We start from the raw sequence: 110,260 nt of genomic DNA, 5'->3' as shown, positions 1-110,260 counted from the left end.
CGCGAGCTGGCCCAGGACCTCGGCGGGGACGTCCCGCGGGGTCTGCGTGACGAAGAAGATGCCCACGCCCTTGGACCGGATGAGCCGGACCGTCTGGGTGATCGCGTCGAGGAAGGCCTCGCTCGCGTCGTCGAAGAGCAGGTGGGCCTCGTCGAGGAAGAACACGAGGCGGGGCTTGTCGGCGTCGCCCACCTCGGGCAGCTCCTCGAACAGGTCGGCGAGGAGCCACATGAGGAAGGTCGAGAAGAGCAGGGGCTGGCCCGCCAGGCGCGGAAGCTCGAGGCACGTGACGACGCCGCGCCCGTCCTCGGCCGTGCGCAGGAGCTCCGCCGTGTCGAACTCGGGCTCGCCGAAGAACTTCTCCATGCCCGCGGCCTCGAGGGCCACGAGCTCGCGCAGGATCACCCCGGCGGTGGCCCGCGAGAGGCCGCCGAGCTCGGCGAGGGCGGGCTTGCCCTCGTCCGAGGTCAGGAACTGGATGACGGCGCGCAGGTCCTTGAGGTCCACGAGCTCGAGCCGGTTCCTGTCCGCGAAGTGGAAGACGAGCTGCAGGCTCGACTCCTGGGTCTCGTTGAGCCCCATGACCCGCGAGAGCAGGATCGGGCCGAAAGACGTGATGGTCGCCCGGACCGGGACGCCGGTGCCCTCGCCGCCGAGGGCGAGGAAGTCGACGGGGAAGGCCGAGGGCTTCCACTCCTGCCCGAGGGCCCGGGTCCGGGCGAGGAGCTTCTCGCTGGCCTCGCCCGGGGCCGCGAGGCCGGAGAGGTCGCCCTTGATGTCCGCGAGGAACACGGGGACGCCCGCGGCGGAGAGCTGCTCGGCGATCATGTGCAGGGTCACCGTCTTGCCCGTGCCGGTCGCGCCGGCGACGAGGCCGTGGCGGTTCATCATGGCCAGCGGCAGCCCGACCTGCGCCTCGGGGCGGACCTCGCCGTCGATGATCGCGGCGCCGAGCGCGATCGCCGGCCCCTCGAAGGTGTAGCCCTCCCGGAGGGCGGTTAGCCTCTCCTCGGTGCTCTTCCCGCCAGTCTCCGCCGCGCCGCGCCTCTGAGCCATGGGGCTCAGCCTAGTGCGCGGCCCCGTCGAGACAGAGACTTGCCGAAGGCCAGGTGCAGGAGCTCCTCGGGGTCGGCGTCGAGGTCGAAGAGGGGCGTGTACCCGGCGGCGAGGTAGAGGGCCTTGGCCTCCGGCTGCCGCGGGCCCGTGGTGAGGTAGAGGCGCTCGTAGCCGCGGGCCGCGGCGGCGTCCTCGAGCGCGGCGAGGACGGCGCGGCCGAGGCCCCGGCGGCGGTGGTCCTCGTGCGTCCAGATGCGCTTGAGCTCGGCCGTGCGCTCGTCGTAGCGCCGGAAGGCACCTCCCGCGACCGACTCGCCGTCCTCCTGGATGACGAGAAGGACGCCGTGCGGGGCCGCGAACTCCTCCGCCGGGTGGCGGGTCAGCTCGTTCTCGGCGCCCGCGTCCTTCCCGTGGTATTTCTCCCCGTAGCGCGCGGAGTACTCGGCGTACAGGCCGTCGAGGACGGGCCGGACGCGGGGGTCGTGCATGCCCAGCGAGAGGATCGTGCGGGCGGGGGCGAGGGCCATGGTTCGTTCCTCCTGAGGGTGAGCCTGCGGTGTCAGCCCGCGGGGTCAGCCCGCGAGCGGGTGGAGAAGCGCGACGGCGGCGGCGAGCCGCGCGGGGGAGTCGACGTCGTCGCGCTGGGTCCACTGGGAGCGGGGCCGGGCCGCCGAGAGCGTGCGCAGCAGGGTGCGCGCGAGGGCGTCCGTCTCCCGGAAGGGCGCGGCGTTGCTGCGGGGCCGGGCGAACGCCCCCGCGCCCCAGCTCGAGGTGCCCGCGCCGACGGCGAAGAGCCAGCCGGACGCCGGCCCGACCGCGCGGGAGTCGGCCGCGACGAGGAGCCTCCCGGTCCCGGCCCTGCCCTCGGTGGCGTCGAGGAGCTGCTCCTGGACGAGGCTCTCGGCCACGAGCGAGGTCAGGAGCGGGTTCGCCGAGCGCCGCACGGCGGGCCCGGGGAGGCGGGCCTCGACGAAAGCGTCGGCGCTCGCCGTGACGGTCCCGCCGGCCGCGCTCGCGCGGAACAGGCTGGAGGCCTCGTCGGCGCGGACCGTCAGGTCCGGCCCGAGGAAGCGCAGGAGCCCCGCGCGCTCGAGCGCGAGCAGCTCCCGCAGGCGGAAGGCCGGCGGCCCCGAGTCGACGAAGCTGAAGAAGCCGTGCCACCATCCGCACACGATCCGCTGCGAGTCCGGCGTGAGCCGGTCGAGCGGGACGAGACGGCCGAGCTCCATGTAGGCGCGCAGGATCCCGAGGAACAGCCCGAGCGTCTCGCTGTGCTCGCCCGAGTCGCGCAGGCGCAGGTCCCGGAGGATGTGGCGCACGACGGCGAGATGGGCGCGCGCGGGGGCGTCGCCGTCGTGCGCGGCGCCGGGGGAGCGCGCGGCGAGCTCCTCGGCGAGCCCGGCGAGGGGCCGGTCGAGGGCCTCGAGGTCGATCCGGTCCTCAGGGTCCGGCACGGCCGCGGCCACGAGGGCGGCGCGCTCGGGGCTGCGCCAGGGAGCCGCGGCGAAGCGCTCGGAGAACTCGGCCCACGGCAGGGCGATCCGGTGCGGGTGGCCCGTGAACAGCTCGCGGTAGGAGGCGTACTCGGCGTCGGAGGCGATGAGCGGCCACAGGTGCTGGCCGAAGTCGAGCTGCTCCTGCTGGGCGAGGAGGCCCGCGACGGCGTCCGCGGTCAGGAAGCGCAGCGGGCCGGGGGCCTCGCCCTGCAGCGCGCCGCGGACCTTCGAGTGGTAGGGCACGCCGCGGCGGGAGCCGGCCAGGAGCCGGGGCTCGCGGCCGGACGGCTCGTAGCGCAGCGCGCCCTCCTCGGGCCCCGCCGCCGGGTCGGGGACGAACCGGCCGCCGCGGCCCTCGAACAGCATGACCACGAGGTCCACGAAGGCCAGACCGAGCCCCGAGACGATGACCTCCCGGCCGGGGGTGAGGGCGGAGAGGTCGAGCTCGGTCGTGTAGCCCGGGCCGACGAAGGCGAGGCCGTGGCGCTCCGCGAACGCCGCATAGTCCGACGACGGGGCCGGGACCTCGGCGTCCGTGTGTCCGAGGGCCAGGAGCACGGCGTCGGCTGCGAGGCGCGTGCCGCCCGCGAGGCGCACGACGGCGGCGCCCGGCCGGGCGGGCCCCTCGCCGGCCTCGATGCCCGCGGCCGTGTCGCGGTGCACCCGCACCCGGACGCCGCGGGCCTCGAGCGAGCGCGCGGCCCGGCGGAAGAACCACTCGAGGTACAGGCTCGCGAGCAGGCGCGTGGGGAAGCTGGCCTCGTCGAGCCCGGCGGCCTCGGCGGCCAGCCCGGGGTTGCCGGCGAGGGCCTCGAGCAGCTCGGCGTCGGCGTAGCGGCCCGCGCGCGGGCCGGCGAGCGACTGCGCCCACTCGAGCAGGCTCGGGCCGTCCACGGCGGGGCCGTCGCACTCGACCGAGGCGTCCGTGAAGCACGTGATGTCCACGGCTCGGGAGTTGAGCGTGACGAGGGGCGACTGGTCGCGCCGCCAGATGCGGCCCGAGCCCGGCGCGTGCGGCTCGACGACGTGCACCTCGAGCCCGGGGCACTGCGGCGCCCCGCCGCCGGCCGGGAGGTTCGCGGCGAGGCGCTCGAGCAGCATGGCCGCACGGGGACCGCCGCCGATGACGGCGAGGACGGGGCTCATGGCGTCTCCTTCCGCGTAGATGGCGGGCCCGAGGGGGTCGTCGGGGCCCTGGTCCTGCCACGCTAGGCCCCGGGGCAGGGGCCTTCCAGCGGCAGGAAATCAGGGGTCACGGCCGTTCACGGCGGGTCATCATGACGCCGTATTTCCGAACGTGACGCTTCATATCGGGCCGTGACGCGGCGCGTCGGGGTCCGTTGAGGGCTCCTGGCGGCGGCTCTTAGATTGAGGGCTCAAGCGCCCCGGAGTCACGGGAGCCGGCAATCCCCGAGAGAACTGAGGAGGACCGCCCATGTCCGCCGCACCGCCCACGCTGCTCGAGCCGGCCGGGGCCGCCCTCCCGCCGTCGTGCCCGCCCGCCACCGCCGAGGCGAGCGGCCCCGACTACTCGGGGTTCGCCGTCGTGCCCGCCCGCCACCCGCTGCGCTGGGCGGGGACCGCCGTCGTCGGCCTCCTCGTCGCGGGGGTGCTGTGGAGCCTCGTGGCGAACCCGCGCTGGGAGTGGGGCGTCGTCGCGCAGTGGTTCACGGCGCAGTCCGTCCTCGCGGGCCTGGCCGAGACGCTCAAGCTGACGGCCATCTCGGGGGCGCTCGGCTTCGTGCTCGGGTTCGTCCTCGCGCTCATGCGGCTCTCGTCCTCGCCGCTGCTCGTCTCGGTCTCGTGGACGTTCTCGTGGATCTTCCGGTCGACGCCCCTGCTCGTGCAGCTCCTGCTCTGGTACAACCTCGGCTACCTGTACGAGAGGATCAGCCTCGGCATCCCCTTCACTGACGTGCGGTTCTTCGAGGCGCAGACCACGACGCTCATCAGCCAGTTCGCCGCCGCCGTCCTGGGCCTCACGCTCAACCAGGCCGCATACTCGGCGGAGATCATCCGCGGCGGCATCCTCTCGGTGGACCAGGGCCAGCTCGAGGCGGCCGCGGCGCTCGGCATCCCCGTGTGGCGCCGCTCGACGCGGATCGTGCTCCCGCAGGCCATGCGGGCCATCCTGCCGACGGCGTTCAACGAGATCATCGGCCTCGTCAAGGGCACTTCGATCGTCTACGTCCTCGCGTACTCCGAGCTGTTCTACACCGTCCAAGTCATCTACAACCGCACCCAGCAGGTCCTGCCGCTCCTGCTCGTCGCGACCGTCTGGTACGTCGTCATCACCTCCGTGCTCTCGGTCGCGCAGTACTACATCGAGCGGCACTACGCCCGCGGCGCCGTCCGCACGCTCCCGCCGACCCCGCTCGAGCGCGCCCGCCGCTTCTTCGCCACCCACGCACCCCTCAGGAGCACCCGATGAGCACCGTTCCTCCCAGCCAGGCCCAGCCCACCCGCGGGCTCGTCGAGGCGGTCGGCGTCCGCAAGTCGTTCAACGGCACGGAGGTGCTCAAGGGGGTGACGCTCACGGTGCGGCCGGGGGAGGTCGTGGTGATCCTGGGCCCGTCCGGCTCGGGGAAGTCCACGCTCCTGCGGACCATCAACCACCTCGAGAAGCTCGACGGCGGGTACGTCGCCGTCGACGGCGAGCTCGTCGGCTACCGCCCGGGGCACGGGAAGCTGCACGAGCTGCGCGAGAAGGACATCCTCGCCCAGCGCGCGGAGATCGGCTTCGTGTTCCAGAACTTCAACCTGTTCCCGCACCTCACGGCGCTCGAGAACGTCGCCGAGGCGCCTATCTACGCCCAGCGCCGGCCCAGGGCCGAGGCGATTCGGCGGGCGCGCGAGCTCCTCGACCGCGTCGGGCTGGCCGACCGGGCCGGCGCGTACCCGCGCCAGCTCTCCGGCGGGCAGCAGCAGCGCGTCGCGATCGCGCGGGCCCTGGCCCTCGACCCGAAGGTCGTGCTCTTCGACGAGCCGACCTCGGCGCTCGACCCCGAGCTCGTCTCCGAGGTCCTCGAGGTGATCCGGGGTCTCGCGAGCTCGGGGACCACGCTCATCGTCGTCACGCACGAGCTCGGCTTCGCCCGCGACGTCGCCGACCGCGTCGTGTTCGTGGACGACGGCGTGATCGTCGAGGAGGGCACGCCCGAGCAGATCTTCACCGAGCCGCGCGAGGAGCGCACGCGCGCGTTCCTCTCGAAGGTCCTCGAGCCGACGTTCCAGATCTGACCCCGCATCGCAGGGAGGTGACCCCGGATCTCTCGTTCCAGCCAGAAAGGCTTGCCCGCACCATGAAGAACCCCAGCGCCCCGGCGCGCCGCGTCCGCACGGCCCGCCCCGCCGTCGTCCTCGCCACCCTGCTTGCCGCGGCCGCCGCCCTCAGCGCGTGCGCGGATCCCGGCGCCCAGGCCACGGCGCCGAGCACGGCGGCGAGGAACGGCGTCGTCTACAACCTCTCCCCGGACCAGCAGCGCATCCGCGCCGAGAAGGACCCGGCGCTCGCCGCCGAGGTCCCCGCAGCGATCGCCGCCGACCGCAAGCTCACGGTCGCTACGACCGGCGGGTCGCTCCCGCTGAGCTTCCAGGCGACGGACAACCGGACGCTCATCGGCGTCGAGGTGGACCTCGCGCAGCTCGTCGCGGACAAGCTGGGCCTCGAGCTCGACCTGCAGCAGACCTCCTGGGAGAACTGGCCGCTCAAGACCCAGTCCGGCGACTTCGAGGCGGTGTTCTCGAACGTCGGCATCAATGCCGCCCGCGCGCAGCTGTTCGACTTCGCGACGTACCGCGCCGCGTACATGGGCTTCGAAGCGAAGAAGGACTCCGGCCTGACGGTCAGCGGCGCGGACGACATCTCGGGCAGGAAGGTCTCGGTGGGCTCCGGCACGAACCAGGAGAAGATCCTCCTCGCATGGAACAAGGACCTCGAGGCCCGCGGCAAGGCCCCCGCCGAGCTGCAGTACTACTCCTCGGACGCGGACACGATCCTGGCCCTCGCCTCGGGCCGCACCGACCTCAACCTCGGCCCGTACCCCACGGTCGTGTACCGGGAGAACACGCGCGACGACCTCAAGGTCGTGGGCAAGGTCAACGCCGGCTGGCCCAAGGAGACCCTCGTCGCCGCCACGACCCTGCGCGGCAACGGGCTCGCCGTGCCCATCACGCACGCGCTCAACGCCGCGATCGCGGACGGCACCTACCGGCAGGTCCTCGACCGCTGGGGCCTCGGCGACGAGGCGCTGCCCGAGTCCGCGACCGTGACCGCGGAGACGCTCGCGCAGGCGGGCTCCTGATGCGCCCAGCGACCGCGACTGGCCAGATCGCAGACCACGAGAGAGGAAGTGCAGCATGACACAGCGAGGCATCATCGGCATCGACCTCGGCGACGGCCACCCCGCGGCGTGGCGCCTCGGCCGGCCCGCCACCGAGGGGGAGGAGGCACAGCGCCCCGGCGAGGTGCCCGCCTTGGGTGCGGCCGCCGTCGTGCGCGAGGTGCTCGACGCCGAGTCCACCGGCTTCCACTTCGCGACCCTGCCCGACGCCGCCCGCGCGCCGCTCGCGGCGCCGCGCGCCGACGCCGTCCAGCGCGCCGCCCTCGCCGCGCCGCACACGCGCACGATCGCGCTCGTGCCGGAGGTCGACGCCGTCGCCTCCGAGCCGTTCCACGTCTCGACCCAGCTCGCGAGCCTCGACTACATCAGCTACGGGCGCGCCGGCTGGCTCGTCGCTGCTGACGGCTCCGCCCCGCGGCTCGCGGCCCTCGGGCGCGGCCCGCTCGGGGGCGACGACGTGCTGGACGAGGCGTCCGACGCCGTCGAGGCCGCCCGGCGCCTGTGGGACACGTGGGAGGACACGGCCGAGATCCGGGACGTGGCCACGGGCCGGTACCTCGACGCCGACCGCGTCCACTACGCCGACTTCCGCGGGCGCTCATTCTCGGTCAAGGGGCCCTCGATCATCCCGCGCCCGCCCCAGGGGCAGCTGCCCGTCCTCGCCCCCTACGGCCTGGTGCCGGCGGGGCAGGCCGACGTCCTGCTCGTCTCCGCGCCCGCGGGGGATCTGCTCGTCACCGAGGCCGCCTCGGCCCGCGAAGCGTTCCCCGAGCACATCGTCGTGGCCGAGCTCGACGTGGTCCTCGATGCGCGGGGGCGCTCGGGCGCGGACCGGCTCGCCGAGCTCGACGCGCACGGCGCGTGGGAGTCGCCGCACGCGCTCTTCGCCGGCGGCCCGCGCGAGCTCGCCGACTACCTCGGCGAGCTGCTCGCCGTCGCCCACGGGGTCCGCGTGCATCCGGCGCTGCTCGGCGTCGACCTTCCCGAGCTCGCCCAGCTCGTCCTGCCGGAGCTGCGCCGGCGCGGGCGCCTCGCCCCCGTGAACGCCGACGCGCCCTTCCGCCACGTCCTCGGCCTGCGCCGCCCGCCGAGCCGCTACGCCACGACCCGTGCAGGAGGCACCCGATGAGCATCCACCCCGACTTCACCCCGAGCGGCAGCCTGCAGTTCGGCGTCTTCTTCCAGGGCGTCAACTCCGGGACCGTCTGGAAGCTGCCGCAGTCCGGGTCCCAGACGGACTTCCAGTCCTTCCGGCGCGTCGCCCAGACCGCCGAGCGCGGGCTCTTCGCCGCGTTCTTCCTCGGGGAGGGCCTGCGGCTGCGCGAGCACCTCGGCCGCGTGCACGAGCTCGACGTCGCCGGGCGGCCCGACGCGCAGACCATGCTCGCCGCGCTCGCGGGCGTCACGAGCAGGATCGGACTCGTCGCGACGCAGAACACGACGTACAACGACCCGGCGGACCTCGCCGGGCGGCTCGCCTCGCTCGATGCGCTCTCGGGCGGGCGCGCCGCGTGGAACGTGGTCACGACGGACAACGCGTGGACCGGGGAGAACTTCCGCCGCGGCGGGTACCTCGACCACGCCGACCGGTACCGGCACGCCGAGGCGTTCGTGCGGTTCGCGAAGGAGTTCTGGGCCGCCGAGCCGGGCCGGCGCGTCCTGCACTCGGGCCAGCACTACAGCATCGACACGACCGCTCGCCTGCCCCGCAGCCCCCAGGGCCGGCCCGTGCTGTTCCAGGCCGGCGACTCGGCCGAGGGGCGCGACTTCGCGGCCCGCCAGGCCGACGTCGTCTTCTCCGCGCACCCCGGGTTGGACGACGCCGTCGCGTTCCGCCGCGACCTCGTCGAGCGGACGCTCGCGGCCGGGCGCAGGCCCGAGGAGCTCAAGATCATGCCGGCGAGCGAGTTCGTCCTCGCGCCCACCTCGGCCGAGGCGCGGGAGAAGCTCGTGTGGCTGCGCGAGCTCCAGATCGGCCCGCAGCAGGCCCTCGCGTACCTCGAGCAGTTCTGGGGCCGCTCCCTCGCCGAGTACGACCCCGACGGGCCGCTGCCCGATATCGACCCCGTGGTCGAGACGACCTCCGAGACGCGGGGGAGCGGGTTCCATGGCGCCAAGGCGCGCGAGCTCGCGGCGGCGTGGCGTGCCGAGGCGGCCGATCAGGGCCTGACGATCCTCGACTTCGTGCGGCAGCGCAACGCCCGGGGGGCGCGCAGCATCGTCGGCTCGTACACCGAGGTCGCGGACCTCCTGGCCGAGTACGCACGGGTGGGGGCCGTGGACGGGTTCAACATCTCGCCATGGCTCATCCCGAGCGGCCTCGACGAGATCGTCGACCGGCTCGTCCCCGAGCTCCAGGAGCGGGGCGTCTACCCGACCGAGTACGCGGGCACGACCCTCCGAGAGCACCTCGGCCTCCCGGCCCCGGAGCGCAGCAGGGTCTGACTGACCCCGCAAGCAGGGGGAAATGACCCCTCAACGGATCTCCGCTGAGGGGTCATTTCCCCTACGTTCCGGGGTCACTTCTTGGGCAGGCCCGGCGGGTTGAGCTCGGAGTGGGGGATGGCCTCGGACCCGAGGCCCCAGCGGTCGAGGATCTGGGCGTACGCGCCGTCGTCGATGAGCCGGTTGAGGGCAGCCTGGGCCGCGGCAGCGAGCCCGTTGCCCTTCTTCGTCGTGAAGGCGATCTCCGCCTTGAGCGGCCACCCGCCCTCGAGCGTCCCGACCACCTTGGTCTTCCCGTCGAGCGCCGCCTTGTACGCGGCGCCGGCGTTCGGGCCGAAGGTGAGGTCCGCGCGCCCGGACTGGATCGCGAGCGAGGACGCGGAGTCGTCGTCGTAGTACTGGAACTCGACCGGGGCGAGGCCGGCGGCCCTGTTCTGCTCGTCCCAGCGGACCAGGATCGCCTCCTGGTTGGTCCCCGAGCCGACGATGATGCGCTTCCCCGCGACGTCCTTTGGCTCCTTGACCTCCGTGATCGCCGAGTCGCTCTTCGCGTAGAAGCCGAGGAGGTCGTTGCGGTAGCTCGCGAAGTCGAACTTCTCCTTGCGAGCCTCGGTGACGGTCACGTTCGAGAGGACCGCCTCGTACTTGCCCGATTCGACGCCGAGCGGCCAGTCCGCCCAGGCGACCGGCACGACCTCGACCGTGAGGCCGAGCGTCTCCGCGACGGCGTACGCGATGTCCACTTCGTTGCCGATGAGCGTTGTGTTGTCCGTTGCGCGGAACGAGAGCGGCGCCGTGCCGCCGGTCGTCGCAACGGTCAGCTTCCCGTCCGCCTTCACGGCGTCGGGCACGAGGGCGGCCGCGGCGTCGTCCTTCTCCACCGTGATGCGCTGCTGGTCCGCGGTGAGGTTGAAGGTCTTCCCCGCGACGCTCGCCGTGGCGGACGCCGGACTCGCCTGCGCGCCCGGGTCGGCGCAGGCGCTGAGGCCGACGACGGCGAGCAGCGCCGTCGTCGAGAGCGTCGCCGCGGGCGTGGCGAGGGGATGGATGCGGGATCGTGCCATGGTGTTCCTCCGGGTGCTCGTGCGGCCGATCCGACCGCAGTGGGCACCACTGAACACGGCAGCGCGTGACGGCGCCAAAGCGCCGGGACGCAGAGGGACACCCGGCGAAACCGGCGGAAACCCGGGGAAACGGGGAGTCATGCGACGCCTTGGGGAGTCAGGGTGCAGGCGCGATTGCACCTCTTGAGCGACTGACCCCGCATCGTTGGGAGGTGACCCGCGTCAGGCGAGCAGCGCCGCCATGACGGCCATCGCGGGCACGGCCACGACGGTCGTGATGAGCACGGTGTCCTTCGCGACGACGAGGCCCTCCTGGTACCGCTGCGCGGCGATGTAGATGTTCTGCGCCGTGGGCAGGGCCGCTGTGACGACGGCGGCGAAGAGCGCGTGCCCCTCGATGCCGAGCGCGAAGCGGGCGAAGACGAACGCGATGAGCGGGTGCACGACGAGCTTGAGCGTCGTCGCGAGAGCCGTGTCGAGGCGCCGGCCGTCCGCGGCCCGGAAGGGACGAGAGCCGTGCAGCGAGATGCCGAAGGCGATGAGCATCGCGGGGATCGCCGCGCCGCCGATGAGGTGGATCGGCTGCATCACGAGCTCTGGCAGCTGCCAGCCGGTCGCGGCCAGGAGGAGCCCGATCATCGACCCGATGATCGTCGGGTTCGTCACGATGGGGAGCACGAATTGGAGCACGCGCGCCCACCCGGGCTTCGCCGTCGTCGTCGTGCCGTCGAGGACGAGGAGGAACGACGGCGTGAACAGCGCGAGCTGGAAGATCAGCAGGGGCGCGACGTAGCTGGCATCGCCGAGGACGAAGACCGAGATCGGGATGCCGAGGTTGGCCGAGTTCGCGACGGAGGCGCTCATCGAGGCGATGAGCGCCTCGGGCGTCCGGCGCCGCCGCCACCAGCGGAACACGACGAGCGCGATGAGCGCGACCGCCGTCGCGCTCACGGCGATGACGAGCAGGTGGGTCGAGAAGATCGTGCTGAGGTCCGCCCCGGCGAGGGTCTCGAGCAGGAGGGCCGGGCTCGCGACGAAGAACGCGAGCCGGCTCAGCACGCGTTGCGCGCCCTCGCCGAGGACGTCCCGGCGGGCGCAGAACCAGCCGACGGCGATGATCGCCCAGACCACCGAGAAGCCCGCGAGCACGCCTAGCAAAAGCGTGCTCCGCGGACACGGGTGAGGAATCGCTTTCCGGGGGTCACGGCACCAGCCTAGTGGGCTGCGTCGGCGGGCTGGCCCGCGTGTGACGGACCTCGCGGGCGGGCGGCTGGGACCGGACGGGCAGCGGCTAGTTCAGGTGCGCCTGGATCGCGAAGGGCGGCCGGAGCAGGCCCGAGTCGAGGCCCTCGGCCGGGTCGACGCCGAGCTCGACGATGCGGTTGGCCGCGTCCACGTGCACGACGGTCGGCACGAACTCGCGCGCCTCCTCGGAGCTCATCGACGCGTAGCTGATGAGGATCACGAGGTCGCCCTCGTGGACGAGGTGGGCGGCGGCACCGTTGATGCCGATGACGCCGGAGCCGCGCTCGCCCGCGATCGTGTAGGTCTCGAGGCGCGCGCCGTTCGTGACGTCGACGATCGAGACGAGCTCGCCGGGGAGGATGTCGGCAGCATCGAGCAGGTCCAGGTCGACGGTGACCGAACCCACGTAGTGCAGGTCAGCGTGCGTGACCGTGGCGCGGTGGATCTTGGACTTGAACATTGTGCGGTTCATCGCGCACAGTTTACTCCCGCAGCCCCCGGAGCACTGTGGCGCACGCCTCATGCACGCCTCACGGCCGGGTGAGGGAGCGGCCCATGATCGCCTCGGTGAGCGCGTCCACGGCCTCGGAGTTCGCGAGCGGGTTGCGGATGAGGGTGAAGTCGACGTCGCCGACCGGCGGGAGGTCGAAGCGGTGGGTGATGATCGCGAGGTCGTCCGGGACGAGCGTCGTGGGCATGACGCCGATCCCCAGCCCCGCGCGGATCGCCGCGAGGACGCCGGCGATCTGCTTCGTGCTGCACGTGACCTTCCACCTGCGCCCGCTCGCCTCGAGCGCTTGGATCGCGAGGGTGCGGGACAGGCTCGGGGCCGGGTAGACGACGAGCGGGACCGGCTCTGCCGGGTCGAGGGCCGTCTGCTCGACGCCGACCCACGAGAAGACGTCGTGCCGCACGACCGTGCCTTCCTGGGCCCCGGCGACCCACTTGATGAACACGAGGTCGAGCTGGCCGGACTTGAGCCGGCGGTGCAGGTCGTCGCTCTGGCTCACGGTGAGCTCGAGGTTCAGCTGGGGGTAGGCGCGGCGGAACTCGCGCAGGATCCGCGGCAGGCCCGTGATCGCGAGGTCGTCGGCCGTGCCGAAGCGCAGGCGCCCGCGCATCGCCGAGCCGCGGAAGTAGCGCGCCGCGTCGTCGTGCGCGGAGAGGATGGTTCGCGCGAACCCGGCCATCGCGTCGCCGTTGTCCGTGAGCCGGACGCCGTGGGTGTCGCGGATGAGCAGGATCCGCCCGGCGGCCTTCTCGAGCTTCGCGACGTGCTGGCTCACCGTGGGCTGGGCGAGGCCGAGCCTCTCCGCGGCGAGCGTGAAGCTCAGGTTCTCCGCGACGGCGAGGAAGCTGCGCAGGTGGGCAGGCTCGAACATGCCCCCATCCTCCGCGGAATGCATTGCGGAAGGCAATAGCTGTTAGTTGGCAAATAACCTTCCGCAATGGTTTGCCTGCTGCCTAGCGTGGGGAGGTCGACTCTAACGCACACCCCGCACGAGACCAGGACTCACAGTGACCACGCCCAGCCCCGCCCTGCCCTCAACTGTTTCCCATCCCGCCCAGCCCGCCATCCCGCCCACCGGACCGATCGCCGTCGTCCACGAGCGCCTCCCTTGGCGGCACACGTTCATCTCGCTCAGCGTCCGCAACTTCCGGCTCTTCGCCGCCGCCCATTTCGTCGCCGTCATCGCGCTGTGGATGCAGCGCATCGCGCAGGACTGGCTCGTCCTCGAGCTCTCGGGCTCAGTCACCGCCGTCGGCGTGACCGTGGCGCTGCAGTTCCTGCCGGTGCTCGTCCTCGGGCCGTGGGGCGGGCTCATGGCGGACCGCTTCTCGAAGCGCCGCCTCCTGCAGGTCTGCGCGCTCGGCGCCGCCTCCTGCGCGGCCGCTCTCGCGGCCCTCGCGCTCACGGGGACCCTCGAGGTCTGGCACGTCTACGCGATCGCGCTGGTCCTGGGCCTCGTCACGGTGCTCGACCAGCCCGCACGCCAGGTGTTCGTCAACGAGCTCGTGGGGCCCACCTACCTGCGCAACGCGATCAGCGTGAACTCGACGACCTTCCAGCTCGGTGCCCTCATCGGCCCGGCGATCGCGGGCTGGCTGCTCACCGCCGTCGGCGGCGGGTGGGCCTTCGCGGTCAACGCCGCCGCGTGCCTGCTCACCGCGACGATGCTCTCCGCCCTGCGCCGCGACGAGCTCGTCGTCGCCCCGCCGACGCCCAAGGCCAAAGGCATGCTGCGCGAGGCCTTCGGGTACGCGTGGCGGAAGCCGACGATCCGCTGGCCCTGGGCCATGGCCGGCGTCGTGGCGGTCTTCGCGATGAGCCTGCCCGTGCTGCTCGCGGCCTACGCGGACCACGTCTTCTCGGTCGGGCCGGCCGGATACGGCCTGCTCAACACGATGGTCGCGGTCGGGGCCGTGCTCGGCGCGATCGCCTCGGCCCGGCGCGTGCGGCTGCAGCTGCGCACGGTCGTGCTCGGCGCGGGCCTGTACGGCGCGATGCTCGCCGTCGCCGCCTACGCGCCCTCGCTCCCGCTGTTCTGCGCGCTCGTCGCCGCCTCCGGGTTCTGTGCGCTCATGTTCCTCACGTCCGCGAACCAGCTCGTGCAGACGAGCGCCAACGTCGGGATCCGCGGCCGGGTCATGAGCCTGTACACGATGGTGCTCATCGGCGGGCAGGCGTTCGGCGGCCCCATGATCGGCTGGCTCGCCGAGCACTGGGGCGCTCACCCGGCGATGCTCGTGGCCGGCGGCGTGCCGGCCCTCGCCGCCGCGGTCCTCGCCCTGTGGCTCAGGCGGAGCGGGCTGCGGCGGCGCGCGGTGAGCTGAGCGCCCCGGGTGACGTGCATGTTGGGGCACGAGAAAACCCCCGGTCCTGGGAACCGGGGGTTCCGTGGAGCGGCTGACGGGAATCGAACCCGCGTATCAGGCTTGGGAAGCGTGCGCTCTACCATTGAGCTACAGCCGCGCTGCCCCTGAGGGCACAACCCAGCTTACAACACCCGGGGGAGTGGTTCGCGCAATTCCTCCCGGTTCACGCGCGCGTCGCCGCGGCCCGCGCCCACGGGACGGCGACGGCGAGCCGGGCGCCTCAGGCGGGCGCGCGCCGTCGTGCGCTGCGGTACTCAGACGGGGACATGCCCACCGTTCGCGCGAAGTGCTGGCGCAGGTTCGCCGCGCTGCCGATGCCCGCGCGCTCGGCGATGCGCTCGACCGGCAGCGACGTGGTCTCGAGCAGGCGGCGCGCGGCCTCGAGCCGGCGCTCGAGGAGCCACTGCGTGGGCGAGGTCCCGGCCACCGCCTCGAACCGCCGGTAGAGCGTGCGCCGGCTCATGCGCGCGCGGCGGGCCATCGCGTCGGGGCCGATGGGCGCGTGCAGGTTGCGCTCGGCCCAGTCCATGGCGTGCCGCACCGGATCCGGCGGGAGCGCCCGGCCCACCGACTCGAGGTACTCCGACTGCGCCGCGCCCCGCCGCTCGGCGACGACCATGCGCCGCGCGACGCTGCGCGCGACGTCGTCGCCGAAGTCCTCGCGCACGAGGTGCAGGCACAGCTCGACCCCGGCCGCCGTGCCGGCGCTCGTGAACACGCCGGCCTCGGCCGTGAAGAGAACGTCGCGGCGCAGCCGGACCGCGGGGAAGGATGCCTCGAAGTCGTCCCAGTTCATCCAGTGCGTCGTCGCGTCGCGGCCGTCGAGCAGCCCGGCCTGGGCCAGGAGGTACGCGCCCGAGCACAGCGACGCGATCCGCGCCCCGCGGGCCGCGGCCGCGCGCAGCTCGTCCAGGAGCGGCTCCTGGGCAGCGCGGTCCACCTGGAGGCTGCGCTCGCACGCGGGCACAACGATCGTGTCCATTTCCCGCAGCGCCTCGAGCGGCGCGGCGGACGACGGCGCGAGGCCACCCGCCGTCGTGATCTCGCCGGGCTCGCCACGCACCATCGTGAGCTCGTACCACGGGTCGTGGAGGTCCGGCCGGGCGATACCGAAGACCTCGCACGGAATCGCGAGCTCGAAGAGCGGGAGGTTGTCCGTGAGGACGAGTCCCACGCGGTGGGCGAGCGCGCCCGGGCCTGCTGAATCCTGCATGGCACAAATCTAGCGCTGATCGGCACGCGGCGCACTCGTTCCGCGCGGCCCGGGTTCCTAGCGTGGAGGCATGAGCGCCGAGACGAGTCCGAGGGTCCTGTCCGCCGACACGGGAGCAGCGCAGGGGGCACCGGGCGCCGCACTTGACACGGCCGGCGGGGCCGCGGGCGGAGGGACCCTCGGGCGGGTCCGCGGGCTGGCCTACTACCTCGGTGCGGTGCTCGGCACGGGCGTCATCGCCCTCCCGGCCCTCTCGTACCGCGCGGCCGGGCCCGCGAGCCTCGTGGCGTGGGCGGCCCTCGTGGCCGCCTCCGTGCCGATCGCCTGGACGTTCGCCTCGCTCGGGCGCCTGCTCCCAGACGCGGGCGGCGTCTCGACCTACGTACGCCGCGCCTTCGGCGACTACTGGGCCACGGCCTCGGGCTGGTGGTTCGCGTTCACGATCCCGCTCGGCATCCCCGCCTCGGCGCTCTTCGCCGGCCAGTACGCCGCGCACGCCCTGGGCGCCCCGCGCTGGGCGGCCGTGGCCGTCGCGGCCGCGATCACGGCGGCCGTGCTCGGGTCCGTGTGGGCGGGCGTGCGGACCTCGTCGGCGCTCCAGCTCGGCCTCGCTGGCACGATCCTCGTGGTCCTCGTCGTCGCCGTCGCGGCCGGTCTGCCGCACGCCGACCCCTCCCGGCTCGAGCCCATCGGCCTGTCCGGGTGGGGCTCGGTCGCGTCGTCGCTCGCGCTCATCGTGTGGGCCTTTGCCGGCTGGGAGGCCATGAGCTACCTCGGCGGGCAGTTCCGCGACCCGCGGCGGGACCTCGGCGTCGTGACCGCGGCCGCCCTCGCCGTCGTCGGCGTCCTGTACCTCGCGCTCGCGGCCGTGTCCGTCCTCGCGCTCGGCGAGGGCGCCGGCGGCGAGGCGCCGCTCGCGTCCCTGCTCGAGTTCGCCGTCGGGCCCGCGGCCCCCGCGCTCACGGCGGGGCTCGCCGTCGTGCTCACCCTCGGCGTGCTCACGAGCTACGCGACGGGCGCCGCGGAGCTGGCCCGGTCCCTCGGCGAGGCCGGGTCGCTGCCCGCGTGGTTCGGCCGGGGCCGGAACGGGCTGGCGGCCGTCACGGCCTTGAGCGCCGGGGCGCTCGGCGTCCTCGCGGTGGGCCCGGATGCGACCGAGGTGCTCGTCCGGCTCGTCACGGCGGCGATCGTCGCGGTGTACGTCGCGGGCCTCGCCGCGGCCCTGCGGCTCCTGCCGGGGAGGGGCCAGCGGGCCGTCGCGGGGCTCGGCCTCGCCGCCGTCGTGGGCCTGGCCCTGAGCGCGGGGGCATTCCTCGCGTGGCCGCTCGTGCTCGCCCTCGGCGCCGCGCTGTGGCACCGGCCGCGGGGCCGGCGTCGGCGAGCCTTGCCCTGACCGGCACCGCGGCCTACGGTGCACGCATGGTCGCCGCAGAGCACTCCGTCACCGTGCGCAGGCCCCCGGGGGAGGTCTACGCCTTCCTCGCCGACGGGCTCAACAACGCGCGCTGGCGCCGGAGCGTCCGCTCCGTCTCGCTCGCCTCCGGGCCGGCCGGGGACGTGGGCGCGGTGTATGCGCAGCGCCTGGCCGGGCCGGGCGGGCGCGAGATCGACGGCGACTACGAGATCACCGAGGCGCGTCCCGGCGAGGCGCTCCGCTTCCGGGTCGTCGCTGGGCCGGCGCGGCCGGAGGGGCTGTTCCTCCTCGTCCCGGCGGACGACGGCGCCACCCGGGTGAGCCTCGGCCTCACCTTCGAGCCCACCGGAGTCATGAAGCTTCTCGGCGGGCTCATCCACCGGACGATGCAGGACGAGGTCCGGGACCTCGACCGGCTCAAGGAGGTCCTCGAGGCCGAGCCCCCCGCCGGTTAACCGCCGGGACGACGGCGGGACCCAGCCCCCCGCCGTCGTGCGCCTGCTGGCGTAGACCCAGGGCCGCGCCCGCCCGGGGCCCGCCTGTACTCTTGGATGCGTGCTGCTTTCAGACCGCGACATCCGTGCCGAGATCGACTCCGAGCGCATCCAGCTCGCGCCGTACGAGCCGGCCATGGTGCAGCCGTCGAGCGTGGACGTGCGGATCGACAGGTTCTTCCGGCTCTTCGACAACCACAAGTACGCGCACATCGACCCCTCCGAGGAGCAGCCGGAGCTCACGCGGCTCGTCGAGGTCGAGGGCGAGGAGCCGTTCATCCTGCACCCCGGGGAGTTCGTGCTCGGCTCGACGTTCGAGACCGTGACCCTCCCGGACGACATCGCGGCGCGCCTCGAGGGCAAGTCCTCGCTCGGGCGCCTGGGGCTGCTCACGCACTCGACCGCCGGATTCATCGACCCCGGGTTCTCGGGGCACGTCACGCTCGAGCTCTCGAACGTCGCGACGCTGCCGATCAAGCTGTGGCCGGGCATGAAGATCGGCCAGCTGTGCTTCTTCCGGCTCTCCTCCGCGGCGGAGCACGCGTACGGCTCGGGCCAGTACGGCAACCGGTACCAGGGCCAGCGCGGCCCGACGGCGTCGCGCAGCTACCTGAACTTCCACCGCACGAGCATCTGAAGCCGGGACCCCTTCGGCCTCGGGTCATCCCCTCCGCCCCACGCCCTCCGCAATTGTCGAGTTGAGGTCGGTGCGGGAGCTTGGGACCGTCCTCAACTCGACAATTGCCGGCAAGCTCAGGCCGCACGGCGGGCGGCGGCCCTCTCGAGGCGTTGGCCTACCAGCCGGGCAACGCCGTCCCAGCCGCGTTGCTTGACGTCAGCAGCCGAGACGATGACCTGGTCCCAGTCCTCGTCGGCGACGGCCCGGTTGCGCCAGTTGTCCATGGCCTGCTGCTTCGCGGACCGATGGTGCTCGCCGTCGTATTGAACACCGACTCGATGCTCGACGAAGGCCTGATCCGGCCACGCGAGCGGCTGTCCCTCGCTATTGCGGATCACGTAGTTGAGGGTTGGCTCCGGATAGCCAGCATCAATGAGGGCGAGGCGGAGTTTCGTCTCAGGAACCGAGTCGGCGCCGACCCTGACGAGGGCGAGCGCGAGCCGTGCGGCCGGCAGGCCGCGGACGCGCCGATGGGCCGTCAGGAATGCGTCCATCTGATCTAGCGTGAACAGGGACTCCTTGGGCATGGGGAAGTCCGGTGGATGTGAGCACACGAGGTAGTCCCCGATGGCGACGAGCTCGTCACGCGGCAGGAGCCCGGCGAGGTCGAGCCAGGTCCGCAGAGGGGACGTGACCGCCAGCCCGTGGTACGGCACGACGTCGCCCGCGGCCAGACGCATCCGATGGCACATGACGCCGGGCCGCTCGGTGCGGGACGTTCCCGGCGCACGGGTGATGTGGATCGCGAAGTCCTCCTCGAGCCACGCGGGGAGGGGCAACTGCCAGATGCGGGCCGCCGTCGTAAAGCTCGCCACGCCGCCGTCGACAACCTCCAGCAGCGGGCGGACGACGTCGGCCGGGCTGGGCTCGGCGTTCCACGGCACCCTCACGCCGCGGGTGGGTGCCTCGAGGTCGGATGCCCTGAGCCTGCGGGGGCTGACTCCGAGATCGCGCGCCTCGGCGACCGAGAAGGACCTCCCAGAGAGTTCAGGCGGGAGCGGGCTGCGGGCCGTCATGCAAGCATCCTGAAGGATTCGTGGGCGTCCTGGGGCCGGATCAGGGCTTGCCCACAGAAGCGGGGTGCAGGAGGGCCCCTGTGGAGGAGAAGTCGGGGCGCCCCCGCCCCCCAGGCCCCCTCGCGATTGTCGAGTACAGGTCGGTCAGAGGGCCCGGGACCGACCTCAAGTCGACAATTGCGCTAGGGGTCTCGCTCCACTAGAGCAAGGACGCGGCCGGGCGGCGCCCCCCAAAGGCGCCGCCCGGCCGCAGCTCGGAGGGGGTCAGGCCCGCCCGGCCCGCTGCCGCTCGACCACCTCGGCGAGTTCCGCGAGCCGGCCGGCCCGCGCGGACTCGGCCGGGGTGAACGGTACGCCGGGTCGGATCAGCACGAGCGGCGCGTCCCACGGCGTCGGCACCTTGAGCACACTCCCGGCGGCATGCCACTCGACGGGCAGCGCCTTGTCCTCGGGCACCCGGTGCGCGCCGAGGAGCTCGGCCGCCGCGTAGGGCAGCTCGGCCGGCGAGGCCGCGACCCGCGCGGCCAGCGAGAGCGCCCGGGTGGGCCCGTCGGCGAGGGCGAGCGGCGTCGTCGGCCACACGCGGCCCGCCACGCCGCCGCCGTCCTCGATCGCGTCGAGGAGGTCCTGCTCGGTGAGGCCGCCGGGGGCCGAGAGCACGAGCTCGTCGACGACGCCGCTGCGCACCGGCTGCGCGTGGATGCCGAGGATGTTGACCTCGAGGCGCGTGAGCGCGTGGGTGAGGTGCTCGAGGGCGCCGGGCGTGTCCGGGAGGGTTGCGCGGGCACGCCACAGGGCGGGCGCGACGTCGAGCTCGCGCCGCCGCCGCAGGGCCGGGGCGTGCAGCCACGAGCGGAAGAGGCGGCGCGCGCCGGGCTCGGCGACCCAGATCACGAGCGCCGTCGCGGTCACCGCGAGCAGGGCGACCTTGACCACGAGCGGCCAGTCCGTGCCGACGACGGCGGCGTGCACCGCGAGCTCGACGGGCAGCATCGCGGCGACGTTGGCGAGGGTGAGCCTGAACTTCGGCGGCTCGGGGTACCGGCCGCACACTTCGCAGGCCAGCTCGGACGGCGGGGGGGTGTGCGTGAAGGTGCTCATGCACCCATCCAATCCGGCGGCTGTTTCCGCACGGTTGCCGCGTTGTTTAAGTGCAAGGGCGGTCAAGGACGACGGCGGACGGCTTCCCGCGGGCTGCCGACTCGCGCTCGCGCCGGGCGGGCGGCCGAACGGGGACGGCGAGGCGCCCGGCGTCGTGCGCGCGTCAGAACGGCACGCGGGTGCGCGACGGCTGCGGGCCGCGGGGGCCGCGCAGGGCCCTGATGACCGGCTCGATGAAGCGCGCGGCGAGCGGGCCGAGCACCGCCATGATGAGCACGTAGGCGGTTGCGAAGGCGGCGAGCTCGCCGTCGACCGCCCCGGCAGCCACGGCGAGGCCGGCGATGACGATCGAGAACTCGCCGCGGGCGATGAGCGCCCCGCCGGCGCGGGCCCGGCCGGGGACGCCGATGCCCGCCCGTGCCGCTGCCCACCAGCCCGTCGCGACCTTGGTCCCGGCCGTGACGAGCGCGAGCACAAGCGCCCAGCCGAGGACCGGCGGGATCGTCGCCGGGTCGGTGTTGAGGCCGAACGAGACGAAGAAGATCGCCGCGAAGAGGTCGCGCAGCGGCTCGAGGACGCGGGTGGCGTTGTGCGCCGTCGTGCCCGAGATGGCGATGCCGAGCATGAACGCCCCGACGGCCGCGGAAACCTGCATCGCGGAGGCGAGGCCCGCCACGAGCAGGGCGAGGCCGAGGACGTTGAGGAGGAAGACCTCGGAGTTCTCGCTGTGCACGGCCTTGGACACGTGGTGCCCATGCCGCAGCGCAAGCAGGAGCACGACCGTGACCACGAGCAGCGCGATGCCGAGGGCCTGGAGCCCGCCGAGGAAGCTCACGCCCGCGAGGACCGTCGTGAGGATGGGGAGGTAGACGGCCATGGCGAGGTCCTCGAAGACGAGGATCGCGAGGATCGTGGGGGTCTCGCGGTTGCCGAGCCGGCCCAAGTCGGTGATGACCTTCGCGACGATGCCCGAGGACGAGATGTAGGTGATGCCGCCCATGACGAGCGCGCCGACGCCCCGCCAGCCGAGCAGGTAGGCCAGGGCCGCGCCGGGGGTGAAGTTCAGGACGAAGTCCATGACGCCGGACTGCCACGAGCGGCGAAGTCCCGTGACGAGCTCCTGCGCCGTATATTCCAGGCCGAGCATGAGCAGGAGCAGGATGACCCCGATCTCGCCCGCGAGGTGGCCGAACTCGCGCACCCCCGCCAGGTCGAAGATGCCGCCCGCGCCGAAGACGAGCCCGCCCATGAGGTACAGCGGGATGGGGGACATTCCGATCTTGCCCGCGAGGCGCGCCAAGAGGCCGAGGGCGAAGAGGACGGCCCCCAGCTCGAGGAGCGCCAGCGCGAGCGGGTCCATCGCCGCTCAGCCGTTGCGCAGGATCTGGGCGGCCGCCTCGAGTCCCTCGTGGGTGCCGACGGCGACGATGACGTCGCCGTCCCGGAGCACGACGTCGGGCCCCGGCGAGGCGTTGACCTCGCCCTCGCGCATGATCGCGACGATCGAGACCTTGGTCCTCGTGCGAATGGCTGCCTTGCCCATGGGCTGATTGCAATAGGGGGAGTCGGTGGCGACGTGGAACTGTCGCGTCGAGATGCCCGGGACCTCGCGGTGCTCCTCCGTGAGCTGCCTGACGATGCGCTGGCCGCCCAGGAGGTTGCCGAGTGCGGCCGCCTCCTCGGCGGTGAGCGGGATCGAGGCGGCGCACGTGTCCGGATCGTCCCAGTCGGAGACGAAGAGCTCGGTCTCGCCGTCCCGGTGGCATACGACCCCGATCCGCCGGCCGGACTGGGTCATGAAGTCTTTGCGAACCCCGAACCCGGGGAGTTCGGTCTCGTCAACATCCATGGCTCAACTCTAGTCCTGGGCACCGACAGCGCACCGGGCGTCCTAACCCCCCCCATTTCGGCGTCATAGGCCCCCATCTCGGCGTGAAGTGAGGGCTCGGCAGGTCTGGGCTTAGGCGGCGGGGACGACGGCGGTGCGCACCTCCGCCGGGGGCTTGACCGGGAGCAGCACGAGCAGGCCCGCGAGGAGCACGGCCATGATGCCGACGATGCCCCAACGCTGCGCCTCGCCCTGAGCGACGAGCGGGGCAGCGATCGCGATGCTCAGGCTGAACAGGGACGGGGCGAGGAAGCTCACGGCCCGGCCGGTCGTCGCGTAGAGGCCGAACAGCTCGCCGGCCTCGCCGTCCGGCGCGAGGCGCGCGAGGTACGCGCGCGCCGAGGCCTGCGCGGGCCCGACGAACAGCGTGAGGAAGAGCCCGAACACCCAGAACGTGTGGGAGCCCGTCCACTGCATGCCGCCCACGGAATACGTGCCGTTGCCGAGCGCGAGGATCGCCCCCGAGGCGATCAGGAGCCCCACGAGCGAGCCGACGATGACCCGCTTGGGCCCGATCCGGTCGTCGAGCACGCCGCCCAGGACCGCCCCGCCGGCCGCGACCACGTTGCCGAAGATCGCGAAGAAGATGACCTGGCTCAGCGGGAACCCGAAGGTCCCGGCCGCGATGACCCCGCCGAAGGTGAACACGGCGGCCAGCCCGTCGCGGAACACGGCCGAGGCGAGCAGGAAGTAGATCGTGTGTGGGCTCGTGGCCCAGATGGCCTTGATGCGCCGCCACAGCAGCCCGTACGAGGCGGCGAAGCCGAGCCGCGCCGCCGGGCGCCACGGCACCTCGGGCACGGCGAACAGGACGGGCACGGAGAACACGACGATCCACAGCATCGAGAACACGGCCACGAGCCGGATGTTGAGGCTCTCCTCGGTCGAGGCCCCGAACCAGTCGACCACGGGCTGGACGAAGAGCACGAGCACGAGCATGAGCGCGACGATCCCGCCGAGGTACCCCGCGGCCCAGCCGAACCCGGAGACCTTGCCGATGGTCTTCGGCGTCGCGATCTGCTCGAGCATCGCGTTGTAGTTCACGCCCGCGAACTCGCTGAAGACGTGCCCGGCAGCGATGAGCGCCGCCCCGAGCACGAGCAGCTCGGGCCGCGGCGAGACGAAGAAGCACGCCCCGGTCAGCGCGGCCACGACGGCCGTGTTGACGCCGAGCCACAGCTTCCGCCGCCCGCCCGCGTCGGAGCGCTGGCCCGTGACGGGTGCGAGGACGGCGATCGCGAGGCCCCCGATCGCGAGCGCTGCGCCGAGCACGGCCGAGGCGCGGTCCTCGCCGCCGAACGCCGAGGATGTGAGGTACACGGTGAAGACGAACGTGGTCATGATGGCGTTGAACGCCGCCGACCCCCAGTCCCACGAGGCCCACGCGAGCACCTGGGAGCGTCGCACGGGGGCCGTGCGCTGCCTGAGCTCGGACGGCCCGGGAAGGTCGGGGGACTCCCCGGAATCCGGCGCGGGGACGGCGTTGTGGGGGCCGGGCTGCTGGGCCGATGGCTGCATAGGACGCACTCTAGCCGCTGATAGACTGGCTCGACCGAATCCAACTGATGTGCCGCCACACCCAACGCCTTGACAACTCAACCATGATGAGCGGAGCCGACCCGTGATCCCAGTCCTCGCCCTGCACTTCGCAGTGGCGGCTGGTGCGCCTTGGCTCTTCGCGAAGTGGGGCCGGACGGCGTTCCTGGGCCTCGCCGCGGTCCCCGCTCTCTCCCTCGTGTGGCTGCTCGGCCAGCATCAGGCGGCCTACGGCGGCGGCCTCTCGGAAGCGGTTCCCTTCATCCCGCAGCTCGGCGTCGGCCTCGCGTTCCGCCTCGACCCGCTCTCGTGGACCATGTCCTTGCTCATCCTGGGCATTGGCGCTCTCGTGCTGGTCTACTGCGCGCGCTACTTCAAGAGCGGCGAGGCGGACATCGGCGGGTTCGGCGGGCAGATGCTCGCGTTCGCCGGGGCCATGTTCGGCCTCGTCACGGCGGACGACCTCATCATCCTGTTCGTCTTCTGGGAGCTCACGACAGTCCTCTCGTACCTCCTCATCGGCTTCGCGCGCACGCGCCTCTCGGCCCGCCGCTCGGCGCTGCAGGCCCTCGTGGTGACGACGGCGGGCGGCCTCGCGCTGCTCGTGGGCCTCATCCTCCTGGGCGAGTCCGCGGGGACCTACAGCATCTCGGAGCTCCTCGAGCGCGTCCCTGCCCTCGCCGAGGCCCCCGCCACCGCGGCCCCGATCGCGGCCGGTGCCCTCCTGACGCTCGTGGGCGCGCTGAGCAAGTCCGCGCTCATCCCGTTCCACTTCTGGCTCCCCGCGGCGATGGCCGCGCCCACCCCGGTCTCCGCCTACCTGCACGCCGCGGCCATGGTCAAGGCCGGCGTCTACCTCGTCGCGCTCCTGGCCCCCGCCCTGTCCGGGACCGCGTTCTGGCACCCCGTCGTGCTCGGGGCGGGCCTCGCGACCATGCTGCTCGGCGGCTACCGCGCCCTGCGCCAGACGGACATCAAGCTCGTCCTCGCCTTCGGCACCGTGAGCCAGCTCGGATTCCTCGTCGCCGTCGTGGGCCTCGGCACCCCAGCGGCCGCGCTCGCGGGCCTGGCCATGGTCGTCGCGCACGCGCTGTTCAAGGCCGCGCTGTTCCTCGTGGTCGGCGTGATCGACCACCAGACCGGCACACGCGACGTCCGCAGGCTCTCCGGGGTCTTCCGCCAGTCCCGCGCGCTCGGCGTCACGGCCGCGCTGGCCGCCGCATCGATGGCCGGGGTCCCGCTCTTCGGCGGCTTCGTCGCGAAGGAGGCCGTCTTCGAGGCGTTCGCGCGCCTCGCCCCGGGCGGGCCCGACGCCGCCGCCGCGCCGTCCGCCGCAGGGTGGGCCGCCGTCGTGCTCGCCGCGATGGCGCTCGGCTCTGCGCTGACGGTCGCGTACAGCGCCCGGTTCCTGTGGGGTGCGTTCGCGCGCAAGCCCGGCGTCGAGGACACCCCGTTCACCCCGATCACGCCGCTCTTCGTGGCACCGCCCGCCGCGCTCGCGCTGCTCGGCCTCGCCTTCGGCCTGTGGCCGGCGCCCGTGGACGCGCTCGCGGCACCTTACGCCGCCGGGGTGGCCGCCTTGGCGGACGACGCCGGTGCTGCCGCAAGCTCAGCCTCACACCTCGCCGTGTGGCACGGGATCGGGCTGCCGCTCGGGCTCTCGGCGGCGGGCTGGGCCGCGGGCGCGGCGCTCTTCGCGGCGCGCGAGGCCGTGGGGCGGGCGCAGCAGCGGCTCGGCGGCCCGGTCGACTCGGAGCGCGTCTACCGCTCGATCGTGGGCGCCGTCGACGACGTTGCCATCTGGGTGACCGGCCGCACGCAGCGCGGCTCGCTGTTCTTCTACCTCGCGGTGATCCTCGCCGTCGCGGCCCTCGTCCCCGCGGTCACGATGCTGGCCCTGCGCATGCCCCTGCCGGAGGCAGTGGACCTCGTGGACCCGGGCTCGCCGCTGCAGCTCGTCATCGGGATCGGCATCGCGCTCGGGGCGCTCGCCGCTGTCCGGGCCAACAAGCGCTTCCTCGCCGTGCTCATGGTCGCCGTGACCGGGTACGGGATCTCGCTCATCTTCGCGCTCCAGGGCGCCCCGGACCTCGCGCTGACGCAGATGCTCGTGGAGACCATCGTGCTCGTCGCGTTCGTCCTGGGCATGCGCAGCCTCCCGCCCCAGCTGCGCGACCGCATGGGCGGGAAGTACCGCGTGGTGCGCGTCGCCGTCGCCCTCCTGTTCGGCACGGCGCTGGTGTTCGTTGGCCTCTACGCGATGGGCGCCCGCGCGGCGGAGCCGATCGCGCTGCGCTTTCCCGAGCTCGCGTACTCGGGCGGCGGGGGCATGAACGTGGTCAACGTGACGCTCGTGGACATCCGCGCGTGGGACACGTTCGGGGAGATCTCCGTGCTCGCGCTCGCCGCCACGGGCATCGCGAGCCTCATCTTCATCCGCGACCGGGGCCGCCGGCTCGGCGCGACCGAGACGGTCGAGACCGGCAGCGTCGGCCGCGCCCGCGCCGAGCAGCTCACCCGCGGGGCCGCGGAGCTCGCCGTCGCGCGCACGTTCGCGACCCTCGAGCGAGACGCGTGGCTCGTCGCCGGGCGCACCCTCGCACCCGAGCGGCGCTCGATCATCTTCGAGGTCGTGACCCGGCTCATCTTCCACAGCATGGTCGTCGTCTCCGTATACCTCCTGTTCGCGGGGCACAATCTGCCGGGCGGCGGGTTCGCGGGCGGGCTCCTCGCGGGCCTGGCTCTCGCGGTGCGCTACCTCGCGGGCGGGCGGTTCGAGCTCAACGAGGCGGCCCCCGTGAGCCCGGGCATCCTGCTCGGGATCGGGCTCGCGACGGCGGCGCTCTCCGGCGCGGTCCCGCTCGCCGTGGGCGGGCAGGTCTTCCAGAGCGCGATCATCGAGCTGTGGCTGCCCGTGTTCGGGGACGTGAAGTTCGTGACCTCGACGATCTTCGACGCGGGCGTGTACCTCGTCGTCGTCGGCCTCGTCGCCGACGTGCTGCGCAGCCTCGGCGCGCGGATCGACGAGCATGTCGAGGAGGCCGAGGCCGTCGCGACCGGCGAGAGGCCCGCGGGGCCCCGCACGGGCCGCCCGGAGGGCGCGCCCGACGGCGTCTCGCCCGACGGCGCGCGGACCTCGCCGGCGCGCGAGGGGGCCGTCCGATGACCGCGAACCTGACCCTCCTGCTGGTCTCCGGGCTGCTCTTCGCGTGCGGGATCTACCTCGTGCTCGAGCGCAGCCTCACGCGCGTGCTGCTGGGGCTCATGCTCCTGACCAACGGCGCGAACCTCCTCGTCCTCGCCACGGGCGGCGGCGCGGGCATTGCCCCGTTCTACGACTCCGGCATCGACCCGGCCGCGTACAGCGACCCGCTCCCGCAGGCGCTCATCCTGACCTCGATCGTCATTTCCTTCGCCGTCACGGCGTTCATGCTCGCCATGATCTACCGCACGTGGCAGCTCGGCCGCGCCGACGTCGTCGCCGACGACATCGAGGACCGCCGCGTCGCCGCGACCCCGAGCTGGGACGCCGAGGACGACGCCGACGTCCCGACGGACCTGAGCGAGTTCATGAACCCGGACGAGGCCGTCGCCGCGGACCTCGAGGCGCTCGCGTCGCCGGACCCGCGCCTCGGCCCCGAGGGCGGCGACCGCCCGCGGCACGCCGAGGACACTCACGCGCCCGAGACAGAAGGCAGGGAAGAGGAGGCGACGCCCAGGTGAACATCGCAAGCCTCGCCCCGCTCGCCGTCGTCCTCCCGATCCTCGGCGCGGCCCTCGCGTTCATGCTCCTGCGGCACGAGCGCGGGCAGCGGATCGTGACGATCTCGGTGCTCTCGCTGACCCTGGCCCTCGAGTGCCTCCTGCTGGGCTCCGTCTGGGACGGCTCCAACGGCGGGACGTACGCCGTGACGCTCGGGGCCTGGGCGCCGCCGTGGGGGATCACGCTCGTCGTGGACCAGTTCTCCTCGCTCATGCTCGTCGTCTCGACGGCCATCAGCCTCTCGGTCCTCGTCTACGCGACCGGCCAGGGCCTCGCGGACGGCGCGAAGGACGGGCCCATCTCGGTGTTCCACCCGAGCTACATGATCCTCGTCGCCGGCGTCTCGAACGCGTTCCTCGCGGGGGACCTGTTCAACCTCTACGTGGGCTTCGAGATCCTCCTGACGGCGAGCTACGTCCTCATGACCCTGGGCGGCACGGGGCCGCGGATCCGCGCGGGGGTGACCTACGTCGTCGTGAGCGTCGTGTCCTCGCTCCTGTTCCTCATCGCGATCGGGATGGTCTACGCCGCGACGGGCACCGTGAACATGGCGGACCTCGCGGTCAAGCTCGGCCAGCTCGGGCCCGACATGCAGGTGCTCCTGCACGCGATGCTGCTCGTGGGCTTCGGGATCAAGGCCGCCGTGTTCCCGCTCTCCTTCTGGCTGCCCGACTCCTACCCGACGGCGCCCGCCCCGGTCACGGCCGTGTTCGCGGGCCTGCTCACGAAGGTCGGCGTGTACGCGATCGTGCGGACCGAGACGCTCCTGTTCCCCGGGGACTCGCTCAACGTCCCGCTCATGGTCATCGCGCTCGCGACCATGGTCGTGGGCATCCTCGGCGCGCTCGCGCAGACGGACATCAAGAGGCTCCTGTCCTTCACGCTCGTGAGCCACATCGGCTACATGGTGTTCGGGCTCGCGATGAGCTCCGTCCTGGGCCTCGCCGCGGCCGTGTACTACGTCGCGCACCACATCACCGTGCAGACGTCGCTGTTCCTCGTCACGGGGCTCATCGAGCGCCGCGGCGGCTCGGCATCGCAGGACAGGCTCGCGGGGCTCGCGAAGCTCTCCCCGCTCCTCGCGCTCCTGTACTTCATCCCCGCCATGAACCTCTCGGGCATCCCGCCGCTGTCCGGGTTCCTCGGCAAGCTCGGCCTGCTCCAGGCCGGCGTGCAGCTCGGCACCCCGCTGGCGATCACGCTCGTGGTGACGGGCGTCGTCGTGAGCCTCCTGACCCTCCTGGCCATGGCGCGGGTCTGGAACCGCGTGTTCTGGCGCCGCCCCGAGGACGCCGAGAACCCGGACCCCGCGCTCCTGGCCCCCGCCGCCGCGACGGCCCTGCCGCACACGATGGTCGGCGCGACCGCCGGGCTCGTGGTCCTCGGCCTGGCCCTGACGGTGTTCGCGGGGCCGCTGTTCCAGCTCAGCGAGCAGTCAGCGGAGTCGATGCTGGACCGTTCCGACTACATCTACTCGGTCCTCGGGTCCGAGGCCGCCGAGACAGCGGCGGCGAACTTCGCGCTGCAGAGGGGGGACCGCCCGTGAGCCGGCCCCGCATCTCGCTCCGCACCGAGCTGCCGCTGCTCGCGTGGCTCGTGATCCTCTGGGGCGCCCTGTGGCAGGACTTCTCGCCGGGGAACCTCGTCTTCGGGGCGCTCGTCGCGCTCGTCGTGACGCGCCTGTTCTACCTCCCGCCGGTCGAGCTCAGCGGACGGTTCAACGTCCTGCACGCCGCGCGCTACGCCGTCGTGTTCGTCGGCCAGGTGGTCGCCGCGAGCCTCCAGCTCCTGTGGCTCGCCCTCACCAAGGGGCCCGCGGTGCGCAGCGCCGTCATCGCCGTGCCGCTGCGCAGCCACGCGGACCTCATGGTCACCGCGACCGGGCACGTCATCTCGCTTGTGCCCGGCTCGCTCGTCGTGGACGTGGACCGGGCGAACGCGACGCTCTACGTGCACTACATCGACGTCGACGACGCCGCGGGCGCCGAGCGGCGGCGGCGCGAGGTGCTCGCCGCCGAGGCCGAGCTCATCCGCATCATGGGCACGCGCGAGGAGCTCGAGATCCTGCGCGAGGAGGAACGCATGGCGGGGGCCGCAGACCGAGGGAAGGCAGGACGCCGATGACCGGGGCCGACGCGCTCGTCATGCCATGGGTGCTCGTCGCGTGCAGCATCCTGCTCGGGCTCGCGGCCCTCGGAGCGATCATCCGGATGGTCAAGGGCCCCGCGCTCCTGGACCGCGTGCTCGCCTCGGATGTGCTGCTCGTCGTCGTCTCCGGCGCGCTCATGGTGGACATGGCGGCGAACCGGCACACCGACCACCTCGCGCTCATCGTGGGCATCACGCTCATCGGCTTCGTCGGCTCCGTGACGGTGGCGCGCTTCGTCCAGGACAGGAGGCCCCGGTGAGCGCGGACCCCAGTTTCCTCGATCTGGTGCTGACGTGGGCAGCCGGCATCCTCATGGTGGCCGGCTCCGCGCTCTCGCTCAGCGCCGCCGTCGGGCTCCTGCGCTTCCCGGACCTCATCACGCGCATGCACGCCGCCACGAAGCCGCAGGTGCTCGGCTCGCTCCTGCTGCTCACCGCCGTCGGGCTCCAGCTGCGCAGCTGGGCGCTCGCGCCGCTCCTGCTCGTTGCGTGGATCTTCCAGCTGCTCACCGTGCCCGTCTCGGCGCACATGGTGGGCCGCGCGGGCTACCGCACGAAGCACCTCAGGAATGCGCGGCTGTCCGTCGACGAGCTCGAGGACGTCGTCGCGCGCCTCGAGCGCGAGCATGCGGCCAAGCGGGACGGCGCGGACGACGGCGGGAGTGACGGCGAGCGGGACGGCTCGCCGATGCTCCGCGAGGACGGGGCCTGACCGACCCCTGGTCGGGCGGCCCGCCGCTCGAAGGTTGTGTGGGAGCCCGGCAGGTGGTCGGCACCGATCAATCCACTCCGGAGACCGTCCGCTGATCTCACGTCCGTTGAGGGATCCTTTAACGGGACTCCCCCAAGAGGAATCTTGGGCCGCTCCTCGCATCTGGACTTCCTCGAAAATTCAAGGAAGTTCGACAGCCCTGCCTGTCTCAGCAATGTGTCTCACTCGGATAGTCTCAGCATCGAGCTGGGTAGGACCTTTGACGGGACGAAGGGGGACGGCGGATAGCGCGTTTGGGTGGAATTCCTGGGTTGTCCTGTGACGAGTACCCTTTCGCCAGCACACATGAGGGAGGTGCATCCGGGGTATGGCGCGATCATTCCCGAACTGCTTATATCTGGATCCTCCGGCTACAGGACCCGTTGGCTTCAGTAGATGCGCGATAGACGAGCACCACAATTCCTCTGGAGGCACTATCCTGATCAACACGTATCGGCAGCAGCGGATCCTGGAGGGCGACCCGTTCTTTGTCGCCTTCATCAACTAGCCGAGGGTCCCAGGATGACAGTGACCACAGACAGGGTAGATGTCCACTATCGCCTGTACTATCTGGTTGAGGACAACATTCCTGCGATTCCCTCCCCACAGCAATTGAAGGACTGCGGCGGTCTCGTGTGCCCTCTGGATGCCGGGGCGGTTATTCTGACCGGCACGGATACCGGTTTCATCACCGTCGGAGTGTCGTTGCTGGACTCCGAGCCAGAGTTCGCCCTCGACGGCTGGGAGGAGGCCGTCGACGTCTCGGTCCGTTCCCCTACAGGGCAGCTGGCTGTGGATGGGTTCGACCAGACTCCATCCCTGCCGGAACTGAGTACAGCCGGCCCAGGCTGGTACAGGGTCCGCTGTATGGCGCGCGGCCGGTCGTCCGAATTCAACACCATTTCCTTGGAGTCAACGGAGGAACACCTACTGCTGGTATGGCCGGCACCCGCCTGCACCTGAAAAGGTTCACCACGTAGCCCTCCTCAGCGGTGATTCCACCTACGAATACCGGGGCGGCCGACCACTGAATGAACCAGATCATGATGCCAAAAAGATGTTCGACATAACACCGGACTGATAGGTCAGCGAATGTCTGCCTTATCTGGAGGCCACGGCGTCCGATAGACGGCCGTCCACCGGACGCGTCCACACCGTTCGGAGCGCCGTGGACATGGCGTGTGCTGAGTGCGTCAGGTGGCTGCGATCCAGTTGCCTGTTCTCTGCCCGCGAGGGCGACGAAAGGAGGTCGGCAGGAAGGCGGCAGTCGCCGCTGCGATTGTGGCCGGAAGGATGAATACACCAGTGGTCACAGCTGTGATGATCGTGCACGCCATAAGAAGCAGGGCCGAACCGACGGAGACCGGCTGCCAGCCCCTCCCGATCGCGAGCAGGGGTGCCGCTGCCCCAAAGAGGGGAACGGCCAGGAAAACGAGTATGGCGTGGCCGTTGACTTCCAGCGCGGTCTGCGGCGCGACCACGACATGGCCCGCGCGGTCGGAACTGCTGGAGGTTGCTGTGATGCTGGCGTATGTCGGCAGGAAGATGATTGCGAGCACAGCGCCGACCATCAGAGCGAAGGCAGCGAACTGAACGACTCGTTTGGCGTTCACCCGGTAGCCAGTGGGCGTTCGTCCCGTGGCCTCCTGCTGCTCGTTGAGAATCCTTGCCGCGCGCAGCTTCGGCGCCCCAAGCCGGGCGAGCGCGGCGTCGACCGGCTCTCCACCGGCCAGACTCTCCCCGATGTGCGAACGGAGTCCTTCAACGATGTCGTCCCGCGCACCCGATCGAGTGGACCGAGCCTGTTGCTCACTCGTCGCAGCCATCGCTCTGCTGCGTATGGGAGGTTCCGCAAATCGCTCATTCGAACTCTCCTGCGAGCAACCGTATCGACGACTGATGTAATCGTGGCGCTTCCAACGACCTCCGGTACAGACGATGGGACCTTCCATTGCGGGGCCGCGAACGAGTTAACACAGGACCAGCCCTGACTGAGATCCTCAACCCGACGGCCCCGGGGGGCGGCGATCCCGGAGGAATCGCGTCCTACCCCATATGGCCTTAATGCGCTCGGTCGTCCCAGTGAACCGGGTCCCAGTTGAGGATTCTTCAGCGAGACACGGCATGCGTCAGGTGGCACCTTCTTTTCGACTCCGGTCAGCCTCTTTGCTGACGGCTATTTGATCGTCTCCAGACCGCCAGATCATGAACATATTAGAATAGTCCACTTCAAAACTTCGATGAAGGAAATCCTGAAGCCACTTCTTTCCTCTGGGCTCTCCTGAAACGCGTCCGACGGCACCGACGCCCAACTCGATGACAGAGAAGGTCGGACCGTTCCGAGTCAATGGCCCACTCATGGGCCCTCCCAAGGTCCTCGACTCAACCGCCCGTTAGCCGGACGTCTACCGGACGCCAATGGCCTCCCAGAGCCTGCGTCCCGTGCGGGATCCCTCAACGGACGCCCCCGATCGTGAACAGCGAGGTTGTAGATGGCGGGGCTGGGCTAGGTGGGCAAGCGCCCGCTAAGGATCCACGAGGGCATCTCTTCTTGGAGGACCTTGGAAATCGAAGCATGTGCAATCTTTTCCCTGGGCTGAGCTGCGACTAGCTTTCGAGGCAGCCGAGGGGCAGGGGGGAACCATCGTGATGATGTCGGGGCCATCGACGGCCGCGGGAGGACGTGAGATTGCTCGTGGTGGTCGGAGGCGCATTGCCGCTGTCCCCGGGGCAGTCGCTCTGATCGTTTGTTTGAGCTCTTGCGGCTACTTGCAGCAGTCCGGCGCCGAGCCCAGCGCGTCTGCTGGTTCCGCACAGACCGTTGCCGAACTCCAACAGATCATGGGTTCGACACCGAAAGGCACAGTGCTCGAGGGCTCGGGCCGACTTGCCGCCTCCGGCGCAGTTGAGGTCGGCCATCACGCCGTGGACAGTGGAGACTATGTTGTGACAAGCGCATGCATCGGAGCACAACAGGCCCAGCTGACCGTGTTCCAGGAAGGCTCGGGGAGCGGGACGACCGATAGCGCAACGTTCCCTTGTGGGAGTCCACACGCTTCGGAAATCCACCTTATGGCCGGACTCGTCTCGGCACGTGTGACCCTTCCCGATGGCAGCTTGGCGTCCACGGATGCCAGAGCCGGCATCCGTCTCACCAAGAAAGCGCCCTGAGGCTCCCCAATCGGTGGAGGGGCAGCGGAGAGGCTGACGGGGTGAAGGTCGCAGAGGCCATTTTCTAGATTGGAGTGCTGATGTTCCCTAAGAAAGGACAGGTGTGGACATACCGCGAAAGAGGCAGGGCACTTAGCCTCGTGTGGGGGATACCGCTGATCCTCCTCATGATCGCCGGAATCTACTTCGCAGTTACCGCATCGAACTGGAGCCTTTTTATTCTTGCAGCATTGGGCTTGGTATTCTTGGCCATGTTTCTGATTAGTAGCGAACGAGGGCATCGTGGCGAGCCATAAGGGATCTTCGGATCTAAGCATGGTCTTGGGGTTCTTCTCCATAGGCGGTGGCCGCCTGCGGATAGTAGGCATCTGAGCCTGTAGTTGGCGAAGTTGCGGAATCCGCGGGTAATGGCGGGTGATCTCGATGACCCCGCCGGACCTTCAGAAGCACTCACCATGCTGCCAATCTAACGATGACTCCTTCAGAACGAAATGCCGAGTGCTCCAGCCCTCGTCGAACGGCCTCCATAGGGTGCGAAGGTTATGTGGCCGCTTGGTAAGCCAAGCTATAAAGACGGCTTGCCTGCACCTGCGCGGCGCCTGCTGGAGGATCCTTGGCCGGGAGCCCACGAGCCAGGTTTTGAGCGTTGGCGGCAGCAGGCAAGCAAGGATAAGGTCCGGGTACCTGACAATGTAAGGACGATGGTACCTGACAATGTAAGGACGATTCCGTGCGGTGGTTCCGAAGAATGCGGTTTGAACATCGGCGTCTTCCTAAACGCGTGCGCAACCTGCGCGTCACCGAGCGTTGGAGCTTTGTCGCGTTGGTATGTTGGCTCCTGATTTCCCTTGGCCTGCAACTTCCCAGGTCCGTGGTCAACATGGTGATGGTCGTTCCACTATTAGTCCTTCTTTCCTGTGTCTTCGTTGTGGGTGTATTAACCTGGCGGAACTATGAGCGGACTGCCGAGATTAGGGCCGAGAACGTGCGGGGCCGGGGGCTAGAGAGCGCCGGAGTTGGTTGGTTGGTCGACACCGGAACAATGCGGGGGCTGGGAGCTGGAGAAGCAATTTTCACGGCCATCATGATGGGGGGTGCTGTCGTTCAAATTGTGTGGCCGTTCCTCGTCTCGCACTTGTGAGGTCGAAGTTAGGGCGATCCTTTCGGAACGGGGCCAAGACCGGTGGCGGATGCCTTGGGCGAGTTTGCCCATCATGGTGGAGCGTGCCTTAGCGGAGCTTGGAGTCGGCGCCGACCAGCCGCTGAGTCTTTTCTTCATGCCGTAAGCCGGCCGTTGACCGGACACCGAGCGGTGGGTCCGTTGAGCCGCTGACTCGTGTCCCGCTCTGACCTGCGGATTCGCGTATACCCGCCCGAAAAAGTGCCCGGAGAAGGTACGCCAACTGCAAGAACTGAAACGCGCGTACGTCGCCCAGCTCGGCGGTGTCTGGCTCGGCCTCCGTCGGCCGCGGACGTGGTCATGCCGGCCCTGGCCCGCTCGGAAGCTGGTCGTGCTCAAGCTGTATGACGGCCGAGATGATGGTGATCGTCGCGCCCCTGGTGCATGGCGCATGCCGACCACGGGACGGGGATGGCCGGCTCCCCAACGCGGGGAACCGGCCATCGCGTTCCGAGGCTTCTCGCGTCAGCTGGCCGCGGCCATGGCGGCGTCGAGGCGCTCGATGCCCTCGGGCGTCACGAGCACGACGCGCGCGGTCGGGATGTCGTAGAAGATGCCGATCGACTGAAGCCGCCCCTCGGCCAGTGCTGGCCCCGTGACGGGATGGCCCTCGAGCTTGCGCAGCTGGACCGCGACGTTGACCATCGCGAGCTGGTCGAGCCGGCCGAAGCCCTCCGCCTCCGCGGCGAGCGCCACCGGGTGGCCCGCGGCCAGCTCGCGCAGGCTCGGCCGCGCGTGGCCGAGCCACGCGTCGAAGGCGGGGCCGAGCGCGCCGTTCCCGGCGCCCTCGGCCTCGGCGAGCACGGCCTTCATGGCGCCGCAGTTGGAGTGCCCGCACACGACGACCGTGTCGACGGCGAGGCCCTGCACGGCGAAGGAGAGCGCAGAGTTTATGGACGCGTCACCCGAGGCATCCCCGCACACCACGTTGCCGATGTTGCGCAGCGTCAGGAGGTCGCCCGGGCCGCTGCTCGTGATGAGGTTCGGGTTGACGCGCGAGTCGACGCAGGCCACGAACAGGGTGTCCGGGCTCTGGCCGTCGGTCAGGTCCTGCACGAGGGGGCGGACCTTGTCGGCATGGCGGCGGTGGTACTTGTCGATGCCCAGGAGGATCGACCGCAGCGGCGGCCGCCCGCCGTCGTCCGCGAGAGCGTCGGGTGACCTGCCCGCGTCCGGCGACGCCGCGCCGTCGTCCGCCAGCCCTGCCGTCTGCGACGACATCCGCGACGCCCGCGGCGGCAGCGGGAACTCGCGCGGCTCCTGCCAGCGCGGCGCGCGGTGCTCGGCGTCCCGGAAGGCGGTCGTGCCGTGCTCCTCGATGACCACGGCGCCGCCCGTGGCGGCCTGCTGGTCCCGCCACGCGAGCAGGGACTCGCGGAAGGCGTGGTCGAGGTAGACGGCGTTGAGCTCGACGACGGCGTCCGCCCCCTCGGGCACGGAGCCGAGGGCGCGGCTGAGCCGCGGGAGGGCGAAGAAGCTGCACGAGCCGGCGATGGTCACGCGCCACGGGGCGGACGGGGCGGACGGCTCGTGCGCGTGGATCGGGGCCCGGAGCACGCGCCACAGCACGGACGCCGCGGCGAGCGCGAGGCCGATCAGAACGCCCTCGAGGAGGTTGAGCGCGACGACGGCCACGAGCGTCACGGCGTACACCGGGAGGTCCCCGGTGCGGCGGCTCGTCGCGATGTCCGCGGCGTTGATGAGCTTCGCGCCGATCACGACGAGGAGCCCCGCGAGCACGGACAGCGGGATGAGCTGGACGAGCCCGGCGAAGAGCACCGAGAAGACGAGGACCCAGACCCCGTGCAGGACCGCGGAGGCGCGGGTCTTGGCGCCGGCCTCGACGTTGGTCGCGCTGCGGACGATCACGCCCGTGACCGGGAGCCCGCCGATCAGGCCGGAGACGAGGTTCGCGGACCCCTGGCCCACGAGCTCGCGGTTGAGGTCCGTGCGTGCGCCGCGGTGCATCTTGTCCACGGCCACCGCGGAGAGCAGCGACTCGATGCTCGCGATGAGCGCGACCGTGACGACGGCGAGGGCGGCGGCGCCCCACGTGCCGTCGGGCAGCTGCGGCAGGGCGACGGCGTCGAAGAGCGAGCCGCTGAACGAGATGCGCTCGACGCCGGGCGCGAAGGCCACGGACAGCCCCGTCCCGGCGACGACGGCGGCGAGCGGGCCGGGGACGCGGCGGATGCCCCGGGGCACATGCTTCCAGCCGAGGAGGATCGCCACGACGGCGAGGCCGAGCATCGCGGCGTGCATCTCGACGTTGGTGATCGCGGCCGGTAGCGCGGCGAGGTTCTCGATCGCGGAGCCGGCGGCCTTGGAGCCGAGCAGGACGTGGAGCTGCTGGAGCACGATCGTCACGCCGATGCCGGCGAGCATTGCCTTGACCACCACCGGGGACACGGCCAGCGCCGCCCGGCCCACGCGAGAGAGGCCCAGCAGGAGCTGGACGACGCCGGCCGCGGCCGTGATCGCGCACGTCACCTGCCAGCCGAACTGCTCGATGAGGCTCGCGACGACGACGGTGAGGCCCGCCGCTGGCCCGCTCACCTGGAGCATCGACCCGCCGAGGCTCCCGGCGACGATCCCGCCGACCGCGGCGGCGATGAGCCCGGCCATGACGGGGGCGCCGGAGGCCGCAGCGATCCCGAGGGAGAGCGGGAGCGCGACGAGGAAGACGACGAGGGACGCGGGCAGGTCCGCGCCGAGCGTGCTCAGGCGGAAGGGCTTGGGGCGGGAGGCGTTAGGACGGCCCGGCGGCCCGTGGATGTGGTCCGGGACGGGGAGGGGATCTGGGCGCTGCGGCATGACGACTCCTTCTCTCGTGGGAGTGGACGCTCCCACGCTACGAAGGTTGTCACGCGCATGGACCCGAGATGTGACGAGCTCTACAGAATTGCGTGACCAGTGCTGTCATAAGGATCAACACGGGAGAATTTCGCCGGTCCCGCTCGTTGAGGCGCGGGCGCCCCGGCGCGATCCCGTCCCGGCCCGGTCAGACGATCTCGGGCGTGCTCCGGTACCGGGCGATCGCGCGCTGGGTGATCCGCTGGGCGAGGGTCTGGATCACGGCGCCGACGCCCGCGGAGACGATCGCGAACACGAGCGTGTCGCGCAGGCTCTCCTCGAGGTTCGTCGCGTCCTTGGGCGGCTTGCTTCCGGTGCTCTTCTCCCAGGCGAAGTCCATGAGCTTCGTCGCGGCGATGCCCGCGCCGATGCTGATGGCCGTGCCGAAGAGCTTCATGAGGATGCTCATGCCCGCCAGCCTAGCGCGGGGCCGCCCGCGGAGGCCGGTCACACGGCGGGAAGCAGCGGCGCGGCGGCGGTAGAATCGTCTGCACAACGACAGGGGAGCGTCGCCCTCCAACCGGCCGCCGGCCGGGGCGGGGGCGCAGGACGCTGAGAGTGCGGGCTACCGCAGACCCTCGAACCTGCTCCGGCTAGTACCGGCGAAGGGAGTCGAGAATTTCTCAGGGCGGCAGGGGACCGCCTTCCCCTCCTGCACCCAGGAGGAATCCATCATGAGCAAGACCACCGCCAAGCCCGCCACCGGCACCCGCCGCTGGCGCGTCGTCGACATCGTCGTCGGCGCCCTCCTCGCCGTCGCCGGCGGGGTCCTCTTCTGGGCCTGGTCCAACGGCATCTACCCGCCGCTCTCGGCGGGCCTTCTCGCCACCTACGCGCCGCTCGCGGGCCTGCTCTCCGGCGGCTGGGTCCTCCCGGCCGTGCTCGGCGGGCTCATCATCCGCAAGCCCGGCGCAGCGCTGTTCGTCGAGACCGTCGCCGCGACCGGCGAGCTCCTCATGGGCTCGCAGTACGGGACGACCGTCCTGATCTCCGGGATCGTCCAGGGACTCGGCGCGGAGGCCGTCTTCGCCGCCTTCGGCTACCGCCGCTTCACGCTCCCCGTCGCCGCACTCGCGGGCGTCGGCGCGGGCCTCGCCATGGGCCTCAACGACTGCTTCGCCCCGTGGGGCTGGAACATCGCGTACGAGGTCGGCGACAAGTTCGCCTACATCGCCTGCACGTGCGTCTCCGGCGCCGTGATCGCGGGCCTGCTCTCGTGGCTCGCGACGCGCGGCCTCGCCAAGACCGGCGCGCTCTCGAGCTTCGCCTCGCGCCGCGCCGCGACCGAGCCCGTCCTCTAGTGACGCCGGCGGGCGCCCGCGGGGGCGCGGCCAGCCAGGTGCGCGCCGGCCGCGTGCGCCCCGCTGAAGTCCGGGCCGAGGGCTGGACCTGGCAGCACGCGGGCCGGGACGCCCCGGCCGTCGCGGACCTGACCCTGCGCGTCGAGCCGGGGGAGCGGGTCCTCGTGCTCGGGCCCTCGGGCGCGGGCAAGTCCACGTTCCTGCACGCGCTCGCGGGTGTCCTCGGGGACGACGACGAGGCCCACGAGGGCGGCAGGCTCGCCGTCGACGGCGGCTCGCCGCGCGAGCGCCGCGGTCGCGTGGGGCTCATGCAGCAGGACCCCGAGACGCAGGTGATCCTCGGCCGGCTCGGCGACGACGTCGCGTTCGGCGCCGAGAACCTCGCCGTGCCGCGCGAGGAGATCTGGGAGCGCGTGCGCGCCGCCCTGGACGACGTCGGCCTCGGCCACCTCCCGCTCGACCACCCCACGGCCGCCCTCTCGGGCGGGCAGAAGCAGCGCCTCGCGCTCGCGGGCATCCTCGCCATGCGCCCGGGGCTCATCCTCCTCGACGAGCCGACCGCGAACCTCGACCCGGCCGGCGTGCTCGAGGTGCGCGACGCCGTCGTGCGCACGGCCGCGGCGAGCGGGGCGACGCTCGTCGTCGTCGAGCACCGCGTGGCCGTGTGGAAGGACTGCGTCGACAGGATCGTGGTCCTCGCCCCCGGCTCGGCGGGCCACGCGGGCGGCGTCCTGCTCCAGGGTGCCCCTGACGACGTCCTCGCCGGCGCCCGCGAGCTGCTCGCACGCGCGGGCGTCTGGGTCCCGGGCTGGGTCCCGGAGGTCCGCCCCCGCCACCGCCCCCCTTCCGACGCGGGGTCACCTCCCAACGTTGGGGGGTCACCTCTCAACGTTGCGGGGTCACCTCTCAACGTTGCGGGGTCACCTCCCAGCGTTGCGGGGTCACCTCTCAACGTTGCGGGGTCACCTACCGGGCATCTCCTGCTCTCCGCGCACGGGGTGGGCGTCTCGCGCGAGCGGGGCACGCGCCGTCGTGCGCCCGTCCCCGTCCTCACGGGCGTCGACGCCGAGGTCCGCGCGGGCGAGGCACTCGCCATCACCGGCCCCAACGGCGCCGGGAAGTCCACGTTCGCGCTCACGCTCGCGGGCCTGCTCGCCCCGGTCGAGGGGCGCGTCGAGGCGGCCGCGGCGCTCGCCGCCGCCGACCCCGAGGCGGGGCTGCGCGCCGTCGGGCCCGCCCCGCATGGGTGGCGGGCCGAGGACCTCGTGCCGCGCATCGGCACCGTGTTCCAGGAGCCCGAGCATCAGTTCGTGACGTCGACCGTCCGCGACGAGCTGCGGTTCGCGCCGCGCCAGCTCGGACGGGGCCTCGGGCGGGTCGACGAGCTCGCCGAGCGGCTCCGCCTCCAGCACCTCCTCGACGCGAACCCGTACACGCTCTCGGGCGGGGAGAAGCGGCGGCTCTCCGTCGCGACCGTCCTCGCGGCGAGCCCGCGCGTCCTCATCCTCGACGAACCGACCTTCGGGCAGGACGCCACCACGTGGGCCGAGCTCGCCTCGTTCCTCACCGAGCTCCTCGACGAGGGCACGGCGGTGGTCTCCGTGACGCACGACGACGAGTTCGCCCGCGCGCTCGGCGGCGCCCGGCTCGCGCTGGGCTCGCCGGCCGTGACGCCGCCTGTTCCGCCCTGCGCCGCCCCCGCATCCGCCGCAATTGTCGACGTGAGGTCGGTGCGCGGCGCCGGCACCGACCCCCAGCCGACAATTCCGCGAACGGGGGAGGCGCCGTGAGGGACCTGCTCGCGATCCGCGACAACGACTCGCTGCTGGCCCGGGCCAACCCGCTGAGCAAGCTCGCCGCCGTCATCCTCCCGACGTTCGCGCTCGCGCTGAGCATCGACTGGGTCTCGGCGGGCGTCGCGCTCGCGCTGTGCCTCGCGGTGTTCCCGCTGGCCGGCATGACGTTCCGGCTCCTGTGGCAGCGCGGCTGGCCGCTCATCCTGGCCGCCGCCGTGGGCGGGCTCAGCACGGCCGCCGTCGGGCAGGACTCCGGCGCCGTGCTGCTCGCGACGCCGCTGTGGGACGTGACCGAGGGCTCGCTCGGGCTCGGCGCCGCGATGGCGCTGCGCGGCCTCGCGATCGCGCTGCCTGCCCTGCTCATGATGAGCTGCACCGACCCGACCGACCTCGCCGACGCCCTCGCACAGCGGGCCCGCCTCCCGCACCGGTTCGTCCTCGGCACGCTCGCGGCGCTGCGGCTCGTGGGCCTCATGGTCGAGCAGTGGCAGATCCTCGGCCTCGCCCGCAGGGCCCGCGGCGTGGGCGCCCAGGGCGGGCCGGTCCACCGGCTCCGGGCGCTGCTGGGCCAGAGCTTCGGGCTCCTCGTCCAGTCGATCCGGCTCGCGTCGCGGCTCGCCGTGACGATGGAGGCCCGCGGGTTCGGTGGTGCCGAGCGGACGTGGGCTCGGCCCTCGCGGTTCTCCGCGCTCGACGCCGGGGTGCTCGCGGGCGGCGTCGCGCTCGCCGCCGCGTCGGTGGGCGCCGCGGTGGCCGCTGGGACGTGGAACGTGGTGTGGATGCAGTAGGCTCTGGCCCCCCTGCCCACCCGGTGGCATCGTTGAGGGGGCCGGAGGGGCCTACATGCGAAAGGGAACTCCCATGCTGGACATCACGGGCTCGTTCTCGAGCTTCAGCGTCGACGACGTCGAGGCGGCCCGCGGCTTCTACGGCCGGACCCTCGGCTTCGAGGTCCAGGACAGCATGGGCGGCCTGCTCATCACGGTCCCGGGCGGGCAGACGGTCTACGCCTACCCGAAGGACGACCACGAGCCGGCCACCTTCACGGTGCTCAACTTCGAGGTCCCGGACCTCGACGCGGCGATCGGCGAGCTCGAGTCGATGGGGCTTTCCCTCGAGCAGTACCCGAGCACCCCGCGGATGCCGGTCGACGAGAAGGGCGTGCTCCGGGACCCGGACAGCGGCTCGGGCATCGCGTGGATCAAGGACCCGGCGGGGAACATCCTCGGGATCGTGCACTAGCGCCCTTCTATCTCATGGCTTTCTGTATGCCGTCGGTCTAGACCGCCTCCCGGGCGCGTCGCGCGCTCAATTTGCGGTTGAGTATCTCGTCTGTGATATTTTGGAGCGCATGTCACAACAGACTGCTGAGACCGTCGGGGCCCTGCTGCGGGACGTCCGCTCCCACCGGGGCTGGACCCAGGGGCAGCTCGCCGCCGAACTGGGCACGAGCCAGAGCGCCGTCGCGCGCATGGAGCAGGGCAAGCAGAACCTGAGCCTCAAGATGATCCAGCGCATCGAGGACATCCTCGGCCAGCGCATCGTGAGCATCGGCGCGCCCCGCATGACCCACCTGCGGGTTGAGGGCGGGCACCGCCTCTCGGGCGCCGTCGACGTCAACACGTCCAAGAACGCCGGCGTCGCCCTCCTGTGCGCCTCGCTCATCAACCGCGGGACCACCACGCTGCGCCGCCTCGCCCGGATCGAGGAGGTCAACCGGATCGTCGAGGTCCTGACCTCGATCGGCGTCGAGTGCACGTGGCTCGAGGAGGGCAACGGCGAGCAGCCGCGCGACCTCCAGATCCGTCGCCCCGCCGAGCTTGACCTCGAGTCGATGGACGTCGAGGCCGCGCGCCGCACGCGCAGCGTCATCATGCTCCTCGGCCCGCTCCTCGACGAGCGCAGCGAGTACAAGCTCCCGTATGCGGGCGGCTGCGACCTCGGCACGCGCACGGTCGAGCCGCACATGCAGGCCCTGCGCCAGTTCGGCCTCGACGTCGAGGCGACGAGCGGCTTCTACACGGTCCGCGCCCCCGAGGCCGACGGCGCCGACCGCTCCTTCGTGCTCACCGAGCGAGGCGACACTGTCACCGAGAACGCCATCATGGCCGCGGCGCACCGCGAGGGCCTCACGGTGATCCGCAACGCGAGCCCGAACTACATGGTCCAGGACCTGTGCTTCTACCTGCAGGGCCTCGGCGTCGAGATCGAGGGCGTCGGCACGACGACGCTGCGCATCCGCGGCAGGGCGCGCATCGACGTCGACATCGACTACTGGCCCTCCGAGGACCCGATCGAGGCGATGAGCCTCATCACCGCCGGCATCGTGACGAACTCCGAGGTCACCGTGCGGCGCGTGCCGATCGAGTTCATGGAGATCGAGCTCGCGACCCTCGCCCAGATGGGGCAGGAGCTCGAGGTCTCCGGCGAGTACATGGCCCGCAACGGCCGCACGCGCCTCGTCGACGTCACGACGAAGCCGTCCGTCTTGCACGCACCCGCGGACAAGATCCACCCGATGCCGTTCCCGGGCCTGAACATCGACAACCTGCCGTTCTTCGCGGTCATCGCAGCGAACGCGTCCGGCCAGACCATGATCCACGACTGGGTCTACGAGAACCGGGCGATCTACCTGACCGAGCTCAACCGGCTCGGCGGTCAGATCCAGCTCCTGGACCCGCACCGGATCTACGTCAACGGGCCCACGAAGTGGCGCGCGGCCGAGGTCGGCTGCCCTCCCGCGCTGCGCCCGGCCGCGTGCATCCTGCTCGCGATGCTCGCCGCCCGCGGCACGAGCGAGCTGCGCAACATCTACGTGATCGAGCGCGGCTACCAGGACCTCGCGGAGCGGCTCAACTCGATCGGCGCGCGGATCGAGTACTTCCAGGACTGACGCGGGGTCAGGTCCCTACGTTCCGGGGTCACCTTCCTGCGTTCCGGGGTTGCGAAGTCAAGGGAACGGTGCAACGCCTCAGGCTGCGGTGAGGAGTTCCTTCATGCGTTGGTGTGGGGTGTGGAGGTCCAGCGTGGGGCGGGGGCGGTTGTTGAGGCTGTCCTGGATGCGCTTGAGGTCGTCGGCGGTGTGCACGGAGAGGTCGGAGGCCTTCTTGAACCAGTGGCGCAGGAGCCGGTTGGTGTTCTCGTTGGTCCCGCGCTGCCAGGGCGAGTGCGGGTCGCAGAAGTAGACCTGCAGGTCCAGGGCCATCTCGATCTGCCGGTAGCGGGCCATCTCGGAGCCGCGGTCGTAGGTCAGGGTCCGCCGCAGGTCCGCCGGCAGCTCGCGCATCGCGGCCACGATGGCGTTCTCGACGTGTTCCGAGGTGTGCCCGTCGGGCAGGTGCAGCAGGATCGTGTAGCGGCTCGAGCGCTCCACGAGGGTTCCGATCGCGGCGTTCGAGCCGCCCCCGGAGAGGATCAGGTCGGCCTCCCAGTGCCCGGCCACGGCCCGGTCCTGGGCCTCGGCCGGGCGTTCGGAGATCTTCAGCGCGTCCTTGTACGGGGAGGCGTTCCGCCCGCCCTGCCCGCGCCCGTCGGTGACCCGGCGGGCCCGGCCCGTGCTCAGGCACTGGTAGAGGTCCTGGCGCAGGTGCCCCCTGCCCTGGACGTAGACCGCCTCGAACACGTGCCGGTAGACGGTCTCGTGGCTGATGCGCATCCTCCCATCGTCGGGGAAGAAGACCGGTAGGACCAGCGAGATCAGCATCGGCGACCAGCCCTCGTCCATCGCCTCCTCGACGAACTCCCGCAGCGGCTCATGCTCCAGCTTCGAGGGCTTGGGCCGGGCCAGGCCCTGGCAGGCGCGGATGTGCGCCGCGTCGGCCTGATACACCTCCCTGCCCCCGTTGCGCTTCACCTCCCGCCACACCGTCGTCCTGTCCCGCCCCAACTCCCGTCCGATCTCGGCGCAGCCGCGCCCGTCGCGCAGGCGCAGCATGATCACCACCCGATCCTCGAACCTCAGCCGGCCCTTCCCCGCACCCTCATCGGCGAACGGCGCACCGACCGGGCCAGTATCCGATCCCTTGACGATCTCCATGGGGCCAAAGACTCGCACCCACCTGTTCACCGTCGTGCGAGGACGCCCCACGACACGCGCAGCCTCGGAAATCGAAGCGCCCAGCCTCAGCGCCGCGAAGAACCCATCAATCTCCCACCGCTCCACAACCCGACCACCCGGCACCGGCAACCCCTCTCAGACGAAGAACGTTGCACCGACCGTATGAATCCGCCGGTCACCTTCCTACGTTCCGGGGTCACGTCCCTAGGTTGCCGGGGTCTATGTCTTGCCATTGACCTCGCATCGTTGGGAGGTGACCCCGCATCGTGGGGCGGGGCAGGATGGGCCCATGACTGACACCGACTCCGCACCCGCCCAGCCCGCACCCGCCCAGCCCGCACCCAGCCACCCCGCGCCCACGTACCGGGCCGTCATGTATCGCGAGACCGGCCCCTCGTCCGTCCTGACCCTGCGCGAGCGGGACCTCCCCGAGCCCGGCGAGGGCCAGGTCCGCGTCCGCATCGCGGTCGCCGGCGTCAACCCGACCGACTGGAAGGCCCGCGCCGGCGGCACCTACGGCGGGAGCCTCGACGGCTGGCACGTCCCGGGCCAGGACGCCGCCGGGACGGTCGAGGCCGTCGGGCCGGGTGCCGCGGGGTGCGCACCGGGCCAGCGCGTCTGGCTCTGGGAGGTCGCGTGGGGCCGGGCCGAGGGCACGGCCCAGGAGTACGTCGTCGTCCCCGCGGCCCACGCGGTCCCGCTGCCCGACGGCGCGTCCTTCGACGCCGGCGCGTCACTCGGCATCCCCGCCCTCACCGCACACCGCGCCCTCACCGCGAGCGAGCACGGCCCCGCCCGGCTCACCCCCGGCGCGCTCGCGGGCCGGACGGTCCTCGTCACGGGCGGTGCGGGCGCCGTCGGCCACGCCGCCATCCAGCTCGCCCGCTGGGCCGGCGCCAACGTCGTCGGGACGGTGAGCAGCGAGGAGAAGGCGACGCTCGCGCGCGCGGCCGGCGCCGACGTCGTCGTCAACTACCGCGAGCAGGACGTCGCCGCCGAGGTGCGGCGCGTGGCCCCGGAGGGCGCGGACGTGATCGTGGACGTGAACGCCGCTGCCAACATCGGCGCGGACCTCGCGGCGGTGCGCAACGGCGGGACGATCGCGGTCTACGCGGGCAGCGGCGACGAGACCGTCGCCGTCCCTGTGCGCGCCGCGATGGGCAAGAACGTGCGCCTCCAGTTCCTGCTCACCTACACGGTCACGGACGCGCAGAAGCACGACGCCGTCGCCGCCGTCGGCGCGGCGCTCGCCGACGGCGCGCTCGAGGTGGGCGAGGAGCACGGGCTGCCGCTCGCGCGGTACCCGCTCGCCGAGACGGCCGCGGCGCACGACGCCGTCGAGGCCGGCTTCGTGGGGAAGGTGCTCATCGACGTGTGAGCCGCACGTAGAGCGCCATGAGCCGGGGCAGCACGAGGTACGAGGCGACCGGGACCACGACGAGCGTCATCGCGAACATCTGGAGGACAAGCGGCCAGGTGTGGACGAGCGGGGCGAGGATCCACTGGCTGACCACAACGAGGGGGAAGATCGCGGACCAGGTGACGAGGGCCCGCTCGTGGACCGTCGGCGGTGCGGGGGTCTTGGCGGGGGCGGGGGCTGTGGCTTCCATCGCGGGCTCCTTCCGGGGGTCGATGCCTTCTTGTTGATGCCTTCACAGTAGGTCTGGGACGGCCGCCGCGGCATCGGGGCTTCTACTCATGCGGGTACTCATCTGGACCGCCCTGCCACGGCGCGCGGATACTGGCAACATGCCCACGGGATCCGCTCCCGCCCCGACGCGCGGTCCCGGCCGCGTCCCCGCCCCGGTGAGCAGCTTCATCGGGCGGGCGAGGGAGCTTGCCGCGGTCTCCGAGGCCCTGGACGCCAGTCGGCTCGTGACCCTCACGGGCCCCGGCGGGGTGGGCAAGACGCGGATCGCCCTCGCCGTGGCCGGCGCGGCCGGGGCGCGGTTCGGACGGCCGGTCTTCGTTGACCTCACGATGATCGCCGAGGGCGCGTCCGTGCCGGTCGCCCTGGCGGAGTCGGCGGGGCTCAGGGACGTCACCGCCGAATCCGCCCCCGAGGCGATCCTCTGGTGGGTCGATCGGGTCGGCGAGGTGCTGTTCGTCCTCGACAACGCGGAACACGTGCTCGAGGACACCGCCGCGCTCGCGGTACGGCTGCTCGGCGAGTCGGAGGCGTGCCGTGTCCTCGTCACGAGCCGCCACGCGCTCCAGGTCGTGGGGGAGCGGGTCGTCGCGGTGGATCCCCTGCCCGTCGACGACGCCGAGACCCTCTTCTGGGAGAGGGCCCTCGCCGTTCGGCCGTCGCTCGGCGACACGCGCGAGAGCCGCGAGGCATCCCGTGCCCTGTGCAGGCGACTCGACGGGCTGCCGCTCGCCGTCGAACTCGCCGCCGCCCGCGCGTCGGTGCTCACGCCCCAGGAGCTGCTCCCGCGGCTGGACCGGCGGCTCGCCGCGCTCGGGACCGGGTCTGCGGTGGCGCCGGCCCGCCACCGCACGCTGCGCGCGTGCATCGCCGGGAGCGTCGACGCGCTCGGCGCGCGGGAGCGCGGCGTCTTCGAGGCCTGCGCCGTCTTCGCGAGCCCGTTCGACGCCGAGGCCGCGGCCGCCGTCGCCGGCGCGACCCTCGACGACCTCGAGGACCTTGTCCTTCGGTCCCTCCTCCAGACCGGCGAGGGCGCCGGGGGCCGGACGACCTTCCGGCTCCTCGAGAGCCTGCGGGAGTTCGCGCGGGAGGGGCTCGAGGCGGCGGGGACCCTCGAGGATGCCCAGCGACGGCACCTCGCGTGGCTCGGATCGGACTTCGGGGCGGGGAGCTTCCCGCCGGTGCTCGCGGCCTCCCGGGCGGGGCAGCGGGCCGACCTGCTGCCCGACCTCCGTGCCGCCCTCGACTTCGCCCTGGGCGCCGCGCCCGCGGAAGGACTGCGGCTCATGGCCGCGACGCGGGAGCTGTGGTTCCGCAACGGCCAGGACGAGGGGCTGGGGAGGGCCCTCGAGCTCCTCGAGCGCCACGAGGAACGCGACGAGGCGCGCGCCGGCGGACTCGTCGTGGCCGCCATGATGCGCACCGTGCGGCAGGAACACGAGTCGGCAGGCCGGCTCATCGACGAGGCGCTGGGAATCCTCGATCCCGCGTCCGCGGCGGCCGCCGATGCGCTCTTCCAGCGGGCCGTGTCGCGCGCCATCGCCCGCGACTCGGAACGCGCCACGCAGGCGGCGCGCGAGGCGTTCGAGGCGTACACGGCCCTCGGCGACGCGGCCGGGAGGAGCCGGGCCATGGGTGCGCGCGGCATGGCCGCTGTGTGGGGCCACCGCGAGGGGGACGCCTTGGAGATCCTCGACGCCGCCTACGCCCTCGCGGTCGAGGCCGGCGACGCCTTCGGGATGGGGCTCGCGCTGACCTACCGGGGACTCGCCGAGTCCGCGCTCGGCCACGAGGCGGACGCCCGGGCGCGGCTCCTCCGCGCCATCGACGTCCTCGCCGGGATCGGTGACGTCACCATGCGCGGGATCGCCCTCGCGCGGCTCGCCGCGCTCACGGTGCGGCGCGACCCGACGACGGCGGCGCGCGCCGCCGCGGCCATCTCGCGGCGCGAGGGCGCCGGCGGGAGGTTCCACGAGATCGCGTCGAGGGATCTTGCGGACGTGCGGACGACGGCGGAGCTCCTCCTCGGGCCTGCCGGCTTCGCCTCCGCGTGGGAGGCGGGCGAAAGGCTCACGTACGCCGGGGCGACCATGGAGCTGCGGGCCGTGGGGGACGGGGGCTCCCCTGGTGCCGAGACCCTGACCGCCCGGGAGCTCGAGGTGGCGGAGCTCGTGCGCCGGGGCCTCGGGAATGCCGAGATTGCGGGGGAGCTGACCCTCTCGACGAGGACGGTGGAGAACCACGTCGCCCACGCGCTCGCCAAGCTGGGTCTTCACAGCCGGTCGGCGCTCGCGGTGTGGGCCTCGGAGCGGGGCTCATAGGTTCTGGCGCGGGTTCCGTTGCCGGAGCTCCCTGCGGAGGGCCTGCACCGGAGCTGTTCGGGTGTCGGAGGGCGGGCGTAGGGTTGGCCCACCTGCCAGTTCACTCACCCTGATTCGGGAGGCACCATGCCACACCTACGTCGCAGGCTCTCCGCCGTCCTGGCGGCCTTGGCATTGGGGGTGACGGGCAGCGCCGTCGCGAGCCCGGCCGCCGCCGACCCGCGCGCCGTCGACAAGACCGCCACGGCCGTCGGCACGGGGGGCGCGGTGAGCACGGTGGACCCCGAGGCCTCCGCCGCGGCCCTTGAGGTGCTCCGCAAGGGCGGCAACGCGGTTGACGCCGCCGTCGCCGCGGCCGCGACGCTCGGCGTGACCGAGCCGTACAGTGCCGGGATCGGCGGCGGCGGGTACTTCGTGTACTACGACGCCGCGACCCAGTCAGTCCACACGATCGACGGGCGCGAGACGGCGCCCGCAGGCGCCACCTTCCAGACCTTCGTCAACCCCGCGACGGGAGCCCCGTACACCTTCGCGCAGCTCGTCACGTCCGGGGTCTCCGTCGGTGTTCCGGGGACGCCCGCGACGTGGGAGCGGGCGCTCGAGAACTGGGGCACCCTGAGCCTCGGGGAGGCCCTCCGGCCGGCCATCAAGGTCGCCGACCGCGGCTTCGTCGTCGACGCGACCTTCCGCCAGCAGACCCTCGACAACAAGCCGCGGTTCGCCAACTTCACGTCCACCTCGGAGCTGTTCCTCCCCGGCGGCGACGCCCCCGCCGTCGGCAGCGTCTTCAAGAACCACGGCCTCGCGGAGACGTACCGGCTCCTCGCCAAGCGGGGCGCCCAAGGCGGCTTCTACTCGGGCGCGCTGGCCGAGGAGATCGCCGCGACGGTGCAGGCCCCGCCGACGGTTCCCGAGCCGACCCTGCCCGTGCCCGCCGGGAAGATGACGGCCGCGGACCTCGCCGGCTACAAGGCGCTCGACCAAGCTCCGACCCACGTTGAGTACCGCGGCTACGACGTGTACGGCATGGCGCCGTCCTCGTCCGGCGGCACGACCGTCGGGGAGTCGCTGAACATCCTCGAGACCTTCGACCTCGCGGGCATGGCGCCCGCGGACGCCCTGCACCACTACCTCCAGTCGAGCGGGCTGGCGTTCGCCGACCGCGGCAAGTACGTGGGGGATCCGGCTTTCGTCGACGTCCCGACTGCGGCCCTGCTGGATCCGGTCTTCGGCAAGGAGCGCTCCTGCCTCATCGATCCGGACACGGCGGCGCAGACGCTCTTCGCGCCGGGGGACGTCACCTCGTACGACGGCGCGTGCCCGGCTTCCCCGGCGGCGCTCGCGGACGAGCGGGACACCGAGAACCTCTCGACGACCAACCTGACCGTGGCTGACCGGTGGGGGAACGTCGTCGAGTACACGCTCACGATCGAGCAGACGGGCGGCTCGGGGATCGTGGTGCCGGGCCGTGGGTTCATCCTGAACAACGAGCTCACGGATTTCACGACGACGGGCTTCGACCCCGCCGACCCGAACCGCATGGAGCCTGGCAAGCGCCCGCGGTCCTCGATGTCGCCGACGATCATCCTCAACGAGGGCAAGCCGTTCCTCGCGCTCGGCTCGCCGGGCGGGTCGACGATCATCACGACGGTCCTGCAGACCATCGTCAACCGGGTGGACCTGGGCATGACGACGCCGGAGGCGCTCGCCGCCCCGCGCGCCTCCAATCGCAACTTCGCCAACAGCAGCGGCCGCGCGTTCGTGACGGCCGAGCCCGGATTCATCGCGGAGTTCGGCGACGACCTCGCGCCCTATCAGTACCTGCTGGTTCCGTCCGGGGACGCGTTCACATCCGCGGCCGAGATCGGTGCCGAGACGGCGATCGAGTTCCTGCCGGACGGGCGCCTGCTCGCCGCGGCCGAGCCCGTGAGGCGCGGCGGCGGATCCGCGCTGGTGCTGAACCCGTCGCGGTAGAGGCGGCGAGCGGAGCCGAGGCCCGGCCGGCCTCGGCTCCGCTCAGCCGCGGGGCCGCTCGAGGGCCACGTCCTCGGGCAGCTTGTCCGGCCGCCACCCCCGCCAGACCGGGTGGCGCAGCCTGCCGCCCGAGGTGATCTCCGAGTAGGTGACCTCGCCGACGAGCTTGGGCGTGACCCAGTGCGCGTCCCGCCTGTCCTCGGCGGGCATGTCCTCGAGCGCGGGCGTCTTCCGCTCGAGGCCGTGCAGCGTCGAGGCGATCTTCCGAAGGTCCGCCTCGCCGAAGCCCGAGCCGACGCGCCCCGCGTACCGCAGCACCCCGCCGTCGTCCGGGATGCCCAGGATCAGCGAGCCGATGGTCGCCGAGCGCGAGCCCTTGCCCTCGCGCCACCCGGCGATCACGACGTCCTGGGTCCGCGTGTTCTTGATCTTGATCCAGGCGCCCGAGCGCCGGCCCGGGTCGTAGCGTGAGTCGAGGCGTTTCGCCATGACGCCCTCGAGTCCGTGCTCTGCGGAGGCGTCGAGCACGTGGCCGATGTCCCCCTCGAAGAGCGGCGAGAGCCCAACGTTGGGCGGCAGCCCGCCCTCGGCGAGGAGCTCGAGGGCCGCCCGCCGCTCGCGGAAGGTCAGGCGGGTGAGGTCCCGGCCCTCGTACTCGAGGAGGTCGAAGAGGACGATCCGCACCGGCACGTCGCGGCGGACGCGCTCGACGTCGGCGGGCCTGGTGAGGTTCATGCGCTGCTGCAGGAGCCCGAAATCGGGCCGGCCGCGGGCGTCCTGGGCGATGATCTCGCCGTCGAGCACGGCCGGGCCCAGGCTCGCGAGGCCCGAGAGCTCGGGATAGGTGGCGGACTGGTCGATCCCCCGGCGGCTCCAGAGGCGCAGGGGCTCCGCCCGGGCGTCCACGATCGCGCGGATGCCGTCCCACTTCATCTCGAGCGCCCAGCCCTCGCCGCGCACGAGCCCTCTCGTCCCCACCTGCGCGAGCATGGGGGCTGGCGCCGTATCGGTCCTGGCCTTCGAGGTGACCCTGCGTTCTTGAGAGGTGACGCCGGATCGTTGGGAGGTGACCCCGGGTTCTTCCGCGGCGTCGCCGGTGCCCTTCGCCCCCTTGCGCCAGTGGCCCTTCTCCTGGTCCTTCATGAGGTGGGCCAGCCAGTTCTCCTTCCCGCCGGAGTCGCTGCCCCCGTACCCGCCCTCGGGGTGGATGAGCGCGAGCCGCACCCCGGCCCCCGGCCGGCCGAGGCCCTCCGCGACGCCCTCGAGACCGCCGCCGGGCCGGCCGTGCAGCACGACGATGATCTCCTTGCCCTCGATCCACTTCTCGGTCTCGTACGTGCCCGTGTCCCACATGAACATCTCCCCGGCGCCGTACTCGCCCCGCGGGATCGTGCCGGTGAACGTGAGGTACTCGATCGGGTGGTCCTCGGTGTGCACCGCGAGGTGGTTCCGGCCCGTATCGGTGGGGATGCCCTTGGGGATCGCGAAGGAGGCGAGCACGCCCTCGTACTCAAGCCGCAGGTCCCAGTGCAGCCGGCGCGCGTGGTGCTCGTGGATCACGAACGCCGTGCCCTCGCCTGGCGTCGGCGCCTCGAGCGGGACGGGCTCGGGGGTCTTCTCGGCATCGCGCTTGGCGCGGTACCGGGTCAGGCGGTCCTCGCCCGCGGTCGAGCCCGCCTGGGCTCCCCCCACCGGGGAGGACGACGGCGCGCGGCCGCCCCCGTTGTCGTCCTCGCCGTCGCTCCGGTCGCCGCCCGCGCCGGCCTTGGCCCCCGAGCGGGCGTCCGCGGACGCCCGGGAGCGCGCCTGAGGGAGCGAGTGGCCCGGCTCCGGTGCCTCCGAGAGCGGCATCGCGTGCAGCGGCGCGAAGAGGTCGCCGAACTTCGTGAGCCGGGCGGCCATCTCGTCGTAGCGCACGTGCGCGAGGCCGGGGGAGCCGATCTCCTCCCACGTCCGCGGCGCGGCGACCATCGGCTGGACGCGCCCACGCAGCGAGTAGGGCGCGATGGTCGTCTTCTGGCCGCTGTTCTGGCTCCAGTCGACGAGCACGCGGCCGTGGCGCAGGGTCTTCTTCTGGTCGGCGACGACGAGGTCGGGATGGTCGGCCTCGAGGGACTTGGCGAGCTCCCGGGCCACGGCCGAGACGTCTTCCCACCGCTGGCCCATATCGAGCTTCGCGTACAGGTGGATGCCCTTGGACCCGCTCGTGACGGGGACCGAGACCAGGCCCATGCCGTCGAAGATCGGCTTGACGAGGTGGGCCACCTCGACGCACTCGGGCAGGCCCGCGCCGGGGCCGGGGTCGAGGTCGATGACGAGCCGGTCCGGGTTGAACATCATGTCGTCGACGACGGCGCGCCACTGCGGGACGTGGATCTCGAGGGCCGCGATCTGGGCGAGCCAGATCAGGGTCGGGAGGTCGTTCACGAGGGGGTACGAGTTGACGGAGTTCCGGTGGTGGAGCGTCACACGCTCGACCCACGCGGGCGTGGACTTGTCCAGGTTCTTCTGGAAGAACACCTCGCCGGGCTCTTCGGCGGTGCCGACCCCGTGCACCCAGCGCTTCCGCGTCGCCGGCCGGTCCCGCACGACCGGGATCATGACCTCGGCGACGGACCTGTAGTACTCGATGACGTCTGCCTTGGTGGTCCCGGCCTCGGGGTAGAGCACCTTGTCCAGGTTGGACAGGCTGATCCGGCGGCCCTCGATCTCGACGGTCTCGCGCTGCGACGCCATGCCGAAAACCCTCCCATGCTGTGCTCGCTCGGGGGAAGATGTCGCCATGGACCTACCCGTGATGCCGCCGGTCGAACCCATGCTCGCGAAGCTCGTGAAGGAGATCCCCGACGTCGGGCACAGCGAGCCGAAGTGGGACGGCTTCCGGACCATCGTCTTCAAGGACGGCGACGAGGTGATCCTCGGCAGCCGCAACGACAAGGCGATGACCCGCTACTTCCCCGAGCTCGTCGAGATCCTGCGGCGCGGCCTGCCCGAGAGGTGCGTGGTCGACGGCGAGATCGTCCTCCTCGTCGGCGACCGCCTCGACTTCGAGGCCCTCCAGCAGCGGATCCACCCTGCCGAGAGCAGGGTGCGGCTCCTCGCCGAGCAGACCCCGACGTCGTTCGTCGCGTTCGACATCCTCGCCCTCGGCAACGAGAGCCTCATGCGCCGCCCCTTCGGCGAGCGGCGCGAGGTCCTGGGTGGCGTCGTCGACGGCTCAGAGCAGTCCATCATCCTCACGCCCGCGACGGGCGACCTCGAGGAGGCGAAGCGGTGGTTCACGGAATTCGAGGGGGCGGGGCTCGACGGCGTCATCGCCAAGCCGCTCGACAGGCCGTACGAGCCGGGCAAGAGGAGCATGTTCAAGATCAAGCACGAGCGCACGGCGGACTGCGTCGTGGCCGGGTTCCGCTGGCACAAGGCGGACAGCACGGCACTCGGCTCGCTCCTGCTCGGGCTGTACGACGACGGTGGGACCCTCCACCACGTCGGCGTCGCCGCGTCGTTCCCCATGGCGAAGCGACGCGCGCTCGCTGCCGAGCTTGAACCGCTCGTCGAGAAGGACCTCGCCGCCCACCCCTGGGGCAGCTGGGCCGACCAGTCGGCGCACGCGGGGCAGCGCCTGCCCGGCGCCGTGAGCCGCTGGAGCGGCGGCAAGGACCTCTCCTTCGTCCCGCTCAAGCCCGAGCTTGTGGTCGAGGTCACGTACGACTACATGGAGGGTGACCGCTTCCGGCACACCGCCCAGTTCCGCCGGTGGCGGCCCGACCGGGACCCGGAGAGCTGCACCTACGCGCAGCTCGAGACGGCGGCCGCCTTCGACGTCCGGCGGATCCTCAACCCCGGCGCGTAGCTGACCCCGCATCGCAGGGAGGTGACCCCGCATCGAGGGGTCATGTCCCCCTCGGATAAGGGGTCATCGGCTTGCCTTTCCCCACGGGGTTGACAATGCAAAACGGTTTGCCCCAGACTTGTGATGCAACGCATACAAAACGTTTTGGACGAGGGAGTGCAGGATGGGCAAGGTCGGCATCCGCGACGTGGCGAAGGCCGCCGAGGTGTCGGTCACGACCGTCTCGCACGCGCTCAGCGAAACGCACCAGTCGCGGGTCAACCAGGAGACCCGAGACCACGTGCGCAAGGTCGCCGCAGCTCTCGGCTACTCGCCGAACCGGCTCGCGAGCGGCCTGCGCAACCAGCGCTCCTACCTGCTCGGACTCGTCAGCGACGAGATCGCCAGCAGCCCCTTCGCCGGCGAGATGATCCTTGGGGCGCAGGACGCGGCGTATGAGCGGGGCTGGCTCGTCATGCTCGTGGACAGCGGCCGGAACTGGGCGCTCGAGGAGAAGCAGGTCCGGACCCTCCTGCAGCATCAGGTGGACGGCCTCGTCCTCGCCCGGATGTACCACCAGCGTGCGGAGATCCCGGCTGGCATCAACGTTCCGGTGGTCCTGCTGGATGCTTTCGATGCTGACGGGGCCTTCCCCTCGGTCGTCCCGGACGAGGCGGCTGCCGCCCGCACGGCGATGAGGGAACTCATCGAGGCCGGCCACCGGCGTATCGGCTTCATCAACAACCGGGACGAGATTCCCGCCGCCTTCGGCCGGCTCGAGGGCTACCGCTCGAGCCTCGCCGAGGCGGGGATCGCGTACGACGGCGCGCTGGTCACGAGGCAGCGGCCGGCCGTCAGCGGGGGCCGGGCCGGGGCGGAGGAGCTCCTGGCCCTGCCCGATCCCCCGACGGCGATCTTCTGCTTCCACGACCAGCAGGCCTTCGGCGTCTATGAGGTCGCGGCCCGCCGTGGCCTCGACATCCCCGGGGACCTCTCGGTGGTGGGCATCGACAACTTCGAGATTGTCGCCGACGGCCTGTGGCCAGGGCTCACGACCGTGGCGCTCCCGCACTACGACATGGGCCGCTGGGCGGTGAGCCGGCTCCTCGACGAGATCGAGGGGACGGCGGCCGACGGCGAGCCCCGCCAGAAGCTCCTCGACTGCCCGATCGTGCGGCGCGGCTCCGTCGCCGCTCCGCGCATCAACCACTCAAGCAAGGGGATATGACCCCTCAACGTGGGGGATATGACCCCTCAACGCAGGGGACGTGACCCCTCACCGGCAAGACAACCACCGGCTCCGCGCCGACGGGTGCGGCTGCTGCAACAGCCGCGCCCGCCACCGGAGCCACCACCCCCCACCCAATCCCTCCCAGGATGAGACAGAAGGAAAACGCGCATGAAGACAGCGCTCAAGCGGCTCCTCGCTGCCAGTGTAGTGGCCACGGCGCTCGGCGGAAGCCTCGCGGCCTGCGGCTCCGGCTCGGGCGGTTCGGGCGATGGCGCCAACGGCGAGCTGACCCTCTGGACGCACAACGCGGGCAACAAGGAAGAGCTCGCCGCGATCCAGTCGCTCGTTGACGAGTACAACGCCAAGCCGGACAAGAAGGCCACGGTCAAGGTCCAGGCCTTCCCGCAGGACTCCTACAACGACTCGGTCGTCGCGGCCGCCTCGGCCAAGAAGCTCCCGTGCATCGTGGACATCGACGGCCCGAACGTGCCGAACTGGGCGTGGTCGAAGTACCTCGCCCCGCTCGAGCTGAGCGTGGACCTGTCCAAGAACCTCCCCTCGACGCTGGGCGAGTGGAACGGGAAGACGTACTCGGTGGGCCACTACGACGTCGCCCTCGCGCTCCTGGCCCGCAAGTCCGACCTCACGGCCGCCGGCGTCCGCATCCCGACCATCGACTCCCCGTGGACGAAGGACGAGTTCGACTCCGCCCTCGAGAAGCTCAAGGGCCTCGGCACGTGGGAGCACCCGCTCGACCTCGGCACGGGCGGGACCGGCGAGTGGCTCCCGTACGCCTACTCCCCGTTCCTCCAGTCCGCGGGCGGCGATCTCGTGAACCGCGACGGCTACCAGAGCGCCGAGGGCGTGCTCAATGGCGAGGCCGCCGTCGAGTGGGCCGGGTGGTTCCACGGCCTCGTCGAGAAGGGCTATGCCGCGCAGAAGAGCGGCAAGGACACGACGGCGGACTTCATCAGCGGCAAGAGCGCGATCCTCTACACCGGGTCGTGGGCCGCGGACAAGGCGCGCGCGGCGCTCGGCGACGACCTCGTCGTCCTGCCTTCGGTGGACCTCGGCGAGGGCCCGAAGATCGGCGGCGGCTCGTGGCAGTGGGGCGTGACGAGCGGGTGCAAGAACGCCGAGGCCGCGATGGACTACCTCTCCTTCACGCTCGCCCCGCAGAACGTCGCCAAGATCGCCCAGGCCACGGGCACCATCCCGGCCACGGCCGAGGCCGCCGCCCTCATCCCGGCCTACGCCCCCGGCGGCGCGAACAGCATCTTCCGCGAGTTCTCGGAGAAGTTCGCCGTGCTGCGGCCCGAGACCCCGACGTACCCCTTCATCGCGACCGAGTTCGGCAAGGCCACGCAGGACATCCTCTCCGGCGCCGACGCCAAGTCGACCCTGGACAAGGCCGTGAAGGACATCGACGCCAACATCAAGTCCAACGGCGGCTACAAGGGCTGAGCACCATGACTGCCTCATCCCTGACAGACCGCGCGAGCGACCGCGCCGCCCACGCCCCGCGCGTGGGCGGGCGCGGCGCCCGCCCGGGCCCCCGCCCCTCCGGCAGGACCGCGCGCGTCGCCCGCCGCGAGGAGCGCCTGGGCTGGGCCATGATCGCCCCCGCGGCGCTCCTGCTCGTGACGTTCATCGTCGTCCCGGCCCTGCTCGCGTTCGGCCTCGCGTTCACGAACGCCCGGCTCATCTCCCCGTACCCGCCAGAGTTCGTGGGCCTGGACAACTTCGTCCGGCTCGCCGAGGACGCCACGTTCTGGCGCTCGCTCGCCAACGTCGCGTACTTCGCCGTCGTCGTCGTGCCGCTCCAGTCCGCGCTCGCGCTCGGCATGGCGCTGCTCGTGAACATCCGGGTGAAGGGCGTGAACTTCTTCCGCACCGTGTACTTCCTGCCGGTCGTGACCTCGATGGTCGTCGTCTCGCTCCTGTGGCTCTTCATGTACCGCCAGGAGGGCCTGCTCAACGAGGTCATCCGCGCTGTCACCTTCGGCCTCGTCGAGGGGCCGGACTGGCTCAACGACCCGGCCACCGCCATGCCCGCCGTCATCCTCATGTCCGTGTGGCAGGCTGCCGGCTTCCACATGATCATCTGGCTCTCGGGCCTGCAGACCATCCCGGGGGACCTCTACGAGGCCGCCGCGCTCGACGGCGTGTCCACCTGGCAGCGCTTCGCCCACATCACGTGGCCCGGGCTGCGCAACACGCGGAACCTCATCCTCGTCACGATCACGATCCAGGCCCTGAGCCTGTTCACCCAGATCGACGTCATGACCCAGGGCGGCCCCCTCGACTCGACGACGACGATCGTCCACCAGGCCGTCCAGACCGGGTTCCGGCAGCAGGAGACCTCCTACGCGTCGGCGATCTCCCTGGTCTTCTTCGTCCTCGTCCTCATCGTCTCGAGCGCCCAGCGCTACCTCACGCGGGAGAAGTCCTGATCATGGCCACTATCAACCGCCTCACCCGGCCACGCGCCGTCGTGCGCCGCCTGTCCCCGGGCCAGACGCTGCGCCCCGGCACCGGCCCCATCGCGTGGCTCGCCCGGCTCGCCCTCGCCGCGGTCTTCTCGTTCCCGCTGCTGTTCATGGCCGTGTCCTCGCTCAAGCCCGACCAGCAGATCTTCGGCGACCTGGGCTCGCTCGCGGCGTTCCTGCCCGTCGGGCACCTCTCGCTCGACAACTACGCCGCCGTATTCGACCGCGTCCCCGCGGCCCGGTTCCTGCTCAACTCGGTGGGCGTCTCGGCCGTGACGGTCGCGCTCGGCGTCGTCGTCAACTCGATGGCCGCGTTCGCGCTCTCCCGCATGCGGGTCCGCGGCAAGGGCGTGATCCTCACGCTCGTCATCGCGACGCTCATCGTCCCGTTCGAGACCCTCGCCCTGCCGCTCGTGTGGTGGGTCAACCAGCTGCCCTGGCTCACGGCCAACGGGTTCAGCCTCGAGCTGACCACCGGCTGGCTGGACACGTACCAGGTGCAGATCCTGCCGTTCGTCGCGAACGCGTTCTCGATCTACCTCTTCCACCAGTACTTCGAGTCCATCCCCAAGGAGCTCGACGAGGCCGCCCGGATGGACGGCGCCGGCTGGTTCACGATCTACCGCCGCGTGGTCATGCCGCTCTCGGGCCCGGCCGTCGCGACGGTCGCGATCCTGACCTTCCTGCCCGCGTGGAACTCGTACCTGTGGCCGCTCATGGTGGTCCAGACGGAGGAGCTGCGGCCGGTCATGCTCGGCGTGCAGTACTTCTTCCAGCTCAACGTCTCGTGGGGCGAGGTCATGGCGTACACGTCCCTCATCACCCTGCCCGTCGTGGCCCTGTTCATCGCGTTCCAGCGCGCGTTCGTCAACAGCATCGCCGCGAGCGGGGTCAAGGGATGAGCGTGCTCGTCGTGGGGGAGAGCCTCACGGACATCATCCGCACGGCGGCGGGCACGCGGGAGCACCCCGGCGGCTCGCCTGCGAACGTGGCCCTGGGCCTCGCGCGGCTCGGCACGCCCACGGCCTTCCTCACGGCCCTCGGCCCGGACGGGCGCGGCGAGGCGATCGCCGCGCGGCTCGCGGCCTCGGGCGTGGAGGTCCTGCCGGAGTCGTTCTGCCTGCCCGTCACCTCGAGCGCGGCGGCCGTCATCGCGGGCGACGGCGCGGCCTCCTACGAGTTCGACCTCGCCTGGGAGCTCCCCGGCGGTGTGGCGCTGCCGCACGCACAGCATGTGCACGGACAGCACGTGCAGCACGTGCATGTCGGCTCGGTTGCCGCGTTCCTCGCCCCCGGGGCCGCGCGCGTCGAGGAGATCGTGCGCGCGGCGCGGGAGCAGTCAGCGACCGTGAGCTTCGATCCCAACGTCCGCCCCGCGCTCGTCGGCCCGCACGCCGACGCGCTGGCGACGTTCGAGCGTCTCTCCGGCCTGGCCGACGTCGTCAAGCTCAGCGACGAGGACGCCGCCTACCTCTACCCGGGCCTCGCCCCGCGCGCCGCGGCGGCCCGGATCGCGGGCCTGGGCCCCGCCGTCGTCGCCGTGACCCTGGGCGCGGAGGGCTCGTACCTGCTCTCGGGCGGGCACGAGGCCGAGGTCCCGCGCGTCGCCGTCGAGCTCCGCGACACGGTCGGGGCCGGGGACAGCTACATGTCCGCCCTCGTGCACACGCTCCTGGCCGCCGGGGGAGACCGGCTCGCCCCCTTTAGCGCCCGCGCGCTCGCGGACGCCGGGTCGTTCGCCGCCCGGGCCGCCGCCGTGACCGTCTCCCGCGCCGGCGCCGAGCCGCCGCACCTGGACGAGGTTCCCGCCGTCGGCCTCGAGCCCGCCGCACTCTAGAAGCCCTCGCGCGCCAGAACTCGCGCGCCCCCAGAACCCACGAAAAGAAGCGATGACCACCACCGCACCTGTCCCGACCCGCGACGCCTACCGGCCGCGCGTCCACTACACGCCCGCCCGGAACTGGATGAACGATCCCAACGGGCTCGTCCTGCACCGCGGCGTGTACCACCTCTTCTACCAGCACAACCCGTCCGGCCCCGACTGGGGCAACATGTCCTGGGGCCACGCGACCTCGCCCGACCTCCTGGCCTGGACCGAGCAGCCCGTCGCGATCCCGTGCACCGAGACCGAGGCCATCTTCTCAGGCAGCGTCGTGGCGGATCCGGCCAACACGGCCGGCTTCGCTGACGACGCCGCACCTGGCAGCGTGCCGCTCGTCGCCGTGTACACAAGCGCGTACTCCGAGGGCTCGGACCGGCCCGGCATCCAGGCCCAGTCCCTCGCCTTCAGCCTCGACGACGGTGCGACCTGGACCAAGCACGCGGGCAACCCCGTGCTGGACCGCGGCTCGGCGAACTTCCGCGACCCGAAGGTGTTCCGCTACGCGGGCCCCGCCGGGGCGTACTGGGTCATGGCCGCCGTCGAGGCCGAGGAGCGGCGCGTGCTGCTCTATGCCTCGGCGAATCTGAAGCAGTGGCGCCTCCTGAGCGAGGTCTCGGCCGCGGACGTGCTCGGCGGGATCGCGGACCCGGGCGAGGGCCTGTGGGAGTGCCCGGACCTCATCGAGGTGCCGGTCGAGGGCAGGCCGGGCCGGACCCGGTGGGTGCTCATCGTGAGCGTGAATCCGCACGGCGTGGCCGGGGGATCCGGCATGAAGTACTGCGTCGGGGAGTTCGACGGCGAGCGGTTCCGGCCCGACGCGGACGGCTTCCGCTGGCTCGACTGGGGCCGCGACTACTACGCCGCCGTGTCCTTCGGCGGGGTCACGGACCGGGCGCTCATGCTCGGCTGGATGAGCAACTGGGACTACGCGGCCGCGACGCCCACGGGGGAGTGGCGCAGCGCGATGTCGCTCCCGCGCGAGGTGAGGCTGCGCGCCGTCGGCGGCGGGCACGCCCTCGTCCAAGCGCCGGTCCTGCCGGAGGCCCGGGACGAGGCGCCCCTGCCCGCGGGCTCTCTTACCCCCGTAGCGGTTGGGCAGACCCGGCTCGCGGCCGTCCCGCGGGGCGAGGCGTTCCGGGTCCGGCTCGCGCTGCCCCCTGGCTCCCCGGCGTGCACCCTGCGGCTCGGGACCGGCGAGGAGGAGGCGGCCCTGATCCGGGTCGACCAGGCCGCCGGCACCCTCACGCTCGACCGCACCGCCTCGGGCCTGACGGACTTCCACGGGCTCTTCGCCTCCATCGAGACCGCGCCGCTCCCGGCGGCCGACGGCGGGGTGCGGCTCGACGTCGTCGTGGACGCGTGCTCGGTCGAGGTGTTCGCGCAGGACGGGCTCGTGGCCCTCACGGACCTCATCTTCCCGCGCGGAGCGGAGACCGTGCTCGAGCTCGAGGCCGGTGCCCCGATCGAGCCCACCGAGCTCGAGGTCACGCTCCTCGGCTGAGCCGCGTTGAGGGGGTACGCCTGTTCAAGCCCCGGGATCTGCGGTTCACTGGGCACATGCGGTCGATCTGGAAGGGCGCCATCAGCTTCGGTCTGGTGAGCGTGCCCGTGAAGGTGTACAGCGCCACCGAGGACCACGACCTCAAGCTCCACCAGGTCCACGACAAGGACAGGGGGCGCATCCGCTACCAGCGCAGGTGCGAGGTCTGCGGCGAGGTCGTCGAGTACGCGGACATCGACAAGGCGTACGAGGAGGGCGGGCGCACGGTCGTCCTGACGGACGAGGACCTCGAGTCCCTGCCCGTCGAGCGCAGCCGGGAGATCGAGGTCGTCGAGTTCGTCCCGGACGCCCAGATCGACCCGATGTTCTTCGAGAAGAGCTACTACCTCGAGCCCGAGAAGGTCGGCGTCAAGCCGTACCACCTGCTCAAGCAGACGCTCGAGCAGACCGAGCTAACTGCCGTCGTGAAGTTCGCCCTGCGGCAGAAGACCCGGCTCGGGGCGCTGCGCGTGCGCGGGGACGTCATGGTGCTCCAGTCGCTCCTGTGGCCGGACGAGGTGCGCGAGGCCGCGTTCCCGATCCTCGAGGACACCGAGGTCAAGGTCTCCGACAAGGAGCTCAAGATGTCCTCCTCGCTCGTCGAGAGCCTCTCGTCGGACTTCGAGCCGGAGCAGTTCACCGACGAGTACCAGGAGCAGCTGCGCCAGCTCGTCGAGGCCAAGCTCGAGAAGGGCGACGCCGTGGATACCGAGGAGACCTTCGGCGCCGCGCCCGAGGAGAGGGAGGGGGCTGAGGTCCTGGACCTCATGGAGGCCCTGCGGCGCAGCGTCGAGAGCCGGCGCAAGGCGGCCGGCGGCTCGTCCGGGGGCGACGAGGCGGAGGAGCCGGCCCCGGCCAAGCCCGCCCGCGCGAAGCGCGCCACCGCGAAGGCCGCGGAGGACGACGGCGAGGCGTCGCCGAAGGCGCGCACCGCCGCGAAGCGGACGGCGGGCAGAGCGGCGACCAAAGAGGTCGACGAGAAGGAAGAGAAGGCGCCGCCCAAGCGGCGCACCGCGCGCAAGACGGGCTAGATCACCGGCGCCTTCCGCCGGCGCGCCCGGACCTGCACGCGGCCGTCGCTCACGCGGGCCTCGTAGCTGGGCTCTGGGGCACTCGCGGGCCCGTGGACCACGCTGCCGTCGGCGAGGCGGAAGGTGCTCCCGTGCAGGGGGCACGTCACGCACCCGTCCTCGAAGGTCCCCTCGTTGAGGGGGCCGCCCTCGTGGGTGCAGGTGTTGTCGAGCGCGACGAGCCGCCCGGCGTCGTGCACGAGGAGCAGCGAAACGTCCCCGGACTTGAGCAGGGTGGGCCCGTCGTCGGAAAGCTCGCTCGCGGCCCCGACGTCCTGCCAGTCCGTCGGCCCCTCGTGCCACGCGGTGCGGCTCACCCGCACGCCGCGGGAGAAGGCGAGATGGCCGCCGAGGTAGGCACTCGCGAGCAGGACGCCGAGCCCCGCGAAGCCCAGCCCACGCCCGGCCCCGCGGGCTCCGGCCGTGCGCGCCGCGAGGGACGCGCCGTAGAGGCCGAGCGCGGTGACGTTGAGCGCCGCGTGCACGACGCCGATCCGGGACGCCGCCCCGTCGGTGTCGGACCAGTCGTTGAACCCGGCCGCGGCGGTCGGGACGGCGGCGAGGAGCCCGGTCGCGACGAGGACGTCCGCCGCGCGCTCGGTCGGCTCCCCGCAGAGGTCGAGCAGGGAGGCCATGCTCCAAGCCCCGATCGGCACGTCCGTGAGGACCGGATGCACGGGGTGCCCGAGTCCCGCGCCGCTGAGCAGGTCGCGGACCAGGCGGGGCTTCACGGCGGCATGGGTCACCGCCCGGACGGGTTCGGCCACCGCGTCGAGGAAGCGCCAGCGCTCGAGCCGGGTGAGGGTCTCGTCCAACAGGTTCATCACGTTCTCCTTGGCCGGGGGCTCGGACGAACGCCTCTTACCCGCGGGGGTCCCGTTGACGCTCAGCCGCCCCAGATCCGCGTGGCGACGGACCACACGCCCCACAGCCCGGCGGCCGTGAGGGCCGCGAGGTACGCCAGGACCAGGCGCGTGTCCCGCAGCCAGCACTTCGAGCGCGTGAGCCCGGCCCGCCGCGCCCTCCAGTACCCCGCGAACCCGATGGCCGCGAACACCACGAGCGCCGCCGGCCCCGCGAGCCAGCCCAGGAGCGCGATCGTCGCGTAGACGCACAGGCTCAGGGGGTCATAGGGCGCGTCGGCGGTTCCGGAGGACGGCGAGTGGTCGCCGTGGGTGCTGGACGCGGCCGACGGCGGGTGGTCGCCGCCGGTGCCGGCCGAGCGCGACGGCGCGCGCTCGCCGTCGTGCGCCGGCGTCCCCGGGACCGCAGCCCGGCCTAGGAAGCCCGAGGGCGGCGGGCCCGCGGCGATCCGGCGCGCGGCCTCGGCGCCGCCCGCGTCGCCCGGGACCCCCGCGTCCTGCCCCTCCGGCCCGATCACGGCCGCGTCCCCGCTGGCCCGAGCGGCAGCAGGCGCCGGCCCGTCGCGGTGCTGAGCCGCTGGCGGGACAGCTCGGGCCAGGCCTGCACGGCGCAGAACGGCGCGCACTGGTGGAGCCCGTCGTCGCCCTTCGTCCCGACGTGGACGCAGCACTGTGTGAGCCGCTCCTCGATCATGGTCGAGATGTCCATGAACGGCTTGACCGTGATGCGCGTGACCCGCTCGGCGAGGAGCCGTCGCAGCCGCTGGTACTGGCCCGGGAGGGCGCCCGTGGCGAGGGTCGCGAGGGTCCCGATCCCGAGGTCGCACTGGATGCAGATGTTCTTCCACAGGTCGAGGGTGCGCGGGTGGGAGAGCGAGGACTGCTCGCTCAGCAGGTCCAGGAGCGAGGACTTGATGACCTCGCGCAGGCCCAGCGGGATCGCGCTGTCCGCGATGCGGTTGGCGATCGAGTCCGGGTCGATCTCGAGCCACTGCAGGAGCCGGTCGTGGCCGATCAGCTGGGTGAGGGACCGCCACACCCCGGCGTCGTCCTTGAGCATGTAGCCCACCGAGGCGCAGTGCGGGTGCGAGCAGGGCAGGGCCGTGAGGTCGTGCCACGCGACGACGCCGCCAGTCTGCTCCTCGAGCCGGGCGAGAACGCCGCCGTGCGTGAGCCGCTCCATCGCGTCGATCCCGTGGCCGCGACCCGAGCCGAACACGGGCTGGAGCGCGACGCCGCCCATGTAGGGCGTCTCGAGGGCGCGGAGCACGACGTCGCCGATCTCGCCGTCGTTCACGCCGAGGGCCGCGGTCATGGTGAGGGTCGTGAAGACGCCGGCCGCGGAGAGCCGCCCGATCGCGGCGTCCTTGACCCGGGTCAGGTCGCCGCCGCGGTGGTGGACGGAGGACTCCTTCGAGGGCCCGTCGTACTGCAGGTACACCTCGACGCGCTCGCGGTGCCGCTCGAGCAAGGCCAGCAGCCCGTCGTCGTGCGCGAGGAGCACGCCGTTGCTGTTGACCATGATCCGCACGATCGGCCTGGCAACGAGCTCCTCGAGCAGCTCGGCGAGATGCGGGTACAGGGTCGGCTCGCCGCCCGAGAGCATGAGCACGTCGATGCGGCCGTTCTCCCGGGCCAGCCGCGCGTCGACGTTCGCGAGGACCTCCGCGAGCGGCGCGACCCCCTGCAGCTGCGGGCCCGAGGCCGTGAAGCACGTGGGGCAGCGCAGGTTGCAGTGCTCGATCACGTCCTCGAGCAGGATGCACGTGTGCTGGGTCTGCATCGCAGGCAGGCCGTACGCGTAGGCCTCGGGGACCTGGCGGTAGTTGTCCGGGCGGTCCGGGACGTGGGCCTTGGTCGGGGCCTGCCAGCGCTCGAGGTAGGCGAGGATCTCGGGCGACTCGTCGTAGAGCGTGCGCACGAGCCCGTGGTCGGGGCAGCCGCGCTCGAGCCAGACCCTGCCGTCCCGCACGAGCAGGGCCCCGGACAGGCGGCGGACCTGGGCGAGCGGCGGGTTCTGCTCGTGGCAGAGCGGGCAGAACGCCGTGACGTAGCGGTGGATCCGGTCCCCGCGCAGCGGCTGGCCCGGGCCGAGAGGCGCGCGGCGGCTGGACGTGGGACTCATGCGACGCTCCCTCCGGCTCCGGCAAGCCCCGCGATGCAGACCCCGCCGCCGATGATGAGCCAGATCCCCAGCCCGAGCAGCATCCCCGAGCCGAGCCTGCGGGACCTGGGCTGGGCGACGGCGACGATCGCCCCGGCCAGATAGAGGGCCGCGGGGAGGTAGGCCAGCGGACCCATCCGCCCCGCGGGCGGCCCGGCGGCGAAGAACAGGATGAGGTAGACGACGAACAGGCTCAGGACGCCGAGGAGCGCAGCCTGCAGCGGGAGCCACCGCCCGGGGGCGGGCGGGAGATCGTCCCTGAGCTTTGGATCCTTCATGCGGAGCCTCCTAGCTGGGTAACGATGGCGAAGCAGATGCCCGCGCCCAGCAGGATCCAGATCCCGATGGCGAGGAGGAGGCCGGCCCCGAATTGGGAGGTCTCCTCGCGGGCAGCCAGGACGATGGATCCCGCCAGATAGGCGATCGGCGGGACCCAGAACAGGAACCCCAGCATCCCGAGGAACTCTGCTCCGAGGCTCGCGTAGGCGGCGTTCATGATGAGCGGTCCGACGAAGACGAGGGCCCCGATGGCCACGACGCCGACCAGCATGCCGAGCCAGATGGAGCCGCCTCTGGGACGGGGCCGAGGGGGAAACGGCCGGCCCGGCGGCGGCGCGAAGGGCGGCTGGCCCGGCGGGGGAATCGGCGGCGGAGCTGGGCTCACGCGAGCCTCTCCTTCATCCGCGATGGCCGCAGGGCCGCGAACACCTTCCACACCCGCCAGGTGAGGAGAGGCAGCATGGCCAGCAGGAACCACTGCGGCCCGCTCAGTCCGAGCCACATCGCCTCGTTGCCGCGCACGAACTCGACGCCGAACCGGAACAGGGCGTACGCCGCGACGTAGAGGACGAAGAGGTCCCCGGGGCGGGCCAGGCGGTCCCGGTAGCGGACCATGGCGGCGAACGCGAGGGAGTGGAACGCGATCTCATACGCGAACGACGGGTGGAGCCCGACCCCTGGCGTGGCGCCGAACAGGGCGGCCTGCTCGGGGCTCAGGACGAGGCCCCATGCCCCGCCGGTCGGGGTCCCGGGGAGCTCGGTGAGGAGGCAGCCGACGCGCCCGATCGCCATGGAGAGGGCCACGGCCGGGGCGAAGAGGTCGCCCGTGGACTCGCGGTAGCCGATGAGCCGCTTGCCGAGGTGCACCCCGAGCCATGCGCCGACGAGGCCCGCGAGGATGCTGCGGTCGCCGTTGGCCCACCAGTCCTCGAGCGCCGGCTGCCGCGTGACGTCCCAGGTGAGGATCCTCGAGCCGATGGCCCCGAACGCCACAGCGAAGCCCGCAAGGGTCCAGAGCCTGTCGTCCGCGAGCCCGCGGCGCCGCTTCTCGAGCGCGAAGAATGCAAGCGCGGCGGCGATGCCCAGCCCGACGAGCAGCCCGTGGACGGGGCCGTTTCCGGCGAAAGGAACCCCCATGCGGGACACCCTACTGGAGCCGGACGGGCGCCGCGTTCCGGCCTTGACAATCCACGTGCCGACGCGCGGAATGGTCCTAGACCGTGCCCCAAGATTCACGGTCCTGCAGAATGCGCCGGATGGCTGGGGATCCTCTTCGTCCCGGCAGGGCCATGCCCATCAGGGACATTACTCGAGGGCCGTCATGGCCCCCGCGTGGATTCATCCGCACTCGAAAGAGACCAGGAGACTGCAATGACAGTCGAGGAAGTCCGCAAGCTTGACGAGGACGGAATCGCCGCCTGGGACCACCACGATCCCGATCGCTTCGTGGCCATGTTCGCGGACGGCTTCGAGTTCCGCGACCCATCGCTTCCGGAGCCCATGACAAAAGCCGATCAGGTCCGGGAGTACATGAACTCATGGTTCACCGCATTTCCCGACATGCATATCGCAGCGACCAATCGCGTGTTCTCCGACGACAGCGTCGCGGGCGAGGTCGAGTTCACGGGGACCCACACCGGCCCCCTGAAGGCGGGAGGGCAGCAGATTCCCGCCACCGGCAAGCACATCCGATCAACGGGGACCTACTTCGTCCACGTGAAGGAAGGCAAGATCGACTCCTTCAGCGCCCATCCGGACACCATGAACCTCATGATGCAGCTCGGGGTCATGGGCTCCTCCGGCGCCGGCCGGTGAACCCGGCCCTCAGGGAAGCGGGCCAGGTCTCCTCGTGAGGCCTGGCCCGCTTCTGATCGCGCGTCAGCATCCCTCGAAGTCGCTCAGCACCTGGACCTTCGCCGCGGAGGCGGAGGCCGGGTCGAAGGTGTAGCCGATCCACTCCTTGGCGAGCCGGCGCGCGAGCTCGAGGCCGATGACGCGCTGGCCCATCGTCAGGACCTGGCAGTCATTCGAGAGGATGGAGCGCTCGACCGAGAACGAGTCGTGCCCCGTCGTAGCACGGATCCCGGGGACCTTGTTCGCCGCGATCGCGACGCCGATCCCCGTCCCGCAGAACAGGAGCGCCCGGTCGGCGCGGCCGTCGCTGATCAGCTGCCCCGCGGCGATCCCCACCTGCGGATAGGGCCTCGTGAAGTCCTCCGCCCCGCGGTGCACGCCGATGTCGATGACCTCGCCCACGCGCGGATCCGCCTCGAGGTCCGCCAGGAGCGCGTCCTTGTAGTCCACGCCGGCCTCGTCCGAGCCGAGCACGATCCGCAGGCCACCCGCGGCGGGACGCGGATCCAGCCCGCTCACGCGGACACCTCCTCGCGGGCGGCCGCGACGAGCGCGGGCCCGAGGGCGGCGAACACCGCCGCGAGCGAGGTCGCGCCGGGATCCGGCGTGCCGAGGCTCTTCTCCGCGAGCGGACGGGCCCGGCCCTTCCGCGGGAGCAGCCCGGCGGTCGCCGCCGCGGCCTCCTCGGCCGCCCGGCAGGCCCGATCCCAGGCCTCCGCGAGCGAGGCGCCGGCAGCGACGGCCTCGCGCAGCTCCGCCTCGAACGGCACGAGCGCGTCGACGAGCGTCTTGTCCCCCGGCTGCGCCCCGCCGAGGGCCTCGATCCGGGCGCCGAAGGCCGAGACCCCGGCCGCGACGCCCCGCGCCTCCGGCACCTCGAGGTCCCCGAGGGCCTCGCCCCACGCGCGCAGCCCGGCGCCCCACAGCACGCCCGAGGTCCCGCCGGCCCGGTCCGCCCACGCGTCGCCCGCGGCGGCGAGCACCGAGCCCGCGCCGCTGCCCGCCTCAAGGGCCTCGCGCGCCGCCGAGTAGGCGGCCCCGACGCCGCGGACCATGCCGCGGCCGTGGTCGCCGTCGCCCGCGATCGCGTCCATCGCGCCGAGCCGCGCCTCGAGGGACTCGAGGCAGTCGCGCGCCGCCCCGAGCGCCGTCGCCCACGCGGCGGCGTACTCGCGGGATTCCGCGGACGACGGCGCCGCCCCGCCCGCCGCGGCCGGCTCCCCGCCGTCGTGCTCGCCGACCGCGCCCTCGGCGACAGCGCCCTCCGCGAGCGACCCGCGGCGATACGCGGGCGTCTCGGCGGCGGCGAGCCAGAGGGGCTCGAGCTCGTCATCGAGCCACGTGACCGTGAGGGACGCGCCCGCCATGTCGAGGCTCGTGACGAGCTCGCCGACCTCGGGCGCGACGATCTCGTAGCCTGCCGCGCGCAGCCGCGGCGCGACCGCGTTCCACAGGACGAACAGCTCCTCGTGCTTCGTGCTGCCGAGGCCATTGAGGATCACGGCGATGCGGCCCCCGTGGTGCTCGGGTGCCTCCGCCAGGACGCCCCCGACGAGCTCGCGGCCGAGCTCGTCCGCGCTCGGGAGCGGGACGTCCCGCAGGCCCCGCTCTCCGTGGATCCCGAGGCCCAGGCCCATGTGCCCCTCGGGCAGCTTGAAGAGCGGCGCGTCCGCGCCCGGGAAGGTGCAGCCCGAGAACGCGGTGCCGAGCGTGCGCGTGCGGTCGTTGGCCTTGCGGCCCAGCCGCACGACCTCCTCGAGCGGGAGCCCGGCCTCGGCCGCCGCGCCGAGCACCTTGAAGACCACGAAGTCCCCGGCGATCCCGCGCCGGCGCGCGGCCTCCGCGGGAGGCGCGCTCGCGACGTCGTCCGTCACGAGCACGTTCTCCGCGCGGATCCCCAGCCCGGTCAGCCGCTCCGAGGCGAGGCCGAAGTTCATGACGTCGCCGGCGTAGTTGCCGTAGGCGAAGACGATGCCCGCGCCGGACTCCGCGGCGCGGGCCACCGAGACGGCCTGCTGGGCCGAGGGCGAGGTGAAGATGTTCCCCACGACCGCGCCGTCGGCGAAGCCCCGCCCCACGAGCCCCGCGAAGGCGGGGTAGTGGCCCGAGCCGCCGCCGACAAGGACGGCGACTTTGGGCCGCGCGGGACGACGGCGGCGGACCGCGCCGCCCGGGACCTGGCGGACGAGCCCGGCGTGCAGGTCGCAGAAGCCGGCGAGGGCCTCGTCGGCGAAGTCGGCGGGGTCGTTGACGATGCGCGTCATCGGCGTCTCCTGGGGGCAAGGGTGGGCGGCGCGGGATCGTGCCTGTGGTGAGGGGGATGAGGGGGATGTGGCCACTCAGCGTCAGTGCATGTGGCTGCCGCCATTGATGTCCAGGGTGATGCCGGTCAGGTAGGCGGAATCCTCGGAGGACAGGAACGTGATCGCGGCCGCGACCTCCTCCGTGGTGGCGTTGCGGCCCATCGGGATGCCGGCGTTGATGGCGGCCTCCTGCTCCTCGGTGCTGCCCACGCGGATGTTCGTGTCCACGGCCCCGGGCGCGATCGCGTTGACGGTCACGCCGGTGGTGCCCAGCTCGCGGGCCAGGGCCTTGGTGAGGCCGAGGATCGCGGCCTTGGCGGCGGAGTACGGGACCTTGCCGAAGACGCCGCCGCCGCGCTGCGCGGAGACGGAGGACATGTTCACGATGCGTCCCCACCCGGCGTCGATCATGGCGGGCAGGAACGCCTTCGTGACGAGGTAGGTGCCGGTCGCGTTGACGGCCATGACCTTGTTCCACAGGGCGAGGTCCGTCTCGAGGAACGGCACGGGGGAGGTGATCCCGGCGATGTTGGCGAGGGCGCCGACGACGGGCAGGCGGCCCGCGGCGACCTCGGCGGCGACGGCGGACGCGGCGGCATCGACCGAGGCCTCCTCGGCGACGTTGACCTCGTGGCCGAAGGCCGGGACGCCGAACTCGTTGGCGATGTCCTGGGCGACCTTGGCGGACTTCTCGCCGTCGAGGTCGAGGATGACGACGCCCCAGCCCTCGCGGGCGTAGCGGCGGGCGGTGGCGAGGCCGATGCCCTTCTCGGAGGTGGCCCCGGTGAGGACGGCGGTGCGCTGGATGCTGGTCATGGTGGTTCCTAAGGGTGGGTGGGTGGGTCTGAAAGGCAGCGTCAGATGAGGTCGCTGATGTAGCTGCCGGCCTTGGCGGCGGCGGCGGGGCGCTCCTCGTGCGTGAGGTCGTGCGCCTCGAGCTCGAGCGAGAAGTGCCCGTCGAAGCGGGAGTCGCGCAGGGCCGCGAGGGCGCCGGCGAAGTCGACGCTCCCGTTGCCGATGCTGAGGTTGATGTTCCCGGGGACGGCGTCGCGCAGGTGGACGTGGGCGATCCCGCTCCCCCCGGCACGTCCGGACAGGCCCGCGATGGCCTCTTCCGGCCGGCTCCCCGAGGCGACGACGTGGGAGAGGTCGACGACGTGCCGTACCCAGGTGCCCTCGAGCCGGTCGGCGAGGGCCAGGGCGCGGCCGAGCGTGCCGCACAGGCGGTAGTAGTGCAGCGACTCGGTCCAGAGACCGACGCCGAATTCCGCCGCGCGCTCGCCGGCTGCGGCGAGCTGGGCGGCGACGAGGTCGAGGTCCTCCCCGAGCGAGCGGAGGGGCTCGGGGGAGAGGGCGCCGCAGGGGAGCACGAGCGCGGCCCCGCCGACGGTCCAGGTGAGGCCGAGGAGCCGGTCGAGGTGCTCGGCCCGCGCGGCCTGGCCGGCGGCGTCGAGCGGGGCGTTGAGGTCGCCGATGTCCCCGTTGACGGAGCGGACCCGCAGGCCCGCCGCCTCGACCGCCTCGGCGACCCGGCCGGCGTCGTCCGCGGTGAGCGTGAAGGGCACGTGATCGCACACGCCCGGGAGGGCGCCGAGGTCGATCTCCTCGAACCCGAGGCCCGCGATCGTGGCGAGGGCCTCGTCCAGCGGCAGGTGCCGGAAGCTGATCGACGAGCAGCCGAGCCGTGCGTGGAACATCGTTGTTTCCTTCGATTTCTGGGGCCCCTCCACGGGGCGTGTGACTCCAACCACGCTACGGCCGTTAGTGTTAACAGTCAACCTAGAAAGGTCAGTGTTGACAGTCGCCCGTGATGCAGCGCACACTGGCATATCATGTTGACTGTCAACATAGGCAGCGGCAGATCTCTCCGACTCGGAAGGAACGCAATGAGCAACGAGGCTCTGGCCATGCGCGGCCCAGTTCACGGCACGAAGGACGCCAAGCGCGTGGCCGTCGGCTCGGGCGTGGGGGCCGTCATCGAGACCTATGACTTCATCGGCTTCGGCACCGCCGCCGCCCTGTACTTCGGCACCGCCTTCTTCCCGGGCGCAGACCCGGTCACCGGCACGCTGGCCTCCTTCGCCACCCTCGGCGTCGGCTTCGCCGCCCGCCCGCTCGGCGGCATCATCGGCGGCCACCTCGGCGACAAGGTGGGCCGCAAGCCGGTCCTCGTTGCCTCGCTCATCCTCATGGGCCTCGCGACCTTCGCGATCGGCCTCCTGCCGACCTACGCCATGGTGGGCCTCGCCGCCCCCGTGCTGCTCGTGATCGTGCGCATCATCCAGGGCCTCGCGTTCGGCGCGGAGTGGGGCGGCGCGATCCTCATGAGCTACGAGCACGCCCCGTGGAAGTCCAAGGGCAGGTTCACGGGGATCGTCCAGTCCGGCTTCCCCGTAGGCCTGCTCCTGGCCAACCTCACCTTCCTGGCCAGCGTGGGCCTCGGCGGCGAGTGGGCCTGGCGCGTGCCGTTCCTCGCGAGCATCGTGCTCGTCGCCGTCGGCCTCATCATCCGCTCGAAGGTCCCCGAGTCCCCCGTGTTCGAGGACGTCAAGGAGCGCGGCGACATCGTCAAATCCCCGATCACCGAGGTGATCCGCGACGACTGGCGGAACATCCTGCGCGGCATCGGCCTGCGCGTCGCCGAGACCGCCGGCTACGCCGTCTCGGTGACGTACATGATCTCCTACCTGCACAGCGAGAAGCTCGCGGACAAGACCCAGACGCTCACGGCCCTGTGCATCGCCGCCGGCCTCGGCATCGTCGCGACCTACTCGTGGGGCGCCCTGACGGACAAGGTGGGCCGCCGACCGGTCTACGTGTGGTCCTGCCTGTTCGCCGTCCTGTTCGGCGTGCCGATGTTCCTGCTCGTCAACACGGGCCTGTTCCTCTTCATCATCGCCACGATCGTCATCTCCTACGCCGTGTGCCAGAACTCGCTGGCCGGCGCGCAGGGCGCGTGGTTCCCCGAGCTCTTCCAGGCCAAGACCCGCTCCTCGGGCGCCTCGCTCGCGTACCAGATCTCAGCCATGGTCTCCGGCTTCACACCGTTCGTCACGACGCTCCTGTTCGTGAGCTTCGGCTGGGTCGGCCCCGCCCTCCTGTTCAGCCTCTACGCCGCGATCGGCCTCTGGGCCGCGATCGTGACCCGCGAGACGTGGGGCCGCCGCGAGCGCGCGGCCGCCGAGCAGATCTCCGCCCAGACCCCGCTCCCCGAGCACTCGCACGCCTGAAGGACACGACACCCATGACGACTCCGACAGTCGAGACGACACCAACAGTCGAACAGCGCGCCGCGGCCACGCCAGCCGAGCGCCGGGCCGCCGTCGAGGCCGCCGCCTACCGCATCCGCCAGCACGCCCTGTTCATGGGCGAGGTCCAGGGCCAGGGCTACGTGGGCCAGGCCCTCGGCGCCGCGGACATCTTCGCCGCCTTCTACGCGGACCAGCTCCGCTTCCGGGCCGAGGACCCCGAGTGGGACGGCCGCGACCGCTTCCTGCTCTCGACCGGCCACTACGCGATCGGGCTCTACGCGGCGCTCGCCGAGGCCGGGATCGTCCCGGTCGAGGAGCTCGAGACCTACGGCTCGGACGGCTCGCGCCTGCCAATGTCCGGGATGTCCACCTACACCCCGGGCATGGAGATCTCGGGCGGCTCGCTCGGGCACGGTCTCACGATCGCCGTCGGCCTCGCCCTCGGCCTGCGCCTGCGCGGCAACCCCGCGCGGGTGATCAACTTCCTCTCCGACGGCGAGCTCGACGAGGGCTCGACGTGGGAGGCCGCGATGGGCGCCTCGCACCACCGCCTCGGGCGGCTGACCGCCGTCGTGGACATCAACGCGCTCCAGGCGGACGGCCCCACCGAGGGCGTCCTGCGGACCGAGCCGGTCGCGGACAAGTGGGCCGCGTGCGGCTGGCGCGTCCACCGCGTGGACGGGAACGACGTCGCGGCGCTGCTCGCGGCGTTCGACGACATCGCCGAGCATGCCGCGGACGACGGCGCGCCCGCCGTCGTCCTCTGCGACACCAAGGTGGGGCGCGGGGTCCCGCTGCTCGAGGCGCGCGAGAAGGCGCACTTCATGCGCATCGAGGAGCACGAGTGGGCGATCTGCAACGAGCAGCTCGCGGCCCAGTTCGAGGCGACGCAGGAGGAGCGCAACGCATGAGCACGACTGCAGCACCCAAGCTCAAGACCTCGGCGATGATCGCCTCGTTCGCGGATCCGGGGCAGAAGACGGCCCCGGCCCCGTTCGGGCACGCCCTCGCGGCGGCCGCCGAGGCGGACCCCCGGATCGTCGGCCTCACGGCCGACCTCGGCAAGTACACCGACATGCACATCTTCGCGGCCGCCCACCCGGACCGGTTCTTCCAGATGGGCATGGCCGAGCAGCTGCTCTTCGGCGCCGCGGCCGGCATGGCCGAGGCCGGGCTCGTGCCCTTCGCCTCGACCTACTCGGTCTTCGCGGCCCGCCGGGCCTACGACTTCATCTGCCTCGACATCGCCGAGCCGAACCTTAACGTCAACATCGTCGGCGGCCTGCCCGGCCTCACCACCGGCTACGGCCCCTCGCACCAGGCCACGGAGGACATGGCGATCTTCCGCGGCATGCCGAACCTGACCATCGTGGACCCGTGCGACTCCGTGGACATCGAGCAGGCCGTCCCGCAGCTCGCGGCGTCCGAGGGGCCCACCTACCTGCGCCTCCTGCGCGGCAAGGTGCCCACAGTCCTGGACGAGTACGACTACACGTTCGAGCTCGGCAAGGCCAAGGTCCTGCGCGGCGGCCGGGACGTCGTCCTCGTCTCCTCCGGCCTCATGACGATGCGCGCGCTGCAGGCCGCGGAGGCGCTCGCCGCGCACAGGGTGGACGTCGCCGTCGTGCACACGCCGACGATCAAGCCCTTCGACGAGGAGACCGTCCTCGCCGAGCTTGCCGGGGACCGCCTCGCCGTGACGCTCGAGAACCACACCGTGGTCGGCGGGCTCTTCGAGACGGTCGCGTCCGCGCTCGTGCGCTCGGGCCGGTCGCAGCGCGTCGTGCCGGTCGCGCTGCCGGACGAGTTCCTCGACGCCGGCGCGTTGCCCACGCTGCACGAGAAGTACGGGCTCTCCGTGGACAGGATCGTCGCGAAGGTGCTGGCAGAGCTCGGGTGACGGCCGGGCTCGGGTGACCGCGCGCGTCGTGCGGCGGCGAAAGGACGACGGTGGTGCGCGGCCCGGGTGGGCGCGCACCGCCGCTATGATGACAGTTAACGGCTGCCAGCTGACAGTCAACGTTGAGGGAGGTCCGCCATGACGGCGACGGCATCGCTGCTCGGACTCGAGAAGAGGAGCCTGCGGGAGCAGGCGCTCACGGCGCTGCGCCGCGCGATCACGTCCGGCGAGCTCGCCCCCGGGCGGCACCTCGTCGAGACCGAGCTGTCCGAGATGCTCGGCATCTCCCGCGGGACGCTGCGCGAGGCGCTGCGCCAGCTCGAGCAGGAGGGGCTCGCGACCGCCGGCGCCCGGGGCCGGCTGAGCGTGCGGCACCTCGACGCGAAGGAGATCCGGGACATCTTCGCCGTCCGGGCCGCCCTCGAGTCCCTCGCCGCCAGGACCCTCATCGAGCAGCCCCGGCGGGCCAAGGCCGTGGGCGAGCTGCGCGAGGCCCTCGAGCTCATGGAGGAGGCCGCCCAGCGCTCGCTCGAGGACCGGATCGAGGCGGACCTCGACTTCCACCGGCTCCTGTGCAGGCTCTCGGGCAACGAGACGCTCCTGCACCAGTGGGAGTCGCTCGAGGGCTCGATCCGGATGTCGATCATGTTCGCCGGCCTCGAGCGGGCCACGAGCAACATGAGCGTGGCCCGGCACCGGGACGTCGTGGACGCGATCGAGTCCGGCGACGCCGACGCCGCGCGCCAGACGATCCTCAGCCACATGGACGGCGCGGCGGCGAACCTCATCGGCACCGAGTAGGGCTGGGCGAGACCTCCCCGACAGCGGTGCGCGGACGACGGCGGGGTGCCACCCGCCGTCGTCCGCGCTGTGTGACAGGCCTTGCCCGGCATGGCAGGCCCTCCCCGGCACGACAGGCCGTGGCGCGGGCCTGCCATGCCGGCGGCGGCCTGCTATTCCGAGTGCGGGCCTCTGGTGTCCAGGTCAGGTCCTCAGGCGCGTGACGCGGTCAGCCACTGGCTGACCCGGGCCAGAGCGGTGGGCCCGGAGGCGGAGGCCACGTCCTGGACCAGATCGGCGATGGAGACAGCGCGCAGCGCCTCTCGCCAGGCCTCCTGCGCGGCGCCCATGGCGCGGGCGATGGGACAGGGTGCTGTGCACGCCTCGGCGGGAGTGGCCAGCGGCCCCCGCTGGCGGATTTCGGTGCAGATGAAGGCGGGGGCGGGGCCGTCGATCGCCTCGACCACATCGAGCACCGTGATGGACGCGGGTTCCCTGGTCAGGATGTAGCCGCCCGCCTTGCCCTCGACGGAGCGCACGAGTCCCGCCCGTGACAGCGCCTGCAGCTGCTTGGCCAGATAGCTCGCCGAGACATCGTGCAGTTCCGCGAGCCGGGATGCGGGAACGGGCTCCTCGGTTGACGTCAGCACGACGCAGCAATGCAGGGCCCATTCGACCCCGCCGGACATCTTCACCCCATCACTCTAGCCAGCCCCCTTGACTCGGACAACTTCTGTCTGCGTATAGTACTCGGACAGAAAGTGTCCGAGTCTGGTTCTGGCAGGGCACACCTCCTACGGAAAGGCATGTCATGAAGTTCGCGGTCATCGGGGGTACGGGGCTGATCGGGTCCCAGGTCGTCAGCAATCTCACGGCTGCCGGGCATGAGGCGGTGCCCCACTCGCAGTCCACTGGGGTCGACGTCGTGAGCGGACGGGGGCTGGACGAGGCGGTGGCGGGGGTGGACGTCGTCGTCAACCTGACGAACTCCCCGACCTTCGACGAGGCCTCCCCGGCCTTCTTCCAGAGCTCGATGGACAACCTTCTGGCCGCCTCGCGGAAGGGCGGGGTCGGACACGTGGTGATCCTGTCGATTGTCGGCGTGGACCAGGTGCCGGAGCTGGACTACTACCGGGCCAAGGTGCTCCAGGAGGACATCCTCGCCGCCGGCCGGATCCCCTACTCGATCGTGCGGGCCACGCAGTTCATGGAGTTCATCGACGCGGTACTCTCATGGACCGCCGACGGCGACACTGTCCGGCTGCCTGCCACGCCGATCCAGCCGATCGCGTCCAGGGACGTTGCCCGTGCCGTCGCGGAAGTCGCGGCAGGGGAGCCCCTCAACGGAATCCGCAGCATCGCGGGCCCGGACATCTTCCCCCTCGACGAGCTGGGCAGGATCACCCTGTCCCGCAAGGGCGACGACCGCACGGTGGTGACCGATCCCGCGGCCGGCATGTTCGCCATGGTCAGGGGCGATGTCCTGACCGACAGGCACGCCCAGCTCGCCCCCACCCGCTACACCGACTGGCTGTCCTGAGGCTCGCGCCCCGCGTGTGGACCCTTGGAGCCCCTACCCCCGCCGGAGCGGCTTCACCGCGGGGCCGTTGAGCACCATCCCCTCGCACGAGAACCGCGAGCCGTGCAGCGGGCAGTCCCACGACCGCTCGGCCTCGTTCCACTCCAGGATGCCGCCCAGGTGCGTGCACACGCGGGAGACGCGGTGCTTGACCCCGGCCACCTCGCAGTCGCCCGCGGGCGGCCTGCCCCGCCCGGCGGCGAGGGACCTCGCCCAGCCCGCGGCGAGGTGGCCCACGACGCTCGCGTTGAACGAGGCCGCCTCCTTCGCGTCCTGCCCGCTCACGCGCGCGTGGTAGAGCTCGCGCGCCCATGGGATGTTCCCGCCGAGGATGTCCGCGGAGATCGAGAGCGCGGCCGCGACGGCGTTGGCGAGGCCCCACTTCCCGTACCCCGTCGCGACATGGATCCGCCCGCCGGTGCCCTGCACGGCGCCGACGAGCGGCACTGCGGAGGCGGGGAAGTAGTCCTGCGCGGCCCACACGTGGGTCGGCACGGTGCCGGGGAAGCGCTCGCGGACCCAGTCGAGCAGCTGCGTGCGCAGCGGGCCCGTCTGGGCCCGGCCCGGCTGGAAGCCGCCACCGACGACGACGAGGCGCGGCCCGCCGTCGTCCGTGCCGTGCGCCTCGGGGTGGCCGGGTAGGGGAGGCACCGAGCGGATGGAGCGAGAGGGCGTGTCGAGGGAGAGGTACATGCCCTGCGGGAAGCCCTCGTGCCGCTCGGGCCCCGAGAAGGCGGCGGCGAACGCGCGGCTCGGCGTGAGGAGGGCGAAGTGGCCGCCGCGGTTCAGCACGGGGGTCCCGGTCGCGATGACGATGCGGTCCGCCGAGAGCGGGCCGTGGTCCGTGGAGACCTCGATCGGGCCACCGCGCCGGGCCCGGGCCGTGTCCGCGCCCGTGAGCCGGACGCCCTGCATGAGGGCGCCGCCGCGGCTGCGCAGCTCGGCGGCGAGGGCGGCGAGGACGTCCATCGAGTCGACCTGCGCCTGCCCCTCGAGGCGCATGGCGCCGGCCGTGCGGAAGGGAAGCTCGACGGCGTCGGCCCGGCGGGCGTCGAGGCCGGCGGACGCGCAGGCGGCATGCTCCTCCTCGAGCGCGCCGAGCGCGCTGCCCCGCTCCGCGTAGGTCCACGCCGTGCGGGTCTGGTAGGGGACGCCGTGGTCGTCGAGGTAGCGCGTGAGCCACTTCTGGCCCTCGAGGTTGCCCTGGACGTAGGCGCGCAGGACGGAGTCGCCGTGGTGGCTGCGGATCCGGCTGAGCATGGTCCCCTGCAGGAGGCTGATCTTGCCGGTCGTCCCGCCCGTCGTGAGGGCGCCGACCGTGCGTGCCTCGAGGACCGCGACGCTGCGCCCCGCCCTGGCGAGCAGGACCGCCGTCGTGAGCCCGGTGATCCCCGCGCCGGCGACGATGACGTCGAAGTGGCCGTGCGCGTGGAACCCGTCCGATCCGAGGGCCTCGGCCCGATCCTGCCAGAGCGATTGCATGCCCGTTCCCTTCTCCCGGCCTCCCCGCCGGCCCGGGGGCCGGCCCGATCCTGAAGGGGCCTGGCCAGACGCCCCCAGCGCATCCGGACAGGCCCCGTGGGCGTGTTACCCCGCCGCGGCTGGTTGACGCGCGCCCGGTGCGGGTACTTGTGGGCCATGACCCAGAACACGAACGAGCCGAACGAGCCGAGCACGTACCAGCCGGAGACTGTCGAGCCCCAGGACTCGGGCGAGGAGGCGAACGACATCCGCTTCTCCGAGGAGCAGAAGCTCATCCGGGAGCAGGCCCGCGGCGTCCGCCCCGAGAAGCAGGACGTCCCCTCGGGTGTCCCGGGCATGGACCAGGCGGCGGCGGGCATCGACGTCCCGGACGCCGAGCTGCGCGAGGGCGACGCGAGCGACGACCCCGCGCACCACGGCAAGCAGACGTGAGGCGGGCTAGCTGACGGCGCCGGCGGCGTTCACGAGGCCGTTCGCCCAGTACGTGCCGGTGCCCTTGATCGACTCGTCGGCGGAGGACTCCACCTTCGCGCGGACCGACGCGTTGCTGTAGACCGGGTGGGCGCTCCAGGCGAGGGCGGCGGTGGCGGCCACGACCGGCGAGGCCATCGAGGTGCCGCTCGCGATGTCGTAGGCCTGCGAGCGGTCGTTGGCGTCTCCCAAGGCGAACGCGTGGTTCGGGAAGGTCGAGTAGACGCTGACCCCCGGGGCCGCGATGTCCACCCACTTGGCGCCGTAGCTCGAGAAGGAGGCCTTCGCGTTCGTGTTGTCGGTCGCGGCGACGGCGATGACGTTGGGGTAGGCGCCCGGGTAGATCTTGGCCTGCGTGCCGGCATTGCCGGCGGCTGCGACGAGCACGGCGCCCTTGCTCCACGCGTTGTTGACGGCGGCCTCGAGGGTGGCGGACGAGACCCGCATGCCGAGGCTCATGTTGATGACCTTCGCGCCGTTCGCGACGGCCCAGTCGATGCCCCGGGCGATGGTCGACGACGAGCCGGAGCCACTGTCGTTGAGGACCTTGACGTCGAGGATCGTGCACGCCGGGCACACGCCCGCGACGCCGACCCCGTTGTTGGCCTTGGCGGCGACGATCCCGGCGACGTGGGTGCCGTGGCCGTAGAGGTCGTCCTGCGTGTTCGACGTGCTGAGGTTGTGGCGGCCCACCACTTGGGACGTGATGTCCTCGTGGTCGAGGTCGACGCCGGTGTCGAGGACGGCGACCCTCGTCCCGCCGCCCATGGTGACGCCCCAGGCCTCGACGGCGTCGACGTCCGCCTCCCGGGTGCCACCGGCGACGGTGATGGTGCCCTCGGTGTTGGTGAAGGACTGGCCGTCGTTCTGCAGCGCGTACTGGCGCGAGAAGTACTGGTCGTCCGTCAGGGCCGTCGCGACCGCGTCCGGCTCGGCGTACTCGACGGCGGGGTTCTTGCCGAGTGCCTCGACGAGCCGGAGCTCGCGGCCAGCCGGTACCGTGATGAGCCGGGCGCCGGTGCTCCCGATGCCCGGGCCGTCGCTGAGCCCATGCTGGCGCAGCACGCCCGCCCGCGCGCCGTCGTCGCGGAACTTGACGAGGATCTGCCCCTCGACGATGTCCGGCGGCGTCGCCGCGCCCGCCGCCGGGGCCAGGGTGAGCGGGGTGAGCCCCAAGACCACCGCTGCGAGACTGGCCCAGATTGCTCTTCTCATCGTCGTGCTCCCTTGCTGCGCGGCTGCCGAGGCCCGCTGGGACGTGCGGTCCGCGGCGGGCGTGCGCCGATCGTACCCGGCAGATGCCGCCGGGGTGGAGAGGCGGCGACGCGTCCGACGTCGGCGGGCCGGGGCAGAGCGCGATCTGCGGGTGTGCCGGTGCACGCTCGGGCGCCCGCGGCCTACGATCCTAGAAACGGAAGAAGGTGCGCACATGTCCACGCTCAAGGAACGCCTCCACGCCGACCTGGTCACGCACATGAAGTCGGGGGACCGGACCGCGCTCGGCACCGTCCGCAACGTCCTCGGCGAGATCGAGACGAGGGAGAAGTCGGGCAAGGAGCCCGTGGCCCTCGACGACGCGCAGGTCACCGCCCTCCTCCAGAAGGAGGCGACGAAGCGCCGCGAGACCGCGGACATCTACATGAAGGCGGGCGAGGCCGACCGCGCCGCGGCGGAGATCGCCGAGGCCGAGGTCATCGAAGCCTATCTGCCGCAGCCGCTGACCCGGGCCGAGGTCGAGGAGATCGTGGACCGCGTCATCGCCGGGCTCCGGGCTGAGGGCCAGGAGCCGACGATGCGGCAGATGGGCGCCGTCATGAAGCCCGTCACCGCCGAGGTCTCGGGTCGCTTCGACGGCAAGGCGGTCAGCGAGATCGTCCGGGCGCGGCTCAGGTAGCTCGCAGGGAAGGACCGGTCTCGCCGCGAGGCCGGTCCTTCCCTGCGAGACAAGCGGTTCCTTGCCACTGCCTCGCGGTTCGGCACCGGTGTCGCAGTGGGAACATGCCTGTTCCCCGGCTCGTCCGGAAGCCCGACGGCGGGTGCCCCGTCCGCCCAAGGGAGAGGTGGGCGACGAGCTCGTCGCGCTTTCCCGGGACGGCGCCCAGCGTGCCGGCGTTGGCGAAATGCCGCCCACGCTAGTTCAGGCGTCGACCTCCATGCACTCGTTGATCTGGATCGTGCCGCCTTCCTTGACGAAGGGGTGGTCCCGCAGCAGGGCGCGGGCCTCGGAATACGAGCGAGCCCGGATGATCGAGTAGCCGTCGATCTCGACCGCGTCGGTCGGCTGGCCGGACGCGAGCTGCCCGGACTGCAGGAGGGGCGCACCGAAATCGACCAGGGCATCGCCCAGGGCCTCGTTGGCCCATGCGCGGAAGGCCTTGCGGCTGGACGTGGCGTATTCGGTGTCGGGGTACGCCATCCCGTGATAGGTGATGAGGAACCGTGCCATCGCTGCCTCCGCGTGCTGATGTGATGTAAATCACATTACCGCCGCCCGGGGCGCTGGCGAAGACTCCGCGGGGCCCACCTGGCGTCGAGCAACTAGGCGAGGGTCATGGGGCGGCGCGGCTGAGGCGCGACGTCATGGCTCATCCGCGCTACTTTCCTTGCAGGGATCGTGGACTATGGCTGAATCCCGGGGCATGGCGCCACCCGTCTGCCCTCCCGCGGGGGCCCTCTGCTTCCTCGAGTCCAAGCGGCCCGGCCCTCCGTCGTTGTCCCGTAGGATCTCGTCGCGAACTTGAGTACGCCACGTGCGTCCACGCTTCCGTGGTTTGCGTTGGTTGCTCGACTCCTGGGCATACCCTGGGGGAGTGATTCCGAGGTTCGGCATTCCTGAGGACGTTATTCGCGCTCAGATCATGGAGTGGCTTGCAGCTCGAACGCATGACGGTGCTGGAGCTGTCACCTGGGCCGAGCTTCGGGATTTTCGGCTAGCCGGAGAGCCGCTCCCGCTGAAAGACCGGGTTAAGGGGATCTGGAAACCGTCAGGGTTTAGTGCTGCACTCTCGATAACCACGACCTTTCGGCCAGCAGGCGCTGAGCGCCCCTATGACGATGGCGTGTATGACGAGGACGTTCTGCTCAGATACAAGTGGAATGGAACAGACCCTGCCGAGGCAACAAACCGCGCCCTTCGTTCTGCCATGGAGCAGGGTGTTCCCTTGATTTGGTTTGTCGGAATCGCCAAAGGGTTGTTTCAGCCGTACTTTCCGATTTTTGTGGTAGGTGAGGAGCCCGAGAATCACCAGTTCTTGGTGAGCGGAGACGCAGCTGCGCTTGGTTCCGAGAGCCTCGTGGAGGAACACCTGCGCAGGTATCTCGACGTACGGACGAGGTACAGGCTTTTTCAAGGGATCTTCCGCTCGCAGGTCCTTATCGCGTACAACCAGCGGTGCGCTGTTTGCAATCTAGGGCATCCACCTCTCTTGGATGCCGCTCACATCGTGCCGGACCGCGAGGAGGCAGGCATTGCGTCCGTTGTGAATGGAATGGCAATGTGCAAGATTCATCACGCGGCATTTGATTCGCGACTCCTTGGGATTCGGCCGGATCTCATCATTGATATTCGGTCGGACTTGCTTCGAGAAATAGATGGGCCAATGTTGCGGCATGGCCTGCAGGAAATGCACGGGCGGCGCCTCATGTCTGTTCCTCGATCGAGAATGAAGCGTCCGAGGCGGGACCTTCTCGAGATGGCTTGGGAGGCATACATCGCTGGGTAGCCTCGTCCGCTCGTTTAAGCCCATCCTGCATGAATTCGGTCGCCAAACACGGAAGTTGCACCGGCTCTTCCAGCCCGATGCCCTCTTGAGCACGAAAGCCAAAGCCGCCGCCCGCCGTCGTCCGCTCGCATGTAGTGAGACAGCCGACACGACCGAGAAAGGGGCGGCCGGGCCGTGGAGTCGTTGGTGGACATCGACTACAGGGTGATCTCTGACCGCGTCCTCATGCTCGACACCCGCCTTAACGGGTCGATCAACGAGTCCTAGCTCTCCAAGGAGATGCGGATGGGCCGCACGCCCATCCGCGAGGCCCTGCGCCGGCTCGAGAACGACAGGCTCGTCGTCACCGAGCCGTGCAGGGGCTCCTTCCCCGCGCCCATCGGCTTGCCGTTCGACCAGGCGGGACGGCGAGGCCGCGCACGACGGCGAGCCCCCGCCGTCGTCCGTCGGCTCACCCGAGCCGGTGGTCGCCGAGAAGGTCTAGGCGGACCGTCCCCACAGGTGAAGGGCCTCGGCATTGCCGAGGTCCTGCACGCGCCTGATCCAGTCCGCCGTCATGCCGGCTGGGGGACGATCCGGATGTACGGCTTGGGCTCCTTCCACTCGCCGAAGATCTCGCGGGCCTCGTCGTTCTTGACCGAGCCGGCGATGATGACGTCCTCGCCCTGCTTCCAGTTGACCGGCGTCGCCACGCGGTGCTTCGCCGTGAGCTGCAGCGAGTCGATGACGCGGAGCACCTCGTCGAAGTTCCGGCCGGTCGTCATGGGATAGACGAGGATGAGTTTGACCTTCTTGTCCGGCCCGATCACGAACACGTTGCGCACGGTCTGGTTGTCCGCGGGCGTGCGGGCCTTGGCGTCCCCGGCCGTGGCCGCCGGGAGCATGCCGTAGAGCTTCGCCACGGCGAAGTCGTCGTCGCCGATCACGGGGTAGTTGGGGCGGGCCCCCTGCGTCTCCTCGATGTCGGCAGCCCACCGCTCGTGGTCCGTCGTCGAGTCCACGGAGAGGCCCATGATCTTGACGCCGCGCCGATCGAATTCGGGCTTGATCTTGGCCATGTAGCCGAGCTCGGTCGTGCAGACCGGGGTGAAGTCCTTGGGGTGCGAGAACAGGACCCCCCACGAGTCGCCGAGCCAGTCGTGGAAGCGGATCTCGCCCTCAGTGGTCCTGGCCGAGAAGTCGGGTGCGGTCTCACCCAGTTGCAGTCCCATCGTTTCCTCCTTGTTGTGTCCTGCAGTTCTCACGGTAGGGAGGCCTTGTTCCCTGACCGTTCCCTGCCTAGCCTCAAGGCGTGGCGGCGTGGCTCATCGTCTTGCTGGGCTCGTTCCGGGTCGCCCACGACGGCCGGGCGGTCCCGACGACGCGTGGAAGCGGACCAAGGTCGCAGGGCTCGTGAAGATCCTCGCCCTCGCGGACGGGCGCCGGATGCATCGGGACGCCCTGGCAGACCTGCTCTGGCCTGACCTCAGCGCGCAGGCCGCCGCCTCGAACCTCCGCAAGGCGATCCACTTCGCCCGCGCTGCCCTGGGCTCCTCGGACGCCGTCCAGACACGCGGCGACCTCCTGATGCTGCTCCCCGACGCCGAGGTCTCGATCGACGCGGCCCGCTTCGAGGCGGAGGGGCGGGCCGCCCTCGCCTCATCGACCGGGGTCGACGAGGCGCTCGCGCTGTACCGGGGCGAGCTGCTTCCCGCCGACCGATTCGCCGTCTGGGCCGAGGGGCCCCGCGACCGGCTGCGGACGCTGTACCTGCGCCTGCTCAAGGCAGCGGGCCGATGGGACGATGTCGTCACCGAGGACCCGACCGACGAGGAGGCAGTCCGCGCGCTCATGGTCCGGGCGCTCGAGGCCGGCGACCGCCAGGGCGCGGTCCGCCAGTTCGAGCGGCTCTGCCGGGGCCTGCGAGCCGACCTGGGGGTGGGACCGGGCGCGGAGACGCTCGCGGTCTACGAGCAGGCGATCGCGGAGGACAGCCGGCGCACGGAGAATCAGGTGCGGTCGCTGCTCGCGCGGGCGCTCATCGCGCTCAACAGCGGGGACCTCGCCGAGGCGTCGTCCTCCGCCCGGCAGGCACGTGAACTGGCCTTCGCGGCGAACATGGGCCGGGAGATCGGCGAGTCCAGCGCGGTGCTCGGGATCGCGGCCAATATGCAGAACCGCTGGCCTGAGCTGTTCGAGGCCGAGTTCGTGGAGTTCACCCAGCACGACTCCCCGCATTCCGGCGAGGCGCTCGATGCGCAGCTGTGCCTTGCCGAATACTGCCTGTGCGGGCCCGGGGGGCACCGGGACATCATGCAGCGGGCGGCGCGGCTGCGCACCATCGCCGCGCGGGCCGGCTCGGTTCACGGCGGGGCTATGGCAGACCTCCTGCTGGGTGAGGCGGCACTGTTCTCCGGCGAGCTCGACGACGCGCGGAGCCGGCTCGAGTCCGCGCTCGGGCTGCACCTGCGCGCTGGGGCCAAGGCCGGGGAGATCCTCACGCGACAGCGGCTGGCCGAGCTCGATCTCCTGCAGGATCGACCCGAGGCGGCCGCACGGGAAGCGACACGCGCGCTGGCTGCCGCCGCGTCCACGTGGCTCGAGCCGCACCTCGTGGTGCGCCTGTACTGCGTGCTCGTCGGGGCGGCCACGTCTCCAGTGCAGGCAGTCCGGACCATCGAGCGAGCGGACGCAGCCCTGGCCGGCAAGAGTGTCTGTCCGCCCTGCTCGATGGGCTTTAACGTCGCTGCGGCGACAGGCTACGCCCTGGCAGGGAGGCTCGACGCTGCCCGCCGTCGGCTGGCAAGAGCCGAGCAGCTCGCCGGCCTGTGGCCCGGCGGGCCGTGGCACGTCGCGCTGTGGGAGGCACGCGGCGTCCTCCGCCGGGCCGAGGGCCACGACGATCAGGCCACCGCCCTGTTCCGCGAGGCGGCAGCCAGCTTCGCCGAGCTCGGGAGACGCCAGGACCAGCTGCGCTGCCTGGCCCGAGCGGAACGGAGACCGTTGCCGGCGACGAGCGCAACGTCTCACCGGGGCTTCAGGTGACCCTCAGCTGGAACTAGCCGGCCCGGCCCGTCGCCTCACGCCCGGATGCTGCCCCTCAGACTGCTGACGGCGTCGATCACCGCTTCGGGGTTGTTCAGCATGGGCAGATGACCGCCCGTGATCTCGGTGGTCTGCGACGAGCCGAGCCGGGCGGCGAAGCGCCGCTGCAGCGCGGCCGGCAGCTCGGCGTCGTCCGTCGTGACGATATAGCCGCGCGCGGGGACGGCGAGCAGGGCATCGTTCGATGCGGCCCGCGTCGTGAAGTAGCCGCGGGGCTCCGGGCTCATGTCGGCGATGAGCCGGCGCGTCGTGGCCTCGTCCAGACCGGCCGCGAGGCCCTTGCGGATCGCGCTCTCGGGCGGGCGGGTCCCCGCGACGCGCAGGACGAGCGGGAGGACCACCTTCTGCGGGAACGGGAGCGAGGACGTGAAGGAGGCGCCGCTGGCCGGGACGACCGCGGCGATGGCCAGCACCCCCGCGAGCCGCCCGGCCCCGGCGAGGCGGGCGAGCTCGCTCGCGATCACCCCGCCCGCCGAGTGGGCCACGAGGAGGAACTGCCCCTCGGGCGCGGCGTCCAGCGCCGCCTGCGCGTAGTCCGTCACGGTGCCGCGGCCTGCGGACGGCCGCGGGGCCACGATCGAGGGGACGGCCACGTTGTCTCGGACGTCGTTCCAGATCCAGTCCGGGAGCCCGGCGCCGGAGAGCAGCAGAAGGGGAGTGGTCATGCGATGGATGCTAGCCTTACGTGCCCCCAGCTGGAACCAGCCGGCCCAGCCCGTCGAACGGTCCCAGCACCCGCTGACTCAGTGGATCGCCTTGAGCCCCACGATGCCGCCGACGATCATCGCGAGGAATAGCACCTTGAGCCCAGAGACGGCCTCGTCGCCGGTGGCCATCGCGTACACGACGGTGAGCACGGCTCCGATCCCGACCCACACGGCGTAGGAGGTCCCCACGGGGAGCTCCCGCATGGCGAACCCGAGGCCCGCCATGCTCGCGAGGATCGCCACGAAGAACACGACGGTGGGCCAGAGCCGGGTGAGCCCCTCCGACTTGCCAAGGGCCGTGGCCCACACCGCCTCGAGGACGCCGGAGAGGACAAGGACGATCCAGGACATGACAGCCTCCATGGGCCGTCTTGTCGCGTTCCGGGTACGGCACCCCTCGTCCGGGAGCCCGTGGCCCGGGCCCAATGTCTACGGTATCGCGGCGGCTGAGAATACCCCCACGAGGTCGAGGCGTGCCGAACTCCCGGGTCAGCCTGCGGCCAGGACCGCGGCGGCAGGGGAGGCGGCCGCGGCGACGGGTCCGGCCACCGTGTAGCGGCTGGTGATGGCGACGCGGTTGAAGGCGTTCATCACCGTGGCCAGCCAGGCGACCGCTGAGATCTGCTCGTCCGTCAGCACTGCGGTTGCCGCGGAGTAATCCTCGTCGCTGACGTGGCCGTCCTGAACGCGGGTGACGGCCTCGGTAAGGCGAAGGGCCGCACGTTCCCGGTCGGAGAAGTATCCGGTCTCTGCCCAGGCCGACAGGACGGCGAGTCGGTCTGTGGTTTCGCCCTTCATCAGGGCATCGCGGGTGTGGAGCCTGAGGCAGAAGGCGCAGCCGTTGATCTGCGACGCCCGCAGCTTGACCAGCTCGACCAGGAGGGGGTCGAGCCCTGCTTCGGCCGCGCTCGCCTCGGCCAGAGCCGACAGGGTGATCAGAGCCTTGTAGGTGGCGGGGTCTTGCCGGGAGATGTCCACTCGCTGGTGTCCGGTCATGGCTTGTCTTCCGTTCTTCTAGAGGGGATTTTCTGTCGTGGAGAGGGCTGCGTGAGGGCGGTTGCGGACGAGGGCGAGGGCGACGAGGGCGACGACGAGGAACAGGATTCCCGTGACGAGAAGTCCCGCATGGACCCCTGTCCCGAGGGCGTATGCCGGTGCCTCTCCCGCCTGCACTTCGGAGAGCATCGCCGTGGTCGCCAGGGTTCCGAGCACCGAGACTCCGAGGACGGAGCCGAGCTGGCGGGCGGCGTTGACCGCGCCGGAGGCCATGCCGGCTTCGCTGGGGCTGACGCTAGCCAGGGCTGCAGCGGTCGCCGGTGCGGCAACGAGGCCGACTCCGGCCCCGAAGAGCACGAACAGCGGCGACTGCGTCGCGAACCCCGCCAGGGGATCCTGCCCGGCCAGGGCGAGAGCTGCGATGCCCGCGGCCGCTAGACCTCCTGCAAGGGGAGCCTTGAAGCCGGTCCTCCGGATTACGGGCCCCACGCAGGCCGCTACCACGACATAGGCGCCCAGCATCGCCAGCATTCGGAACCCTGCCTCGAGCGGGGTCAGGCCCTGCGCCTTCTGCAGGAGCAGCACCACGATGACCGCCACTCCGGTGAAGCCGAACAGGGACACGGCCGCGACCAGCATGACGGTGCTGAACGACGGGGAGCGGAACAGCCGCACGTCCAGCATCGGCTGGGCGACCCTGGTCTCGACGACGAGGAAGGCCGCCAGGGCGGCCGCCGCGACCACCCACGCCGCCATGACCACGGGGCTGCCGTGGCCGTTCCTGCCGCCCTCGATGAGAGCGAACACGGAGGCCGCCATCGTGATCGTGCCGAGCACCAGGCCCGGCACGTCGACGCGGACCCCCGGGGCGCGGGACTCGGCGACCCAGGGCAGGGTCGCTCCCAGCGTGATCAGGCCGAGCACAGCCGTCGAGAAGTACACCGCGTGCCAGTCCGCGGCCTGGAGCAGGGCTCCGGCCAGGACGGGCCCTATGGCCAGGCCGACCCCGGAGGCGGCCGCCCATCCGGTGATGACCTCGGTCCGCCGGTGCGGGTCGGTGAACATCGTTCCGAGGATGGCGAGGCTGTTCGCCAGGATCAATGCCCCTCCGCCTCCGCACACAAGCTGCCCGGCGATGACGGCCGCGGCGGATCCCGCAACGGCGATGACCGCGGCCCCGGCCACCATGGCGCCCACCCCCACGAGGAAGAGCCGGCGGCGGCCGAAGCGGCCGCCCAGCGCTGCTGCAGACAGGACGAGGCTCGCCACCATCAGCGTGTACGCGCTCGGAATCCACACCAGGGTCAGGGCATCGACGCCGAGTTGCGTCTGGATCGTGTCGAGCGCGGTCACCGAGGCGGTGATCTGCAGGAAGGTGATCATCGCCCCGAGCCCCATGGCAATCACGGTGGGTGCCGGGGCGCCGCGGCGCAGCCTCCCGCCCAAGGCGGCCACGGGAGGTCTCGCAGCCCGTCCCGTTGTCATCTCCCGTCCAGCCATGTCGTGGCGTTCGGGTTCTGCCGTGGTCAGCCGGTCCATGGCCGCCGTCCTTCCTCCAGTGGATCTGACTTTCAGAAACATAAGCCAGCCCCTCCATTGGAGCACCTGACTTACATCTACACAAGTCAGGAGTTACCATCGATGCATGGCTGATCTTCGGGAGGCGCGGCAGACATGGTCGATGCAGAACTGCAGCATTGCCCATGCCCTCGATATCGTGGGCAACAGATCGGCGATGCTGATCCTGCGCGAGGCCTTCCTGGGCACGCGCCGCTTCGAGGAGTTCGTGGAACGGGTCGGCGTCGGCGAGCCGGCCATCGCATCGCGCCTGCGCGCCCTCGTTCAGGCGGAGCTCCTGGAGCGCGTGCCCTACCGCGAGCCGGGCAAGCGCACGCGGCACGAATACCAGCTGACGCAGAAGGGCAGGGAGCTGCTGCCGGCCCTCACCGCGCTGCGGCTCTGGGGTGACAAATGGGCTAGCGACGAGGCCGGGCCCCCCGTCTTCGCCGTCCACCGCGACTGCGGTGCCCCCGTGCGGCTCGCCCTGGAGTGCGAGCGGGGGCACGCCGTCGGGAACGACGAGACCGACATCGTCGCCGGGCCGGGCCTGATCCGCATCGCCTGACGATTCTCGCGCCAGGCCCGGTGCTGCCCGCCCTATCGGCGGAGCTTGAGCAGCTTCATCGTGATGCGCGAGTCCACGCGGGCGATCGCCGGGTCGCCGAGGAGCTGGGTCGTGAGCCAGCGCTCGTACGCCTCGGAATCGGCCGTCTGGACCCGGATCACGTAGTCGGGGATGCCGAACATGCGTCGCAGTTCGGCCACCTCGTCCATCGCCGCGAGCCGCCGCTCGAAGGACTCGACCGTGGGGAGGTCCTTGGCCACGAGCTCGGCGTGGATGATGACCTCGAAGCCGCGGCCGAGGGCCGCCGGATCCACCGTCGCCGTGTAGCCGGTGATGACGCCGTCCGCCTCGAGGCGCCGCACGCGGCGCAGGCAGGGGGCCGGCGTGAGGCCCACGCGGGCGGCCAGCTCCTGGTTGGTCAGGCGGCCGTCCTCCTGGAGGTGGTCAAGAATTGCTCGGTCGAGGGAATCCACCCCTTGATGATTGCGCCTGCTTCGATAAGAGTGCAAGAAGTGGCAATCAAAGTGCTCGATGATTTTCCTACCCTTGCTGTATGGGAATCAGCAGGGGGCGCCGGGCGCCTCACCTCGCCGCCGCGGCGGGCGACGCCGGCGTCATCTGGGCGGGGCTCTTCGCCCTCGGCATCGGCTTCGGCGTCCTCGCGACGGGCTACGGCTTCGCGTGGTGGGTCGCCCCGGTCCTCTCGGCGGCGCTGTTCGCCGGCTCGGTCGAGTTCATCCTCGTGGGCATGCTCGCCGCCGGGGCGCCGATCGGGGCCATCGCGCTGACGACCTTCCTCGTCAACTCCCGGCACCTCTTCTATGGGCTCACGTTCCCGCTGCACCGGGTCACGGGCCGACTCGGGAAGGCGTACAGCGTCTTCGCGCTGTGCGACGAGGCCTACGCGCTCACGACGGCGAAGGACCCGGCCGCGCTCTCGAGCCGCCGGATCCTGTGGACCCAGGCCGGGCTGCACGCCTCGTGGGCGCTCGGCGCGCTCGCCGGCGGCCTCGTGGGCTCGACGCTGCTGGCCGGCCTCGAGGGGATGGACTTCGTCCTCACGGCCCTCTTCACCGTCCTCACGGTCGACGCCGTCCGCGAGAGCCGCGACTGGACGACCCTTGGCCTCGCGGTCGGCACGGCCGCCGCCGCGCAGGCCCTCGCGCCCGGGTCGATGCTCCTCGCGGCCATGGGTGCGTTCACGGCGGCGCTCGTCGTCCGCCACCGCCTCGCGCGCCGCCGCGCGCAGGACGGGCCCAGCTTCGGCGAGCCGGACGCCGTCGGGCGCGCCGCCGTCGTGCCCGAGCGGCCCCTCGAGGCGGCTCATCATGCCTGACCTCGGGTACCTCCTCACGGCGCTCGTGGCCGCCGTCGCCATCACCGTGGGCTTGCGCGCGCTGCCGTTCCTCATGGTCGGCTTCCTGAAGGACTCTGCCTTCCTCGCCGACCTGGGCCGCTGGATGCCGCTCGGCGCCGTCGCGATCCTGGCGGCGTCCTGCGTCTTCGCCATCGACCTCGGGGGCCACGGCCACGGCATCCCCCAGATCGCCGGCGTCGCCGCGACGGTCGGGGTGCACGTGTGGCGGCGCAACGCCGTCGTGAGCATCGCCGCGGGGACGGGCGTGTGCCTTGTGCTCGCGAATGCCGTGCCTCTGCCGTAGCCGAGAGCTGCATCCCCTGCGCCCCACGTGCCACTCCCGTCCCCACCTGACACAATGGCGCCCATGCGGACCTTCGGCGTGGAAGAGGAACTGCTCATCGTGGATCCCACGAGTGGGGAGCCCCTTGCACTCGCCGAGCGCATGCTCGCGATCATGGGCCGGCCGCAGGACGCCACGCACGAGTTCAAGCTCGAGCAGATCGAGATCCAGACGTCCCCGTGCCTGACCCACGAGGAGATCCTCGGCCAGCTCCACCAGGGGCGCCACGCCGTCGACCGCGCCGCGCGCCAGGTCGGCGCCCGCATCGCCGCCCTCGCCACGTCGCCCCGCAGCGCTGCCACGCACCTGAGCCCGGGGGAGCGCTACATCGCGCTGGCCGAGCAGTTCCGCATCACCTCCACCGAGCAGCTCACGTGCGGGCTCCATGTGCACGTCGCGATCGAGTCGCCGCAGGAGGGCGTGGAGATCCTCGACCGCATCCGCGACTGGCTGCCCCTGCTCATCGCGCTCAGCGCCAACTCCCCGTTCTGGCACGGGGCCAACACCGGCTATGCGAGCTTCCGCACGCAGGCGTGGAACCGCTGGCCCACGTCCGGTCCCCTGGACGTGCTGGGCACCGAGGCCGCCTACCGGGCGCTCGTGGCGGACCTCATCGGCACGGGCGGGATCTTCGACGAGGGCATGATGTACTTCGACGCGCGCCTCTCGCGCAACAACCCCACGGTCGAGACCCGCGTGGCCGACGTCTGCCTCAACGCCGCCGACTCCGCGCTGATCGCGGTCCTCGTGCGCGGCCTCGTCGAGACCGCCGCCCGCGAGGCAGGGCAGGGCATCGACCCCCTCGGGAGCCCGACGCCGATCGTGCGGCTCGCCTCGTGGCGGGCCAGCCGCTCCGGGCTCAACGGCGTCCTCGTCCACCCGGCCGAGCTCCGGCCCGTCCCCGCAGCCGACGCCATTGCCGCGTTCATGGCGCACATCGAGGACGCGCTGCGCGACTCGGGCGAGCTCGCCGCGGCGACCGCGGCGCTCGAGGCCCTGCTCGCCCGCGGGTCGGGGGAGCGCGTCCAGCGCGAGGCCGCCCTCGGCGGCGGGGGAATGGCCGACGTCGTCGCCGCCGCGGTCGCGGCCACCCACGCGCACGACGGCGGGTGGGACGACGGCGGCCGGCCCTCCTCGGGCATGGCGCGCCTTGCGTAATCCCAGTAGGTAGAGCCGACCCCTCGTGGGGTCGGCTTTTTCGTGCCCTGCTTACTCCTCTTCGTCTGCGCTTGACCTCCACTATATTTCCTATAGGATCTTTCCCGTGAGCCGCCTCACAGACGGCCTGAACGACAATTGCAACGGAGCACCATGCCGACGGAACCCGCCTACACCGCCGCCACCTGGCCGATCGCGACCTGCCTCCACGGCTTCCGCACCGTCGACGCCCAGGGCGTCGCGATGCACGACGCCCCTGCCGAGGTCTGGGACGACATGTTCGCCCAGGTTGCCGGCGTCGGCTTCAGCCTCGCCGAGCTCGCCGACAGCCACGTCCGCCCCGCCGACCTCGAGCCGTCCCGCCGGGACGAGTTCCTCGCCATCGCGGCCTCCCACGGCGTCGGCGTCCCGTCAGTCCACCTCCAGCGGCAGAGCGTCATCATGCCCGGGCACGAGGAGCGCAACCTCGAGTACGCCCACCGGACCATCGACGCCGCCGCAGAATGGGGCATGCAGGTCTTCTCGACCGGCCTGCACCAGCCCTTCAGCGAGGCCCAGCGCCGGGCGCTCTGGTTCTGGACCGCGCAGGGCCCGCAGGACCCGGACGACCGCGAGGTGTGGGACACCGCCGTCGGCCGCATCCGCGAGCTCGGCAAGCACGCCGCCGAGGTGGGCCTCATCATGTCCCTCGAGATGTACGAGGACACCTACCTCGGCACCGCGGACAGCGCCGTGCGCTTCATCGAGGACGTCGGGCTCGACAATGTGGGCCTCAACCCGGACGTCGCGAACCTCATCCGGCTCCACCGCCCCGTCGAGGACTGGCGCACCATCTTCGACAAGACCCTGCCGTACGCCAACTACTGGCACGTGAAGAACTACACACGCGACGAGGCCGCCGACGGCAGTTGGGCCACCTCCGCTCCCTCGACCATGGAGATGGGCCTCATCAACTACCGCCAGGTCTTCCGCGACGCCGTGGCCCTCGGCTTCAACGGCATCATCCTCGCCGAGCACTACGGAGGCGACAGCCTCGGCGTGTGCGCCACGAACCAGAAGTACATCCGCACCCTGCTCCCGGGAGGAACCGCAGCATGACTGACCTGACCATCGCCGTCATCGGCTCCGGCTACATGGGCGGCGGGATCGCCCAGGTCCTCGCGCTCTCGGGGGCCACGGTGAGGATCGCGGACGTCTCGGAGGAGATCGCCCGCAAGAACCACGAGCGCCTGATCGACGAGGCCCGCGAGTTCGCCGCCGACGGGCTCTTCCCGGCCGACGCCGTCGAGCGCATTGCCGCGAACCTCACCCCCGCCGCCTCGATTGAGGAGGCCGTCGCGGGCGCCGACTTCATCGAGGAGGCCGTCCCCGAGAAGATCGAGATCAAGCACGAGACCCTGCGCCGGATCAGCGCCGCCGCCAGGCCGGACGCCGTTATCGGCTCCAACACCTCGACGATCCTCATCGCCTCGCTCGCCGAGGCCGTCGAGCGGCCCGAGCGCTTCCTCGGCGTGCACTTCTCCAACCCCGCGCCGTTCATCCCCGGCGTCGAGCTCATCCCGCATGAGGGGACGGACGACGACGTGATCCCGCTCGTCGAGCGGATCGTCGCCGCGACGGGGAAGGAGACCGCGCGGGTCAAGGACGCGACGGGCTTCGTGCTCAACCGGCTGCAGTACGCGCTCTTCCACGAGGCGAGCCAGATCGTCGAGGAGGGCATCGCGACGCCCGAGGACATTGACACGATCGTGCGGACCACCTTCGGCTTCCGCCTGCCGTTCTTCGGGCCCTTCGCGATCGCGGACATGGCCGGCCTGGACGTCTACTCGTTCTGCTACGCGTCCCTGCAGACCCGCTGGCCCGAGCGCTTCGCGACCCCCAAGTCCCTGAAGGAGCTCGTCGAGGCCGGCAAGTTCGGCACCAAGACCGGGGCGGGCTACCTCGACGTCCCCGCCGAGCGCACCCCCGAGCTCGTGGCCTACCGCAACCGGGCCTACGTCGCGATGAAGAAGCTCCTGGACGAGCTGGGCCCCGCGCCCATCCACCCCGAGAACTGAAAGGCATCATGACCACCTCCGAATTCCCCGAGAACCGCTTCCCCGAGAACCGCAGCGTCATCCTGACCGGCGCCGCCTCGCCGCGCGGCATCGGCCGCTACGCCGCCCACTACCTGGCCGAGCGCGGCTGGAACGTCGGCATCCTCGACCTCGACGCCGAGGCGTCGCAGAAGGTCGCCGCCGAGATCGCCGAGAAGCACGGGGTCGCGGCCGCCGGCGCCGGGGCGGACGTCGCCGACGAGGCGCAGGTGCGCGCCGCGTTCGACGCGCTCGAGGCCGAGCTCCCGCAGCTCGTCGCCCTTGTGAACCTCGCCGGGGTCTCCTCGCCCGTGCCCTACCTCGACGTCACCGCCGAGGAGTGGCACCGCGTCATCGACATCAACCTGCACGGCGTGCACCACACGACCAAGCGAGCGGTCGAGACCATGGTGCGCAACGGCGTCGGCCGCGTGGTGAGCCTGTCCTCGGTGAGCGCCCAGCGCGGAGGCGGGACGTTCAGCAAGACGGCGTACTCGGCGGCAAAGGCCGGCGTCGTCGGCTTCACGCGCAGCCTCGCGCGCGAGCTCGGCCACCAGGGCGTCACGGTCAACGCGATCTCGCCCGGCCCGATCGACACCGACATCATGGGCGGCACCCTCACCGACGAGCGCAAGGAGAAGATGGCGGCCGACGGCGTGCTGCCGCGCATCGGCACGCCGCGGGACATCGCCGCCGCCATCCACTACCTCATCAGCGAGGACGCGGGCTTCGTGACGGGCCAGACCCTGAACGTCGACGGCGGCCTCTACATGCACTGATGGGCACCTCGAAAGGCCGCTGGTCCGTCGGCAGGATCGTCTTCCTCGCCGTCGGCCTCATCCTCGTCGCCGTGGGCCTCGCGCAGATCGTCCCGGCGCTGCTCGGCTAGGTCTTCTGGGCCCATCCCCACCCTCACCTCCTCATCCCAGGCATCCCCCTCAAAGGAGAGCGGACATGACCACGTCTCAGACCCGTGTCAAGCCGACGCTAGACATGGATCCTGTGCTCAAGACGGCCATCAAGAAGGCCGCCAAGCACCTCATGCCGATGCTGATCATCCTGTACTTCGTCGCGTTCCTGGACCGCACGAACGTCGGGTTCGCCGAGGCCGCCCTCAAGGTGGACCGCGGCGTCTCGGACGGCGCCTTCGCGCTCGGCGCCGGCATCTTCTTCATCGGCTATGCGATCTTCGAGATCCCCTCGAACCTGCTCCTGAAGAAGTTCGGCGCCAAGTTCTGGCTCGCCCGCATCGCCGTCACGTGGGGCATCGTCGCGGCCGCGTTCGCGTTCGTCACCGACGAGACGATGTTCATCGTCCTGCGGTTCCTCCTCGGCGTGACCGAGGCGGGCCTCTTCCCAGGCGTCATCATGTACCTCGCAGCGTGGTTCCCGAACAAGGTCCGCGTCGAGATGTTCGCCCTGTTCTACCTCGCGCAGCCGTTCTCGCAGATGCTCGGCGCCCCGCTCTCGGGCGGCCTCATCGCCCTGGGCGAGGGGACCGCGTGGCGCGGCTGGCAGGTCATGTTCTTCGTCGAGGGCATGATGGCCGTCGTGGCCGGCATCGCGGCCTTGTACTTCCTCACCAACAGCCCCCAGGATGCCAAGTTCCTCGACGCGAGCCAGAAGAGGGCGCTCCAGGACGCGATGGCCGCCGAGGACGCGCTCCGCAGCCAGGACGGACCGCGCGGCATCTGGGCCGCGATGGCCAACTGGAAGGTCTGGTACTTCACGGTCATCTACTTCTGCCTCCAGATCGCCGTGTACGGCACGACCTTCTACCTCCCGCAGCAGGTCGCCTCGCTCCTGGGCAAGAAGGTGGGCTGGGAGGTCGGCGTGGTCTCCGCCATCCCGTGGCTCGTGGGCCTCTTCGCCTGCTACTTCCTGGGCCGTGCCGCCAACACCGTGCTGCGCCGCCGCACGTGGGGCACAGCATGCTACGTCCTCACGGGCGTCTTCATCCTGGGCTCCGCGTGGGCCGGGGCGAACGGCCAGCCGATCCTCGGCATCGCATGCATCACGTTCGCCGTCGCGAGCTTCCTGACCGTCGGCCCCATCACGTGGGCCTACCCGACGGCGTTCCTCACGGGCTCCGCGGCCGCCGCGGGCATCGGCCTGATCAACTCGCTCGGCAACCTCGGCGGCTTCGTCGCCCCGATCATGCGCACGGGCATCAACGGCGCGGTGCCGACGCCGTCGGGCGCCTGGGGCGTCGTCTCCCTCGGCGTCTTCGCCTTCCTGGCGGCGGGCATGCTGTTCGCGACGCGGTACTTCAAGGGTGCCAAGTCGGACGAGCTGCTCGCCAAGGAGGACGCGCCGGTGGGGCACTAGCTCTCGCTTGGTGCGGCTGAGGCCCCGGTCCCTGTGTGGACCGGGGCCTTTCGGCTGTCCGTTCCCGATAGGGGCATCGTCCTTCAGGATGCCCCGCGGGGATGCTTTGGCGTCGTTGTCCGGGTGGACGGGAGCCTTCAGTCGATTCTGAAGAGCATTGTCGTTCTACTGCTCAACTGTTGACAATCTGCGAGGGTGGCGGTTTGATTGCTCCAGGGCTTGCAACGAGATGCAGGTCACATCAGCAAGCAGCGCAGAGGTTCATGCCCCGGGGACCGGTCCACCTCAAGCGCTGAAGCTACTCGAAGGGAAGCACCGTGAAGAAGATCAACAAGGTTCACGTCGCTGCGGCAGGTCTGGCGGCGATCCTGGCTCTGAGTGCCTGCGGCGGCGAGGCCACCAGCGCCCCGGCAACGTCGGAGAGCCTCACGAACCTCACGCGGGACATCTCGGAGGGCGTCCAGCCCGATGCCAAGGCTGTGAGTCTCCTGCCGCAGTCGTACAAGGACAAGGGCGAGCTCACGGTCGCGATGGACCTGCACTACCCGCCGACGACCTTCCTCGCCGAGGACAACCAGACACCGATCGGCCTCAACCCGGACATCGCCCGGCTCATCGCCAAGAAGCTCGACCTGGACCTGAAGTTCGTGGACACGAAGTTCGACACGATCATCCCGGGCCTGGACGGCGGCCGCTTCGACTTCACCGCAACCACCATGTCCAAGACAGAGGAGCGGCTCAAGGTCCTGGACATGATCGACTACTTCAAGGCCGGCACCTCCGTGGCCGCGGCGGCCGGGAACCCGCAGAACCTCACCGTCGAGAACCTGTGCGGGAAGAACATCGCCGTCACCCAGGGCTCGACCGGCCAGCTCAAGCGCCTCCCGGCCCTGAACGAGCAGACGTGCACCTCCAAGGGCCAGCCGGCGATCAACGCCGTGACGCTGCCCAACATCCAGGAGGCGCTGACCCAGCTGGCCTCCAAGCGGATCGACGGCATCCTCTACGACACGACCTCGCTCGGCTGGGCTGCCAAGCAGCAGCCGGACAGCTTCACCGTGATCGGCCGGGTCAACGTCGGCTCGAGCGACGTGACGGCGATCGGCCTCAAGAAGGACTCCCCGCTGGTCCCGGCCATGCAGGCTGCGATCCAGTCCATCCTGGGGACCCCGGAGTACAAGGAGGCCCTCAAGACCTGGGGCCTCGAGGCCGGTGCCATCACCGACGCCAAGCTCAACTAGGGGACGTCCATGCTGGAAACCATCACTCGCGGAAGCGAGCCCACGGCGAACGCGTCCGGCTCTGCGCTCAAGCCGCGGATCCGGCTGCGGACGCCCTCGGAATACGCGGGCTGGGCGTTCAGCATCCTGCTCGGCCTGGGGATCCTGGCCTCGGTCCTGACGAACCCCAACTTCAGGTGGGGCGTGGTCGGGAAGTACTTCTTCGCCGAGTCCATCCTGCGCGGCCTGATGCTCACGATCTTCCTCACCGTGGCGAGCATGGCCCTGGGCACGCTGCTGGGCCTGGCCCTGGCGGTCATGCGCTCCTCGCACGTGAAGCCGGTCTCGATCGCCGCGAGCCTGTACATCACGCTGTTCCGGGGCACCCCGGTGCTGGTGCAGCTGATCTTCTGGTTCAACATCTCCGCCCTGTACCCGGACCTGCGGATCGGGATCCCGTTCACCGACCTCGGCGTGGCCGTGGACACGAACGCGATCATGGGCCCGATCACGGCGGCCCTGGTGGGCCTGACCCTGAACGAGGCCGCCTACATGGCCGAGATCATCCGCGGCGGGTTCTCCGCGGTGGGCAAGGGCCAGCTCGAGGCCGCGGACTCCCTGGGCATGAGCGCCGGGATGCGGATGCGGAAGGTCATCATCCCGCAGGCGATGCCCTCGATCATCCCGGCCACGGGCAACCAGGTCATCGGCATGTTCAAGGAGACCTCGCTCGTGTCCGTCCTGGGCGTGGCGGAGCTGCTGCAGAGCGCGCAGCTGATCTACGCCCGCACCTACGAGACCATCCCGCTGCTGATCGTGGCCAGCCTCTGGTACCTGGTCATGACCCTGCTGCTGAGCTACCCCCAGTCCAAGCTCGAGCAGAAGTACAACCGCTCCGCGGCGACCCTTCCGAGGAAGGCCAAGCGTGTGGCGCTGACGAGCCCGGAAGGGGCGGCACGATGACCACCCCCACCGGCACCATCCCTGACGGCACGATCCACGTCCGGAGCCTGAAGAAGTCGTTCGGGCACAAGACGGTCCTGAAGGACATCAGCCTCGACATCGCCAGCGGGGAGGTCGCCTGCATCATCGGCCCCTCGGGCTCGGGCAAGTCCACCCTGCTGCGCTGCCTCAACGGCCTCGAGACCGTGGACTCGGGGGTGCTGAGGGTCAACGGCGAGGACTTCGGCTACCACGAGACCGAGCACGCCTACCACGCCCTTCCCAAGAAGAAGCTCGCCGAGCAGCGGACCCGGATCGGGATGGTGTTCCAGTCGTTCAACCTGTTCCCGAACATGACCGCCCGGGAGAACGTCATGGCCGGGCCGGTGCTGGTCAAGCGCGGGGACAAGAAGGCCGCTGCCAAGCGCGCCCAGGAGCTCCTGACCGACGTCGGGCTGGGCGCCTTCGGCGACCACTACCCGGCCCAGCTCTCCGGCGGGCAGCAGCAGCGCGTCGCGATCGCCCGGGCCCTGGCCATGGACCCGGAGATCATCCTCTTCGACGAGCCCACCTCCGCGCTGGATCCGGAGAAGGTCGGCGAGGTCCTCGCCGTCATGAAGAACCTCGCCAAGGCGGGCATGACCATGGTCGTGGTCACCCACGAGATGGGCTTCGCCCGCGAGGTCGGCGACACGGTCGTGTTCATGGACGAGGGCTACATCATCGAACGCGGCGACGCCCGCGAGGTCCTGGGCAACCCGCAGGAGGCCCGCACCCAGTCCTTCCTCGAGAAGGTTCTCTGACGACAATGAAGAAAGTGCTCAGGCCTCCCGCCTGACCTACTCGGTCGTCGGTTTCGAAGCGAAGGTCCCCGCCCACGGCCGCAGCGCCGTGGGTGGGGACATCCGCCTCTTCCGGATGCTTCACCTCAACCCGGCCTTCGACCCGCTCCTGAAGCGCTCCCAGCGCCTGTGGGCGGAGCTCGAGCAGGAGTCCGGACAGGACATCCTCCTGCGCTGCGGCGGGCTCTACATCTGCACCGAGAACGGTCCGTACATCTCGCGGCTTCGCGAGTCGGCTCAGGTGACCGGTGTTGCCCACGAGTTCCTCTCCCGGCAGGAGATGGCCGAGCGGTACCCGCAGCACAGCCTGCGCCCCGACGACGTCGCGGTCTTCGACCTCGCGGCGGGGCGCGGCGCACTCGACCGGGCGATCACCGCCGCAGTCGCCGTGGCCCAGGCCAACGGCGCCACCGTGCTCACCGACACCCGGGTGGACGACATCCGCGAGACCGCCGACGGTGTCGTCGTGACCTCCGGGGAGCAGCTCTGCGCCTTCGAGAGCCGACCGAGCGCGCCTTTACGACCGACCAGGTACCCGCTGCTCGGCCGCCGGGGCGCAGACAGCAGGATCTACACCGCGACTGGGACCGCCGCTGCCGCATCCCTGAGTAGCTGGAAGGCACTACGGGAACCGCCTTCGTCGATGACGTCAGAGGGCCCGATTCTGGTGCTACACCAGAATCGGGCCCTCGTGCGTTTGGCGCAGCGTCAGCGCAGGGAGCGGAAGGCGCCGTCGAGCGCCTCGAGGAGGCGGTCGGCGTCGTCCACGGAGAACGGCATGGGCGGCCGCAGCTTCAGGACGTTGCCCTGCGCCCCTGAGGCGGAGATCAGAATCCGCTGGTCCCGGAGGGCATTCACGATGCGAGAGGCGGTGTCCCCGTCGGGCGTCAGCGTGGTCCGGTCGGTGACCATGTCGACGCCTACGAACAGGCCGCTTCCGCGAACCTCGGCAACCTGGTCAAGCCCTTGGGTCATCTGCTTCAGTTCCCCGAGGATCTTTCCGCCGACCTTCAAGGAGTTCTCCATGAGGGACTCCTCGCGGATCACGTCCAGGACCGCCTGGGCCGCGGCGATGGCCACGGAATTGCCGCCGAAGGTGTTGAAGTAGCGGATGTTCTTCCCGAACTCGACCAGCAGTTCGGGCTTGAAGACAGCTGCCGCGATCGGGATGCCGTTGCCCATGGGCTTGCCCATGGTCACGATGTCCGGGACGATGCCGTGGCGCTGGAAGCCCCACCATGCCTCGCCCGTCCGGGCGAAGCCCGGCTGGACCTCGTCCGCGATATACAGGCCGCCGGCGGCGTGGACTTCTTCGATGATCGGCTGGAGGAAGCCCGCCGGGTCGGCGAAGATCCCGTCGGAGGAGAAGATGCTGTCGGCGATGAAGGCTGCCAGTCCGACGCCGTGGCGGTGCAGGTCGGCGATGGCGGCACGCACCTGGTCCCGCAGGTGGTCCTCGAGGGAATCCTCGCGGCCATAGCGCAGAGCGTCCGGGGGAGTGATGACCCGGACGTTCGGGCCCAGCGGGACACCCACGCCCAGAGACGGAGAGAACGACGATACCTCGGCGGTCAGGCCATGGTAGGCGCCGGAGGTGACGATGACGCCCTGGTTGCCCGTGGCGTACTTGGCCACGCGCATGGCAAGGTCGTTGGCCTCTGAGCCGGTGCACGTGTACATGACATGGCCCAGCTCTGGGGGCAGCGTGGACAGGAGCTGTTCCGAGTAGTCGAGGATGGACTCTTGGACGTAGCGGGTGTTCGTGTTGAGCTTCTGCATCTGCTCGTGGACGGCCGCCACGACGCGCGGGTGGGCGTGGCCCACGCACGGGACGTTGTTGTAGACGTCGAGGTACTCGTTCCCCTCGCTGTCGAACAGGGTGACGCCCTGGCCCCTGACGACTTCCACCGGAGTCTCGTAGAAGAGCCGGTAACCGGGACCGAGGCTCTTGTCCCGGCGTCGGATGCTCTTCTGCAGGTGTTCCGGGAGCTCGTCGAGCCGGCTCGGATCGAATCCGTTGACCATGGGCTTGGACGGCTTGCGCAAGGTCTGAGGAGAGGTGTTCATGATGCCTCCTGGAGGTTGGTGAGCGGGGATCACGATGCGATGCTCGGTGCAGGTGCCGCGGCCGTTGAAGCCAGGCGGTCCCAGTCCTTTGCCGAGTGGGAGAAGAGGTAGTCGCGGGCCTCGGGCTGCTGGACCGCGCGCCAGCCGGTGATCAGCGCTCGGAGGAGCAGCCGGGCCGGGGCTGATACGGTCAGGGCTCCGAGCTCCTGGGGGGACAGGGGGCAGAGGCCGTGGTAACCCTCTGCGATGGGAAGAGCGCTGTCCCAGGGATTCTCCGGATCCGCCCCCAGCTGGTTGGCCATGGCGACGCTGATGTCGAAGATCCTCGGCGAACGCACCACGTCGCCGAAGTCGATAACCCCCGCTACATAATGAGAGGCCTCGGGGTCGACCAGAACGTTGAAGGGGCTGAAGTCACCGTGGATGACATGCGAGCTCAACGTGTCAAGCAGCGGCACGACCGTCTCATCGAACCGATCGAAGATGTCCTCGGCAAGTGCGCGCTTCTCAGCCTCTTCGACGTACTCGAGCAGTGGCCGCATGCGGTGGAAGTGCTTGAGGTCCCAGATGAGCATGCGGTCCGCTCGTGGGTGGTCAAAGCCTTCCAATGCGGTGGCCAGGCGCGCAAGGCTCGAACCGCACTGACGCAGCTGGTCGGCTGATGGGGCATCCGAGGCGAGCAGGCGGCCGGGCATGAAGCGCATGACCCGCAGCACGCGGTCATAGGGTCCCTCGGCTGCCGGGACGACCACTTCGCCTGTGCCGGCGAGGCTCCTGACCAGTCGCTGGACCGGCAGTTCGGGGGCCGTCCATTCCAGATGCTCCATGCAGGCAGTCTGAAGGTTGACCAGCGCAGGGTCCTCGTCCGGTGAGGACAGCTTCACGAGATACGTACTGCCCTGGTCTTCCAAGCGGAACGTCTCGTCCTTCTCGGTCGGGATCCGATGGAGTCGGCCGCTCAGGCCATAGTGCACGTCGAGAAGCTCCAGGACGGCCCGTTCCCCGAGCGGGCGCTGCTCCCCTGTGAGCCCGCTTTCCGCGGCGACGATGCTGATGAAGTCGGAGTCGGCGCTAGTGTCCATGTCCAATGTCTCCTGCTGTAGAGGGAGAGGTGCTCAAGTCGGCTACGGGCAGGCGCCACGTGTTCTACTGCTCAACAGTATTTCAGCTTGCGCCTCGACCCGCAATCCTCTCCCTCAGCCGCGGGCAGGGCGTCTTCGGGGCCCGGACTGTTGGGGCTCGCCGAAGGCAAGGTCGAGGGTGAGTGGGGGCTCAGCTCCCGGCATGCCTCGAGGCGATGATCTGCCGGATCACGTCGCGGTACTCGACGATGGTGTCGGCGACGACTCGCTCCGCCAAGGCTGGGTCGCGTGACTCCAGTGCTGCCACGATCTTCTCGTGCTCAGCTTCGAGCTCATCAGGGTGCTCGTACTCATGCCGTTCGCTCGAGAGAATGAACATGAAGTACCGCAGTTCCACCATCAACTGCTGATAGAACGCCGTCAGCTTCTGACTTCCCAGGAGCCCGACGATGGCGGTATGGATGGCCAGGTCCTTCTCGACGATCTCGGCCGGATCTCCGGTCTTCAAGGCAGCTCGGAACGCCTCCATGGCGGCATGGACCTCGTCCAAAGAGGTGTCTTCCGAGATGCTGCGGGCGGCTGTGGTCTCCAAGTGGAACCGAGCGTTGTAGACGTCCATGATCTCGGCGTCGCTGGGGTCCCAAACGATGGCGCCGTGGTTCGGGCGGTGCCGAATGAGGCCTGCAGCCTGAACGATTCGAACGGCTTCCCGAACAGTGTTCCTCGAGAGGCCGAGGTTCTCGGCGAGGACGCTCTCTCGGAGCCTCTCGCCTGGCTTCAGGACTCCATCCAAGATCATGGACGTCAGCCCATCGGCAACCTGCTGCACTGTGGAGGAATGTACGATCTGGATCTGCTGGGCCATGCTTCATTCTAGGTCGTCAACAGTAGGGCAGTTATGCAACTCTCGAGGCGCCTTTTCAGTCTTGGCCGTGTTCGCGCCTAGAACACAACTGGTGAACTGCCCTACTGTTGACACGCCGCAGTCGCGCGCGTATCGTCGACAATCGACATAGAGTTCGTCGACAATCGACAACTTGGTCCCACAGACCCTCGGAGGCACCCCATGGCATTCGACACCCTGCCGAAGTTCGTCACGTTCGACATGAACGGGACGCTCATCAAGTTCGCGATCAACGACACGATGCGCGACGTCCTCGGTGACCGGCTCCCCGCGGAGGTCGCCGACGAGTACCTGCGGATCTGCAAGGCGTACCGGATCGACGAGTGCACGGGCGCGTACAAGCCCTTCCACCAGATCGTCCACGACTCCATGCAGCGCGCCTCGCGCTACGTCGGCATCGAGTTCCGCCCCGACGAGGCCCGCGAGGTCTACGACCGGATCCCGACCTGGGGCCCCTACCCCGGCGTGACCGCGGCGCTGAACAAGCTCGCCGAGGCCGTGCCGCTGGTCATCATCACCAACAGCGACACCGCCGTCGCCGAGAAGCTCGCGGCGAACCTCGAGGCCCCGTTCGAGGTCATCATCACGGCCGAGGAGATGCGCTGCTACAAGCCGCGCCTGGCCGCGTTCGAGTACATGTTCGACAAGCTCGGCGTGACCCCGGACGAGATCGTGCACGTCTCGGCGAGCCCGATGTACGACCACCGCTCCGCGGCCATCATGGGCATCGAGAAGAAGGTCTACGTCGACCGCGGCTTCGAGCACGACGAGCACTGGCTCGGCTACGAGCGCATCACCGACATCGCCGAGCTCCCCGTCCTCTTCGGCCTGCCGCGTCCCGACGCCTCCTGAGCGGTCGGGAGGCCGCCGCCGGCACCGGCCTCAGTCGGTGCCGGCTGGCGATATCCTCCCGCTCGCAGATCCTTTGTCAGAGCTTTCGAGGAGAGGCGTTTGATGAGGCTGGGCAGGTGGTGCGTAGCCTGGAAGAACAGCTGCTGAACTGCTCAACTGTTGACAATCTGCAACCTCACGGCGTTCCATTGACGGGACGGCCAGCAGAAGTTCCAGGTCTCATGCCCCCTCGGGCACATGTCCTGAAGGCTTCTCCGGCCCGCACACCCCGATCAAGACCTCGTGAGGAGAACCTGAAATGATCGACTTCGAGCCGAAGTACATCACCTTCGACATGCACGGAACCCTGATCCGGTGGCAGATCAAGGACCTGACCCGGAAGCTGCTGGCAGACACCGTGCCGGCTGAACTCATGGACGAGTTCCACAAGAGCTTCGCCTGGCAGCGCCTCGACGAGGTCCTCGGGCCCTGGAAGCCCTTCCCCGACGTCATCCACGACTCGCTCCGGAAGACCCTTGAGCGCTTCAACCTGCCGTACCGGAAGTCCGACAGCCAGGCCATCGTGGACGCCCTTCCGACCTGGGGGCCTTACCCGGAGGTGCCGGCGGCGCTGCGTGCACTTGCTTCTCGCTACCCGCTGGTCATCCTCAGCAACGCCTCTGACGAGCAGGTGATGAGCAACGTGGAGAAGCTCGAGGCTCCGTTCCACGCTGTGTACACCGCCGAGCAGGCCCAGGCCTACAAGCCTCGCTACCAGGCCTTCGAGTACATGTTCAACCAGCTCAACTGCGGCCCGGAGGACATCCTGCACATCTCCGCCAGCCCGCGCTACGACCTGATGGTCTGTAACGACCTGGGCATCAAGAACAAGGTCCACGTCAACCGCGGCTTCGAGCCCAGCACCCCCGGTTACAACTACTACGAAGTCAACCTGCTCTCCCAGGTGCCCCCGCTGCTTGGCATCTGAGCGTCCGCGAGCTGCAGGCAGCCAACAACTTCAGGGCGAGGAAACTCTAGGGGTTCGGAGGAGCTCCTCGCCATCGCCGACGGGGGACTCGCAATGTTGGGCGCCGCTCGGCCCACTCAGTGCCGGGCGGCGCCTTTCAAGGCGCTCCCTACCGAAAAGGAACCCCATGAGAGAACATCCATCCACCCATGCATCCCGGATCAGGATCGCCCACCGCGGGGACCTCGAAGTCCAGCTCAACCGAGCAGTCGAGCGAGCCATCACCGAGGCGCTTCGGAAGCCGGGACACGGGATCCTGGTCACCCGCCACGACTACCGCACCTTCACCGTCGAGCTCACCAAGGACGTCCCGCCCGGGCTGACCGCCGAGCGGGACCAGCTTTCGGTGCTCTCCTGAATCCGGCTAGACGGTATGAAGTGACCGCCCTCGTGTGGGTGGTTGCGGGCTGGAGCCTCGCTCACGCAGATTCGTGGGTTACCGGACAGAGTCCCCTGCCCGGCCTATCCGACATGCGTGGGAGGCCCCGGTGTTCACTGAGCGTACGAGTGTCGGGCTGGATGTGCACGCCCGTTCTGTCGCGGGAGCGGCGATCGACGGAGTGACCGGCGAGCTGGTGCAGGCCAGGCTCGCCCCGTCGGAGAAGGCGATCAGTGCATGGCTCGCCGGCCTGCCGGGCCCGATCGCCGTGGTCTACGAGGCTGGCCCGACGGGATTCGGGCTTTCAAGGGCCTTGACGACACAAGGGGTCAGGTGCGAGGTTGCCGCCCCTTCAAAGCTCCAGCGGCCCTCGGGAGACCGAGTGAAGACCGATGCCAGGGACGCGGTCCACCTTGCAAGGCTGCTACGCCTGGACGAGGTCACCCCCGTTTCCGTCCCGACGGTGGAACAGGAGGCCGCGCGTGATCTCGTCCGCGCCCGGGAAGACTGCCGCGGGGACCTGATGCGCGCCCGGCACCGACTCTCGAAGCTGCTGCTGCGCCACGGCATCGTCTATCCCGGTGGGGCCGCCTGGACCGGAGCCCATGATGCGTGGCTGCGCCGGGAGGCTCTGCCGCAGCTGTCTTCGCCGGCCACCCGGATGGCCTTCGACTCGGACTACGACGCAGTGCTGACGGTCAAGGCGCGCAGGGACCGTCCGACGCCGCCATCGAGGAGATGGCAGCCCAGAGCCACACCGCACCGCTCGTGCACCGTCTGGGCTGCCTGCGAGGGATCAGCACCCTGACCGGGTTTGCCCTCGCGGTCGAGATCGGGGATTGGCACCGCTTCACCGACGCGAGGGTCGCCTCCTTCGTCGGCCTCACGCCCTCGGAGTACTCCTCGGGCGCCTCCCGCGCCCAGGGCCCGATCACCAAGACCGGGAACTCCCACGTCCGCCGCCTCCTGGTGGAAGCCGCCTGGCATCACCGGGCACGCTATGTCGTCGGAAAGACGATGCAAGACCGATGGAACCTCGCCCCAGCCGCGGCCAGGCCCGGGGCGATGAGGGCAACCAGCGCCTGCATGCCAGATGGGTGAAGTTCCTCGAGCGGCGCAAACGCCCCAGTGGCAACATCGCCGTCGCTCGCGAGCTGGCGGGCTGGTGCTGGTCCCTGGCCGTGATGGAGGAGTGAGCACCCTCTGACCGGCTTCCTCCGGCCCTGAATGTCGGTGGCAGCGCGTGGAGCCAACCCGCGAAACACCTATGAGCAGGCCCCGGGCCCACGCTCGTTCCTAGACACGCGGACCGGCTCCAGCCGAACCACCGTCCTGCGGTAGCCAACCCGCGCGCATATCAGTCTGACCGCGCGTCGCCCTCCGACACGCTCGCCGACATAAGGGGCCCAGGAAGCCAAGAGGCGCCGCCGGGAACTCTTCCCGACGGCGCCTCGCCATGCCCTCTTGACAGCAGATCACTCCATATCAGATGTACCCCGCAACGCGCGGCGCCCCACGATACGCCTCCTGTCTGGGTTGGGGTCAGGCGTGCACCGCGAAGCCTCCGGTCCAGGAGATCTTCTCGGCGGCGGCGAGGGTGATCTGCAGGAAGGCCTTGGCTTCCAGCTCCCGGGCGCGGCGCAGCGAGCCGGCGTCGACGGCGCGCAGGCCCCCGGCGGTGACGATCTCTGCGACACGGGACTTTGCCTCGGCGTCGTCTCCGGCAATGAGCACGGTGGTGGGCTGGTCGCCGACCTGGCCTGAGGCGAGGGTGGCGGCGAAGTTCGTGTTGAAGGCCTTGACCACGCGGGACGTGGGAAGCGTCGCCTGGATCTCGGCAGCCGCGGAGGAGTCGGCCGGCACCGTCAAGGAGTCGAAGGTCTCGAAGTCCAGCGGGTTGGTGATGTCCACAAGGATCTTGCCGGCGAGCTGTTCTCCACGCTGGGCCAGAATCTCCGCCACGGCGGGGTAGGGGACCGCCAGGACAGCGATCTCGCCCGTGATGGCCTTGTCGGCGTCCTCCCTGCCCAGGAGCTGGACCGTGTTGCCGCCCTTCTCGACGACGCCGGCGATGGCCGGGCCCATGTTCCCGGTGCCCAGGATGCTGACAGTGGTCATGATGCTCTCCTTCGTGTTCGACCGCGTTTACTTGAGATTTCAACTAAACTAGCGCCGAATGATTGAAGGGTCAAGCATTACGAAAGATGGCTGGCTCCCGTTGAACGTTGGCTCCCCGCGAGGTAGCGTATCTGCGCATGAACGCAGATAAGAAGATATGCGGGCTCCATCCCGATTCGGAGTATGTGGAGCTCGCCGTCGAGGTGTTCTCCATGCTGGCCGATGCGACCCGAGTCCGGATCATCCTCGCCCTTCGCGAAAGTGGGGAACTGCCGGTCAACCGTCTGGCGGAGGTTGTGGAGAAGGCCCCGGCCGCCGTGTCGCAGCATCTGGCCAAGCTGCGGCTCGCGCGCATCGTCACCGCGCGACAGGAGGGCAATCGGGCGTTCTACCGTCTGGCGAACGAGCATGCCTCGCAGATGGTCTCCGACGCGATCTTCCAGGCTGAGCACTCCCTCGGCGGAGTCCCACGGCATCATCATCCCGAGGCCGATTCCCCGAAGAGGGCCAACGCATGAGCGCCCAACACACCCATGAGGCGCACAGCAGCCCCAGTGGACACGGGCATGATCATGCCCACGAACACAGCTCGGGGCTCTGGGGGATGCTCAAGGAGTTTTTCGTCCCGCACACGCATGACGCCGCCGACTCGATCGACGACGCACTCCAGGCCAGCCATGAGGGCGTGCGTGCGCTCAAGATCAGCCTCTTCGCGCTCCTCGCCACGACCATCCTGCAGTTCGCCGTCGTTCTCATCAGCGGCTCGGTGGCCCTGCTCGCGGACACGGTCCACAACTTCTCCGACGCCCTGACCGCGGTGCCGCTCTGGGTCGCCTTCGTCCTCGCCCGCAGGCCCGTGACGAAGAGCTACACCTACGGCTACGGGCGGGCGGAGGACCTCGCCGGAATCTTCATCGTCGCGGTCGTCGCGCTCTCGGCGATCGTCGCGGGGTGGCAGTCCGTCGAACGGCTCCTCAGTCCGCATCAGCCAGAGAACCTCTGGTGGGTCGTCGCAGCGGGCCTGATCGGCTTCGCAGGCAACGAGGCCGTGGCCGTCTACCGCATCAAAGTCGGGCGCCGGATCGGATCGGCCGCGCTGGTCGCGGACGGTGTCCATGCCCGCACTGACGGGTTCACGTCCCTCGCAGTCGTC

The 110,260-nt window shown here is 71.0% G+C and carries 105 protein-coding genes, 1 tRNA gene, 1 pseudogene and 2 riboswitches (2 of these 109 running past the window's edge); of the genes and pseudogenes, 63 read left to right on the top strand and 44 right to left on the bottom strand.

The features are described from left to right. The 3 genes in view from ACUYMY_RS16115 to ACUYMY_RS16105 are tightly spaced (at most 45 nt apart) and all read right to left on the bottom strand, a layout consistent with a single transcriptional unit that may run on beyond the window. A protein-coding gene (locus ACUYMY_RS16115; protein WP_481704535.1) for a helicase HerA-like domain-containing protein crosses the window boundary here: on the bottom strand, positions 1-1,056 show its 5' portion. 645 nt of this gene lie to the left of the window's left edge; only the first 1,056 of its 1,701 coding nucleotides appear in the window; it begins with the start codon at positions 1,054-1,056; the stop codon falls past the left edge of the window. Positions 1,057-1,061: 5 nt separating this feature from the next. After that, on the bottom strand, positions 1,062-1,583 hold the full coding sequence (locus tag ACUYMY_RS16110) for a GNAT family N-acetyltransferase (RefSeq protein WP_481704534.1): 522 nt from the start codon (positions 1,581-1,583) through the stop codon (positions 1,062-1,064). A gap of 45 nt (positions 1,584-1,628) precedes the next feature. Next, positions 1,629-3,698 carry an FAD/NAD(P)-binding protein gene (locus tag ACUYMY_RS16105; RefSeq protein ID WP_481704533.1) on the bottom strand — a complete coding sequence of 690 codons (2,070 nt, stop codon included), beginning with the start codon at positions 3,696-3,698 and terminating at the stop codon, positions 1,629-1,631. Positions 3,699-3,987: 289 nt separating this feature from the next. Between ACUYMY_RS16105 and ACUYMY_RS16100 the strand changes: the two genes are divergently transcribed. The 5 genes from ACUYMY_RS16100 to ACUYMY_RS16080 all read left to right on the top strand — a co-directional run bounded on the left by ACUYMY_RS16100 (position 3,988) and on the right by ACUYMY_RS16080 (position 9,340). After that, positions 3,988-4,983 carry an amino acid ABC transporter permease gene (locus tag ACUYMY_RS16100; RefSeq protein WP_481704532.1) on the top strand — a complete coding sequence of 332 codons (996 nt, stop codon included), beginning with the start codon at positions 3,988-3,990 and terminating at the stop codon, positions 4,981-4,983. Further along, entirely contained in the window at positions 4,980-5,792 is an 813-nt protein-coding gene (locus tag ACUYMY_RS16095) for an amino acid ABC transporter ATP-binding protein (protein ID WP_481704531.1), read from the top strand. The genes ACUYMY_RS16100 and ACUYMY_RS16095 overlap by 4 nt, the downstream gene beginning before the upstream one ends. A gap of 62 nt (positions 5,793-5,854) precedes the next feature. Next, positions 5,855-6,856, top strand: a complete 1,002-nt coding sequence (locus ACUYMY_RS16090) for an ABC transporter substrate-binding protein (protein ID WP_481704530.1) — start codon at positions 5,855-5,857, stop codon at positions 6,854-6,856. Between the two features lie 55 nt (positions 6,857-6,911). Beyond that, positions 6,912-8,024 carry an LLM class flavin-dependent oxidoreductase gene (locus ACUYMY_RS16085; protein ID WP_481704529.1) on the top strand — a complete coding sequence of 371 codons (1,113 nt, stop codon included), beginning with the start codon at positions 6,912-6,914 and terminating at the stop codon, positions 8,022-8,024. Further along, entirely contained in the window at positions 8,021-9,340 is a 1,320-nt protein-coding gene (locus ACUYMY_RS16080) for an LLM class flavin-dependent oxidoreductase (RefSeq protein ID WP_481704528.1), read from the top strand. The genes ACUYMY_RS16085 and ACUYMY_RS16080 overlap by 4 nt, the downstream gene beginning before the upstream one ends. A 74-nt stretch (positions 9,341-9,414) precedes the next feature. Here the strand turns inward: ACUYMY_RS16080 and ACUYMY_RS16075 are convergent, their stop codons facing one another. The 4 genes from ACUYMY_RS16075 to ACUYMY_RS16060 all read right to left on the bottom strand — a co-directional run bounded on the left by ACUYMY_RS16075 (position 9,415) and on the right by ACUYMY_RS16060 (position 13,031). Then, on the bottom strand, positions 9,415-10,404 hold the full coding sequence (locus tag ACUYMY_RS16075) for an ABC transporter substrate-binding protein (protein ID WP_481704527.1): 990 nt from the start codon (positions 10,402-10,404) through the stop codon (positions 9,415-9,417). Between the two features lie 222 nt (positions 10,405-10,626). Beyond that, a complete protein-coding gene (locus ACUYMY_RS16070; RefSeq protein WP_481704526.1) occupies positions 10,627-11,562 on the bottom strand; it encodes an AEC family transporter in 936 nt (311 codons plus the stop codon). 133 nt (positions 11,563-11,695) lie between these two features. Continuing rightward, entirely contained in the window at positions 11,696-12,121 is a 426-nt protein-coding gene (gene panD / locus ACUYMY_RS16065) for an aspartate 1-decarboxylase (RefSeq protein WP_481704525.1), read from the bottom strand. Between the two features lie 58 nt (positions 12,122-12,179). After that, entirely contained in the window at positions 12,180-13,031 is an 852-nt protein-coding gene (locus ACUYMY_RS16060; RefSeq protein WP_481704524.1) for a LysR substrate-binding domain-containing protein, read from the bottom strand. Between the two features lie 136 nt (positions 13,032-13,167). Between ACUYMY_RS16060 and ACUYMY_RS16055 the strand changes: the two genes are divergently transcribed. Next, positions 13,168-14,484 (top strand): MFS transporter, encoded by a 1,317-nt coding sequence (locus tag ACUYMY_RS16055; protein ID WP_481704523.1) that lies wholly within the window; start codon positions 13,168-13,170, stop codon positions 14,482-14,484. Positions 14,485-14,549: 65 nt separating this feature from the next. Here ACUYMY_RS16055 and ACUYMY_RS16050 read toward each other — a convergent pair. Together ACUYMY_RS16050 and ACUYMY_RS16045 are read right to left on the bottom strand one after the other, a co-directional pair. Next, a tRNA-Gly gene (locus tag ACUYMY_RS16050) sits at positions 14,550-14,623 on the bottom strand. A 123-nt stretch (positions 14,624-14,746) separates the two neighbouring features. Next, positions 14,747-15,739, bottom strand: a complete 993-nt coding sequence (locus ACUYMY_RS16045; protein WP_481704522.1) for a GlxA family transcriptional regulator — start codon at positions 15,737-15,739, stop codon at positions 14,747-14,749. Positions 15,740-15,809: 70 nt separating this feature from the next. Between ACUYMY_RS16045 and ACUYMY_RS16040 the strand changes: the two genes are divergently transcribed. The 3 genes from ACUYMY_RS16040 to dcd all read left to right on the top strand — a co-directional run bounded on the left by ACUYMY_RS16040 (position 15,810) and on the right by dcd (position 18,284). Further along, entirely contained in the window at positions 15,810-17,132 is a 1,323-nt protein-coding gene (locus ACUYMY_RS16040) for an APC family permease (protein WP_481704521.1), read from the top strand. A 26-nt stretch (positions 17,133-17,158) separates the two neighbouring features. Then, positions 17,159-17,608, top strand: coding sequence for an SRPBCC family protein (locus ACUYMY_RS16035; RefSeq protein WP_481704520.1), 450 nt, complete (start codon positions 17,159-17,161; stop codon positions 17,606-17,608). Between the two features lie 100 nt (positions 17,609-17,708). After that, entirely contained in the window at positions 17,709-18,284 is a 576-nt protein-coding gene (gene dcd, locus ACUYMY_RS16030; RefSeq protein WP_481704519.1) for a dCTP deaminase, read from the top strand. A 116-nt stretch (positions 18,285-18,400) separates the two neighbouring features. On the opposite strand, the gene ACUYMY_RS16025 is transcribed toward dcd, so the two are convergent. From ACUYMY_RS16025 to ACUYMY_RS16005, 5 genes are all read right to left on the bottom strand, one after another. Beyond that, positions 18,401-19,342, bottom strand: a complete 942-nt coding sequence (locus ACUYMY_RS16025) for a hypothetical protein (protein ID WP_481704518.1) — start codon at positions 19,340-19,342, stop codon at positions 18,401-18,403. 264 nt (positions 19,343-19,606) lie between these two features. After that, a complete protein-coding gene (locus ACUYMY_RS16020) occupies positions 19,607-20,443 on the bottom strand; it encodes an amino acid-binding protein (RefSeq protein ID WP_481704517.1) in 837 nt (278 codons plus the stop codon). 163 nt (positions 20,444-20,606) lie between these two features. Continuing rightward, positions 20,607-21,803 (bottom strand): cation:proton antiporter, encoded by a 1,197-nt coding sequence (locus ACUYMY_RS16015; protein WP_481704516.1) that lies wholly within the window; start codon positions 21,801-21,803, stop codon positions 20,607-20,609. A gap of 6 nt (positions 21,804-21,809) precedes the next feature. Beyond that, positions 21,810-22,292 (bottom strand): cation:proton antiporter regulatory subunit, encoded by a 483-nt coding sequence (locus ACUYMY_RS16010; RefSeq protein WP_481704515.1) that lies wholly within the window; start codon positions 22,290-22,292, stop codon positions 21,810-21,812. Positions 22,293-22,403: 111 nt separating this feature from the next. Further along, positions 22,404-23,849 carry an MFS transporter gene (locus ACUYMY_RS16005; protein ID WP_481704514.1) on the bottom strand — a complete coding sequence of 482 codons (1,446 nt, stop codon included), beginning with the start codon at positions 23,847-23,849 and terminating at the stop codon, positions 22,404-22,406. 103 nt (positions 23,850-23,952) lie between these two features. Here ACUYMY_RS16005 and ACUYMY_RS16000 point away from each other — a divergent pair, with 103 nt between their 5' ends. From ACUYMY_RS16000 to ACUYMY_RS15965, 8 genes are all read left to right on the top strand, one after another. Next, positions 23,953-27,033, top strand: coding sequence for a Na+/H+ antiporter subunit A (locus ACUYMY_RS16000; protein WP_481704513.1), 3,081 nt, complete (start codon positions 23,953-23,955; stop codon positions 27,031-27,033). Then, entirely contained in the window at positions 27,030-27,590 is a 561-nt protein-coding gene (locus ACUYMY_RS15995; protein WP_481704512.1) for a Na(+)/H(+) antiporter subunit C, read from the top strand. Before ACUYMY_RS16000 ends, ACUYMY_RS15995 begins: the two co-directional genes overlap by 4 nt. Continuing rightward, positions 27,587-29,176 (top strand): Na+/H+ antiporter subunit D, encoded by a 1,590-nt coding sequence (locus ACUYMY_RS15990; protein ID WP_481704511.1) that lies wholly within the window; start codon positions 27,587-27,589, stop codon positions 29,174-29,176. The genes ACUYMY_RS15995 and ACUYMY_RS15990 overlap by 4 nt, the downstream gene beginning before the upstream one ends. Continuing rightward, on the top strand, positions 29,173-29,754 hold the full coding sequence (locus ACUYMY_RS15985; protein ID WP_481704510.1) for a Na+/H+ antiporter subunit E: 582 nt from the start codon (positions 29,173-29,175) through the stop codon (positions 29,752-29,754). Before ACUYMY_RS15990 ends, ACUYMY_RS15985 begins: the two co-directional genes overlap by 4 nt. Then, positions 29,751-30,038, top strand: a complete 288-nt coding sequence (locus ACUYMY_RS15980) for an MrpF/PhaF family protein (protein WP_481704509.1) — start codon at positions 29,751-29,753, stop codon at positions 30,036-30,038. Before ACUYMY_RS15985 ends, ACUYMY_RS15980 begins: the two co-directional genes overlap by 4 nt. Continuing rightward, a complete protein-coding gene (gene mnhG / locus ACUYMY_RS15975) occupies positions 30,035-30,490 on the top strand; it encodes a monovalent cation/H(+) antiporter subunit G (RefSeq protein ID WP_481704508.1) in 456 nt (151 codons plus the stop codon). Before ACUYMY_RS15980 ends, mnhG begins: the two co-directional genes overlap by 4 nt. Before the next feature lie 293 nt (positions 30,491-30,783). After that, the gene (locus ACUYMY_RS15970; RefSeq protein WP_481704507.1) at positions 30,784-30,936 is read left to right on the top strand and encodes a NucA/NucB deoxyribonuclease domain-containing protein; all 153 of its coding nucleotides are present in this window, start codon (positions 30,784-30,786) and stop codon (positions 30,934-30,936) included. A gap of 115 nt (positions 30,937-31,051) precedes the next feature. Further along, positions 31,052-31,492, top strand: coding sequence for a hypothetical protein (locus ACUYMY_RS15965; protein ID WP_481704506.1), 441 nt, complete (start codon positions 31,052-31,054; stop codon positions 31,490-31,492). A gap of 230 nt (positions 31,493-31,722) precedes the next feature. Here the strand turns inward: ACUYMY_RS15965 and ACUYMY_RS15960 are convergent, their stop codons facing one another. The 3 genes from ACUYMY_RS15960 to ACUYMY_RS15950 all read right to left on the bottom strand — a co-directional run bounded on the left by ACUYMY_RS15960 (position 31,723) and on the right by ACUYMY_RS15950 (position 38,142). After that, complete coding sequence (locus ACUYMY_RS15960) at positions 31,723-32,355, bottom strand: HAAS signaling domain-containing protein (protein ID WP_481704505.1); 633 nt, start codon at positions 32,353-32,355, stop codon at positions 31,723-31,725. Positions 32,356-35,345: 2,990 nt separating this feature from the next. Continuing rightward, complete coding sequence (locus ACUYMY_RS15955; RefSeq protein ID WP_481704504.1) at positions 35,346-37,694, bottom strand: SulP family inorganic anion transporter; 2,349 nt, start codon at positions 37,692-37,694, stop codon at positions 35,346-35,348. Positions 37,695-37,881: 187 nt separating this feature from the next. Continuing rightward, positions 37,882-38,142, bottom strand: a complete 261-nt coding sequence (locus ACUYMY_RS15950; RefSeq protein WP_481704503.1) for a DUF4235 domain-containing protein — start codon at positions 38,140-38,142, stop codon at positions 37,882-37,884. Positions 38,143-38,223: 81 nt separating this feature from the next. Then, positions 38,224-38,361, top strand: a riboswitch (TPP riboswitch). A 46-nt stretch (positions 38,362-38,407) separates the two neighbouring features. On the opposite strand from ACUYMY_RS15950, the gene ACUYMY_RS15945 reads away from it, so the two are divergent. The 5 genes from ACUYMY_RS15945 (at position 38,408) to ACUYMY_RS15925 (ending at position 43,723) form a co-directional block, all read left to right on the top strand. Then, positions 38,408-39,034 (top strand): ECF transporter S component, encoded by a 627-nt coding sequence (locus ACUYMY_RS15945; protein WP_481704502.1) that lies wholly within the window; start codon positions 38,408-38,410, stop codon positions 39,032-39,034. Beyond that, complete coding sequence (locus ACUYMY_RS15940) at positions 39,034-40,824, top strand: ABC transporter ATP-binding protein (protein ID WP_481704501.1); 1,791 nt, start codon at positions 39,034-39,036, stop codon at positions 40,822-40,824. The genes ACUYMY_RS15945 and ACUYMY_RS15940 overlap by 1 nt, the downstream gene beginning before the upstream one ends. Beyond that, positions 40,821-41,618: an energy-coupling factor transporter transmembrane component T family protein gene (locus ACUYMY_RS15935; RefSeq protein ID WP_481704500.1), complete on the top strand. Its 798-nt coding sequence runs from the start codon at positions 40,821-40,823 to the stop codon at positions 41,616-41,618. The genes ACUYMY_RS15940 and ACUYMY_RS15935 overlap by 4 nt, the downstream gene beginning before the upstream one ends. A 73-nt stretch (positions 41,619-41,691) precedes the next feature. After that, positions 41,692-42,072, top strand: coding sequence for a VOC family protein (locus ACUYMY_RS15930; RefSeq protein WP_481704499.1), 381 nt, complete (start codon positions 41,692-41,694; stop codon positions 42,070-42,072). Positions 42,073-42,181: 109 nt separating this feature from the next. Continuing rightward, complete coding sequence (locus tag ACUYMY_RS15925; protein WP_481704498.1) at positions 42,182-43,723, top strand: UDP-N-acetylglucosamine 1-carboxyvinyltransferase; 1,542 nt, start codon at positions 42,182-42,184, stop codon at positions 43,721-43,723. Between the two features lie 78 nt (positions 43,724-43,801). Here the strand turns inward: ACUYMY_RS15925 and ACUYMY_RS15920 are convergent, their stop codons facing one another. After that, entirely contained in the window at positions 43,802-45,010 is a 1,209-nt protein-coding gene (locus ACUYMY_RS15920) for an IS30 family transposase (protein ID WP_481702883.1), read from the bottom strand. Between the two features lie 250 nt (positions 45,011-45,260). On the opposite strand from ACUYMY_RS15920, the gene ACUYMY_RS15915 reads away from it, so the two are divergent. Beyond that, positions 45,261-46,265 carry an NADPH:quinone reductase gene (locus ACUYMY_RS15915; RefSeq protein WP_481705081.1) on the top strand — a complete coding sequence of 335 codons (1,005 nt, stop codon included), beginning with the start codon at positions 45,261-45,263 and terminating at the stop codon, positions 46,263-46,265. Here the strand turns inward: ACUYMY_RS15915 and ACUYMY_RS15910 are convergent. Continuing rightward, positions 46,252-46,497 carry a hypothetical protein gene (locus ACUYMY_RS15910; protein ID WP_481704497.1) on the bottom strand — a complete coding sequence of 82 codons (246 nt, stop codon included), beginning with the start codon at positions 46,495-46,497 and terminating at the stop codon, positions 46,252-46,254. The genes ACUYMY_RS15915 and ACUYMY_RS15910 overlap by 14 nt on opposite strands. Before the next feature lie 139 nt (positions 46,498-46,636). On the opposite strand from ACUYMY_RS15910, the gene ACUYMY_RS15905 reads away from it, so the two are divergent. Both ACUYMY_RS15905 and ggt read left to right on the top strand, forming a co-directional pair. Continuing rightward, positions 46,637-48,856 carry an ATP-binding protein gene (locus ACUYMY_RS15905; RefSeq protein ID WP_481704496.1) on the top strand — a complete coding sequence of 740 codons (2,220 nt, stop codon included), beginning with the start codon at positions 46,637-46,639 and terminating at the stop codon, positions 48,854-48,856. Between the two features lie 126 nt (positions 48,857-48,982). Beyond that, entirely contained in the window at positions 48,983-50,830 is a 1,848-nt protein-coding gene (gene ggt, locus ACUYMY_RS15900) for a gamma-glutamyltransferase (RefSeq protein ID WP_481704495.1), read from the top strand. 42 nt (positions 50,831-50,872) lie between these two features. On the opposite strand, the gene ACUYMY_RS15895 is transcribed toward ggt, so the two are convergent. Beyond that, positions 50,873-53,566: an ATP-dependent DNA ligase gene (locus ACUYMY_RS15895; RefSeq protein WP_481704494.1), complete on the bottom strand. Its 2,694-nt coding sequence runs from the start codon at positions 53,564-53,566 to the stop codon at positions 50,873-50,875. Between the two features lie 46 nt (positions 53,567-53,612). On the opposite strand from ACUYMY_RS15895, the gene ACUYMY_RS15890 reads away from it, so the two are divergent. From ACUYMY_RS15890 to ku, 8 genes are all read left to right on the top strand, one after another. Further along, positions 53,613-54,683: an ATP-dependent DNA ligase gene (locus ACUYMY_RS15890; protein ID WP_481704493.1), complete on the top strand. Its 1,071-nt coding sequence runs from the start codon at positions 53,613-53,615 to the stop codon at positions 54,681-54,683. A gap of 163 nt (positions 54,684-54,846) precedes the next feature. Then, positions 54,847-55,890: a LacI family DNA-binding transcriptional regulator gene (locus ACUYMY_RS15885; RefSeq protein ID WP_481704492.1), complete on the top strand. Its 1,044-nt coding sequence runs from the start codon at positions 54,847-54,849 to the stop codon at positions 55,888-55,890. Positions 55,891-56,061: 171 nt separating this feature from the next. Next, complete coding sequence (locus ACUYMY_RS15880; protein ID WP_481704491.1) at positions 56,062-57,357, top strand: ABC transporter substrate-binding protein; 1,296 nt, start codon at positions 56,062-56,064, stop codon at positions 57,355-57,357. Between the two features lie 5 nt (positions 57,358-57,362). Next, positions 57,363-58,346 carry a carbohydrate ABC transporter permease gene (locus ACUYMY_RS15875; protein WP_481704490.1) on the top strand — a complete coding sequence of 328 codons (984 nt, stop codon included), beginning with the start codon at positions 57,363-57,365 and terminating at the stop codon, positions 58,344-58,346. A 146-nt stretch (positions 58,347-58,492) separates the two neighbouring features. Next, a complete protein-coding gene (locus tag ACUYMY_RS15870) occupies positions 58,493-59,284 on the top strand; it encodes a carbohydrate ABC transporter permease (RefSeq protein WP_481705080.1) in 792 nt (263 codons plus the stop codon). Beyond that, complete coding sequence (locus ACUYMY_RS15865) at positions 59,281-60,219, top strand: carbohydrate kinase family protein (protein WP_481704489.1); 939 nt, start codon at positions 59,281-59,283, stop codon at positions 60,217-60,219. The genes ACUYMY_RS15870 and ACUYMY_RS15865 overlap by 4 nt, the downstream gene beginning before the upstream one ends. Before the next feature lie 52 nt (positions 60,220-60,271). Beyond that, complete coding sequence (locus ACUYMY_RS15860; protein WP_481704488.1) at positions 60,272-61,765, top strand: glycoside hydrolase family 32 protein; 1,494 nt, start codon at positions 60,272-60,274, stop codon at positions 61,763-61,765. Positions 61,766-61,821: 56 nt separating this feature from the next. Beyond that, on the top strand, positions 61,822-62,835 hold the full coding sequence (gene ku / locus ACUYMY_RS15855; protein ID WP_481704487.1) for a non-homologous end joining protein Ku: 1,014 nt from the start codon (positions 61,822-61,824) through the stop codon (positions 62,833-62,835). On the opposite strand, the gene ACUYMY_RS15850 is transcribed toward ku, so the two are convergent. The 6 genes from ACUYMY_RS15850 to ACUYMY_RS15825 all read right to left on the bottom strand — a co-directional run bounded on the left by ACUYMY_RS15850 (position 62,832) and on the right by ACUYMY_RS15825 (position 67,317). After that, entirely contained in the window at positions 62,832-63,698 is an 867-nt protein-coding gene (locus tag ACUYMY_RS15850) for a Rieske (2Fe-2S) protein (RefSeq protein ID WP_481704486.1), read from the bottom strand. The genes ku and ACUYMY_RS15850 overlap by 4 nt on opposite strands. 62 nt (positions 63,699-63,760) lie before the next feature. Further along, entirely contained in the window at positions 63,761-64,255 is a 495-nt protein-coding gene (locus ACUYMY_RS15845; RefSeq protein ID WP_481704485.1) for a hypothetical protein, read from the bottom strand. After that, positions 64,252-65,862, bottom strand: coding sequence for a radical SAM protein (locus tag ACUYMY_RS15840; RefSeq protein WP_481704484.1), 1,611 nt, complete (start codon positions 65,860-65,862; stop codon positions 64,252-64,254). The genes ACUYMY_RS15845 and ACUYMY_RS15840 overlap by 4 nt, the downstream gene beginning before the upstream one ends. Then, entirely contained in the window at positions 65,859-66,179 is a 321-nt protein-coding gene (locus ACUYMY_RS15835; protein ID WP_481704483.1) for a hypothetical protein, read from the bottom strand. Before ACUYMY_RS15835 ends, ACUYMY_RS15840 begins: the two co-directional genes overlap by 4 nt. Next, the gene (locus tag ACUYMY_RS15830; RefSeq protein ID WP_481704482.1) at positions 66,176-66,565 is read right to left on the bottom strand and encodes a hypothetical protein; all 390 of its coding nucleotides are present in this window, start codon (positions 66,563-66,565) and stop codon (positions 66,176-66,178) included. The genes ACUYMY_RS15835 and ACUYMY_RS15830 overlap by 4 nt, the downstream gene beginning before the upstream one ends. Next, positions 66,562-67,317 carry a prolipoprotein diacylglyceryl transferase gene (locus ACUYMY_RS15825; RefSeq protein ID WP_481704481.1) on the bottom strand — a complete coding sequence of 252 codons (756 nt, stop codon included), beginning with the start codon at positions 67,315-67,317 and terminating at the stop codon, positions 66,562-66,564. The genes ACUYMY_RS15830 and ACUYMY_RS15825 overlap by 4 nt, the downstream gene beginning before the upstream one ends. Before the next feature lie 234 nt (positions 67,318-67,551). Between ACUYMY_RS15825 and ACUYMY_RS15820 the strand changes: the two genes are divergently transcribed. After that, positions 67,552-67,995, top strand: a complete 444-nt coding sequence (locus ACUYMY_RS15820) for an ester cyclase (RefSeq protein WP_481704480.1) — start codon at positions 67,552-67,554, stop codon at positions 67,993-67,995. Between the two features lie 63 nt (positions 67,996-68,058). Here ACUYMY_RS15820 and ACUYMY_RS15815 read toward each other — a convergent pair whose 3' ends face one another. The 4 genes from ACUYMY_RS15815 to ACUYMY_RS15800 all read right to left on the bottom strand — a co-directional run bounded on the left by ACUYMY_RS15815 (position 68,059) and on the right by ACUYMY_RS15800 (position 72,034). Then, on the bottom strand, positions 68,059-68,517 hold the full coding sequence (locus ACUYMY_RS15815) for a ribose-5-phosphate isomerase (protein WP_481705079.1): 459 nt from the start codon (positions 68,515-68,517) through the stop codon (positions 68,059-68,061). A gap of 32 nt (positions 68,518-68,549) precedes the next feature. Continuing rightward, complete coding sequence (locus ACUYMY_RS15810) at positions 68,550-70,298, bottom strand: dihydroxyacetone kinase family protein (RefSeq protein ID WP_481704479.1); 1,749 nt, start codon at positions 70,296-70,298, stop codon at positions 68,550-68,552. A gap of 81 nt (positions 70,299-70,379) precedes the next feature. After that, positions 70,380-71,153, bottom strand: a complete 774-nt coding sequence (locus tag ACUYMY_RS15805; RefSeq protein ID WP_481704478.1) for an SDR family NAD(P)-dependent oxidoreductase — start codon at positions 71,151-71,153, stop codon at positions 70,380-70,382. Positions 71,154-71,194: 41 nt separating this feature from the next. Then, a complete protein-coding gene (locus tag ACUYMY_RS15800) occupies positions 71,195-72,034 on the bottom strand; it encodes a sugar phosphate isomerase/epimerase family protein (RefSeq protein ID WP_481704477.1) in 840 nt (279 codons plus the stop codon). A 189-nt stretch (positions 72,035-72,223) separates the two neighbouring features. Between ACUYMY_RS15800 and ACUYMY_RS15795 the strand changes: the two genes are divergently transcribed. The 4 genes from ACUYMY_RS15795 to ACUYMY_RS15780 all read left to right on the top strand — a co-directional run bounded on the left by ACUYMY_RS15795 (position 72,224) and on the right by ACUYMY_RS15780 (position 76,289). Further along, positions 72,224-73,567, top strand: coding sequence for an MFS transporter (locus tag ACUYMY_RS15795; protein ID WP_481704476.1), 1,344 nt, complete (start codon positions 72,224-72,226; stop codon positions 73,565-73,567). Between the two features lie 14 nt (positions 73,568-73,581). After that, positions 73,582-74,499: a transketolase gene (locus tag ACUYMY_RS15790; protein WP_481704475.1), complete on the top strand. Its 918-nt coding sequence runs from the start codon at positions 73,582-73,584 to the stop codon at positions 74,497-74,499. Then, on the top strand, positions 74,496-75,488 hold the full coding sequence (locus tag ACUYMY_RS15785; RefSeq protein ID WP_481704474.1) for a transketolase family protein: 993 nt from the start codon (positions 74,496-74,498) through the stop codon (positions 75,486-75,488). The genes ACUYMY_RS15790 and ACUYMY_RS15785 overlap by 4 nt, the downstream gene beginning before the upstream one ends. 138 nt (positions 75,489-75,626) lie before the next feature. After that, a complete protein-coding gene (locus tag ACUYMY_RS15780) occupies positions 75,627-76,289 on the top strand; it encodes a GntR family transcriptional regulator (RefSeq protein WP_481704473.1) in 663 nt (220 codons plus the stop codon). A gap of 191 nt (positions 76,290-76,480) precedes the next feature. Here the strand turns inward: ACUYMY_RS15780 and ACUYMY_RS15775 are convergent, their stop codons facing one another. Next, a complete protein-coding gene (locus ACUYMY_RS15775) occupies positions 76,481-76,957 on the bottom strand; it encodes an RrF2 family transcriptional regulator (RefSeq protein WP_481705078.1) in 477 nt (158 codons plus the stop codon). Between the two features lie 122 nt (positions 76,958-77,079). Here ACUYMY_RS15775 and ACUYMY_RS15770 point away from each other — a divergent pair, with 122 nt between their 5' ends. Continuing rightward, a complete protein-coding gene (locus tag ACUYMY_RS15770; protein WP_481704472.1) occupies positions 77,080-77,808 on the top strand; it encodes an SDR family oxidoreductase in 729 nt (242 codons plus the stop codon). Between the two features lie 33 nt (positions 77,809-77,841). On the opposite strand, the gene ACUYMY_RS15765 is transcribed toward ACUYMY_RS15770, so the two are convergent. Further along, entirely contained in the window at positions 77,842-79,329 is a 1,488-nt protein-coding gene (locus tag ACUYMY_RS15765; RefSeq protein ID WP_481704471.1) for an FAD-dependent oxidoreductase, read from the bottom strand. Positions 79,330-79,485: 156 nt separating this feature from the next. On the opposite strand from ACUYMY_RS15765, the gene ACUYMY_RS15760 reads away from it, so the two are divergent. Then, positions 79,486-79,761, top strand: a complete 276-nt coding sequence (locus tag ACUYMY_RS15760) for a hypothetical protein (RefSeq protein WP_481704470.1) — start codon at positions 79,486-79,488, stop codon at positions 79,759-79,761. A 6-nt stretch (positions 79,762-79,767) separates the two neighbouring features. Here the strand turns inward: ACUYMY_RS15760 and ACUYMY_RS15755 are convergent, their stop codons facing one another. Then, positions 79,768-81,015 (bottom strand): S8 family serine peptidase, encoded by a 1,248-nt coding sequence (locus ACUYMY_RS15755; RefSeq protein WP_481704469.1) that lies wholly within the window; start codon positions 81,013-81,015, stop codon positions 79,768-79,770. A 214-nt stretch (positions 81,016-81,229) separates the two neighbouring features. Here ACUYMY_RS15755 and ACUYMY_RS15750 point away from each other — a divergent pair, with 214 nt between their 5' ends. Next, positions 81,230-81,694 carry a GatB/YqeY domain-containing protein gene (locus tag ACUYMY_RS15750; RefSeq protein WP_481704468.1) on the top strand — a complete coding sequence of 155 codons (465 nt, stop codon included), beginning with the start codon at positions 81,230-81,232 and terminating at the stop codon, positions 81,692-81,694. Positions 81,695-81,937: 243 nt separating this feature from the next. Here ACUYMY_RS15750 and ACUYMY_RS15745 read toward each other — a convergent pair whose 3' ends face one another. Continuing rightward, entirely contained in the window at positions 81,938-82,246 is a 309-nt protein-coding gene (locus ACUYMY_RS15745) for a hypothetical protein (RefSeq protein ID WP_481704467.1), read from the bottom strand. Between the two features lie 364 nt (positions 82,247-82,610). Here ACUYMY_RS15745 and ACUYMY_RS15740 point away from each other — a divergent pair, with 364 nt between their 5' ends. Further along, positions 82,611-83,522, top strand: coding sequence for an HNH endonuclease (locus tag ACUYMY_RS15740; RefSeq protein WP_481704466.1), 912 nt, complete (start codon positions 82,611-82,613; stop codon positions 83,520-83,522). Positions 83,523-84,076: 554 nt separating this feature from the next. Here the strand turns inward: ACUYMY_RS15740 and ACUYMY_RS15735 are convergent. Then, complete coding sequence (locus ACUYMY_RS15735; RefSeq protein WP_481704465.1) at positions 84,077-84,733, bottom strand: peroxiredoxin; 657 nt, start codon at positions 84,731-84,733, stop codon at positions 84,077-84,079. 88 nt (positions 84,734-84,821) lie between these two features. On the opposite strand from ACUYMY_RS15735, the gene ACUYMY_RS15730 reads away from it, so the two are divergent. Next, positions 84,822-86,546: an AfsR/SARP family transcriptional regulator gene (locus ACUYMY_RS15730; RefSeq protein ID WP_481704464.1), complete on the top strand. Its 1,725-nt coding sequence runs from the start codon at positions 84,822-84,824 to the stop codon at positions 86,544-86,546. Positions 86,547-86,581: 35 nt separating this feature from the next. On the opposite strand, the gene ACUYMY_RS15725 is transcribed toward ACUYMY_RS15730, so the two are convergent. From ACUYMY_RS15725 to ACUYMY_RS15710, 4 genes are all read right to left on the bottom strand, one after another. Then, positions 86,582-87,271 carry an alpha/beta fold hydrolase gene (locus ACUYMY_RS15725; RefSeq protein ID WP_481704463.1) on the bottom strand — a complete coding sequence of 230 codons (690 nt, stop codon included), beginning with the start codon at positions 87,269-87,271 and terminating at the stop codon, positions 86,582-86,584. A 78-nt stretch (positions 87,272-87,349) separates the two neighbouring features. Continuing rightward, on the bottom strand, positions 87,350-87,664 hold the full coding sequence (locus ACUYMY_RS15720; RefSeq protein ID WP_481704462.1) for a DMT family transporter: 315 nt from the start codon (positions 87,662-87,664) through the stop codon (positions 87,350-87,352). A gap of 9 nt (positions 87,665-87,673) precedes the next feature. Continuing rightward, a riboswitch (guanidine-III (ykkC-III) riboswitch) is annotated at positions 87,674-87,740 on the bottom strand. A 62-nt stretch (positions 87,741-87,802) separates the two neighbouring features. Beyond that, positions 87,803-88,309 (bottom strand): carboxymuconolactone decarboxylase family protein, encoded by a 507-nt coding sequence (locus ACUYMY_RS15715; RefSeq protein ID WP_481704461.1) that lies wholly within the window; start codon positions 88,307-88,309, stop codon positions 87,803-87,805. Between the two features lie 18 nt (positions 88,310-88,327). Next, a complete protein-coding gene (locus ACUYMY_RS15710) occupies positions 88,328-89,764 on the bottom strand; it encodes an MFS transporter (RefSeq protein ID WP_481704460.1) in 1,437 nt (478 codons plus the stop codon). A gap of 190 nt (positions 89,765-89,954) precedes the next feature. On the opposite strand from ACUYMY_RS15710, the gene ACUYMY_RS15705 reads away from it, so the two are divergent. Next, complete coding sequence (locus tag ACUYMY_RS15705) at positions 89,955-90,434, top strand: winged helix-turn-helix transcriptional regulator (protein WP_481704459.1); 480 nt, start codon at positions 89,955-89,957, stop codon at positions 90,432-90,434. A gap of 32 nt (positions 90,435-90,466) precedes the next feature. Here the strand turns inward: ACUYMY_RS15705 and ACUYMY_RS15700 are convergent, their stop codons facing one another. After that, entirely contained in the window at positions 90,467-90,907 is a 441-nt protein-coding gene (locus ACUYMY_RS15700) for an Lrp/AsnC family transcriptional regulator (protein ID WP_481704458.1), read from the bottom strand. A gap of 80 nt (positions 90,908-90,987) precedes the next feature. On the opposite strand from ACUYMY_RS15700, the gene ACUYMY_RS15695 reads away from it, so the two are divergent. From ACUYMY_RS15695 to ACUYMY_RS15645, 11 genes and pseudogenes are all read left to right on the top strand, one after another. After that, positions 90,988-91,770 carry an AzlC family ABC transporter permease gene (locus tag ACUYMY_RS15695; protein ID WP_481704457.1) on the top strand — a complete coding sequence of 261 codons (783 nt, stop codon included), beginning with the start codon at positions 90,988-90,990 and terminating at the stop codon, positions 91,768-91,770. Further along, positions 91,763-92,095 (top strand): branched-chain amino acid transporter permease, encoded by a 333-nt coding sequence (locus tag ACUYMY_RS15690; RefSeq protein WP_481704456.1) that lies wholly within the window; start codon positions 91,763-91,765, stop codon positions 92,093-92,095. The genes ACUYMY_RS15695 and ACUYMY_RS15690 overlap by 8 nt, the downstream gene beginning before the upstream one ends. A 63-nt stretch (positions 92,096-92,158) precedes the next feature. After that, positions 92,159-93,292 (top strand): glutamate--cysteine ligase, encoded by a 1,134-nt coding sequence (locus tag ACUYMY_RS15685; RefSeq protein ID WP_481704455.1) that lies wholly within the window; start codon positions 92,159-92,161, stop codon positions 93,290-93,292. 153 nt (positions 93,293-93,445) lie between these two features. Then, positions 93,446-94,390 (top strand): sugar phosphate isomerase/epimerase family protein, encoded by a 945-nt coding sequence (locus ACUYMY_RS15680; RefSeq protein WP_481704454.1) that lies wholly within the window; start codon positions 93,446-93,448, stop codon positions 94,388-94,390. Further along, positions 94,387-95,349: a 3-hydroxyacyl-CoA dehydrogenase family protein gene (locus ACUYMY_RS15675; protein ID WP_481704453.1), complete on the top strand. Its 963-nt coding sequence runs from the start codon at positions 94,387-94,389 to the stop codon at positions 95,347-95,349. The genes ACUYMY_RS15680 and ACUYMY_RS15675 overlap by 4 nt, the downstream gene beginning before the upstream one ends. Positions 95,350-95,357: 8 nt before the next feature. After that, positions 95,358-96,146 carry an SDR family NAD(P)-dependent oxidoreductase gene (locus tag ACUYMY_RS15670; RefSeq protein WP_481704452.1) on the top strand — a complete coding sequence of 263 codons (789 nt, stop codon included), beginning with the start codon at positions 95,358-95,360 and terminating at the stop codon, positions 96,144-96,146. 175 nt (positions 96,147-96,321) lie between these two features. Next, the gene (locus tag ACUYMY_RS15665) at positions 96,322-97,695 is read left to right on the top strand and encodes an MFS transporter (protein WP_481704451.1); all 1,374 of its coding nucleotides are present in this window, start codon (positions 96,322-96,324) and stop codon (positions 97,693-97,695) included. Between the two features lie 317 nt (positions 97,696-98,012). Next, positions 98,013-98,936, top strand: a complete 924-nt coding sequence (locus tag ACUYMY_RS15660; RefSeq protein ID WP_481704450.1) for an ABC transporter substrate-binding protein — start codon at positions 98,013-98,015, stop codon at positions 98,934-98,936. 9 nt (positions 98,937-98,945) lie between these two features. After that, positions 98,946-99,878: an amino acid ABC transporter permease gene (locus ACUYMY_RS15655; protein WP_481704449.1), complete on the top strand. Its 933-nt coding sequence runs from the start codon at positions 98,946-98,948 to the stop codon at positions 99,876-99,878. Continuing rightward, complete coding sequence (locus ACUYMY_RS15650; RefSeq protein ID WP_481704448.1) at positions 99,875-100,660, top strand: amino acid ABC transporter ATP-binding protein; 786 nt, start codon at positions 99,875-99,877, stop codon at positions 100,658-100,660. Before ACUYMY_RS15655 ends, ACUYMY_RS15650 begins: the two co-directional genes overlap by 4 nt. A 31-nt stretch (positions 100,661-100,691) precedes the next feature. Beyond that, positions 100,692-101,168: pseudogene (locus ACUYMY_RS15645) on the top strand (FAD-dependent oxidoreductase); the annotation flags it as partial. A gap of 239 nt (positions 101,169-101,407) precedes the next feature. Here ACUYMY_RS15645 and ACUYMY_RS15640 read toward each other — a convergent pair. From ACUYMY_RS15640 to ACUYMY_RS15630, 3 genes are all read right to left on the bottom strand, one after another. Continuing rightward, entirely contained in the window at positions 101,408-102,766 is a 1,359-nt protein-coding gene (locus ACUYMY_RS15640) for an aspartate aminotransferase family protein (RefSeq protein ID WP_481704447.1), read from the bottom strand. Positions 102,767-102,795: 29 nt separating this feature from the next. Beyond that, a complete protein-coding gene (locus ACUYMY_RS15635; RefSeq protein WP_481704446.1) occupies positions 102,796-103,848 on the bottom strand; it encodes a phosphotransferase in 1,053 nt (350 codons plus the stop codon). 190 nt (positions 103,849-104,038) lie between these two features. After that, entirely contained in the window at positions 104,039-104,713 is a 675-nt protein-coding gene (locus ACUYMY_RS15630; RefSeq protein WP_481704445.1) for a GntR family transcriptional regulator, read from the bottom strand. A gap of 201 nt (positions 104,714-104,914) precedes the next feature. On the opposite strand from ACUYMY_RS15630, the gene ACUYMY_RS15625 reads away from it, so the two are divergent. The 6 genes from ACUYMY_RS15625 (at position 104,915) to ACUYMY_RS15600 (ending at position 108,185) form a co-directional block, all read left to right on the top strand. Continuing rightward, positions 104,915-105,604: a haloacid dehalogenase type II gene (locus ACUYMY_RS15625; RefSeq protein WP_481704444.1), complete on the top strand. Its 690-nt coding sequence runs from the start codon at positions 104,915-104,917 to the stop codon at positions 105,602-105,604. 298 nt (positions 105,605-105,902) lie between these two features. Continuing rightward, on the top strand, positions 105,903-106,571 hold the full coding sequence (locus ACUYMY_RS15620) for a haloacid dehalogenase type II (protein WP_481704443.1): 669 nt from the start codon (positions 105,903-105,905) through the stop codon (positions 106,569-106,571). 166 nt (positions 106,572-106,737) lie between these two features. Beyond that, complete coding sequence (locus tag ACUYMY_RS15615; protein ID WP_481704442.1) at positions 106,738-106,968, top strand: hypothetical protein; 231 nt, start codon at positions 106,738-106,740, stop codon at positions 106,966-106,968. A 130-nt stretch (positions 106,969-107,098) separates the two neighbouring features. Continuing rightward, positions 107,099-107,797 carry an IS110 family transposase gene (locus tag ACUYMY_RS15610; protein WP_481704441.1) on the top strand — a complete coding sequence of 233 codons (699 nt, stop codon included), beginning with the start codon at positions 107,099-107,101 and terminating at the stop codon, positions 107,795-107,797. After that, positions 107,728-108,090 (top strand): transposase, encoded by a 363-nt coding sequence (locus tag ACUYMY_RS15605; protein WP_481704440.1) that lies wholly within the window; start codon positions 107,728-107,730, stop codon positions 108,088-108,090. Before ACUYMY_RS15610 ends, ACUYMY_RS15605 begins: the two co-directional genes overlap by 70 nt. Further along, a complete protein-coding gene (locus tag ACUYMY_RS15600) occupies positions 108,018-108,185 on the top strand; it encodes a hypothetical protein (protein WP_481705103.1) in 168 nt (55 codons plus the stop codon). The genes ACUYMY_RS15605 and ACUYMY_RS15600 overlap by 73 nt, the downstream gene beginning before the upstream one ends. Positions 108,186-108,531: 346 nt before the next feature. On the opposite strand, the gene ACUYMY_RS15595 is transcribed toward ACUYMY_RS15600, so the two are convergent. Next, a complete protein-coding gene (locus tag ACUYMY_RS15595; protein WP_481704439.1) occupies positions 108,532-109,107 on the bottom strand; it encodes an NADPH-dependent F420 reductase in 576 nt (191 codons plus the stop codon). A 137-nt stretch (positions 109,108-109,244) separates the two neighbouring features. Here ACUYMY_RS15595 and ACUYMY_RS15590 point away from each other — a divergent pair, with 137 nt between their 5' ends. Together ACUYMY_RS15590 and ACUYMY_RS15585 are read left to right on the top strand one after the other, a co-directional pair. Then, positions 109,245-109,625 (top strand): ArsR/SmtB family transcription factor, encoded by a 381-nt coding sequence (locus tag ACUYMY_RS15590; RefSeq protein ID WP_481704438.1) that lies wholly within the window; start codon positions 109,245-109,247, stop codon positions 109,623-109,625. Next, a protein-coding gene (locus ACUYMY_RS15585; protein ID WP_481704437.1) for a cation diffusion facilitator family transporter crosses the window boundary here: on the top strand, positions 109,622-110,260 show its 5' portion. The gene runs 369 nt beyond the window's last position; the window shows 639 of its 1,008 coding nt (coding positions 1-639); it begins with the start codon at positions 109,622-109,624; its stop codon lies off the right edge, out of view. Before ACUYMY_RS15590 ends, ACUYMY_RS15585 begins: the two co-directional genes overlap by 4 nt.

Source organism: Sinomonas sp. T428B (assembly GCF_056780155.1).
This window is presented reverse-complemented; position numbering and strand designations above follow the sequence as displayed.

What these genes read in the sequence shown, in the direction of transcription:
- ACUYMY_RS15665 (WP_481704451.1), top strand. Translation starts at nt 96,322, where the DNA reads ATGACCACGTCTCAGACCCGTGTCAAGCCGACGCTAGACATGGATCCT.
- ACUYMY_RS15870 (WP_481705080.1), top strand. Translation starts at nt 58,493, where the DNA reads ATGGCCGTGTCCTCGCTCAAGCCCGACCAGCAGATCTTCGGCGACCTG.
- ACUYMY_RS15950 (WP_481704503.1), bottom strand. Translation starts at nt 38,142, where the DNA reads ATGAGCATCCTCATGAAGCTCTTCGGCACGGCCATCAGCATCGGCGCG.
- ACUYMY_RS15850 (WP_481704486.1), bottom strand. Translation starts at nt 63,698, where the DNA reads ATGAACCTGTTGGACGAGACCCTCACCCGGCTCGAGCGCTGGCGCTTC.
- ACUYMY_RS15685 (WP_481704455.1), top strand. Translation starts at nt 92,159, where the DNA reads ATGCGGACCTTCGGCGTGGAAGAGGAACTGCTCATCGTGGATCCCACG.
- ACUYMY_RS15715 (WP_481704461.1), bottom strand. Translation starts at nt 88,309, where the DNA reads ATGACCGGACACCAGCGAGTGGACATCTCCCGGCAAGACCCCGCCACC.
- ACUYMY_RS16110 (WP_481704534.1), bottom strand. Translation starts at nt 1,583, where the DNA reads ATGGCCCTCGCCCCCGCCCGCACGATCCTCTCGCTGGGCATGCACGAC.
- ACUYMY_RS16025 (WP_481704518.1), bottom strand. Translation starts at nt 19,342, where the DNA reads ATGACGGCCCGCAGCCCGCTCCCGCCTGAACTCTCTGGGAGGTCCTTC.
- ACUYMY_RS16035 (WP_481704520.1), top strand. Translation starts at nt 17,159, where the DNA reads ATGGTCGCCGCAGAGCACTCCGTCACCGTGCGCAGGCCCCCGGGGGAG.
- ACUYMY_RS15880 (WP_481704491.1), top strand. Translation starts at nt 56,062, where the DNA reads ATGAAGACAGCGCTCAAGCGGCTCCTCGCTGCCAGTGTAGTGGCCACG.
- ACUYMY_RS15995 (WP_481704512.1), top strand. Translation starts at nt 27,030, where the DNA reads ATGACCGCGAACCTGACCCTCCTGCTGGTCTCCGGGCTGCTCTTCGCG.
- ACUYMY_RS15620 (WP_481704443.1), top strand. Translation starts at nt 105,903, where the DNA reads ATGATCGACTTCGAGCCGAAGTACATCACCTTCGACATGCACGGAACC.
- ACUYMY_RS15720 (WP_481704462.1), bottom strand. Translation starts at nt 87,664, where the DNA reads ATGTCCTGGATCGTCCTTGTCCTCTCCGGCGTCCTCGAGGCGGTGTGG.
- ACUYMY_RS15825 (WP_481704481.1), bottom strand. Translation starts at nt 67,317, where the DNA reads ATGGGGGTTCCTTTCGCCGGAAACGGCCCCGTCCACGGGCTGCTCGTC.
- ACUYMY_RS15655 (WP_481704449.1), top strand. Translation starts at nt 98,946, where the DNA reads ATGCTGGAAACCATCACTCGCGGAAGCGAGCCCACGGCGAACGCGTCC.
- ACUYMY_RS16075 (WP_481704527.1), bottom strand. Translation starts at nt 10,404, where the DNA reads ATGGCACGATCCCGCATCCATCCCCTCGCCACGCCCGCGGCGACGCTC.
- ACUYMY_RS16015 (WP_481704516.1), bottom strand. Translation starts at nt 21,803, where the DNA reads ATGGACCCGCTCGCGCTGGCGCTCCTCGAGCTGGGGGCCGTCCTCTTC.
- ACUYMY_RS15820 (WP_481704480.1), top strand. Translation starts at nt 67,552, where the DNA reads ATGACAGTCGAGGAAGTCCGCAAGCTTGACGAGGACGGAATCGCCGCC.
- ACUYMY_RS15790 (WP_481704475.1), top strand. Translation starts at nt 73,582, where the DNA reads ATGACGACTCCGACAGTCGAGACGACACCAACAGTCGAACAGCGCGCC.
- ACUYMY_RS15905 (WP_481704496.1), top strand. Translation starts at nt 46,637, where the DNA reads ATGCCCACGGGATCCGCTCCCGCCCCGACGCGCGGTCCCGGCCGCGTC.
- ACUYMY_RS15705 (WP_481704459.1), top strand. Translation starts at nt 89,955, where the DNA reads ATGGCTGATCTTCGGGAGGCGCGGCAGACATGGTCGATGCAGAACTGC.
- ACUYMY_RS15625 (WP_481704444.1), top strand. Translation starts at nt 104,915, where the DNA reads ATGGCATTCGACACCCTGCCGAAGTTCGTCACGTTCGACATGAACGGG.
- ku (WP_481704487.1), top strand. Translation starts at nt 61,822, where the DNA reads ATGCGGTCGATCTGGAAGGGCGCCATCAGCTTCGGTCTGGTGAGCGTG.
- ACUYMY_RS15750 (WP_481704468.1), top strand. Translation starts at nt 81,230, where the DNA reads ATGTCCACGCTCAAGGAACGCCTCCACGCCGACCTGGTCACGCACATG.
- ACUYMY_RS15615 (WP_481704442.1), top strand. Translation starts at nt 106,738, where the DNA reads ATGAGAGAACATCCATCCACCCATGCATCCCGGATCAGGATCGCCCAC.
- ACUYMY_RS15670 (WP_481704452.1), top strand. Translation starts at nt 95,358, where the DNA reads ATGACCACCTCCGAATTCCCCGAGAACCGCTTCCCCGAGAACCGCAGC.
- ACUYMY_RS16060 (WP_481704524.1), bottom strand. Translation starts at nt 13,031, where the DNA reads ATGTTCGAGCCTGCCCACCTGCGCAGCTTCCTCGCCGTCGCGGAGAAC.
- ACUYMY_RS16085 (WP_481704529.1), top strand. Translation starts at nt 6,912, where the DNA reads ATGACACAGCGAGGCATCATCGGCATCGACCTCGGCGACGGCCACCCC.
- ACUYMY_RS15690 (WP_481704456.1), top strand. Translation starts at nt 91,763, where the DNA reads ATGCCTGACCTCGGGTACCTCCTCACGGCGCTCGTGGCCGCCGTCGCC.
- ACUYMY_RS15605 (WP_481704440.1), top strand. Translation starts at nt 107,728, where the DNA reads ATGGCAGCCCAGAGCCACACCGCACCGCTCGTGCACCGTCTGGGCTGC.
- ACUYMY_RS16080 (WP_481704528.1), top strand. Translation starts at nt 8,021, where the DNA reads ATGAGCATCCACCCCGACTTCACCCCGAGCGGCAGCCTGCAGTTCGGC.
- ACUYMY_RS16020 (WP_481704517.1), bottom strand. Translation starts at nt 20,443, where the DNA reads ATGAGCACCTTCACGCACACCCCCCCGCCGTCCGAGCTGGCCTGCGAA.
- ACUYMY_RS15745 (WP_481704467.1), bottom strand. Translation starts at nt 82,246, where the DNA reads ATGGCACGGTTCCTCATCACCTATCACGGGATGGCGTACCCCGACACC.
- ACUYMY_RS15915 (WP_481705081.1), top strand. Translation starts at nt 45,261, where the DNA reads ATGTATCGCGAGACCGGCCCCTCGTCCGTCCTGACCCTGCGCGAGCGG.
- ACUYMY_RS16090 (WP_481704530.1), top strand. Translation starts at nt 5,855, where the DNA reads ATGAAGAACCCCAGCGCCCCGGCGCGCCGCGTCCGCACGGCCCGCCCC.
- ACUYMY_RS15930 (WP_481704499.1), top strand. Translation starts at nt 41,692, where the DNA reads ATGCTGGACATCACGGGCTCGTTCTCGAGCTTCAGCGTCGACGACGTC.
- ACUYMY_RS15795 (WP_481704476.1), top strand. Translation starts at nt 72,224, where the DNA reads ATGAGCAACGAGGCTCTGGCCATGCGCGGCCCAGTTCACGGCACGAAG.
- ACUYMY_RS15805 (WP_481704478.1), bottom strand. Translation starts at nt 71,153, where the DNA reads ATGACCAGCATCCAGCGCACCGCCGTCCTCACCGGGGCCACCTCCGAG.
- ACUYMY_RS15800 (WP_481704477.1), bottom strand. Translation starts at nt 72,034, where the DNA reads ATGTTCCACGCACGGCTCGGCTGCTCGTCGATCAGCTTCCGGCACCTG.
- ACUYMY_RS16005 (WP_481704514.1), bottom strand. Translation starts at nt 23,849, where the DNA reads ATGCAGCCATCGGCCCAGCAGCCCGGCCCCCACAACGCCGTCCCCGCG.
- ACUYMY_RS15955 (WP_481704504.1), bottom strand. Translation starts at nt 37,694, where the DNA reads ATGCCGCAGCGCCCAGATCCCCTCCCCGTCCCGGACCACATCCACGGG.
- ggt (WP_481704495.1), top strand. Translation starts at nt 48,983, where the DNA reads ATGCCACACCTACGTCGCAGGCTCTCCGCCGTCCTGGCGGCCTTGGCA.
- ACUYMY_RS15910 (WP_481704497.1), bottom strand. Translation starts at nt 46,497, where the DNA reads ATGGAAGCCACAGCCCCCGCCCCCGCCAAGACCCCCGCACCGCCGACG.
- ACUYMY_RS15925 (WP_481704498.1), top strand. Translation starts at nt 42,182, where the DNA reads ATGTCACAACAGACTGCTGAGACCGTCGGGGCCCTGCTGCGGGACGTC.
- ACUYMY_RS15875 (WP_481704490.1), top strand. Translation starts at nt 57,363, where the DNA reads ATGACTGCCTCATCCCTGACAGACCGCGCGAGCGACCGCGCCGCCCAC.
- ACUYMY_RS15755 (WP_481704469.1), bottom strand. Translation starts at nt 81,015, where the DNA reads ATGAGAAGAGCAATCTGGGCCAGTCTCGCAGCGGTGGTCTTGGGGCTC.
- ACUYMY_RS16010 (WP_481704515.1), bottom strand. Translation starts at nt 22,292, where the DNA reads ATGGATGTTGACGAGACCGAACTCCCCGGGTTCGGGGTTCGCAAAGAC.
- ACUYMY_RS15865 (WP_481704489.1), top strand. Translation starts at nt 59,281, where the DNA reads ATGAGCGTGCTCGTCGTGGGGGAGAGCCTCACGGACATCATCCGCACG.
- ACUYMY_RS15680 (WP_481704454.1), top strand. Translation starts at nt 93,446, where the DNA reads ATGCCGACGGAACCCGCCTACACCGCCGCCACCTGGCCGATCGCGACC.
- panD (WP_481704525.1), bottom strand. Translation starts at nt 12,121, where the DNA reads ATGAACCGCACAATGTTCAAGTCCAAGATCCACCGCGCCACGGTCACG.
- ACUYMY_RS15965 (WP_481704506.1), top strand. Translation starts at nt 31,052, where the DNA reads ATGACAGTGACCACAGACAGGGTAGATGTCCACTATCGCCTGTACTAT.
- ACUYMY_RS16105 (WP_481704533.1), bottom strand. Translation starts at nt 3,698, where the DNA reads ATGAGCCCCGTCCTCGCCGTCATCGGCGGCGGTCCCCGTGCGGCCATG.
- ACUYMY_RS15765 (WP_481704471.1), bottom strand. Translation starts at nt 79,329, where the DNA reads ATGCAATCGCTCTGGCAGGATCGGGCCGAGGCCCTCGGATCGGACGGG.
- ACUYMY_RS15760 (WP_481704470.1), top strand. Translation starts at nt 79,486, where the DNA reads ATGACCCAGAACACGAACGAGCCGAACGAGCCGAGCACGTACCAGCCG.
- ACUYMY_RS15675 (WP_481704453.1), top strand. Translation starts at nt 94,387, where the DNA reads ATGACTGACCTGACCATCGCCGTCATCGGCTCCGGCTACATGGGCGGC.
- ACUYMY_RS15650 (WP_481704448.1), top strand. Translation starts at nt 99,875, where the DNA reads ATGACCACCCCCACCGGCACCATCCCTGACGGCACGATCCACGTCCGG.
- ACUYMY_RS15895 (WP_481704494.1), bottom strand. Translation starts at nt 53,566, where the DNA reads ATGGCGTCGCAGCGCGAGACCGTCGAGATCGAGGGCCGCCGGATCAGC.
- ACUYMY_RS15635 (WP_481704446.1), bottom strand. Translation starts at nt 103,848, where the DNA reads ATGGACACTAGCGCCGACTCCGACTTCATCAGCATCGTCGCCGCGGAA.
- ACUYMY_RS16100 (WP_481704532.1), top strand. Translation starts at nt 3,988, where the DNA reads ATGTCCGCCGCACCGCCCACGCTGCTCGAGCCGGCCGGGGCCGCCCTC.
- ACUYMY_RS15945 (WP_481704502.1), top strand. Translation starts at nt 38,408, where the DNA reads ATGAGCAAGACCACCGCCAAGCCCGCCACCGGCACCCGCCGCTGGCGC.
- ACUYMY_RS15980 (WP_481704509.1), top strand. Translation starts at nt 29,751, where the DNA reads ATGACCGGGGCCGACGCGCTCGTCATGCCATGGGTGCTCGTCGCGTGC.
- ACUYMY_RS15780 (WP_481704473.1), top strand. Translation starts at nt 75,627, where the DNA reads ATGACGGCGACGGCATCGCTGCTCGGACTCGAGAAGAGGAGCCTGCGG.
- ACUYMY_RS15860 (WP_481704488.1), top strand. Translation starts at nt 60,272, where the DNA reads ATGACCACCACCGCACCTGTCCCGACCCGCGACGCCTACCGGCCGCGC.
- ACUYMY_RS15735 (WP_481704465.1), bottom strand. Translation starts at nt 84,733, where the DNA reads ATGGGACTGCAACTGGGTGAGACCGCACCCGACTTCTCGGCCAGGACC.
- ACUYMY_RS15960 (WP_481704505.1), bottom strand. Translation starts at nt 32,355, where the DNA reads ATGGCTGCGACGAGTGAGCAACAGGCTCGGTCCACTCGATCGGGTGCG.
- ACUYMY_RS15890 (WP_481704493.1), top strand. Translation starts at nt 53,613, where the DNA reads ATGGACCTACCCGTGATGCCGCCGGTCGAACCCATGCTCGCGAAGCTC.
- ACUYMY_RS15595 (WP_481704439.1), bottom strand. Translation starts at nt 109,107, where the DNA reads ATGACCACTGTCAGCATCCTGGGCACCGGGAACATGGGCCCGGCCATC.
- ACUYMY_RS15785 (WP_481704474.1), top strand. Translation starts at nt 74,496, where the DNA reads ATGAGCACGACTGCAGCACCCAAGCTCAAGACCTCGGCGATGATCGCC.
- ACUYMY_RS16040 (WP_481704521.1), top strand. Translation starts at nt 15,810, where the DNA reads ATGAGCGCCGAGACGAGTCCGAGGGTCCTGTCCGCCGACACGGGAGCA.
- ACUYMY_RS15835 (WP_481704483.1), bottom strand. Translation starts at nt 66,179, where the DNA reads ATGAAGGATCCAAAGCTCAGGGACGATCTCCCGCCCGCCCCCGGGCGG.
- ACUYMY_RS16095 (WP_481704531.1), top strand. Translation starts at nt 4,980, where the DNA reads ATGAGCACCGTTCCTCCCAGCCAGGCCCAGCCCACCCGCGGGCTCGTC.
- ACUYMY_RS15630 (WP_481704445.1), bottom strand. Translation starts at nt 104,713, where the DNA reads ATGGCCCAGCAGATCCAGATCGTACATTCCTCCACAGTGCAGCAGGTT.
- ACUYMY_RS15770 (WP_481704472.1), top strand. Translation starts at nt 77,080, where the DNA reads ATGAAGTTCGCGGTCATCGGGGGTACGGGGCTGATCGGGTCCCAGGTC.
- ACUYMY_RS15725 (WP_481704463.1), bottom strand. Translation starts at nt 87,271, where the DNA reads ATGACCACTCCCCTTCTGCTGCTCTCCGGCGCCGGGCTCCCGGACTGG.
- ACUYMY_RS15840 (WP_481704484.1), bottom strand. Translation starts at nt 65,862, where the DNA reads ATGAGTCCCACGTCCAGCCGCCGCGCGCCTCTCGGCCCGGGCCAGCCG.
- ACUYMY_RS15775 (WP_481705078.1), bottom strand. Translation starts at nt 76,957, where the DNA reads ATGTCCGGCGGGGTCGAATGGGCCCTGCATTGCTGCGTCGTGCTGACG.
- ACUYMY_RS15590 (WP_481704438.1), top strand. Translation starts at nt 109,245, where the DNA reads ATGAACGCAGATAAGAAGATATGCGGGCTCCATCCCGATTCGGAGTAT.
- ACUYMY_RS15885 (WP_481704492.1), top strand. Translation starts at nt 54,847, where the DNA reads ATGGGCAAGGTCGGCATCCGCGACGTGGCGAAGGCCGCCGAGGTGTCG.
- ACUYMY_RS15810 (WP_481704479.1), bottom strand. Translation starts at nt 70,298, where the DNA reads ATGACGCGCATCGTCAACGACCCCGCCGACTTCGCCGACGAGGCCCTC.
- ACUYMY_RS15600 (WP_481705103.1), top strand. Translation starts at nt 108,018, where the DNA reads ATGGAACCTCGCCCCAGCCGCGGCCAGGCCCGGGGCGATGAGGGCAAC.
- ACUYMY_RS15695 (WP_481704457.1), top strand. Translation starts at nt 90,988, where the DNA reads ATGGGAATCAGCAGGGGGCGCCGGGCGCCTCACCTCGCCGCCGCGGCG.
- ACUYMY_RS16045 (WP_481704522.1), bottom strand. Translation starts at nt 15,739, where the DNA reads ATGCAGGATTCAGCAGGCCCGGGCGCGCTCGCCCACCGCGTGGGACTC.
- ACUYMY_RS15640 (WP_481704447.1), bottom strand. Translation starts at nt 102,766, where the DNA reads ATGAACACCTCTCCTCAGACCTTGCGCAAGCCGTCCAAGCCCATGGTC.